Origin of the sequence: Sorangium sp. So ce1036 (assembly GCF_051369805.1) — a bacterium.
Taxonomy (GTDB): Bacteria; Myxococcota_A; Polyangia; order Polyangiales; family Polyangiaceae; genus Sorangium; species Sorangium cellulosum_F.
The window spans coordinates 1,180,001-1,295,343 of record NZ_JBBMOX010000001.1 but is presented as its reverse complement, the minus strand read 5'-3'; the positions used below and the strand labels follow the sequence as shown (position 1 = coordinate 1,295,343).

The following is a 115,343-nucleotide window of genomic DNA, read 5'->3' as shown; positions in this document are numbered from 1 at the left end:
ACGATCCAGCCCATCGCCGAGATCGGCAAGATCACGAGGTCGAAGGGCGTCCTCCTCCACACCGACGCGGTGCAGGGGGTCGGCAAGGTCCCCTTCAACGTCGAGGAGATGGGGGTCGACCTCGCGTCGGTGACGGCGCACAAGATCTACGGGCCGAAGGGCATCGGGTGCCTGTACGTGCGCAGGTCGAAGCCGCGCGTCCGCCTCACCGCGCAGATGGACGGCGGAGGCCACGAGTTCGGCGTGCGCTCGGGCACGCTCAACGTGCCCGGCATCGTCGGCTTCGCCAGGGCGGCGGAGATCCTCATCGAGGAGGGCAGGGCGGAGTCGGAGCGCATCCTCGCGCTGCGCGAGCGGCTCCGGACGCGGCTCTGGAAGGAGCTCGACGCCATCCAGCTCAACGGCTCGCCCGACCGGCGGCTGCCGGGCAACCTCAACGTCTCGTTCAGCTTCGTCGAGGGCGAGGCGCTGATGATGGCGATCAAGGACGTGGCCGTCTCCAGCGGCTCGGCGTGCACGAGCGCCAGCCTGGAGCCCTCCTACGTCCTCCACGCGATGGGCATCGGCGACGATCTCGCCCACTCGTCCATCCGCTTCGGGCTCGGGCGGTTCACCACCGAAGAGGAGGTCGACCACGTGGCGGACCTCGTCGTCCGGAAGGTGAACACGCTGCGCGACATGTCGCCGCTCTACGAGATGCACAAGGAAGGGATCGACCTCAACAGCGTGCAGTGGGCGGCCCATTGAGGGGCGCCTGAGCGGCGGCGCGGGGCGCGTCGCCCCTGAGATCAAGGTTTCGAGAGGAAGGGAACGGTCGAGGAGAGAGCCATGGCATACAGCGAGAAGGTCATCGAGCACTACGAGAACCCCCGGAACGTCGGGACGCTCGACAAGGAGGACGAGCGCGTCGGCACGGGGCTCGTCGGCGCTCCGGCCTGCGGCGACGTCATGCGCTTGCAGATCAAGGTCGGCGAGGGCGGCGTCATCGAGGACGCGAAGTTCAAGACGTTCGGCTGCGGATCGGCCATCGCGTCGTCGTCGCTCGCCACCGAGTGGCTGAAGGGCAAGACGGTCGACGAGGCGGAGACGATCAAGAACAGCATGATCGCCGAGGAGCTCCACCTGCCCCCGGTGAAGATCCACTGCTCGGTGCTCGCCGAGGACGCGATCAAGAGCGCGATCGCCGATTTCCGGGCCAAGCAGCAGGCGAAGCAGGCGCTCTCCGCGCCGCAGCCGGCGGCCGAGGGCACCTCCGCCGCGGCGGGCGCGGAGTGAGAGCGCCGGCAGCCGGGCGGAGCCGGCCCGGCGCACCGGAGAGGGAGTAGCACCATGCAGAGCAGCGAGGAGACGACCACGACCAGGGCGGCGGACACCGAGGCCCAGAAGGCGCCGGCGGGCACCGCCGCGCCCGCGCCCGTCGAGGACAGCGGGGCGGCGGCCGAGGCGCAGGCCCGGCCGAAGCGGACGCTCGGCGTGAGCGAGGCCGCGGTGCAGGCCATCCGGGCCCAGCTCGCGAAGCGCGGCACGCCCGAGGGCGCGATCCGGGTCGGTATCCGCGGCGGCGGCTGCTCGGGGTTCTCCTACGTCATCGAGTTCGAGGACAACCCGCCCCGGCCCGGTGACCTCGTCCTGGAGTTCGCGGAGCCGGACAGGCCCACGGTGCGCGTCCTCTGCGACAAGAAGAGCATCATCTACCTGAGCGGCTCGGTGCTCGACTGGGAGAAGACCCTCATGTTCCAGGGCTTCAAGTTCAAGAACCCGAACGAGGCGACGCGCTGCGGCTGCGGACACTCGTTCACGGTGGCCTGATCCGCCGCCGCCTGCGCCCGCCCTCGCCGCCGAGGCGCGCCCCCCGAGCACGCCATGACCGATCCCTTTGACACCCTGGGCGTCGAGCCCCGGTTCGATCTCGACCTGCGCGCGCTGGAGCAGCGCCACCGCGACATCTCGCGCGCGCTCCACCCCGATCGCTACGCGGGCGCGCCCGCGGCCGAGCGGCGGCTCGCGCTCGGCCGCGCCATCGAGGCCAACGACGCCGTACGCGTCCTCCGGGACCCGATCCGCCGGGCCGAGGCGCTGCTCCAGCGCGCGGGCATCCCGCGGGGCGAGGAGGCCGAGCAGAAGGCCTCCCCCACCCTGCTGATGGAGATGATGGAGTCGCGCGAGGAGCTCGCCGAGGCGGCGCGGCGGCGCGATCGCGCGCGGGTCTCGCGCCTCGGCGACGCGATGCGGGCGCGCGAGCAGGCGACCCTCGCCGCCATCCAGGGCGCCTTCACGGACGCCGGGGGCGACCCGGCGCGCCTGAAGAGCGTGCTCGCCTTGCTCAGCGAGCTCCGCTACATCCGGCGGTTCCTCGATGAAGTGAGCGCAATCGAAGAAGAACTCACGGTTCAGACATGACCCTCCTCGAGATTTACGACCCCAAGGCCAGGCCCAGCCCGATCGGCATCGATCTCGGGACGACGCACTCGCTCGTCGCCCGCGTGCGCGACGGCCGCCCGGTGGTCATCGACGACTGCAACGGCGAGCGGCTCGTCCCGTCGGTGGTGCACTACGACGAGCGCGGCAACGCCATCGTGGGCCAGGGCGCGCGGCGGCTCGCCCAGAGCCACCCGCGCGAGACGATCGTCAGCGTGAAGCGGTTCATGGGCCGCGGCGCGGACGATCCGGAGACGCGGCGGCTCGGGCCCTACGAGTTCGTGGAGCCGAAGACCCCCGACGACGCGAAGAGCGTGCGCTTCAAGGTGCGGGACCGGGTCGTGACGCCCGTCGAGGTGTCGGCGGAGATCCTGAAGGAGCTCCGCGTCTCGGCCGAGCGCGAGCTCCGATCGGTGGGCGGCGCCGTGATCACGGTCCCCGCGTACTTCGACGACGCGCAGCGACAGGCGACGAAGGACGCCGGCCGGCTGGCCGGCCTGGAGGTGCTGCGCCTGCTCAACGAGCCGACGGCCGCGGCGCTCGCCTACGGCCTCGACAAGCAGCAGAACGGCCTGTTCGCCGTCTACGATCTCGGCGGCGGGACGTTCGACATCACCGTCCTCCTGCTGGACAACGGCGTCTTCCAGGTGAAGTCGACCGGGGGCGACAGCGCGCTCGGCGGCGACGACATGGACAGGGCGCTCGCGGAGCGGCTGCTCGAGGAGATGGGGGCGACCCGGCGCACGCCCGAGGTGGTGCGGCTCGCGCTCGACACCGCCCGCAGCGTCAAGCACGCGCTGACGGACGCGGAGCAGGTCGAGATCGAGCTGCCCGCGCAGCCGGGCGAGGCGGCCGGCGCCGGGCCGGCGTCGCGGCGGGTCCTCGTCACGCGCGAGGAGCTCGACGCGCTCATCGCGCCGATCCTGGAGCGCACGGGCGCCGCCTGCCGCCGCGCGCTGCGCGACGCCGGGGTCGAGGCCCGGGACATCGACGGCGTGATCCTCGTCGGCGGCGCGACGCGCGTGCCGTACGTGCGCGCTTACGTGGCGAAGCTCTTCGGGAAGGAGCCGCTGCGGGACATCGACCCGGACGAGGTCGTGGCGCTGGGCGCCGCCATCCAGGCCGACATCCTGGCCGGCTCGGCGGAGCGCGCGGACGAGGTGCTCCTGCTCGACGTGCTGCCGCTGTCGCTCGGCATCGAGACGATGGGCGGCGTCGCCGAGAAGATCCTGCCGCGGAACACGACCATCCCGGCGGGGGCCCGGCAGGTCTTCACGACCTACGCCGACAACCAGACCGGGTTCGACCTGCACATCGTGCAGGGCGAGCGGGAGCTCGCCGCCGATTGCCGGTCGCTCGCGCGCTTCGTGCTGAAGGGGATCCCGCCGATGCCCGCGGGCATGGCGCGGCTCGAGGTGACCTTCCGCGTCGACGCCGACGGCCTGCTCGGCGTGACCGCGCGCGAGCTTTCGACCGGGGTCGAGCAGAAGGTCGAGGTCAAGCCGAGCTACGGGCTGACCGACGAGGAGGTGGAGGACATGCTCCTGTCGGCGCTCGACCACGGGGAGGACGACCTCCTCAAGCGGCGGCTGGTCGAGGCGCGCGTCGAGGCCGAGCGCGTGGCGATGGCGACGCGCAAGGCGCTCTCCGCGGACGCCGACCTGCTCGCGGAGGGCGAGCGCGAGGCGATCGAGGGCGCCCTCGGCGCGCTCGACGCGGCCATCCGCGGGGACAGGCCGGGGCTGATCCAGGCGCGCACGGAGGCGCTCGACGAGGCGACGCGGGCGTGGGCCGGGCGGCGGATGGACCGCGCCGTGGCGCAGGCGATCGCGGGCCGGAAGGTCGAGGACGTCGAGGCCAAGGTCGCGACCGCGAAGGGCGTGGACGCGCACCTGGCCGAGCACGAGCACGGCGGGCAGGACGCGCACGGCGCGCCGGCCGGCGTCGCGGCGGGCGTGAACGACGCGAGCCGCGCGCCGTCCGACGCCGAGGCGGGCGGCGCGCGCCGGGAATCGGCCGACGCCGAGGCGAGGAGGAGCTGATGGCCAGGGTTCGCTTTCTTGCTCACGGCCGCACGTGGGAGGTCGAGGCGCCGGTGGGCTCGACGATCCTCCAGGCGTCGAAATCGGTAGGCGCGCCCGAGGGCGACGCATGCGGCGGCGTCTGCGCGTGCTCCACCTGCCACGTCTACGTGACGAAGGGGCGCGAGCTCCTCAGCGAGGCCGACGAGGACGAGGAAGACATCCTCGACAAGGCCTTCGACGTGCGCTCGACGAGCCGCCTCGGCTGTCAGGCTCAGATCCTGAGAGACGGCGACATCGAGGCGGAGATCTCCCGCGAGAGCCTCGACGCCTTCTACAACGAGCACCCGAACGTGAAGGACCCGCGCAAGGGCTGAGGCCGGCGCGCGGCGGCCAGCCGCGCGTCAGGACGGCGGCTTCACCTTGGTCGACGGCGGCCTCGGCTCGCGCGACGCGGGCTGCGGGCGGCGGAGCTTGTCGATCTCGGAGCGCGCCTCCGCGGTGATGCGGCGCGCGATGTGGGCGAAGGCCGAGGCGGCCTCCCTGGCCGGCGGCGTCGAGAAGATCGCGACGAGGTGCTGCGCGGCCGTCTTCCTGCCGATGGGGACGAGGAAGAAGGTCAGGGCGGCGAGCAGGAACACGACGCCGTTGACGAGGCGCTTGAGGAAGTCGCCGACCACAGGAGGGCAAGGCTAGACGGCGCGCGCCCCCGCGGCCCACTTCTCGGCGACCGGGCGGGCCCACGCGCACCCCGCCCCTTGCCGTGGTGCCCTTGCCTCACGACAAAAACCCGGCGCCTCGGCGTCAGACGCCGAGCAGCGGAGCCCGGCCGCGCCGGGACCGCTGAGCCGCTCTGGGTTCTGCGAACAACAACCAAGGGGGAAGCCACGATGTTCAACAAGGTTCTCTTCACCGCCGTCGCTCTCTCGGCTGGCCTGTCGATCTCGGCGGCGCTACCGGACGCAGCGGGGCAGCAGAGGCAGGAAGGACAGAAGGCGCAGCCGGCGCAGCAAGGGCAAAGAGCGCAGCAGGGGCAGCAAGGGCAGCCCTCGCTCGCCAAGGCGGATCGCGAGTTCATCGAGAAGGCGTCCCAGGGTGGGCTCCTGGAGGTGCGGCTCGGGCAGCTCGCGCAGCAGCACGCCTCGACCCCGGAGGTGAAGGGCTTCGGGCAGCGGATGATCGACGATCACACGACGATCAACAAGCGGCTGACCGAGCTCGCGGAGCGCAAAGGCATGCTCGTGCCGCAGGAGCTCGACAAGAAGCACCAGGAGGAGGTCGACAAGCTGGCGAAGAAGACAGGGTCCGAGTTCGACCGGGATTACATGAACATGATGGTCGATGACCACAAGGACGACGTCGAGCGGTTCGAGAAGGCCTCGAAGGACGCGAAGGACGCCGATCTGAAGAGCTTCGCCGCCGCGACGCTCCCGACGCTGCGCGAGCACCTCACGCAGGCGCGGCAGATCCAGGCCAAGGTCAAGGGCAAGGGCAAGTAGCGGCGCGGCGCGCCGCTACCGGGGGCTCAGGCGACGCCACGCGCGGCGCGCTCGGGCGCGCCCGCGGACGGCGGCGGGGTCGTCCTCGACCTGGCCGCGCCGCGGACCGGGGCGAGCTTGGCCCGGATCTTCTGGTAGGCGGCCTCATCGACCGGCTCGCCCCGGACCCAGGCGCGGATGAACGGCACCACCGCCGTCTCCCACGAGGCCGAGAGGCGGAGGGCGAGGAACTCGCCGTAAAGCGCCGAAAAGAGCGTCTCGAGCTCCTCGATGAGGAACATGCGCTCGTAGAACTGCTCGTCCACGGCGTCCTTCACGACGCTCGGGATCCGGACGCCCGAGAGGGCGAACGCGTCGGCGTTGAACAGGAACGCGTACTCGAGCTCCCCGCGGGTGATGCGGACGCGCGCCTGCGAGGGGAGCTTGCCCTGGCGCAGCGCCTCGTGGGCCTCGGGGGCGCTGCTCGGGGCCGCGCCCTTGAGCCGGCTCTGCTCCTTCTCCTGCACGAGCGTGATCTGCCCCTCGAGCCAGAGCTCGCAGGCGCCGACGGCGTCCAGGGAGAAGCGCCCCTCGAAGAGCTCGCTCTCGAACCAGAGCCAGACCAGGAATTCACGGCCGACGAAGCGGCGCTGCTCGATCAGCTCGGCGAGGCCCACAGGGCACCTCCAGCGGTGGACTCTGCGTGAAAGACGGTGGGTTTGAGGAGCTCGAAGGCGCCCTGCTGCTCGCTCGTCAGGCCGAGCTCGCGGGCGGCCGTGTAGGGGCTCTCGGGCACCAGCTCGAGCTCGAAGGTCTGCTCGAAGAGCTCGGACAGCCCCTCGTGCGCGCGCGGCGACTGGTTCCAGAACCGCACGACGCCGGCCTCCAGGTTCCAGGAGAGATCCACGACCTTCATCGCCGGGATGAGCTGCGCGCGGAGCTTCTTCGACACGACCGCGCGGAGCTCCTCCTTCTCGCGCCGCCCGAGCTTGTCCCGCCCGCGCTTCGCGAGGTGCTCCCGCTCCGCCTCGGCGAAGTGCGCCTTGAAGAGCGCCGCCGGCACCTGCCAGCGATCGGTCCTGAGGCCGAGGTTCAGGTACGAGTTGAAGAAGATCTTGTTGTGATCGAGCTCGCAGTCGAGCGGGTTCTCGATGGAGCACCACCCGGCGCGCTGCTCCTCGTCCTCCTCGACCGTGAGCGGCCGGAACGCGCGGAGCCGGATTCGCTCGACGAACCTGTCGCGGAACCCCTCGGGCAGGTCGCCGCGCACATAGAACTTCGAGAATGAGATGGATCCTTTGAGTGCGCCCAAACGATCGTCCTTTCGTCTCGTGAGGACATCGGAGGTAGCCGAGCGGATCCAGGGGGTCAAAAAACCGGACGCGGCGGCGTCAGATCGGCTGAACCAGCGGCGGGCGCAGCCAGCGCCCCGCGAGCGGGCCGGTGAGGTAGAAGCGGTAGCGGAGGAAATACGGCGCCTCGTCGGGCCCACAGAACGCGACCGTCGACCGCAGGTAGAGGCCGAAGACGTCGCCGTCCGGGGCCCCGGACAGCCTGTGGCCGAGGACGGGGCTGGACATGGCGGGGAAGCGGGCCGGCGCGCCGCGCGAGAACCCGCGCGGCAGCGCGCACGCGCCAGGCGGCGCAGAGCCTGGCCCGGTCGCCGCGCCGCCCGGAGCGCCGGCCTCCCCGGGCGGGAGGTCGGCCGAGGCGGCGTCGCAGCCCGCCGCGGCGCCCCCCGACGAGAGAAGAACCAGCACACCCCACGCGCGGCCGCTCGCCCCCGGCACCGTCCTGCCTCCTGCGCGAGGCAGGCGCGCGCCGGCGGTCGTGGCCGGCGCACCGCGCTCGCGCGGGCGCTCGTGCAGCAACGGGGGTGCCGCGCCGGCCGCGCACGCGGGGCGCAGCGGGCGGGCGCGGCCGGCAGACGGATCAGGCGTTGACGATCAGACGTTGAAGAGGAAGTGCGCGACGTCGCCGTCCTGGAAGATGTACGTCTTGCCCTCGACGCGCAGCTTGCCGGCGGCGCGGATGGCGGCCTCGGTCTTGTGCTCGACGAGGTCGTCCACCTTGTAGACCTCCGCCCGGATGAAGCCCTTCTCGAAATCGCTGTGGATCACGCCCGCGGCCTGCGGCGCCGTGCACCCGATCGGGATCGTCCAGGCGCGGATCTCCTTGGGGCCCGCCGTGTAGTAGCTCTGCAGGCCGAGGAGCCGGTAGGCCTCCCGCGCGAGCGTCGCGAGCGCCGGCTCCTTCATGCCGAGGCTCTCGAGCATCTCCTGGCGCTCGTCGGGCGCGAGCTCGTTCAGCTCCGCCTCGAGCTTGCTGCAGACCGGCACCACGCCGCTGCCCTCGGAGGCGGCGCGCTCGCGCACCTTCGCCGCGAGCGGGCCCGTGCCGAGCACGTCGGACTCGTCGACGTTCGCCACGTAGAGCACCTTCTTCGCCGTGATCAGGCCGAACGTCTTCACCACCTTGCGCTGCTCGTCGTCGAAGGGGATGCCGCGGATCGGCTTGCCGGCCTGGAGCGCCTCGAGGCACCGCTCCATGAGCGCGATCTTCGGGAGGAGCTCCTTGTCGCCCTTCGCCTGCCGCTTCAGGCGCTCCAGGCTCCCCTCGAGAGAGCCGAGATCCGCCAGCATCAGCTCCGTCTCGATGGTGTCGATGTCCCGGATCGGATCGACGCCGCCGTCGACGTGCACGACGTCGGAGAGCGTGAAGCAGCGGACGACGTGGAGGATGGCGTCCACCTCACGGATATGACTCAGGAATTTGTTCCCCAGCCCCTCGCCCGTGCTCGCGCCGCGCACGAGCCCGGCGATGTCGACCACCCGCACCATGGCCGGGAGGATCTTCTCGGATTTGATGTACTTTGCGAGGAGCGGGAGGCGATCGTCAGGCACCGGGACCACGCCGACGTTCGGCTCGATCGTGCAAAACGGGTAATTCTGCGCTTCGGCCTTCGCCGCTGTCAGCGCGTTGAACAGGGTGCTCTTGCCCACGTTGGGCAGTCCGACGATGCCGACCTCGACGCTCATGGCGCGCACGTCTAGCACAGGTCGAGCCGCGCGGCCCGGCCGTCGGGGGGCGCCTTGAAGGGCGTCCCCGACGGGCGCGACGGGCGCCTGTGGGGCGCGCGCGGGAGCGCGGGCGACCGATCTCGCGCGTGAGGGGGGTCAGCGCCCGGCGCGCAGGGCGCCGGTGAGGAAGGAGGAATGGGCCCGGCCGCCGCCGGCGGATCCCCCTCGCCGCGACGCCGGCTCCGCGGCGCGGTCAGCCGGCGAGCGCCCGGAGACGCCGCGCCGCGATCGCGGCGATGGCGGGGTGCATCACGAAGTGCTGTCGCCCCGCGTCCGCGGGCTGCGGGGTGGGCGTGAGCGTCCCGTCGCGCAGGCCGAGCACCGCGCGGAGCATGAGCTCGAGCCCGATGCGCTCGATGCGCCGCATCACCGCGGCGTGATCGTCGCCGGGCTCGAGCGAGAACCGCTCGACCAGCACGATGGGCCCGGTGTCGACGCCCGTGTCGATGAGGTGCACGGTGACGCCGAGCTCGGGGGGGCCGTCCTCGAGGATGGGCCACAGCGCGACGTCCATGCCGCGGTACCTGGGCAGGGCGCCCGCGTGGGCGTTGAGGACGCCGATCCGGGGGATCGCGAGCACCGGGGCGCGGAGCAGCCCGCCGCCCGCGAACACGATGAGGTCGGGCGACGCCGCGCGGAGCACCGCGAGCGACCGCTCGTCGTTGTGGTTGCGGACCACGTGGAACCGCGCGCCGATCGCCGCGCACACGTCGCGCAGCGACGAGCCAGGGAGGCCCTCCGCGGCGGCGATATCCCGCACGGACCGCTCCCCCTCGCGCGGGGCGGACAGGCTGCCCACGAGGACCTTGCCGACCACCTTGGCCAGCACGCGCCCCGGCGTGGTGAGGCGGAGCTCGTCGCGGAGGCGCTCGGCCTGGAACGGCGCGCGCAGCAGCACGTCGGTGAGCTCGATGCCGTCCGCGCGGCCGAGCCGCCACGCGAGCAGGCGCGCGTACATGCTGGTGTGAACGGGCGCTAGCAGCGCGATGCGCATTGCCTCTCCAGCTCCGCGAGCGCGGATTCGACGTCCGAGAGCGCCCTGGCCCAGTCGGCCGCCGCCGCCGCTCCGAGGAGCCGCGGCGCCCTCGGCGCGAAGCGATCGGCGAGCTTGAGGGCGGCGTTGAGCAGCCGAACGTCGCGGCGCGCCGGCGCCTGCCGCGCGAGCAGCGAGCAGACCGCGGCCCGCTCGCGCGCGACGCCGGCGCCATCCTGCGGAGGCTCGATCTCCGCCAGCGCGTCGCCGCGGCGCAGCTCGACGTGGCGGAGCAGCCGCTCGAGCTCCTCGGCGCCGCGCGGGTCGCCCGCGGCGAGGGCCGCCTCGAGATCGGCACAGGCGCCGGCGCGCCATCTCCGCTGCTCCAGCACCGGGCGGAGGGGGCCTGCGGCGCGCGCCGGCGCGGCGGCAGCCGCCTCCGGAGCCGCCCGCCGCAGCGCGGCGGCGAGACGCCGCCGGCGCTCGCGTCCGCGGGAGGGGTCGTCGATCCACGCGGCGACCGCGCGGACCGCCGCGAGCACGCGATCGCGCGCGGTCACGGCAAGCCTCCGTCGATCGCGATGCGGAGGCTGCTCCCGTCCAGGCCCACGAGCGCCTCTCCGCTCAACCAGAGGTCGTCCAGGCTGAGGCGCCCGGACGGCAGGGCGAGGACGCCGTTCTTGAACAACCAGTAGGGACGCCACCGATCCTTGCGGAAGGAGGCGAGCTCCCGCCAGGTGATCCCGTCGCGGCTGGCCAGGATGGCCGCCGTGTCGCGGCGGATCCCGGCGCCGCGCTCGACGACGGTGAGCGCGAGCAGCACCGGCCCCGGGAGCTGGGCCCCGTACCACGCCGAGGCAGGGATCTCGCAGCCCACCTCGAGGGCGAGCGAGCGCCGCTCGAACCGGCAGGCGTGGTTCTGGGTCACCTCGGAGTCGGTCAACCAGCACACGTGGTCCGCGGTGAAGAACAGCTGCACGGCGCGCCAGCGCTGCGTGCCGTCCCCGATCCGCTCGATCGTGCGGAACCCGTCGCGCGTCCGCCACAGGTAGCACTCGCCGTCGCGATCCCCGGTGGTCACCCACGTCGCCCCCGGGTCGAACGGATCGAGGAAGAGGCCGTGGACATGCCGCACCGAGCCCGCGGGGAACTCGTGGGCGATCTCGACGCGATCGCCGTCGGGGGTGATCCGGTGGATCCGCACCGGGTCGCGGCGCTCGTTCGTCGTGTACTCGCCGAGGTACGCGGCGCCGAGAGGGTCCTCGATGATCCCACGATGCAGGACGCAGTCGCCGGCGAGCGCGGTGCTCAGCGGCACAGGGGCGCGCCCCTCCTCGAGCCGGTAGATCGTCCCCGCGCGGACCCCGAGGACGACGCCGCGCGACGTGCGGTAGACGTTGCACTTGTCGGCGCGCGCGGCCCGCGCGAGCAGGCGCGGGAACGCGGCGGCGTCGCGCGGCATCGTCGCGGGGAAGCGGCAGAACGGCGCGAACGCGCCGACGCCGCGGGCCCGGCGCAGCACGATGCGCCCTCGGCTCGCCCACACCGTGCCGTCGGCGTCGACGTGGTGGACGATCGAGATCGCGTCGGCCCGCTCGCGGACGGAGACCCCCAGCGCGAGGAACTCGCTCGACGGGGTCGGGGTGATGGCGCGAGCCGGCATCATCGTGAGGGCGCCGCACGCTAGCATCCGCTCACGCGGCGCGGCAAGCCGGAGCCCGGCGCCACGGCGCGGGGCGTCGCACTCCCACGAGGCGCGGCGCAGGCGCCCGGTCGCTGCGCTGCAGCGCGGGGGTCAGCCGCGTGGGTCCACGAAGAAGGAGACCACGGCGCCCGCCACGCGGGTGACCTCCTCGCTCGTGAGCTCGGGGTAGATGGGGAGTGCGAGCGTCTCGCGCGCGGCGGCCTCCGCGACCGGGAGCGCGCCCGCCGGGGGGCCGTGCGCCGCGAAGCAGGGCTGGAGGTGGAGCGGCGCCGGGTAATAGACCTCGGTGCCGATGCCCCGCGCGGCGAGGAACCCCCGCAAGGGGTCGCGCAGGGACGCGTCCTTCACGCGGATCACGTACTGGTTCCACGTGTGGCCGGTGGAGCCCGCGCCGGGCAACGACAGGGGCAGATCGGCCTGACCGAGGAGCGCCGCGTACTGCGCGGCGTGCCGGCGCCGCTGCGCGAGGGACGCGCCCAGCCGCGGGAGCTTGCGGCGGAGGAGCGCCGCCTGGAGCGCGTCCAGCCGGAAGTTGCCGCCGACGAGCGTGTGGTGGTGCTTGCGGCGAGCGCCCTGCGCGCGCAGCGCGCGGGCGCGCTCGGCCAGGTCATCCCGGTCGGTGGTCACGAGCCCGCCGTCGCCGAAGCCGCCGAGGTTCTTGGTCGGGAAGAACGAGAAGCACCCCATCCGCCCGAGCGCGCCCGCGCGGCGGCCGGCGCGCTCGGCGCCGAACGCCTGGGCCGCGTCCTCGATGACCGGCAGGCCACGGCCGTCGGCGACGGCGAGGATCTCGTCCATCGGGGCGCAGTCGCCGAACAGGTGGACGGCGACGACGGCCCGGGTGCGCGCGGTGATCGCGCGCGCCATCGAGGCGGGATCCAGGTTGAACGAGCCCGGGAGCACGTCCGCGAAGACAGGCCGCGCGCCGGTGCGGTGGATCGCGCCCGCGGTCGCGAAGAACGTGTACGCGGGGCACACCACCTCGTCGCCGGCGCCGACGCCGAGCGCCATCAGCGAGACGAGCAGCGCGTCGGTGCCGGACGAGACGCCGACCGCGTGCCGGACGCCGAGGTACGCCGCGCACTCCGCCTCGAAGGCCTCGACCTCCGGACCGAGGATGTACTGGCCGCTCTGGACGACCCCCTGGAACGCCGCGACGAGCTCGCCCTGCATGGCGAGGTCGGCGCGGGCGCGGTCGAAGAACGGGACCGGCGGCGGCGTCATCGGTCGAGGTCCTCCGCCGCGGGGACGTCCCGGTAGCGGCGCGTGGCCGCGCCGCGGGGCGCGGGGAGCGGCGCATCCTCGTCGAGATCGAGGCAGCGGACGACGTCGCCGCGGCGCTCGTAGCGATGGCCGCTCTCGGGGCAACGCATCAGGCCATCGGCCGAGGCGGCGAGCCGGTGGCCGTGGCGGCTCATCCAGCCGACGCGGCGGGCCGGGACGCCGGTGACGAGCGCGTAATCGGGGACGTCGCGGGTGACCACGGCGCCGGCGCCGATGAAGGCGTGGCGGCCGATCGTCACGCCGCAGACGACGGTGGCGTTGGCGCCGACCGTGGCGCCGCGGCGGATGCGCGTCGTGTCAAGGAGGGCGCGGCGGTCGATCGCGGCGCGCGGGTTGATGACGTTGGTGAGGACGGCGGACGGGCCGAGGAACACGTCGTCCTCGATGAGGGTGCCGTCGTAGATCGACACGTTGTTCTGGATCCGGACCCCATCCCCGATGACCGCGCCGCCCGCGACGAAGACGTTCTGCCCGAGGACGCAGGCGCGGCCGATCCTCGCGCCCGCGGAGACATGGCAGAAGTGCCATATCCTCGTCCCCTCGCCGATGTCGCACGGCTCGTCGATGCACGCGGAGGTGTGGGCGAAGAACGGCTGGCCGGACACGGTCATGGTGCTCCTCTTGCTTTTGCGGAGGACGCGGGGCGCGGCGCGCTGCCCACCGGCGCCGCCCGCGGCGCGCCGCCGGCCGGAGGCGCGGCCCAGAGCCCCCACCCGCCGCGCGTCGCGAGCGGCGCGCCGGCGAGGGCGATCACGGACGGCCTGACGCGCCCGATGAGGTACGCCGCGCCGACGGCGGCGGCGCGGCGCGCGAGCGACGCGGGGTCGTCGAAGCTCGAGCGGACGGGCGGATCGCGCGGATCGACCGAGCGATCCGGGTGCGCGTCCCGCGGGCGGCCCAGGGCGGCGAGCGTCGCGAGGTGGCCATAGTCGACGACCTCGACGAGGACGGGCGCGCCGGGCGCCACGAGCGCCGCAGCGGCGCGGCCGATGGCGACCTCGTCGCCCCGCGGGCTGAAGTGCTCGCGGCGCAGGTGGGGGCGGAAGACGACGCCGACGAGGAGCACCCCCAGCGCGGCGCCGCCGAGCGCCCGCCGGGCCCCGGTCGACGCCCCGCGGAACGCGCGCGTCGTGAGGTCGCCGACCGCGAGCGCGAGCAGGAGCAGGGCGAGGAGGGTCGCGCGCTCGGGGTGGTGCGTGGGCGCGCCGTCGCGCACGAGGGCGAGCGAGAGCGCCGCGATCTGGAGCACGGCGATCGCGCCGGGCAAGGCGTACGGCCGGGCCGCGCGGAGCAACGGAGGGAGCGGGCGATCGGCCCCGGAGGCGGCGCGGCGACGCGCGCGCCACGCGACGAGGGCGAGGGCGGCGAGGCTCAGGAACAGCTCCGGCTCCTCGCGGAGCATCGCGGCGGGGTACGCGAGGAGCCGCAGCAGGGTGCCGTCGTCGCGCGGGCCGAGCGCGCTGCGGTAGGAGGCGACGCGGGCCAGGAAGTGCAGCGCCTCGCCGTGGGCGATCTGGTTCCACGCGATCCACGCGGCGGGCCCGGCGAGGGCGACGAGCGCCGCGAGCGCGAGCTTCGCCTGCGCGGCGCGGCCCTGGCCGAGGCGAGCGGCCGCGAGCAGCGCCATCGCCGCGAAGGCGGCGGCGACCGGCCACGGCTCGTACCGGGACAGCGTCGCGAGCACGAGCGCGAGCGCGCCGGCGAGGGCGCGTCCGGCGGGCGGCGCGGGCCCGGCCGGCGGCGTGACGAGCGACGCCACCGCGAACAGCGAGAGGGCCGCGGTCGGCAGCTCGGGCACGGTCGCCACGCCGAGGCAGGCGCTCCAGGGGAAGGCGCCGGCGAGCAGCGCGCCGGCGAGCGCGGCGCGGCGGTCGCCCGTGATCCAGCGGGCCGCGATGTAGACGAGCGCCGCCGAGAGGACGCCGAGCGCGAAGGCGATGGCGCGGGCGACATCGAGCGTCGGGGCGAGGAGACGGAAGAGCGCGCCGTTGAGCCAGAACGGGACCGGCAGCCAGCTCGTCCCGGTGGGGTCGAGCCTGGGCGCGTGGGCCCACGCCTGCGCGAGGACCACGCGCGCGAAGTCGTCGTCGCTCACCGCCCGGAAGCCGAGGGCGAGGACCAGCGCGGAGACGGCGGCCTTGGCGAGGGTGACGAGGGCGAGGTCGCGTGCGAGGCGGCCGGCCGAGGCCCCTCCCGCGAGCGACCCCGCGCCCTCCGCCCCGCCCGCGCCGCTCCTCGGCGCGGGAGCGGGCCGTAGCACGCGGGCCTACTTGTCCTGGGATTGCTCGAACTCGCGCAGCTCGCGATCGCCCGCCGACGAGAGGTAGGCGAGCGACACGCTCGTCGCCATGAAGACCGTGGCGCAGACGGCCGTGAGCCGGGTCATGAAATTCCCGGCCCCGCGACCGCCGAACACCTGCGCTGTCGCGCCCCCCATGGCCGCGCCCATCCCGCCGCCGCGCCCCTGCTGCAGGAGCACGACGAGGATCAGGAACAGACAGACGAACACGTGCAGGATGTTGAGGAACGTGTGAAGCATCGGCTTCTTTCTGCTGGGCGATTCCGGGGTGCTGACGGACGGGTGGGGCAGGCCGGCGCCCCCGCGGTGAACGGGGACCGGCCCGCGATCTACCCCTGTTCCGCGCGCTCCGCCAGTCGGTGCGCGGCCTCGACGATCCTGGCGAACCCGGCGGCGTCGAGCGACGCCCCGCCGACGAGCGCGCCGTCGATGTCGTCCTGGGCGAGCAGCGCCTCGGCGTTGTCGGCCTTGACGCTGCCGCCGTAGAGGATGCGCGTGGCGCCGGCGAGGTCCTCCGAGGCCTTCGCGAGCAGGCCCCGGATGAACGCGTGCACCTCCTGGGCGTCCTCGGCGCGCGCGACCTTGCCCGTCCCGATGGCCCAGACCGGCTCGTAGGCGATGACGCCGAAGCCGGGCTGCTTCGCGAGCTCGTCGAGGAACGCGCGGACCTGGCGCTCGACCACCGCGAGCGTGTCGCCCGCCTCGCGCTCCTCGAGCGTCTCGCCGACGCAGACGATGGGGCGCAGCTCGGCGGCGATCGCCGACGCGACCTTCCGGGCGATCGCCTCGTCGGTCTCGCCGAACAGCTGGCGCCGCTCGCTGTGGCCGAGGATGACCGAGGTCGCGCCCGCGTCCTTGAGCATGCCCGCGGAGATCTCGCCGGTGAACGCCCCGGAGACCTCGGCGCTCATGTTCTGCGCGGCGATCGTGACCTCGCTCTTCGCCTCCGCGAGCTCGTGGGCGACGGCGGCGATCGCGGTGAACGGCGGCGCGACCACCACCTCGGCCCGGCCGAGCTCGCGGGTCGCCTTGGCGACGGCCGCGGCCAGGGGGCAGGCGTCCTGCCCCCCGGCGTTCATCTTCCAGTTGCCGGCGATGAGCGGACGACGCGAGGCCGCCCGGGCGCCGGCGCCCGTGTCCGCGGACGTGCCCCCGTCGTTGCCGGGTTTCACTCGCTCACCTCGGCGCTGCGGAGCGCCTCGACGCCCGGCAGCCGCTTGCCCTCGATGAGCTCGAGCGAGGCGCCGCCGCCCGTCGAGATGTGGTCGAAGCCCTTGGCGATCGGCTCGCCGGCCTGCTTGACCGCCGCCGCGCTGTCGCCGCCGCCGACCACCGTGAAGCCGGACGCGCCGCTCATGATGCGCGCGACGTCGAACGTGCCCTTCGAGAAGGCGGGCGTCTCGAACAGGCCCATGGGCCCGTTCCAGAACACCGTCTTCGCCCTCTCGATCGCCTTGCCGAAGAGATCGACCGAGGCGGGCCCGATGTCGAGCGCCATCTTGCCCTCGGGGATCGCGTCGACCGAGACGGTGTCGCCCTGCGTCGCGTCGATGCCCGCGGCGACGACCGCGTCGACGGGGAGCAGGAGCTGGATGCCCCGATCGCGCGCCTTGCTCATGATGGTGCGCGCGAGCGGGAGCTTGTCCTCCTCGATCCGGCTCTTCTGCACGTTCTTGCCCTGCGCGGCGAGGAAGGTGTTCGCCATCGCGCCGCCGATGCAGAGGGTGTCGACCACGTTGAGGAGCGCCTCGACGACGTCGATCTTGTCGGAGACCTTGGCGCCGCCGAGCACGGCGACGTACGGCTTCTCCGGGCGATCGGTGAGCCGGGTGAGCGCCTTGAGCTCCTTCAGGAGGAGGAGGCCGGCGGCGCGCTCGCGCATGAGGCGCGGCAGCGCGTGCACCGACGCGTGAGCGCGGTGCACGGCGCCGAAGGCGTCGTCGACGTAGACGTCGCAGAGCTCCGCGAGCTGACGCGCGAAGCCCTCGTCGTCCTTCTCCTCCTCCGCGTGGAAGCGGAGGTTCTCCAGGAGGCAGATCTGACCCGCGCGGAGGTCGTAGATGACCTTCTTGGGCGAGTCGCCGACGCAGTCGTCCGGCAGGTGGACCTCGTAACCGGTGAGCTCACTGAGCCGCCCCCCGCACGGCTCCAGCGAGAGCCCCTCGGTCTTGCCCGGCTTCGGGCGGCCGAGGTGCGACGCGAGGATGACCTTCGCGCCCGCCTCCATGGCGAGCTTGATCGTCGGGATCGCCTCGCGGATGCGCGAGTCGTCCGTGATCTTGCCCGTCTTCTTGTCGAGCGGGACGTTGAAGTCGACGCGGATGAAGACGCGCTTGCCGCTGAGGCTGCCCGCGGCGGCGAGATCTTCGACGGAGCGGATTCCAGTGAGCTTCACGGCGCTACACGCCCTTCTTCGCCACGAGCTGCGCGAGGTCGATCATGCGGTTCGAGAAGCCCCACTCGTTGTCGTACCACGAGAAGATCTTCGCGAAGCGGTCGCCGAGGATCGACGTCATGGTCGCATCGAACGTGCTGGACGCGGGCGAGCCGATGTAGTCGCCCGAGACGAGCTCCCGGTCCGAGTAGTGGAGGATGTCCTTCATCGGGCCGGACTCGGCGGCCTTCTTCATCGCGGCGTGGATGCTCTCCTTGCTGACCGGCTTCTCGGTCTCGAGGGTGAGGTCCACGAGCGAGACGTCGACGGTCGGGACGCGGATCGCGAGGCCGTCGAACTTGCCCTTGAGCTCCGGGATCACCTCGGAGAGCGCCTTGGCGGCGCCGGTGCTCGAGGGGATCATGTTGACCGCGGCGGCGCGGGCGCGGCGCAGGTCGCCCTTGCGGTGCGGGATGTCCAGCAGGTGCTGGTCGTTGGTGTACGAGTGGACCGTCGTCATCAGGCCGCGGACGATGCCGAAGTTCTCGAGCATCACCTTGGCCACGGGGGCGAGGCAGTTCGTCGTGCAGGAGCCGCACGAGATGACCGTGTGCTTCTGCGCGTCGTAGAGGTGGTCGTTGACGCCCATGACGACCGTGAGGTCGTGGGCCTTGGCGGGCGCGCTGATGATCACGCGCTTCGCGCCGGCGCTCAGGTGCCCCGACGCCTTGGCCTTGTCCGTGAAGAGGCCCGTGCACTCGAGGACGATGTCGACGCCGAGGCTCTTCCACGGCAGCTCCGCCGGATCCTTCAGCGCGAGGACGTCGATCTTCCGATCGCCGATGCTGATGGACTTGTCGCCCCAGCCGACCTTCGCCGCCTTGAACTCGCGGTGGACCGAGTCGTACTGGAACAGGTGGGCGAGGGTCTTGGGATCCGTCAGGTCGTTGATGGCGACCAGCTCGATATCCTTGACGCCTCGCTCGACGAGCGCGCGGACAATGCAGCGTCCGATGCGCCCAAAACCGTTAATTGCGATCTTCGTCGCCATCACGAACTCCTGGGAAAGTGGCCGGGCGCGATACGTAGTCACCTCGCGCGCGACGGTCAAGCAAAGCTCTCAGCGCGCGGGGCCCCGGCGGCACATCGCGCCGCGGTGCGCAGCGCCGCGACCGGCTGATCGGAGAGGGGCTCGAGGGGTGGGCGATCTTCGGGAGGTGAGCGGCCGGCGCGTCGGGGCTCGCCGCGCCGGCGCCAGCGCGCGGCTGCGGCTCAGGAGATGCCGAGGGACTGGAGGAGCTTGGTCTTCGGCGCGTTGCCGGAGTGAAATGCCTTCTTTTCGCCGTTCTGGAACAGGATGCAGGTCGGAACAGCGCGGACGCCGTACTTCTGCGCCAGCTGCGGCGCAGCGTCGATGTCGAGCTTGCCGACCTTCAGCTTGCCCTGAAAATCTTTCGCGATATCCGCGACGATCGGGGCGAGCGCCTTGCAGGGCCCGCACCACGTCGCCGTGAAGTCCACGAGCACGGGGATCGGGGATTGCAGGACCTCGGACTCGAAATTCTCGTTGGTGAAGGTGAGGACGCAGTCGCTCTCGCTCGCCATGGTTGTCTCCGTCGGTGCCGCGCTCTTCAGGTTCGGGCCGCATCCTGGCGCGCGAGGCGCGGCCCCACAGGTCGACCGGGGCTGCTCCAGCCGGTCGCCCGATGCAGAGCGAACGCCCTGTCGGGCGAGGAAAGTAACTGGCGCGCGTGCCTCCGGCAACCTCCGGCGAGCGGCCGGGTGCGCGCGCCCACGCGACCTTCCGCCCGGGGGGCCCTTTTGGTAGATCGCCCGGTCCGGATGTCGTCGGACGAGATCACCCCGAAGCCGTCGCGGCGTCCGCGGGCTCGCGGCGCGCCCGCGACGGCCCCGGCGAGGGTGGCGGACGCCTTCCACGTCGAGGAGACCTGGCGGCAGACGTGCAGGGCGCTCGTCGCGCCGCTCGAGCGCGCGTTCACGATCACCGCGCTCCGCGCCGCCTGCGCTCGCCTGACCGAGGCGGCCGCGCGGCAGGGGCTGACGATCCTCGAGGAGCCGCTGTTCGGCCTGAAGGGCCATCCCGGCGAGGATCCGCCGCACCGGTGGGAGTACGAGGCCGTGCTCCCGATCCGGGGCGCGGCCAGGCCGGAAGGCGACGTGGCCGTCGCGCGCATCGACGGCGGGATGCACCTCGCCGCGCGGACGCCGCGCGGCCTCGGCGGCCTGAAGGGCCTGTACGGCCACGTGCTCGGGACGTGCCTCCCCGAGAGGAAGCAGGAGCTGATGCGGCCGTACATCCTCCACCGCGTGCACCGCCTCGCCGGCGGAGAGGAGCGCGAGCCCGAGCAGGCGATCGCGGTCTACGTGCCGGCGGTGCTCTCGATCAAGCCGGTGCCCGTGCCGGCCAGCGAAGCGGAGGCCTGAACGCAGGCAGACCCCGCGGAGGCGGCGCGCGGCGCCGCGCGATGCTGCACGCTGCGCGCCGCGGACGGCGCGGGCGATCCCGCGTACAAGCCTCCGCCCGCGCCGCGCCGAGCCAGGATGGCCCCTCGAGTCCTCGTCATCACCCCGACCTACAACGAGCGAGACAACCTCGCCGCGTTCGTGCGCTCCGTGCTCGGGACGCTCGAGGACGCGCACGTGCTCGTCGTCGACGACGCGTCGCCGGACGGGACGGGCGCCCTCGGCGACGAGCTCGCCGCGCGTGACCGCCGCGTCCACGTGCTGCACCGGCCGGCCAAGCTGGGGCTCGGCACGGCCTACCTGGACGGGTTCCAGCGCGCGCTGGACGGCGGCTACGACGTCGCGTTCGAGATGGACGCGGACCTGTCGCACGACGCGGGCTACCTGCCGGCCTTCCTCGACGCGATCGCCCGCGGCGCCGACGTGGTCCTCGGCTCGCGCAACATGCCGGGGGGCGGCGTGGAGGGCTGGGGCCTCGGGCGGCACGTGCTCTCGAAGGGGGGCTCGCTCTACGCGCGGACCCTCCTCGGCGTCGGCGTCCGCGATCTCACGACCGGCTACAAGGCGTTCACGCGGCGCGCGCTCCTGTCGCTCGATCTCGGCACCATCCGCTCGAACGGCTACGCCTTCCAGATCGAGACGACGTACCGGGCGCTCCGCAAGGGGCTCCGCGTGGTCGAGGTCCCGATCGTGTTCGTCGACCGGCGCGCGGGCCGCTCGAAGATGAGCCGGAGGATCTTCGCCGAGGCGATCGCCGAGGTCATCCGCCTGCGGCTCGATGCGGCGCTCGGGCGCATCTGATCCCCGCGCCCGCGGCGCGGCGGCGGGCGCGCGCCGCGCTCAGCGCTTCGCCGCCCAGGACCGCCTCGGCGCGGCCGCCCCGGCCCGGTCGTCGTCGCCCTCGGCGAGCGCCTCGTCCTGCTCCGCGCCCAGGTCGGGGTCGTCGCCGCGGACGCGCGCTCGCCCGGGCGCCTCCGCGTCCTCGAAGCGCACGCGCTCCGCCGCGGCGTCGTGGTGCGGCGCGACGTCGTCCAGCGGGGGGCGCCCCCGGACGAAGCGCATCGCGCGGAGCAGCGCGAGCTCGGCCGCGCGGCCCGCCTCGCGCACGCTCGGCGCGGCGTTCTCGCGCAGCACCCGGCCGAACACGAGCGAGAGCAGCGTCAGCACCGTCGGGACGACCACCCCGAGCGCGAGGCCGACCGCGATGCGGGCGATGGTGAGGCCGAGCAGCGCGGCCACGAGCGGCAGGCCGTCCAGGCCGCGCCAGGGCGCCCCGTGGCCCGCGCGGGCGCGCCGCTCCGCCCTGCGCTCCCGCCTGCGCGCGCGCCGCTCCTCCTCGCGGACGCGCCGCTCCTCCCGGCCCTCGGCGCGCCGCTCGGCCGCGCGCGCGTGGCGCCCGGACGAGCCTCCGGCGGGCTGCTCGGCGTGCGGACGCCCGGGCGCGCCGAGGGCCGCGAGGAGCGGCGCGATGCGCGCGGCGCGGCGGTCCGGATCGGGATCCAGCATCGCCGACAGCGCCCGGACGAGCCGCGGATCCGCGCGGCCGCCGAGCGCCGCGGGCACGTCGATCGCGAGCCCCCGGTGCGGCAGGTTCTCCGGCTCCTCGCCGGTCAAGAGGCAGATCGCGGTCGCCCCGACCGCGTAGACGTCGGACGCGGGCAGCGCGCGGCCCTGGAATTGCTCCGGCGCCATGTACCCGAAGGTGCCGACCACCGTGCTGCCGCCCTCCGGCCGCATGCGGTCGCGGACCGCGCCGAAATCGACGATCGCGAAGGAGCCGTCAGGCCTGCGGATGACGTTGTTCGGCTTGATGTCGCGGTGGATGACCGGGGGCGCGCGGCCGTGCAGGTAATCGAGCACGCCCGAGGCGTCCCGCAGGAAGCGGACGACGTCGTCTCGCCCGAGCACCGCGCCGCGGCGGCGCATCGCGCCGAGGCTCTCGCCGTCGATCTTCTCCATCACGAGGAAGAGCGCGCCGCCCTCCTCGAAGTGATCGAGGTACGCCGGCAGGCTCGGGTGCGAGAGCGAGGCGAGCACCCGGGCCTCGCGCTCGGCGAGCTCCACGCCCTTCCAGCTCGCGGCGCCGCGGATCTGGAACCGCTTGATGGCGACGAGCTTGCCGTGTCGCTTGTCGACCGCCTCGAGCGTGTGCCCCTGAGCCCCCTCGCCCAGGGCGCGCGTGACCACGTAGCGACCGTCGCGCAGCGCCTGACCCGCCTCGGCACCCATCGAGGGGGCGAGCGTACACCGCCCGGAGGGCGAGACCAACGCGAAGCACGGCGTGGGCGCCCCGCGGGGCCTCGTGAGGGGAGGCGCGGCTCTGCTAGAGTTGCGACGATGACGACGGTCCTCTCGCTGCTCGCGCTGCTCGCGCTGTCCGCGGTCCTCTACCTCCTCTCGGGGCTGCGGCAGATCAACCAGTGGGAGGTCGCGCTGCGCTTCACGCTCGGCAAGCTGACCGCCCGCGTGTCGCCCGGGGTGACCCTGTTCCTGCCGGGGATCCAGGAGCTCAGGCGCATCGACACGCGGATGAAGAACCGCGATCTCCTGCAGCAGATGGTGATCACGCGCGACAACGTGACCACGATGGTCGACGCGGTCGTCTACTACCGCGTCGTCGATCCGGAGAAGGCCACGCTGGCCGTCGAGAACTACGAGCTGGCGATGAAGGACCGCGCGAAGGTCGTCCTGCGGGACGTGGTGGGCGAGACGCGGCTCGACGAGCTGCTCGCGCACCGCGAGGAGGTCGCCGCCAAGGTGCGCGCGCAGGTCGAGGCCGTGGCCGCGTCGTGGGGCCTCCACGTGGAGATGATCGGGCTCCAGGACGTCGCGCTGCCGCCCCAGATGCAGGAGGTGCTCGCGAAGGTGGCCATCGCCGAGCGCGACCGGCGCTACGTGGTCATCAAGAGCGAGGCCGACGTGGAGAGCGCGAAGAACTTCGCCGAGGCGGCGAGCATCCTCGCGCGCTCGCCCGGGGCGATGGAGCTCAGGCGCTTCGAGGCGCTGGCCAACCTGAGCCACGGCAACACCAAGGTGATCTTCGACCTGGCGAAGCCCTACGACGACGTGCGGCACACGGCGGCGGCGATGGCGGAGGCGGCCACCGCCGAGGTGAAGCCCGTGCGCGTGCACGAGGGGCAGCGCCCGGTCGACGCCGAGGCGCAGCGCGAGGCCGAGGCCGCGCTCGAGGCGGACGCCGCGCTCGAGGAGGAGCGGACAGCGCGGCGCGGGCGCCTGGGCGGGGCGTGATCGCGGCGCTGCCCGCGCTCAAGGCCGCCGTGGCGGCGCTGCTCGAGGCGCGCGGGGAGCGCGCGCTCTCCGGCCTGGTCGCCGGCGCCGAGCTCGCGCTGGCCGCGCCGGCCGAGCGGTGGACGATCGGCTCGCGCGAGGTGAGCGCCGCGCGCCTCGCGCTGGCCGTCGACGCGCCAGCGTTCGCGGCGCTCACGGCGGACGCGGCCCGCCTCGCGGCGGTGAAGGACGCGTTCGCGAGCGCGGTCCGGACGCCGGAGACGGAGCTCGCCGACCTGTCGCTGGTGCTGCGCCTGCCCGGCGCGGGGCGCGGGTGGAACCAGGTCTACCGGGAGGCCGCGCTCCCTTCGGCGCCGGAGCGGCCGGATCCGGACGCGGTCCTCGGCGGCGCGGCGGCGCTGCTCGAGGCGTCGGGCGACGCGCAGGGCGCGGCGATGCTCCGCCGCGCGCGGCTCGAGGCCGCGCCGATCCCGGGGAGCTCCGGGCTCGCGCTCGTCCGCTTCGTGGTGCGGCTCGACCCGGCGGACCGCGCCGCGCTCGACCGCGACGGCGTGCGCGCGGAGCGGCTGCAGCGCGCCGTGCGCAGCGCCGGGACGCGCGCCGCCGAGGCCGTCGCGTCCGTGGAGCTCGCCACGGCGCTCTCCCCGCGCTGCGCGGCGCCGGCCCCGCCCCTCGGGGCCGCGGCGCCGGAGGCGCGGCTCGCGCGGGCGCTCGAGGCGCGCGGCGCGGTCGCGGTGCCCATCCGCCGCGACGGCGGCCGGCCCGGCGGAGAGGGCGTGGAGCTCGCGGTCATGGCGTCCGGAGAGCTCCTGCGCGTCCGGATCACGGCCGCCCCCGAGCGCGAGCGCGGCCGTCGCGGCTTCCGGGCGGAGGAGATCCGCGCGATCACCGTCGCTGCCGCTGACCTCGCCACGCCGGAGCAGGCCGGCGAGCTCGCCGCGCTGCTCTGCGGTGACGTTGACCCCGCGTGACGGGCGGCGCACGGCGAGCGCGGCGCCGGGGCGGCGCAGGCCATCTTGGCGCGCGCTCCGCAAGAAGCCACGCTCCTTCATGTCCGCGCTCGTCCGCACAGATGGGCCACATCCCGCGGGGAGCCCCAGATGGAGTTCGATCTCGTCATTTCACGAGGAACGATCGTCGATGGCAGCGGCCAGCCGCGCTACCCCGCGGACCTGGGGATCCAGGACGGCAAGGTCGTGGCCCTCGCCGGTCCGGGCGCGCTCCGAGGAGGGCGGACGCTCGACGCCGGCGGGCTCGTCGTGGCGCCGGGCTTCATCGACATCCACTCGCACATCGACTGGCTCCTCGCGTTGCCGGATCACGAGGACGTCCTCGCGCCGATGGTCGCGCAGGGCATCACGACCGTGGTGGCGGGCAATTGCGGGTACTCCCCCGCCCCCGTCACGGAGGCGTCCATCCCGCTCGTGGAGCACGCCGCGGAGATGCTGAAAGACGGCGCGCTCTCCTATCCCTGGAGATCGATGGGCGAGTTCCTGGACGCGCTCGAGGGCGGCGGCCTGCTCGTGAACGCGGCGGTCCTGGTCGGCCACGGCACGCTCCGCCAGGCGGTCATGGGCAACGACGCCGCCGCCCCGAGCCCGCGGCAGATGGCGGAGCTCTGCGCGGGCACGCGCGCCGCCCTCCGCGAGGGAGCGTTCGGGCTATCGGCCGGGCTGGCCTATGCTCCCGGCGTCTTCGCGCGCAACGAGGAGCTCCTCGCCCTGCTCCGGACGGTGGCGGACGAGGGGGGTGTCTTCACGGTCCACGGTCGGGCCTACACGTGGGTCTCGCCGTTCTACACGCCGATGCTCCTCGGCCCGCCGCACAACCTCCGCTCGGTCCGCGAGCTGCTCGGCCTCGCGGAGGCGAGCCGCGTGAAGATCCAGCTCTCGCACCAGATCTTCATCGGCCGGCGGACGTGGCCCACCCGCGCCCGGGTGCTCCGCGAGATCGAGCGGGCCGTCGACCGAGGGGTCGACGCCGCGTTCGACGCTTTCCCGTACACGGTCGGCAACACCACGGTGAACGCCCTCTTCCCCGCCTGGGTGCTCGATGATTTTCGCGCCCGGATCAACGACCCGGTCGTCCTCCGCCGGCTCCGGCGGGAATTCGCGATGTTCCGGCTGTTTCTCGGGCTGGACTACGCGGACATCCGGCTGCTCTGGGGCGCGACGCCGGAGCTCGAGGAGCTCGAAGGGCTCGACTTCAGGACCCTCGCCGAGCGCCTCGGCGTGCGCGATTTCGATGCCTATGTGCACGTGGCCCGCGTCAGCGACGGCAAGGCGCGGATCCTCCTCGACACCTACTCCGGCGTGGAGGAGCACGAGGCGCCGCTCCGCGCCGTGCTCTCGCACCCCCTGTGCGCCTTCGAGACCGACGCGATCCTCACCCGGCGCGGCCGCCACAATCCGGCGTCATTCGGCGCGTTCCCGCGGGTGCTCGGGAGGTACAGCCGTGACCTCGGCCTGTTCCGGATCGAGGAGGCCGTGCGCCGGATGACCTCGCTGCCCGCCGAGCGGATCGGCCTCCGGGGCGTCGGGCGCATCGCGCCTGGGCACTGGGCGGATCTCGTCGTCTTCGATCCGGTCACGGTGGCGGACAACACGACGCCTCGGCGGGCGGATGCGCCGCCTTCGGGGATCCGCGCCGTCCTGATCACGGGGGACGTGGTGGCAAAGGACGGCGTGGTGACGAGCAAACCCCGGCGGGGACGGCTGCTGCGCAGGTAGGCGGGCAGAGCGCAGCGATCGGCGGCGCTGGTCGGAAGCTCTCCCTGCGCCGAGCCGTCGACCGCGCGCGCCGCGCGCCCGCACTCAGGCCCTCGACGCCCGGAACGAGTCCGACACGACCTTCTTCGCGAACCCCAGGATCTCCTCCTTGGGAGCGTTCTGGATCGCGTACTTGACCACGTAGCCGCCGGCGAGGAGGGTGAGCTGGCGCAGGATCTTCGAGCTCGCGAGCACGCCGATCGCGAACGCCGCTCCGCCGATCGCGATCGGGACGATGTACGGGACATCCTTGATCTTGCCCTGGACATCCCTGGCGAGCTTCAGCAGCACATCGAGGCGCATGCCGCCGTCGCTGTCCTGCCCCTGCGACGCATGCGACGCGTGCGCACCGGGCTCCTGCGCGGCCCCCTCGTAGGTGCCGTTCCTGTACTCGCTCGAAGCGTATTGCTCATTGCCGATGGTGGTCATGGCGCCTTACCTCGTCCTGAAAAGATCAGCCGCTGTGAGCCGATCGCTCCCGTTGGCCTTCGTCTGCCTTCGTCTGCCTTCGTCTGCCTTCGTCTGCCTTCGTCTGCCTTCGTCTGCCTTCGTTTCTTGCGAAGCACATACCAATCCAGAAGGTCGCAGCGGCGAGAGCGAAAAACGGCGAGGTCGCAGCGGCTTGAGCCGCCGGCAGGCGGCGATCACGCGCCGGGCGCCCCGGGTGAGATGGGGCAACCTGGCCAGGCGTGGCCAATGATCCCGCCACGGTCGAGGCGCCGGCGGCCATGGCAGAGCGGGCGACGAGGCGCCGCTGCCGGCGCAACTCGGCCCGCGGCCGCGCGGCGAGAGCGCGCGGCGCATCGCATCGGTCACCACGGCGGAGCGCGGGGCTCGCCGCGCGCGGCGAGACGGCGCTCACCACCACCGCTCCCGCGCGAGCGCGAGGATCGCGGACGAGAGCTTGTGAGGATCGTGCCGGATGAGCTTGCCGTCGAACAGCAAGTCGGCCGGGACGAGGAGATCGGAGCAGAGCGGCCTGTCCGGCGACGTCACGACCGGCTCGGAGCCGGCCGAGGCGTACTTCCCTAGGCTCGTGGACGGCCAGACGTCGTTATAGAGCACCGCGTCGAGCCGCGCTTCACCCAGGTACATCGCGATGGTCCCCACGAAGTCCTCCACCGTGTAGCCGGGGGTCTCGTTGGGCTTCGTCATCAAGTTGCACACGTAGAGCGCGCGGGCGCGGCTCGCCGCGATGGCCTCGCGCACCCCTTTGACGAGGAGGTTCGGCACGAGGCTCGTGTAGAGGTCGCCGGGCCCGAGGATGATGAGATCGGCGTCCGCGATCGCGTCGAGCGCCGCTGGATAGGCGTACGCCTCGGGGTCGAGATACACCGAGAGCACGGGCGCATCGAGCATGTCGGAGAGGCTGTCAATCGACGCCTCCCCGCGGATGGTCCGGTCGTTCTCGAGGTGCATGACGAGATCGACCCGATCCATCGTGACGGGCAGGACGCGGTTCTTGACGGAGAAGATCTCGTGCAGGCGCTCGACCGTGAGCGGCATCGAGCCGGTGATCTCCTGCACGGCGGTGAAGATCAGGTTGCGCAGGGTATGCCCGCCGAGGCTCCCCGAGCGGAAGCGATGGCTGAGCAATTCCTTCAGCGCCTCCGGGTGCTCGGACAGGGCGACGAGGCAACGCGTGAAGTCACCGGGAGGCAGGAGCCCGTACTCGTCGCGGAGCCTGCCCGAGCTTCCGCCCGAGTCCATCATGGTCACGATCGCGGTGATCCGGGCGCTCAGGTCCCGCAGGCCCGTGAGGAGCGTGTAATGGCCCGTTCCCCCTCCCACGGTCACGATCTTCGGCGTCGCCATGGCAGCGCAGGGTATCACGCGCCGACGCGGCGATGCCCCCGGGTGTCACGCCGCCGAGATCTCGACGCGCGGCCGCGGCGCGCACTTCGCGAGGCGGCTCGACGCGACGGCGTGGTAGGCGGGCGCGATCTCGGCGCTGTAGCAGCGGCGCCCCGCGGCGAAGGCCGCCACCGCGACCGAGCAGAGCCCGCCGAACGGCTCCCAGACGACATCGCCCGGGTCGGACGACGCCCGGATGATGCGATCGAGCAGCTTGAGCGGCTTCTGGTTGCCGTGGACCGAGCGCGACTCCTCCTTGAAGCGCTCGGGCCCCCGGACCGCCGGCTCATGCCAGACGTTGGTCACCGCGACCTCGCAGTGGAACTTCGCCCGCAGCGCAGCCCATTCATGACCGGAGAGCGGCCGCTCGCCGTCGACCGAGAAGTAGGGCCGCCCCTCCGGGCGGCCGTGCGCGTTCGCGAACGCGACGAGCCGCTCGAACGCCGAGGCCGGCGGGTAATACCAGAGATGACACCGCGTGAAATACTTCCTCGTGGCGGCGTTCTTCACGCCGCACGCCTCGTTGGTGTGGCGCAGCGGCAGGCCCGAGCGCTCCCACTCGTGCCGCAGCCAGGCCTTGAGCGGCAGCCTCACGCCCCCCGTCTCCAGGAGGACCCTGCGCACGTACTGCACGCACACCTCGCTCACGACCGGGAACTTGCGCAACGTCCGCGTGTTCGCGTTGCCCGCGACGTGGGCGATCCCCTTGTCCCAGACATGGCAGCTCCGGTACTCCCAGCCATGCTGGTCGAGCAGCGGGTGCACGGTCGCCCAGCCGATCTCCGTCCCCCAGAACCAGAGCGTGGTCGACGGCAAGGCGCGCTCCGACCAGACCGCGACGTGGGGCGCATACCAGGCGCGGAGCCCCTCGTGGGTCGGGGGATCGCCGGGAAAACCGGAGACGCCATAGGCGCCGTCGGAGACAATCACCGTGGGACTCGGCCAGGAGGCGTAGTGCTCCAGCGCGTCGCCGAGCGTCAGGACAGGTTGGAGGGCGGTCGATACGCGCTTCGCGGGGGGCACGCCGCCATCCAATCGAATCGGCCGGATCTGTCAAGAAAACGGCCGACATGGGCCCCGGCGCGCCGTGCCAGCCGGGGCGGCAAGCCCCGGCGCGGTGGCGTCGACCCCTGCCCTCCGGGAGAGGTGCTCGCAGGGCGCCGGCGAGGCCGTCACCCCGCTGGCGTCCCCTCTCCCCGGGGGGCCTCTCCTCGAGCGCCGTCACGAGCGACTGGGGCGATCGCCGACCATGCTCTTCCGACAATCGACCACCGTACCCCCTGGCCGGCCCGCCGCCGACGCCGGCACGTTGCGGAGGTCTCGACGGCCGCGCCCTCGCTCCCGCCGGCCCCGCGCCCGCCGGCGGCGGGCGCGCGCCTGCGGTGCGCAGCGGCACGCGCCCCTGCGAAAACATCATCCATCGTCGCCCGGCGGAGGAAGGCTGCGGCGATGGAGGGAATCATGGTGGGATGGAACAGCGCCAGCCAAGGCGCGTGTGCGGCGCCCACGCGGGCATTTACTGCGGCGGAGCCACAGGCGTATGTTGGATGGATTAGTGCGCGACTTCGCTTGCCTGCGGCCCGGCGCGACCTCCGCGCCGCCGCCGCGCCCAGGTGTCCCAGGCCCACGAGGAACCGTCGACTCCACACTGGAGGGAAGCATGAATGCATCAAAGCGCAGGAGGTCACGATCCTTGGTTCACGCGCTCCCGACCGTCGTCCTGGCGGGGCTCGTCCTGTTCGCGCCCCGCCCTGCACAGGGCCAATCCGTGGCAGCGCCTATCCATTTCTTCTGGGCGGATGCCGTCGTGAGGCACATCGCGCCGGAGAACAACGAGTACGGCACCGGCCCGAGCTACGTGCAGTGGGCCGGCGTGAACGGAGCCACCGAGTACCGGAGCCGCAGCCTCTGCACGACCTTCGTCACGAATGTCCTCAAGCAGGCGTACGGGCTGACCATCTACGACATCGCCACGTGGTTCGGGAGCACGAGCCCCAACGCCATCCTGTACCACGACAGGATCGTCAACGAGATCGGCTTCGAGGAGATCCAGGCGGTGGACCAGGTTGCTGCGGGCGATATCCTCGCGATCAAGTACCCGGCAGGGAGCTCGGCGACCGGACACGTCGCCATCTCGGCAGGCGTCGCCGTGCGGCGCGTCGCCACCTATCCGGTCATCTCGGGGACCACCCAGTACGAGATCGCCATCCTGGACTCGAGCAGCACGGGTCACGGGCTGGCGGACACCCGGCTCACCTGGCGAGGCTCGTGGCACGCGGGCGTCGGGAAGGGTGTCATGCGTCTGTATGCGAACAGCGGCGGCACGATCGTAGGATACACGTGGAGCACACAATCTGGCTCGGTCTACTATTCGAAGCAGGTGCGCGACATCGTCGTCGGCCGGGTCACCGAGCCATACATCGCGCTTCCTCTGCCAGAATAGCGGGGCGTGCGCTGGTTGCCTGGACCGGCGTCGCTGGCGCGCGCGTTTCCCGGAAGGGGCCGCGCGCGCCAGCGACCCGCGGGACCTCGTCGGTCGGCGAGCAGCGGGTCATCAGGACCGTCCGTGGCGCTCGGGCTCGCGCACGCCTCGGCGTGGGTCGCGCCGTCCCCGGCGTCGCTGGTCGCTGCGGCAGGGCGCGAGGGGCGCGCCTCCGGGACGACGCGCACTGGGTTGGCGACGCGGTGCTCGGCGCGCTCGGAGGAGCGCGACTCGTTCAAGGGCGACGCGACGCGGCGCAACCACGACAACGCGACGCGCCTCAGACAACGCGTCGCATCGTAACCACTGTGCCTCCCCACGCAACGCAACCACGGTGCGTCCCATCCCACGACGCGACGACGCAACCACGGTGCGCCCTTGCGCAACCACGGTGCACCATTGCGACGCGACGCACTCACGGCGACGCAACTCATTCCATGACCCAACCATGGTGCGCACCTTGCGCCCCCGCGCGACGCCGCGCGACGCAACCACGGTGCGCCTCCCTGGCAGGTACCGGTGCAAATCGCCTCAGCGTGGCGAGAGCGCGTCGCGTCACGGCGGAAGGTGGGCGCTCCTCGGCGCGAGAATTCGTGCTGCTGCCGCGCAATGGAGCGCGGCTGGATCGCGGATCCTTCAGGATGAGACATTTCGCCTCGTTGACCGGGCGATGAGGATGGCAATGTGCGCGAAACTGCATGCGTCAGCGCGCGGAGGCGACGCCCTCGGCGCATGGCCCGCCAGTTGCATGAATCCCGGAGGCTTCAGAAGATTTTGGCGCACTCGACCCCGCGCCCGCCTCACTGCGCAAGCCGCTCCACGAGACGCCGCCGCGCCGGTTGACCGCGCTCCCGCTCGCGCACCTGAATGGGTATGGCGTCGAGGTGGCGAGCTCGCCACGCAGCCGTCATCCAGCGCTGGCAGCGGACAGCTGGGCCGGAAGGCGCACCCGCAGGAGGAGCTCTCCTCGATCAACCACGCATCCCGGCTCGTCGAGCACCGCGACGAACTCGGCAACGTCGGCTCCGGACGTATGCCTACGGCGGTGCCTTGCTCCAGGTGTCGCACGCGGAGAGCGAGCGCGCGTTTGTACCGGGGCGGATGCACGCGTCGAAGGATGCACGTCGAACGCGGAGCGCAGCCTCTGCCTTCGTGAGTCCGTGCCGCAACCTGACCGACTCGAAGCCCAGAGCCCAGCATGTACGCGAGCGCGATCCTCGATGGCGACGGGAACGGTCGGCCCCGGCGATCGCCCCGACGGTAAAGGCAACGACGCCTTTCTACAACGAGGTGCTCACGGCCTTCCTTCCGCGACCCGACTTCACCTCGTTTTACCCGCTCGGCACGCCGCTGCCCCGGACCAGCACAGCAGCGGGCGCACCTGACGTCCATACAGGGAGGGAGCGTGAGCGGCGAATCGCCTTCCCCCCGCGTGCGCGCTCCAGGCGCCTGCCATTGACCTTGCCGGCGGCGATCGCACCAGCGGACGCGTCCGAGGGGGCACGCAGGTTGCAGACATCACGCCCGGTTCCACCCGCACGAAGGCGAGGAGGCCGGATGAAGGCTCTGGTATTTCACAGCCCAAAGCATGTCAGCGTGGACACGATCGATACCCCGGTCCTAGAGCAGGCGACCGACGCCATCGTGCGCGTGACGAGCACCGCCCTATGCGGCTCGGATTTGCATATCTACAACGGTCATTTTCCGCAGACGAGGCCGCTCGTACTCGGGCATGAGTTCATGGGCATCGTAGAGGAGGTGGGGAGTGACGTGAGGAAGCTCCGCCCGGGGAACCGGGTGGTCGTCCCCTTCGCCGTGGCCTGCGGGAGCTGCTTCTTCTGTGAGAGAAATCTGCCCGGGCATTGTGAGCGCTCGAACCCGGGACACTACGGCCCTGAAGGGAACGTCATAAGCTCGAAGGGGGTGGGCTCTTCGGGTATACCGACCTCTACGGCGGGTACGCTGGTGGTCAGGCGGAGTACGTCCGCGTTCCGTACGCGGATACGGGCCCGCGCAAGGTGGGTTCCGAGCTGACCGACGAGCAGGTCCTGTTCTTGACGGACACTCTCCCCACCGGCTACACGGCCATCGACTGGGCTGGCGTACGAGGGGGGGAGATGGTGGCCGTCATCGGATGCGGCCCGGTGGGCATCATGGCGATGAAATGCGCATGGCTCCGCGGCGCCGCGCGTGTCATCGGGGTTGACCGGGAGGAATACAGGCTGGAGAAGGCGCGCGAGATCGCCTCGGTCGAGACCGTCAACGTGGAGTCGGGCGTCGCGCTGGAGTTCATCCGAGCCGCGACGGACGGCCTCGGCGCCGACGTGTGCATCGACGCTGTCGGGATGGAGGCGCACCGGACGCCCCTCGAGAAGGCATCCAACCTCGTTCACGGTCAGCTCGGCTCGTTCGTCGCCTTCAAGCTGGCCGTGAGCGCAGTCCGACGGGGCGGGATCGTCAGCGTCGTCGGCGTGTACGGGGTGCCCTACGACAATTTTCCCTTCGGGCAGCTATTCGACAAAGGAGTGACGGTTACTTTCGGCCAGGCCCCCGTGCACAAGTACGTGGACCAGCTCCTGAGGTGGATCAAGGAAGGAAAGCTCCGCGCGGACGATGTCATCACACATCGCCTACCGCTCGCCGAGGCGCCGCGAGGGTACGACATCTTCAATGCAAAGAAGGATGGCTGCGTGAAGGTCGTGCTCAAACCGTGAACGCGCGACACCTCCGTGTCGCACCCCAACGTAGTCGCATCACGGCGTAGCCGCACTTCAACTTCGCATACATACCACCATCGACCGGCTGCAGCGCAGCATCAGCGCATTTTGCGCGCAGCGCAGCACAACACCAGCGCGCACCTCAACCCCGCCGCACCGTAACCCTAGCACGCAATTCGAATCCGCGACTGGATCATTCAGGCCCCAAGAGCACCATCACTTCGCTACACAGAGCAGCTTACCTGGCTACCACTCTTGAAGCGCTCGACTCAGATCGCGGCGCCCCGCCCGCCCCCTATAGCGCGAGCGCAGCGTCGCTCACGGCCGCGCCGTGGAATACGCGCATCCACCATGTTCCGACCGGGAACACCGCGCTACGCAGGCCCGCTCTCCATCGTCCGAGCGCATCGCGATACGCCGCGCGAAACGCACGGAGAGCAGAAACTGCGTCCCTACTCGCGTCCACGTGCCCTCGGCCCACAGCGAACGTTGGATTGAGGCTGCGGGGCGCCTCGAAGCTGGTCGCGCGCTCGTGCGGCGAGACCAGGCATGCACGCTCGGCGCCGAGAAAGCGAAAGCCCCTCCGGCACACCGCCGCACGCGCCACGGCCTCGTGTCGCTCGAGCTCTGCAGCCACGTCGCGCCGGAAGTCGTCCGCGCTCCCGTCCGCAACGGCAGCGGGGAGCGTAAGCTCGACGGTGGCCTCGTCGGGCCATGCCGGGTTGCTAGGATCGAAGTAGACTTCGGGGCGCTTCGCTCGCAGTATGCCGCGTCCCAGCTCCCCGACGAGGACCTTGGCTCCCGGCCACTCCCGCGCGCATCGTACAAGCCCCGCGTCCACTGGGTTCGCAAGCGTGTAGGCGATTTTCTCCACCACGGCCGCTCGTGTCACGAGGCGTACGACGCTGGTCGTCTGGTGGTCCCACACGGGACCCTCCCAAGCTCGGAGCACCTTCGTCCCCAGCGCCACGAGACGATGAAAGAACTGCAGAAAACGCGGGAGCACGCCCTCTACATCCGTGACGACAACGTGGATGTGCGTCGACATCGCGCACAAAGCGTGCACGTGAATGCCGTAACGCTTGGCTGAGACAGCGAGCGCATACGTTATCAGCTGTGTAATCGCCGCGTCTGGACGGAGAAGGAGATGCCGCAGCAGCACGCGTCGCGTGAGGAGATACGTGGCACCGGCGACGATAATGCGAGGCTGGCTCATGAGCGATCGCCTATGCGAGGCGCGTGCCGGGTCTGAAGAGAATGATTTCGCGGAGTTGGTGCCCCGAGGGGGGTGGCGGCCGCCACCCATCCGCCAGCCGATCGCCCGTTCGGCCACCGGATCGCACGCAACGTCGGTCGGTTTTCAACCGATTCGCACGCAACGTCGGTCGGTTTTCAAGGCAACCTCAGTCGGTCCCATACACAAGGCAACCTCAGTCGGTCCGATACAGTCGATCCGACAAGGGCCTCACGCCAGCCTTCCGTTTCCGGTTGACATCTGGCACAACACATGGATCAACGACTTTGCGCGTTCATGGTTGCCGACTTCGTGCGATGCTCTTGGCCGCCGTGCTGCTGGAGAACGCCCATGCTCCGACCGCTCCTCGCCCAAGGTCTTGCGCTGTCATTCTCGACGCTCGGGTGCTCTACCGGCCCGGCCCCCCCTGAAGCCTACGGCAAGGCGATCGTGACCATGAACGGGGAGGAGCTGGTCCTTGACACGGGCGATGACGGCAAGCTGCCTGTCCCCAGATTCGACGATAGCTGGCACGTCGGATGCTCTCTCCTCGATGGTGAGGCCCACCTGGAGCTGGTCGAACACTCGAAGGACAGACATGGCTTCTACTACCTCGATCTCCACCTCCTCAGCAGCGAGCGCAGGGGCGGCGACGCCGCCACTGTGAACATGCGAATCTACGTTGGCGATGAGCTGTTCGATGGCTCTTGCCCGGCTACGCTTCGGATGTCGCGAAAAGAGACGCATGAATGTGATTTCTTTTTCGCCGGATGCAATCTGCACCGACTTGACCGACTTGGAGGCGCCCTGGACGTTATCCCAGCGCACCTCGAGCTCGCCTCATTCCACCTGAGTGGATGCTTCGCACAGCGGGAGGACTGATCGTCATGTGGCGGCTCTCCTCCGTGCCCCCCGGCGCGCATGAAGCCAACGCGCCCCTGGCCGGCGCGGCTGCATGCGGGTACACATCGAGCATGATGGCCGCATCTCCCCAGCGAAGTTTCAGCGCAGCGTTCGCTCGCTGGGCTCGACGCGTCCGGCGGCGGCTCGCGCTGGAGCTGATCCTCACCGGCGCGGCCGCCGGGATGGCGCTCGGCGCCGTGGGCGCAGCAGCGGCGTGGCAGACGCGTCACGGTCCGCTGCGGCCTTGGATGGCGGCGGGTGGGCTGATCGGCGCGGCGGCAGGCGCGGCGGTGGCGCGGCGGCGGCGGTGGTCGGACCCGAACGTCGCCTTGTTCCTCGACGGCAAGCTCGGTTCGGCCGAGTCGATCTCGACCGCCGTGGAGCTCGCGGCAGCCGAGCACGCCGTCGGCGGCGCACCTCGGGGCGGCGCAACGACGGGCCGTGAGGTGGTGTTCGCGCACGCCACGGCAGCCCTCCACAACGCCACCACGCGGCAGGTCTACGCGCCGGTATGGCGGTCCTGGCACGCCGGAGCGCCCCTGGCGGCCGCGGCCATCGGCTATTTCAGCTGGCTCCCTCTGCCGCCTGCTCCTCTGGCGGCAGCGCTCCCGCCCGGGGTCGAGCAGGTGCGCCTCGCGGAGATCGCCGGGCTGGAACGGGTCATCCAGCTCGCCGAGGTCGAAGCGCGCGACGCCGAGCAGCACGATCGGCTGCGGAGACTCGCCGACGACGCGAAGAAGCTCCGAGAGAAACTTCGGCGCGGCGTCGAGCGCCGCGAGGCGCAGTCGGAGATCGCCAGGCTCCGCGACGCGATCACGGCCGAGCGGCTGTCGCTCGGCGAGGGCGAGCAGCGCAACGGACTGGAGGCGGCGCTCGGCAAGCTCGGCGAGAACCCGGACCTCACGCGGGCGGGCAGGGCGCTCGGCGACCGCGACCTCGTGGCGTTCGACGAGGAGATGGAGCGGCTCGCGAACAGGCTCGAGAAGAACGATCGCGAACGGGCGAGGAGGACGCTCGAGGAGGCCGTCGAGGCCGCGAGGGAGGCAGACGCCCCCGGGGTGGCCGAGGCGCTCGAAGAGCAGCGAAAGCTGCTCGATCAGCGCGGACGGGACGCCGACAAGCTGAGGGCGCTGGCGGAGGCGCTCGGTGAGGCGCTCGGCGACGAGGGGCACGAAGCGCTCGGCGATCTCGGCCGGACCGGGAGCAACAAGGACGCGCAACGCCTCGCCGACAGCCTCGAGGAGGCGCTCGAGAAGCTGAGCCCCGAGGAGCGCAAGCAGCTCGCAGATCGCTTGAAGCAGCGGATGGCGCAGGCCCCCGCGGGCGCGCCCGGGGAGGCGCTGTCGGACGAGCAGCTGCGCGAGCTCGCCCGGCAGCTCGCGACGCCCGAGGGGCAGCAGCAGCTCGAGGACGAGCTGCGCCGGATGGCCCAGGAGGGCGGCCCGAGCAGCGAGGAGTCGCGGCGCCAGCGAGCGCTCGACGATGCGCAGCGCGGGGCGGGCGAGGCCGAGGGACAGATCGGCGGGGTACCCACGCCGCTGCCGGTCGCGGGCGAGTCGGGCACCTCGGGGCCGAGGAGCGGGGCGCCCGGCCAGAGCGGGCAGCAGGGTTCACCAGCGGGCGGCGCCGACACGCAGCAAGGGCCCGCGCACCCAGGCCACACCGAGGGGGGCCAGCCTGGCAGCCATGCGGGGCAGACGGGCGCCGTCGCTGGCGGGGAGCTGCGCTCGCGCGCCGACGCGCGGCTCAACCAGGGCAGGCCGATGCCCGGAAGCGTGGTGGGTCGAACGGCGGGCCGCGCCGGAGAGACCGCCAACGTGCGAGGAGAGGGCGCGCTCGGCGTCGTGGGGCCTCAGGAGATCGGCGGCGTCGAGCGCAGCGATGTCCCCGAGGAGTACCGCGAGCAGGTAGGTCGTTACTTTCAGCCGTGATGACCCCTGGAAGCAACGCGCGCAGCGCGCGCCGACGCTCGGGACGATGACGACGTCCGGCGGATCCTGCGAGAGGCGGCGACCGCTGCATTGTTTGGGTGCAGTCCCTCGCGCGAGATCCTCGTGATTGGCGAGCCCTCGACGGCAAAAATGAGATCGTCCGTAAGATCGGCGGGGCGGCATGGGCTCCGTCTACGAGGCGCGGCACGGGGGCACCGGCCGGCGCGTCGAGGGCTCGACCCAGGTTGAGGGCCCGGCGGCCGGAGCGCCCGACCCCGGCCGGGGCGCCCGACCCAGCGCCCGACCCCGGCCGGGGCGCCCGACCCAGGTTGAGCGCCGAGCGAGGTTGAGCCCCGAGCGGAGCGCCCGACCCAGGTTGAGGGCCCGACCCAGGTTGAGGGCCCGACCCAGGTTGAGGGCCCGGAGGGCCCGGCGGCCGCCGCGGCGGCACCAACCCAGGTTGAGGACACGGTCAGAGGCCACGATCGCCCCCCGGCGCTCCCCCTCCAAGGCCGCCGTGCGCGCAGCAATCGCCCTCGTCGCGAGCGCCGCCGCCACGTTCGGCCTCCTGCGTGTCCTCACGCCGCCGGATCAGGTCAATGAGGCTCCCCCGCAACCACGGAGGGCGGCCTCGACGTTCGGCTTCCTGCGTGTCCTCACGCCGCCGGATCAGGCCAATGAGGCTCCCCCGCAACCACGGAGGACGCCTCGCCTCGCCGGCGGACGGCGCTCCACCGCCATCGCCGACAACCACGGAGGGCGCTCCCCTCCAAGGACGCGCAGACGCGCCGCCACCATCCTCTCCTACCGCCTCGGACCCAGCGTCGTAGCGCAGGGTCACGCTGGTGCTGGAGCCTTCCGACGTCACCGCCGAGGGCGACGGACAGGTCGTGCGGTCGCACAACGGGATCATCGACATCGAGGGTCCACTCGGCAGCGTGCACAAGGTCCGCCTCACGCGCGGCGCGAACCAGGTCACGGGCGAGATCGTCGTGACGGCCAGCGGCGCCTCGCCGCTCAAGCTGGAGCTCGACACGAATGCCACGAGCACGTCTGGACGTCAGACGCCGTCGGCGACCGCGTCACGAGCGGCCCCGAGGACCGCGTCACGCGCCGTGCGCAAGCTACCCCCGGCGGCGAGCGCGGAGGGCGGCGGCCCGGAAGCGCCCTGAGCCCCTGCCCGCCTCCGGACCCGAGCTCACTCGTCAAACCCAAGCGCAATCGCACGGTTGCCCGTCGCCCCATCACGGCCCTGGAACCCCGGACCGCCCGCGCCTGGCTCACCCAGCTCCGCCGTGAAGCCCTGTCCCTCGGAAGGCGGCACCGGCATCCCCTTGAAGGCGATGGCAAGCGAGTGTCCCCCCGTACCACCGCCTCCATCACCCCCTGCGCCCCCGTGGCCTCCCATGCCTCCAGCGCAGCCCTCTTGCAGGCCATCCGGTGCGTCCCCCCCCTTGCCACCTTCGGCGCCCGCGCCACCGATCTGCCCGTGCTGTCCTGCGCCTCCGTTGCCGCCCTTGCCGGCAACCAGGGTCACATCCTGGAAGCGCAGCTCCGAGGCAAGGCTGATCAGCGCGATGCTGGAGCCCCCGGCCTGACCGCCCCGTCCCCCCAGACCGCCGCATCCGCCCGTCCCCCCCGCCCCGCCGCCTGCGCCGCTGGTCGGGCCCATGGCGGGACACCGGGCCGCCTCGAATCTTCCCCTGGATGCGCCGCCGCCGCCCCCTCCTTCGCCAGGACGCCCCCTCGCCCCGTTCGCGCCGTCAACGCCCTTGTACCCTGACCTCGTGATCTGGCCCAGCCCCACCGCCCCTTCTCCCGGCGCGCCATCTTGTCCCCGCCCCCCTGGACCGCCAACGCTGCAGAACGCCGCTGCGCGCTGACCAATCCCTCCGGTGTTGGTTGCGCCCTCGGGCGAGCCAGGATTGCCTTGACCGGCCGTCGAGGGAGCGCCCTGCCCGCCAATGCCCCCGACCGTCACGTCCTCGCCGCACTCCAGCGGGTCCGATATCCCTCCAGCCCCCGACAGGGCCGAGCAGGCCGGCGCCCCATCCCCTCCGACCCGCCCTGGCTGCGCATCCATCTCGTAGTTGTCCGGCGACTCGCCGTGCTTTGCGTCCCCCGCCTGCAACGTGCACCGGACGAGCTCGAGCTTGACCTTCTCGGCCACGACGGCGATCGATGAGCCTCCCAGCCGTGCCGCGGGCTGCGCGACGACCTCCAGGCCTTCGAGCCGGGTCGACCCCCCGCCGCCCACGATCGTGAGCGGGATCTCGTCAGGCCCGGCGCTCAACGTGGTCCGCCTGTCCTCCTCGGCGAGGCGCCACTCCTGATCACAGGCGAGGCTCCCGTACACCTCGATGCCGTCCGCGGAGAGGACGACCTTCTCCGTGAAGGTGCCGACGCAGGCGTAGATCCTGCGCTGACCTGGCTCACGCCCGGCCGCTGCATCGATGGCAGCCGCCAGCGTGTTGAAGGGGCGCTCCTTCGAGCCGTCGCCCTCTGGACCCGCCTCGACGCTGACGAAGATGCCGCACGATGCGTCGGGCCCCTCCTGCAGGCCAGGAACGCAGCGCGGTTCAGGAGGAGCCTCCCCGCCGGCGCTCCCGCTGCCTGGAGTGACGCCCTGATCGCGCTCCGTGTAATCCAGAGGAAAGCAGCCGAGCGCCTGCAAACCAGCCGCGAGCGACATGATTGCCAACGCCCCGGACGCCCAATGTAATCGACGCATCGCCAACTCCTCCATCGCCAAGAAAAGACTTCTTTCGCCCTCCGGCGCCCCCTCGCTGCCTCGGCGCCCCCTCGCGCTAGAAGCTCGCGCCGACCAGCAGGCCTGCCGCCTCGGAGGTCATGAGCGGCACGGCGCGGAGCCCGGGGAGCCCGGCCTTCGGGCCCGGCGCGCGGCCCGAGGTGGTGAGCGCGTACACGGCGGTCCCAGCGAGCACCACGCCGCTGCCGACGAAGCTCCAGAAGGCGAGATTCCCCAGCGTGGTCTGCGATTCGCGCAGGTCGTCGCGCTCCGGGCTGCCGAGGACCGCCGCCTCGGCCCCCTCGCCCTTCGCCGTGGAGAGGAGCGCGAAGGTCACGCCCGACGCGATCCCGAGGAGCCCGACCGCCCCGCCCGCGACCACCAGCGGAATGCTCGGGCCCGTGTCCAAGCTCAGCGCGATGCTCTGATCCGATCCCTTCGCCACGAGCAGCGACATCGACGTCCTGGCCCCGGCGTGGCGCGCCTCGATCCTGCGCTCGCCAGGGTCCACGAACACGAGCTTCGCGAGGGGCGAGCGCCCGACGAGCTTGCCATCGATGAGCACCTCGGCCTCCTCGAGATTCACGCTGATGCGGAGCGTGCCCACCTGGGACTTCGCCTCGGCGAGCCGCTTCAGCAAGAATGTCCTCTTCTCGGCCTTCTCGCCGAGCGGGAATGTCTCCAGCGCGTACGTCAGGTGCTCGGCCGCATCACGGGGCTGGTTCACCTCCAGCTCGACGTTCCCCAGATTGCCGGCCACGTCGAAGCTCCGCTGGAGATCCCACGCCGCCTGGTACCGCGCCTCCGCCTCGACGAACCTCGCCTGGTCGTAGAGCCTGTTCCCCTCCCGGTAGAGCTGCGCCGCGCGCTCGCCGGCGCTCGAGCTCGCGGGCACGCCGTCGGCCGGAGAGTTGCTCTTCAACTGGGCCGTGCCGGCCGCGCTCGCGACGCTCGACCCCAGCAGGACCGTCGCGCACACGAGGAACAGATGCGGGGATCTCAACGATGGCTTTCGCATGATGGCTGCCGGGAGCAGTGCGATCCGGAGAGGGCGACAGATCAGTCGCCGAACGGACGCGGGGGCGCCGTCGTCCCCGGAGGCGATGAGGGCGACGCGGTGCTCGCAGCCGGCGGGACCCGTGGTGTGGCCGGAGCGCTCTCGATCATGTCGTAGAGATCGTCCGACGATGTGGCGGGGGGTTTGGGCCGCCTCACCGGCACGGCAGGACGCGCCTGAGACGGACGGGCAATAGCGCTCCCGGCCCTGGAAGACGCGGACGACGGGCTCGCGTTCGCCACGGCGGACGCCGCCGGGGCCTCCGGCGCGGCGGAGCCGTGTGGCTCTGCCACCGGAGCCTCCGGCGCGGCGGAGCCGTGCGGTGGCGCCGCGGGGGGTGAGGGCTCGCCGCTCGCCACCGGGACCGGGAGCGGCGCCACCGGAGACGGCGGCTCAGGTCGTGCGTTCGGGGCGGGCATCGCAGCGCCGGGCTCCGGCGCCGGGGCGCGACCATCCTCCGCTGTCGGCGCCGTGTCTTGACCGCTCGTCGAACCGGCGGCGCGCCACAGCACCCAGAAGCCCGCGACGGTCGCGCTCCCGAGGAACACGAGCAACGCGAACAGGCCGAGCGGGGCCCGGCGCCGCCGCGCGGCGAGCGCCACCGCCGCGGCCGCGGCGGTCACCGCGGCGGGCTCGGGCCGCGCTGCGCTGTTCGACAGGCCCGCGCGCGGAGCGGCGTCCGCGTGGGGCGCGGCCGCGGCCTGGGACCGTTGCTTCCGGGACGAGTGGCCGCGCATACCGGACAGATCGTCCTCGGGCGGCGGCCAGACGCCGCTCCCAACGCCGACGCGGGCCGTGCGCACGCCGCCCGGGCGCGCGCCGCCTTGCTCCTCTGGAGCGCCCCGCAGGCCCTGCACAGGGATCCTGCGCATGGTCGGCCGGTTCCGCTCGTCAACGCCCTTCAGCAGCGACGGCGCGACCTGGATCTTCTGCAGGTCCATCGCCTGGTGCTCTCGATTCGGGGGGAGGGTGACCGGCGGGACATACACCTGCTTGTCGCTGGGCCCTGCCTCGCGGTCCTGCCGGCGCCGCGGCCTGGGCTCGCCCCACGGCGTCGCCCGCTCTGCGGGCAGCGCTGTGGCGCCGGGCGCGCCGTCTTCGGGCCGGCGGCGCTGCTCTTGCGCCCGCTGTTGCGGCGGCGAGGGGTGCTCCTGCGAGGCGAAGCTCGGCGTGTCATACCCGCGCGGAGACTGCTGCGGCTGCGTCGCGGCGTCGCCCGCCGGGACCTGGCTCGCCGGCTGCCCTGGCGAGCTCTTGTTCGCGTTCCTGTTGGTCATTCCTGCCCCTCTCGCCACGCGCGAGGGCCGCGCTGCTGCCTCGCGTGGGCATCGACGCTTCGAGCACCTGGCCCCAGGCTCCGCGCTGTCGTGGGCGCACCATCGAGGCGCTCGGCCTCGACGGCTGCGCGGCGGGTACCGTGGCAGCTCACCGGGCAGCGCGCGTGCGCAGCGGACCAGCGTCGTACGCGTGCTGACGGGTGCGCGACGGGTCGGAGCAGGCTCGGGGGACAGGGCCACGGCATAGCCCCGAAGATAACCCAGCCAGCCGCCACCACCATGCGCCCAAGCATCATGGCCCCCCGCAGCGGTACACCGGCCGCGCCGGGAATGCACCAGGACCGGGAGGTTGCTGCCGTCATGGGCATGACAGAGCCACCTCGCGCCAGCACGCGCCGGTGTCCCAGCCCAGGACGTCCAGCGACCAGTGGTCCCGCGGACCGCCCGGACGCGAGGTTGTGCGTGGCCACCATCATGCCGCCTTGCTGGAACGCAGGGGTGCCGGCGGCACCCAGGTTGCGCTGCGGCTCGCACCCAGGTTGCGCCGCGGCTCAGCTTGCGCCGCGGCGCCCGCACCCAGGTTGCGCCGTGGCTGCGGCGCCCGCACCCAGGTTGCGCCGTCGTGGCTCAGCTTGCGCCGCGGCGCCCGCACCCAGGTTGCGCCGTGGCTCAGCTTGCGCCGCGGCGCCCGCACCCAGGTTGCGCCGTGGCTCAGCTTGCGCCGCGGCGCCCGCACCCAGGTTGCGTTGCCCACCTGCGCCGCCCACCTGTCGTCCAGCGCCATCGCCCGTCCATCCACAGCGCGCATGGTAACGGTTTCGCTGCGCCGGACGACGTTCCTGGCAAGCGCGGCCATTCCGGCCGTCAGCCCACCACGGTCACCAGCAGCGCCAGCGCGAAGCCGAAGAGCACCACGCTCACCACCAGCATCGCCATGGCCGCTGGGCTCGCCTCCGGGCGCGCGGGCCTCCGCCGCGCCCGGGCCGTCGCCCCGACCCGGACGGACCTCCGCGCCCCCGAGGGATCCGGCGGCGCCTCCTGCCACGTGGGCGGCGCCGCCGCTCCCGGCGCCGTCAAGCCGAACGCCTTCACCGTCGCGCTCAACGTCGGTGCAACGGCCGCGCGGACCGGCGGGAACGACAGCGGCGCCGTGCTCTGCCAGCGCGGCCCCGGCGGCAGGACGGGGCTCGCCCCGCGGACCAGCGCCGCGGCGATGCGCGAGAGCTCGCCCGCGAACGCCGCGGCGCCCGTAAAGCGGAGCTCCGGGCGCTTCTCGAGCGCCCTCATGATGGCGCGCTCGAGCTCCGGCGGGACCGGCCGCGGCGCGTAGCGCGACGGCGGCTCCGGAACCTCGACGGCGTGGGCGCGCAGCAGATCCTGCAGGGGCTTCACGTGCTCGAACGGACCGCGCCCCGCCAGCAGGGTGTAGAGCACGACGCCCGCCGCATACACGTCCGTGCGAGCGTCCACCGCGAGCCCGGACGCCTGCTCGGGCGACAGGTAGCGCGGCGTGCCCACCAGCACCCCCTCCTCGGTCTGGTAGAGCGACGGCGCCGGCGCGCGGCCGTCGCCCTGCGCGGCCACCACCTTGGCGATCCCGAAATCGAGCACCTTCACCACCCGCCGGCCCCGCGCATCCGGGTCGCACACGAAGAGGTTGTCGAGCTTCACGTCGCGGTGGACGATGCCCGCGCCGTGCGCCGCGGCGAGGCCGGCGAGCGTCTGCTCCACGAGATCGATCGCCTCCAGCGCCGGCAGCGCGCCCCGCGCCGCGAGCTCCTCGCGCATCGTCCGGCCATAGAGCCGCTCCATCACGAGGAACGTCCGCCCCTCGGCCGTTTGCCCGAAATCGGTGACGGTCACCAGGTTGGGATGGGCGAGCCGCGCCAGCGACTGCGCCTCGACGCGCATCCGCTCGACGCTCCGGGGCTCGCGGTTCAGATCGCGGTGCAAGAGCTTCACCACCACGGGCTTGTCGAGGCCCACGTGCGCGGCCTCGATCACCTCGCCCATCCCGCCTCGCCCGAGCCGGCGCAGCGGCCGGTACGGCGTGCCGTACAGCATGGTGTCGCTCAGCTCGGGCGCCCGAAGGCGGCAGTCTGCGTGCGAAGGCAAGGCCATCCCCCCGCGTCGAGGTGGCGCCGCTGTCGTCGCGTGACGCGAGGATCGATGTCCCCTCCCGCTCCCGGACCTCGAGCGCGCGGACGCACTTTTCCCACGCTCCCCCCGGAGCGCTCAAGAATTCAGCAGATCCGTGCGCGGGCGCATCATCGCGCATTCCCGTGAGCGACCCAAAATTTCCACATCACATCGCACCCTCGTGCGATTTCCGATCACGCTCCGGTGACGCGCTCACGCCACGGAGTCCGCCGCGTCGCCGGGTCCTGTGCGCCCTGTCGCGGCGGCGTGCGCTGCTGCGGCCTTCTCGGCCGCAGCGGCTCGCTCCCTGGCGACCTGCTCGGCCGCGAGGGCCGCCGCGTCCTCCTGGGCGAGGAGCGCATCCGTCTCCGCCAGGGCCGCGTCCCGCCGCGCGATCAGGGCGGCGCAGCGCGTGCGCGCCGCCGCGAGCAGGCCGAGGCCGGCGGCCGCCCAGCCGGCGGCGGCGAGGTACCCGCCGAGGACGAGGGCCCCCGGATCGCTCTGGTCGGCCCTGGACATCATCAGGAACGCATAGAACGGCGACGGGGCCGCGATGACGAGCGCCCCCTCGCCGGCGCCGTGCTCGGCGATGAGGCCGGCGATGGCCGCGACGATCCACGGGCCGACCGCGATCGCGAAGAGCAGCGTCAGCAGCAGCACCCGCGCGACCATGGGCGACGCGGTGCGCGCGCGCAGAAAGGCGCCGAGCCCGACGAGGAAGACGTAGAAGGCGAGCGCGTAGACGGCGAAGTACTCGAGCTGCCGCGTCGCGACCTCGGGCGACACGGCGGGCGCGCCGGCGACCAGCCTGCTCACGCCGGCGCCCCAGAGCGCGGCGATCGCGAGGGCGCCTACCGCGAGCAGCAGCGCCGCGGAGCGCATCACGCCGGGGCCCAGGAAGCGACGCAGCCGGCTGGCGCGGCCGCGGGCCCAGTGCACCTCCACGCGGCGCGAGGGGCCGATCGGATCGCCGGCGAAGAGGAACACGCAGAAGGTCAGGAACGACAGGAACGCGCACAGGCCCGCGACGATCGCGGCCAGGCGCTCGCCCGGCCCCACCGAGAACGCCGGCACCGCGGCGGCGGCGGCGAGCACCGGCGAAGAGACCACGAACCACGTCTTCAGGCCGGAGGAGCGATCGTCGCTCTCGCTCGTCAGGTTCGCGACGGTCACCTGGTACAGGAACCAGGCGGGGACGACGATCGCCGCGATCGGCAAGAGGACCAGAAAGAGCGCGTACTCGAGGCCGAGGGGGGCGCGCTGGTACGCGACCGGGAGCCAGATGGGAGGCCCGTCCGGCACCTCCGGCCAGGCCTGGTGGGCCGCGTACGAGAGCCCCATGCCCCCCGCCATGAACAGGCAGCTCGACAGCGGGAAGGCGAGCAGCAACGTCACGAGGATCGCCACGCGGAGGCTCGCCATCTTCGAGCTGATCGCGAGGCCAAAGGCGACGCTGAGCAGCGCGATCAGGAACAGGAAGAGGAAGGCGATCACCACTTCCATCGCGGTGATCCCGCCGAACAGGAACGGCAGCGCGCCGACGGGCGCGAGCATCACCACGTACATCGCGATCGCCGTGTAGGCGGCGAGGAACTTGCCGCGGGCGATCTCGCCGGGCGGGATGCCCGTCAGGAGCACCGCCTCCCAGGTGCGGCCCTCGCGCTCCGAGGCGATGCTGTTCGCGGCGACCGCCGGCCCGACGAGGGTCACCACGAAGTACGCGAGCGAGAAGAAGACCTGGAACAGGATCACGCCCGTCTTCGCGGGCGCGATGTCCGTCGACACGATGCCGCCGAGCGACGCCATGAGCAGCGTCATCAGCATCGTGAACACCAGGAGCACGATCGGCGTGCGGGCGAGGCGCGCCGCCTGCTTGAGCTCGCGGATCCAGATCGGGTTCGGCTCGCTGAAGAGGCGCCCCGCGCGGTGCAGCGCGCGATCCGCGAGCCGCCGGGACGCCGGACCGCCGGGCGGCGATGAGCCAGTCTGCACGCTCATTGCACCTCTCCTTGCGTGACCTCCAGGAAGATCCGCTCGAGCTCGTTGCGCTCCGGCTCGACCCCGATGACGCCGATCCCGTTCCGCACGAGGTGCTGGACGATCTCGGCGATCTTCACGTCGTTGCCCACGTAGGCGACGTGCACCGCGCCCGCGACGACCGCGACGTCGAGGATCCCCGGCCCGCCCCCGAGCAGGTACGCCGCGGCCTCGGGCTCGCCGAGGACCCGCACCTTGACCTTGCGCCGGGGGAGCTGCGGGGGCGCAACGTGGCCCCACGGAGGCTCCGCGCCCGCCGCCAGCGCGGCGTGCCCCGCGGGCGGCGGGTACGGACCGTGGCCCGCGGGCGGCGGGTACGGACCGTGGCCCGCGGGCGGGGCGGCCGCCGGCGCGCCCGGCGCGACGGCCGGCGGAGGCGCCTCGGGGCCGTGAGGCGGCGGCGCGTGACGGCCGTCGCCCGCGCCGGCCGCGTGCGGCGACGGCGCGGCCGGGTGCGGCGGCGCGTGCCCGCGCGCCTGCGCGGCGCGCACCGCCTCGAGGCGCGCCGCGATCTCCCCGATCGGGCCGGCGACGACCAGGCGGCCCCTCTCGAGGATGCCGATCGACGTGCACACGTCCGAGAGCTCCGTGAGGATGTGCGACGAGAGGAAGATCGTCTTCCCCAGGCTCCGGAGCTCCAGGAGCAGGTCGCGGATCTCGATGCGGGCGCGCGGATCGAGATCGCTCGCCGGCTCGTCCAGGATGAGGACCTTGGGATCGTGCAGCAGGATCCTCCCGAGCTGGAGGCGCTGCTTCATCCCCTTCGACATGGTGGCGACGATCCTGTCCTGGATCTTGCCGAGATCGGTCAGCTCCAGGACGGCGTCGACCACGTCGAGCGACGGCACCCGGAAGGCGTCCGCGAAGAACTCGAGGTACTCGCGCACCGTGATCCGGTCGTAGACGCCGGCGTGGTCCGGCATGTACCCGATGCTGCGGCGGACCGCCGCGGGGTCGATCGTGACGTCGACGCCGTCGATCTCGACCCGCCCCGCCATCGGCTCGAGCAGGGTGGCCATGATCCGGATCGTCGTCGTCTTGCCCGCGCCGTTCGGCCCGATGAAGCCGAAGATCTCGCCGGGGCCGACGTCGAAGGTCACGTCCCGGAGCACCTCGAGCGAGCCGAAGCGGTGCGAGAGGTGGCGGACGCGGATCGTCGGCGGGGGCCGCTCGGCCGGCGCCTCTTGCGGGGCCTCGGGCGGCCGCGCGCCGCTGGGCGCGGCGCTCACGACCGGCCTCCGTAGCCGACGATCCGCACGAGCACGCGGTCGCTCTCCAGCCGCAGACCCGAGTCGCTCGTGCGCCCCTCGCCGCCGTCGAGCTGGCCGAGCAGGACGGGCACGCCGGAGGGGAACCAGTCGATCGCGTCGCCGGCCGCCTCCTCGATGGCCCACCACGCGCCGCCGAGCCCCGGGGCGTCGGGCTCGAGGAGCGGGACCAGGAGGCTCCCGCCGAGATCGTGGACGTCGATGCCGCCGACCCGCCGCCCGAAGCCCACGTGCGAGAGCCAGGCCTGCCCCTCGACGCGCGCGCGCAGGTCCACGCCGCCCCCCGCCCCCGCGCGCGACGAGACCCTCTCGCCGTCCCGGATGCGCGCGAAGTACCGGGCCTCGCCCGCCGGCAGCCACAGGATCCCCCCCCGCAGATCGCGGCCGCTCCGGTTGCTCACCACGGTGTCCCCGCCCGGCTCGGCGACGATCGCGATGCCGTCCCCGAGCGGCGCCACGCCGTCCTCGCGCACGATCACCGTCTGCCACGGCAGCGCGGCGACCTCCGTCAGGCGCGCCCCGTCGCGGTCCACGACGAGCCGGTCGCGCCGCGCCGAGAGCTCGGCGAGCACCGCGGTGCTGATGACGCCGCTCGCGTCGGTCGTCCGGACCGTGAGGTCCTCCGCGCTGGACACGTAGAACGCGCGGAACCGGCGCGCCGATCCCTTCGACATGCCGGCCCCCGCCTCGATCAGCGTGAGGTGGCGCGCCCGGCCGCCCACCCCCTTCGCGAGCACGCCCACGCCGACGATCACCGCGAACATGACCGCCGCGAGCACGGGCAGTCGCCGGAGCGCGCGGAGCGGCCTGCCCTGCCTCGCGGCGCGCGCGAAGTTGATCGGCCCGGCGAGCACCGCGTAGAGGCAGAGCAGGAACGCGGAGAGCCCGATCGCCCAGCGCGCGCTCTCGTTCGGATCGAGCTCCCGCCGCACCCGGTCCAGGTCGAGGCCCAGCGACTCTTCCCCCGGGCGGAAGGCGACCGTGGAGCGGCGATCGTGGGCGCGGCGCGCGAGGTCGGCCATCCGGATCTTCACCCAGGGGTCGCTGGCCGCCTGCGGGCGCGTCGGATCGAACGCGAGCAGGTGCACCTCGCCGAGGCCGTAGGACGCCGAGCTGCCGTACGCGCTCCCGCGCAGGTTGCCGCCCGACCAGCCGGAGAGCGCCTCGGCCACCTCGGGGCGCGCGCCCGGCGCGGGCGCGAGCGCGTTCTCCGGCGTCCCGAACCCGCTCGACACGCTCGGCGGCAAGATCTCCTCGAGCGTGGGCGGCGCGACGCCCGCCTTCGCGACCTCGCCGCCGACGAGCGCCGCGAGCGCCGGATGCCGGAGGTCCTCGGGGCGCGCGACGGCGAGCGCGAGCGTCCCGCCGGAGAGCACGTAGCCGGCGAGCGCCTCGAGCTCCGCCCCGCCGAGCCGCGAGAGCGTGTCGGTGCGCATGAGCACCGCGTCCACCGCGCTGTAGAGGGCCGCCCGATCCGGCAGCAGCGGGTCGCCCGTCGCGCCGTCGAAGCGCGGCTGCCCGACCCACAGGACCGGGCCGGGCGACGGCCCGGCGCCGCGCCCGGTCGGCAGGTACAGCGGCGCGACCGGCGCCTCGTGGAGCGTCGCCCGGAGGCGCGACGGCTCGCTGACGTCGAGGAGCACCACCGCGCGCTGCGAGGTCGACGCGAGCGCGTGCGACGACACCGGCGCGCCGCGCTCGTCGAGCGCCCGCACCTGCACGTCGCCGAACGGCGACACCTGCACCGGCACGCGCACGTGGATCGAGGCGCCCGCCGCGACGCTGTACGGCGCCGAGGCGACGAAGTCCGGCTGGTTGGAGAAGCGCTTCGACGCGATCTCGACCTCGCCCCTCGCCGCCGCGCCGCCGTTGTTCTGGACGCGCACGACGATCTGGTTCCACCCCCAGGGCAGCGCGCCGCTCGTCCCGAACACGGGCGCCGCGTCGACGACGAGCTCCCCCGCGCCCGGCGACGGCGCCTGCCCGAGCGCGGGCCCCGCCGCCGCGAGCGCCGCGAGCCACGCCGCGGCCGCCGTGCCCGCCGCGCGGGGCGCGCGCCGCGGAGGCCGCCCCCGCGCCGCTCCAGCCGGCCCGCCGCTCATCGCCGGATCGCCTGCGCCACGGGCTCGGGCCGCGCCTCGACCGCCTCGACCAGCGCGGCCACGACCTGATCGGTCGAGATCCCCTCCGCCTCGCCCTCGAAGGACCGGATCAGGCGGTGGCGCAGCACGGGCCTCGCGACCCGCTGCACGTCGGCGAAGGCGACGTGCGCCCTGCCCTGGAGCAGCGCCGCGGCCTTCGCGGCCAGCACGAGGGACTGCGCGCCGCGCACGCCGGCGCCGAACCGGAGCGCCCGCCGCACGATCTCGGGCGCGCCCTCGGCGGCCGGATCGCTCGCCCGCGTGAGCCGCGACGCGTACCGCAGGACGGGCTCGGCGACCGCGACGTCGCGGCAGAGCGCGCGCAGCGACAGCACGTCCTCGCGAGAGAGCACCCGCGGCGGCGGCCCGCGATCGTGGCCGGTGGTCCGCGCGAGGATCTCGGTCAGCTCGTCCTCGGTCGGGCTCGGCACGAGCACCTTGAGCAGGAACCGATCGAGCTGCGCCTCCGGCAGCGGGTAGGTCCCTTCCATCTCGATCGGGTTCTCGGTGGCCAGCACGAAGAACGGCTCTTCCATCGCGTACCGCGTGCCGGCGATGGTGCACGCGTGCTCCTGCATCGCCTCGAGCAGCGCGCTCTGCGTCTTCGGCGTCGCCCGGTTGATCTCGTCGGCCAGGATCACCTGCCCGAAGATCGGCCCTCTGTGCAGCGAGAAGTGGCGCGAGCCGTCCGCGGCCGCGACGAGCACGTTCGTGCCGGTCACGTCGCTCGGCATGAGATCCGGGGTGAACTGGATGCGCGAGAACCTGAGATCGAGGCAGCCCGCGATCGTCCTGACGAGCAGCGTCTTGCCCAGCCCCGGCGCCCCCTCCAGCAGCACGTGACCGCCCGCGAGGATCCCCCAGAGCGTCTGCTCGATGACGTCGCCCTGGCCGACGACGGCCTGCCCGATCGCCTCGCAGAGCCGCGCGCTCGCCTGCCGCGCGAGCTCGAGCCTCGCCTCGAACGAGGCCGCGGCCGAGCCCTGCCCGCCGTCAACCGCTGCGCTTGATTCCGCCGCCATCCGCTCGCCCTCGGGCGACGACCATAGCCGGCCGGGCGCCGCGCGTCGATCGGCCCGCGCCCGCGGCGCGCGACCGGACAGGGGCGCCCCCCGGACGCGGCGGACCGACCAGCGGATCCCTGCGATCCCCGGGGGAGGCGGACACCGCCATGCTATCTTCGAGGGATGAGCATGCTTGACCGACACGCCCGCACCGCACTTGCTCCGCACCGTCGTTCCACGCGCCTCGGCCTGGCGCTGGCCGCAGCCCTCTCGCTCGGCGCGAGCGCCTGCGCCTCGGTGATCGGCGAGCATGAGGCGGAGACCAAGTTCCTCGTCAAGCCGACCCCGCTGTCGACCTTCGCCGGGTGGAGCGAGCTCACCGTCTCGCAGGATCCGAGCACCATCGACGGGGCGGAGCTCATGTTCATCCGGCTCGAGGCGCGGGACAACAACGTCCCCGACCTCACCTTCATCAAGAGCATCACCGCCGAGGCGGTCGTCGACGGCGTCGCGACCACGATCGCCAGGAAGTCGCCGATGCCGGTGGGGGAGCGCATCGTCCCGCTCACCCGGGTCTACCACGACGACATCCGGAAGTTCTTCTACGAGGACCCCGAGAACGGCGGGTACACGGCGCACGTCGACTGGCGCGGCGAGATCGATCAGACGAAGCCGATCCCGCCGGAGGGGGTGTGGATGAAGGTCATCGTGGCCATCCGCGTCGAGTGATCGCGCCGCCCGGGCGCCCACGCCGCCGCGGCAGCGCCCGCGCCCGCGGGCCGCGCTAGCGGGCCGCGGCCCCGCGATCGCGGCCGACGAGCTCCTTGAAGAGCGGCGACGTCACGTACCGCTCCCCGCCGTCGGGCAGGATCACGACGATCTTCTTTCCCCGCATCTCCTCGCGCGCCGCGATCGAGAGCGCCGCCGCCATCGCCGCGCCGCCGGAGATGCCGACGAGGATGCCCTCGGCCTTCGCGAGCCGGCGCGCGGCGTCGAACGACTCGTCCTCGGACACGGGCACCACCTCGTCGATGAGGTCGCGCCGGAGGATCTTCGGGATGAACCCCGCGCCGATGCCCTGGATGAGGTGCGCCCCCACCCGCCCGCCGCTCAGCACGGCGGCGTTGCGCGGCTCCACCGCGACCATCCGCACGCCCGGCTTCCTCGCCTTGAGCACCTCGCCCACGCCGGTGATCGTGCCGCCGGTCCCCACGCCGGCGACCACGACGTCGACCTCGCCGCCCGTGTCGTCCCAGATCTCGAGCGCGGTCGACGCGCGGTGCGCCGCCGGGTTCGCCGGGTTCTCGAACTGCTGGAGCATCACGGCCCCCGGCGTCTCCTCCACGATCTGCCGCGCCCGCGCGACGGCCTTCAACATCAGCGAGCCGGGCGTCAGGAGCACCTCGGCCCCGAACGCCCTGAGCAGCGCGATCCGCTCGGGGCTCATCGACTCCGGCATCGTGAGGATCAGCCGGTAGCCCTTGGCCGCCGCGATCATCGCCAGCGCGATCCCCGTGTTGCCGCTCGTCGGCTCGACGAGGACGCTCCCCTGGGTCAGCTTGCCCTGCCGCTCGGCGTCCTCGACCATCGCCAGGCCGATGCGGTCCTTCACGCTGCCGCCGGGGTTGCGGCTCTCGACCTTGCCGATGAGCTCCGCGTGCAGCCCCTTGCCCGCGGAGCTCAGTCGAACGAGGGGGGTGCGCCCGACGGTCGTCGCGATGCTGTCGAAGATGGATCCCACGTGCTCGCCCTCCCGTGACGGCCAGCTGGCCGGTGGCTAGATGGCGTAGTCTTGCACGAAGATCTTGGCGTCACGGAGATTTACGAGCACCCGGTCCCCCTCGGAGAGCCCGAGCTCGGCCACCCGGTCCTTGGTCATCTCGACGGAGAGCGGCTGGCCGTCGGACAGGCGGAGCTCCGCCTTGACCATCCACCCGACCCGTGACAGCCGCTCGACGCGCGCCACGCTGGCGTCGTCGGTGCCCGGGGAGCTCGACGAGTCGACCCGGGTGTGGAGCTCGACGTCGTGCGGCCGCACGAAGGCGCGGACGCTCGCGCCGTCGCCCGTCCCGGGGGGCGCGTGGACCGCGAGCGCCCCGAGCGCCGCCTGGCCGTCGCGCACCTCCCCCTTGAGCACGTTGATCGACCCGACGAAGCTCGCGACGAACTCGGTCGCCGGCCGATCGTAGATCTCCTCGGGCGAGCCGATCTGCTCGACCCGCCCCTTGTGCAGCACGATGACCCGGTCGGCGAGGTCCATCGCCTCTTCCTGGTCGTGGGTCACGAAGACGCTGGTGATCCCCCGCTCCTTGTGCAGCCTGCGGATCCACTCGCGCAGCTCGAGGCGCACCTTGGCGTCGAGCGCCCCGAACGGCTCGTCGAGCAGGAGCAGCGACGAGCCTGGCGCGAGCGCGCGCGCCAGCGCGACGCGCTGCCGCTGGCCGCCGGACAGCTCGTGCGCGAACCTGTCCCCGAGCCCGTGGAGCTGCACGAGCCCGAGCAGCTCGTCGACGGTGGCGTCGATCTCCTTCCTGGGCCGCTTCCGGATCGTGAGCCCGAAGGCGATGTTCTCGCGGACGGTCATGTGCCGGAACAGGGCGTAGCTCTGGAACACGAAGCCGATGTTCCGGTCCTGCACCCGGGTGTGGGTCGCGTTCTTGCCGTTCAGGATCACCTCGCCGGAGTCGGGGCTCTCGAGCCCGGCGATGATCCGGAGGACGGTGCTCTTGCCGCCCCCGCTCGGCCCCAGCAGCGCGACCAGGGCGCCGCGCTCTATCTCGAACGAGACGTCATCGACGACCTTGTTCGGGCCGAACCGCTTCGTGAGCTGCTGGACGATGATCCCCATAAGCGACTGCTAGCCTTCTGCCTGCGCCGGGCGCGTCGCGCGCGGAAATCCGTGGCGCAGAAACACGCCTCAGGGTCGCCTGCCGGCCGGGTCGGCGCAACCAGATTCGGAAATACACATCGGAAAGGTGCGTAAATTTGCAAGAGATGAGGTCGCCCCACAGCCGCGCACCGATCCACGGCCTCGCGCCGCCCCCCCGGCCTCGCCCCCTGGCCTCGCACCCCGGCCTCGGGACGAGGGGACGACGGGCGCGCGCGGGGTGGGCGGTCCGAGGTGCTAGCATCGCCGCGCCGCGCCGCAGCGCGGCAGGGCCCGGGCGAGAGGTGTTCACGGGCGGGACCGGGACGGGAGTCGGATGCGTTGTCTGGTGACTGGGGTGGCCGGGTTCATCGGCTCCCACCTCGCGGAGCGGTTGATCGATCTCGGGCATGAGGTGCTCGGGGTGGACCGCTTTGCCGACTGCTACGCCCGCGAGATCAAGGAGGGGAACCTGGCCCGCCTGCGGGGCGAGCCGCGCTTCTCGCTCTCGACGGCCGACCTCGCGACCGCCGATCTCCGCCCGCTGCTCGCGGGCCGCGAGGTGGTCTTCCACCAGGCGGCGCAGGCCGGCGTGCGCCCGAGCTGGGGGGAGAGCTTCGAGGCCTACGCGCGCGACAACGTGCTCGCGACGCAGCGGCTGCTCGAGGCGGCGAGGACGCACGGCGCGGTGCGCAAGCTCGTCTACGCCTCGTCGTCCTCGGTGTACGGCGACGCCGAGGAGGTCCCGATGCGCGAGTCGAGCCGGACCGCGCCGTACTCGCCGTACGGCGTGACCAAGCTCGCCGCCGAGCACCTCTGCGAGCTCTACCGGCGCAACTTCGGCCTGCCCACGGTGTCGCTCCGGTACTTCACGGTGTACGGGCCGAGGCAGCGCCCGGACATGGCCTTTCACCGGTTCATCGCGGCCATCCTGAGGGGCGAGACGATCCGCGTGCACGGCGACGGCGAGCAGACGCGCGATTTCACGTACGTGGGGGACGCGGTGCAGGCCAACGTCGCGGCCATGGAGCGCGGCGCGGTCGGCGTGTTCAACATCGGCGGCGGCTCGCGGGTGAGCCTGAACGAGGCGCTCGGGCTGCTCGGAGAGCTCGTGGGGCCCGCGCGGGTGGAGCGCGGGGAGCCGCAGGCCGGCGACGTCCGGCACACGTGGGCGGACACGGCGGCGGCGCGGGCGGCGCTCGGGGTGGAGCCCCAGGTGCCGCTGCGCGAGGGGCTCGCGGCGCAGGTGGCCTGGCAGAGGGCGCGGCTCGCGCCCTCCCGGTAGCGACGACGCCGGCGCGAGGCGCGCGAGGCGCGCCGCCCGCTGCCCGTCCGAGCAGGCCGACCGCTGCAGCGCGAGGCGCTGGCGGGCGGCTCCGGAGGTGCCGCCGGCGGGCTCCACGTCGTGACGGCCGCGGCGGCGTGCTCACCCGATCGACAGGGGCCGAGCACGAATTCGACCGAGCCCGCGGGAAGAACGGGCTTGCGAGGGAGCGCGCCCGCCTCGTTAGAATGCCCGGTTTCATGGGGGAGGAATGGAGGAGGGATCGATGGCGGCCTATGGATACAGCTTCGTCACGGACAAGGCGTTCAGCGCGTTCGCGCGGGATCTCGATCAAGGCGCGTGGAAGAGCGTCTCGATTGCCAGGTACGATGTCCCGAACCGCGTCCCGACGGCGCTCCTGCTCGAAGCGCCGAAGCCGGTGATCTGGAAGGTGCGCGCGCTCTGGAGCATCAGGGCGCTCGACGAGGCGCTCGGCGTCGCCTCGGCCGCGGCGCTCGCCGAGCTCGACACGGAGTGGGACGCTTCCCAGCGGGCCCTGCACCTGTTCCTGGCCTCGGCGGCCGAGAGCAAGGACCCGGCGCAGCGCGACGCGGCGGTGCGGCTCCGCGGCGCCCTGCTCGCGGGGGCCGGCACCGAGCAGACCCGCTACACGTACGACGCCGAGGTCGACTACGGCTGGCACCAGGTCGCGGTCGCGGGCAAGGCGCCGCTCGCCGCCGACGTGAAGAAGGTCGGCGCCGGGCCGTACCTGAAGCGCGTCGAGGAGGCGACCGACGCGCTCGCCAAGGGGCTCGGCCGCAGCTCCGGCCAGAAGCGCGCGGTCGCGCGGTCGAAGCGCATCCGGGAGGCGGTGGTCGCGTGCACGCAGGCGTTCAACGCCATCCACGACGACATCGGCTGGCTCATCCAGCACACGCCGAGCGGCAAGCACCGCGAGCTCCTCGAGGCGCTCCACGCTCCGTTCCTCGCCCTGCTCGAGCGCAACCCGCAGCGCGCCGCGGCCTCCCCCGCGCCGGAGGAGAACACCGGCGAGGAGGACGCCGCGGAGGCCGAGGCGCCGGAGAGCGAGGCCGAGGCGTCGGAGAGCGAGACCGATTGAGCGCGTGCGGGCGTCCCGGCGCGCTCTCGTCCCCGGATCACTTGCGCTTCGGGAGCTGCACCACCAGGTGGTCGGTGAGCCACGCCTTGCCATCCGGGTCGGTCTGCGGGACCCGCCAACGACCTATGAGATCCGGCGGCGTCGGAAGGTGCTCGAAGCTGCGGCCCGCGAGGCACGTCCGCTCGTAGGCTTCCGGCCAGCCCGCCGCGTCACGGGCGCCCAGCATCACGGCGATCCCGTGGCGGGTCTCCGAGAGGCGATAGTCGTCGATCTGCTTCTGGATCCCCGCGTTGTGGGCAGCGTCGCGCCAGATCTTGGTCTCGATCAGCGCATGGCCGTCGAGGCCCGGCCGGGTCAGGCGCACCTTGATGTCGGTGAAGCCCGCAACCTGGATGGCCTCCCGCTCTGTCTCGATCCATCCCAGAAGACGCAGCCCCACCGCGATGAGCGAGCTGAATACCTGCTCCTGCAGCAGCCCGCCTTCGCCGTGGAAGTCGCGTCCAAAGCGGCGCAAGTTCGCCAGCACCGCGCAGACATCCTGGACCAGACGCTCGATGGGGTCACCTGAACCCGCCGGGATCTCCGGCAGGTTCAGGATCGAAGCGATGGGCCATGCGATCACAGGATCGGCGAGCATCGAGCCTTCGACCCTCACCAGACCGGCCGCGCGCAGCAGCTTCAGCGCCTCCTCCGGGTCCATGGCGATGTGCTCACCTGCCTGCAAGGCGCACGCATCACGCAGCCGTTGCATCGGAACCGAGCCGGCGTGCTCGCGAACGACCTTCAGCACCCGGAACGGAGCATCGAGCCGCCCGTAGTGCGAGACGGAGGCGTGCACCGATCGAATGAAGCCGTCGTATTTCTCGCGGAACACGCCGAAAATAGTCTCCAGCTCCAGCACGGAGGCGCTGCTTGTACCCCAGAGGTGCTCCAGGCCGTAGGTCACGAGAACCGGGCTGCCCCCGGAGAGCAGGCGAAGCGTCTCCAGGTGGACATCGCTCAGGGGACGCCCGTCGTCCTGAAAGGGCCTGGCGAGCTCCGTGATCTCCGCCGGTCCGAAGGGATCGAGCACGTACGACTCGGCGCGGCTGACGAGCCCGGATCCGAGCTCGGTCGAGAGATAGTGGAGACCAATCCCGCCCGCGAAGACGAGATCGAAGTGTGCGCCGTGTTCCTTCCGCGTGGTCTCCAGCTTGTTGAACCAGCTCCGCGCGAACGCCCCCCGCTCTCCGGCTCCAGCCGTGACGTACTGGTCAGCCTCGTCGAAGAGAACCACCAGCCGCGTCACGTCGCCCTGGAGCACGCGCTCGAGAAGGTCATCCATCCGCGGCGGTGAGAGATCGCGGATGCCGAGCCTCGCCGCGAGATCGTGCACCGCTCCGGCGACGGTTGGTTCCTCGGGAGGATCCGGCACGAGCACGACCCGCGTCCCCGGCGCGTCCTGAAGCTCGCCCCGGATCTGGCGGAGCAAGACGCTCTTTCCGCTGCCGCGGCCGCCGATGACCTTGACGGCAATGCCCTTACGAAGATCCTCCACGATCGATTCCACCAGCGCGCGTCGGGGCACCGGGTGACCTGGGGTGTGGTGCTGCCAGCCGTAAGGGTTGGGCCGCCTCGTCACACCGCCACCCGCGCCTGTGTGGGGAGCAAGGTCCGCACGTACCACGATAGGTGCTTCGGCAGCGCCAGCGTGGCCTCGTCGAGCAAGCCGAAATTCCGCAGCACCCGCATGCCGGAGCTCTGCGATCCGCCTGACCGCTTCACGGCCGCTGCAGGATCATGACTCTCGATGAGATCGAGGAGCAACGCGTAGGCCGCCGAGTACCTCTTCGAGAGCAGCGCGATGATCTCGCGGTCCACGTCCAGCACGGCTTGACGGCCCAGGAAGCGCTCGACAGCCCTCTCGCGATGAGGATCCGTCGGTTCCTTCAGCAGGACCCCCGGCGCATGCAGCCGGACCTCTTCGCGGAGGGCCGAGCCGAACTGGCGGTGCAGCAGCGGATGCCCACCGGTCCACGCGCGGGCGAGCGTCGCCGTCTCGGGCCCCACGGCGAGCCCCACGCGGCGCCCTAGCTTCCGGAGCATCTCCGTGTCATGCGGCGGACGGATCGGTCCGAGCCACATCGGCGTGAGCCCCGCGAGCAGGGGGTTGGGCACCCCATCCAGATGCGGAACCGACAGGTGCTCGGGGTCGCGGCCGATCAGCACGAGCGAGACGGCCCCCTGATGTTGCTGGGACAGGGCGCGCACGAGCCCGAGGAGCCGCGAGATGCCTGGCACCGGGCCAAGGCTGCCCTCGCGCTCGAAGAGGAAGTCGTACTCGTCGATCACGAAGCACAGGCGCATTCCCTCGTCCACGATCGCCTGGGACGCTGACTTCAGGCCGGCGATGCCCTGCTGTGCCGGCGGAACATCAGCGCGGCCGGCCGCGCGCATCCTGCGGCGCAGCGCGGCGAGCAACTCGTCGGCGACATCGTCAACATCCGCCCCATCCAGCCCCTGCGCGTCGAGCCAGATCACGCACGCCTGGGACGCCATGTTCTCCGCGCCTGGCGTCTTGATCCCGCTCGCCGGGTCGAGCCAGTCGGTGACCGCCCGGACCAGCGACGTCTTGCCGCATTTGCGCAATCCGAACACGCCGACGGCGTCGCCGCGGGTGACCCGCGTGCGGAGCTCCATGACCTCCGCATCACGGCCCATGAGCTGGTATCCTCGAACCGGATCACGCTCCTCGAACACGTCGTACGTGGGGAGCTGCAGGCGGAGCACCTCGGAGAGCGGCGGCCAGCTCCGATCCTCGCCGCATACCCAAGCCACGCGCTGATCCCGACCGGGCATCCGATCGAGGCGATCTTTGAGCGGCCGACCGTCGTCGTGGGTGTGACCATCGTCTGTGACGATGACCAGGTTGCCGTCGAGGCGCAGATCCGAGCGCACGACCTCGTCGGCGGCGCGCTGGAGATCCCGCGACTGGACCTCGCCCTGGGCGGCGATGAACAGCAGCTCGGGGGCCAGGCCGAAGCCCTCCTGGATGTGCTGCGGCGGCTTCGCGCGAAGGAGCCAGCTGCGCGGCGCAGCCCGGCGAACATGCGTCAGCTCGAAACCATCCCTCTCGAGCGTGTCCACCATCACGGCACCGAAGTGGATCTCCTCCTCGAAGCCCCGCAGGAAATGCTTCAGCGTCTTCGTGCTGCCGCCCATGCGAAGAGTCTCGCACACGGCATCGACCTCGTCATACTCGCGCCGGTCGCCGCCCGAACCGGTCACCCGACCCGGACAAGCCACGTACATGGCGCACCGTCCGCGCGCCGGGAGGTCGAGCCTGCTCCGGTCCCCGCCGGCACCAGCGAGCCCTCCCCCCGCCCCTGCCGGCTCTCCGCAGCCCTTCTCCGAACCCCTGCCGGCTCTCCGCAGCCCTTCTCCGAACCCCTGCCGGCTCTCCGCAACCCTTCCCTGAACCCCTGCCGGCTCTCCGCAGCCCTTCTCCGAACCCCTGCCGGCTCTCCGCAACCCTTCCCTGAACCCCTGCCGGCTCTCCGCAGCCCTTCTCCGAACCCCTGCCGGCTCTCCGCAGCCCTGCCCCGAACCCCTGTCGGTGACCGACAGCACGCCCTGCCCTGCTTGTCGTCGCGCTCACAGCGACTTTCTCGGTTCAGACGGAACCGCCCGTCCCACCACGATCTGCTATCCTTCGCCGCCGTGATTGTGGACCACCCTCCCACACCTGCCCCACAAGGCGCCCCGGAAGACCGGGTCACGTTCGGGCTCTCTGCCGTCGAGCCGCTCCCCGGCCTCGGGGCGCCCCCCATCGCGCCGGCCCCGGCGGCGGAGCCGTACGTCTCCGTGGTCGTCCCGGGGTTGAACGAGGCGGAGAGCCTGGCCGAGCTCGCGCAGCGCGTGGACCAGGCGCTCCGGGGGCGCTTCAACTACGAGCTCATCTTCGTGGACGACGGCAGCACGGACGACACCTGGGCCGTCATCTCCAGGATCCGCGCGGAGAACCCGCTCGTGAAGGGCATCCGGCTGCGGAAGAACTTCGGCAAGGCGACCGCGCTGACCGCCGGGTTCCGCAAGGCGAAGGGCGACGTGGTCGTCACCATGGACGCCGATCTCCAGGACGACCCGGCCGATCTGCCGAGCTTCATCGCCAAGATCACCGAAGGCCTCGACGTCGTGGTCGGGTGGAAGGTCAACCGCCTCGACCCGAAGAACCGCCTCGTCCTGTCCCGCATCTTCAACGGCACGGTCCGCGCGGTCACGGGCGTGAAGCTCCACGACATGAACTGCGGCTTCAAGGCGTATCGCCGCGAGGTGCTGCGCACCATCCCCATCTACGGCGATCTCTTCCGGTTCATCCCGGCGCTCGCCGCCTGGCAGGGCTTCCGCGTCGCGGAGATCCCGGTGCGCCACCACGCCCGCAAATACGGCAGCTCCCGCTACGGCCTGGAGCGCATCCTGCGCGGCTTCTTCGACCTCCTCAGCGTCATGTTCCTGACCCGCTACTCGAAGAAGCCGATGCACCTCTTCGGCCTCATCGGCCTCGTGTTCGCGGCGGTCGGGGTGACCATCAACGCGTACCTGACCTTCCTCTGGCTCCTCGGGCACAAGATCGGCGATCGCCCGCTGCTCCTCCTCGGCGTGCTGATGATCCTCCTCGGGATCCAGTTCTTCTCGATGGGGTTCATCGGCGAGTTCCTCACGTTCCAGATGCAGCAGCGACACCAGGCGGACGACCCCCCGGTCCGCGAGGAGCTCGAGTGACCCTCGGCCGCTCCCCCGCCCGGCCCGCGGCCACGGCGCCCGGGCGTCCCCCCCACCTCCGGGTCGCCTGCCCCGCCGCGCCGCGCTGAGCGCGCGCGCGGCCCCCCCACGCCATGCGCCGCACCGCCACGCGCGCGCTCGTCCGCCTCGTCGGGCCGATCCTGCTCGTCGTCGTGCTCCTGCGCATCGACGACCGGGACGCGGTGCTCGCCGCGGTCGCCGCGGCCTCGGCCGGCCCGCTCGCGCTCGCGGCGGCGCTGAACGTCGTCAACATCCACCTCAAGGTGGTCCGCTGGGACGCGCTGCTCCGCGCCCGGGGGATCCGCTACCCCCTCCGCCGCGCGTGGAGCGCGTACCTGACGTCGCTCTACGTCGGCATGCTGACCCCGGGGCGGGTCGGCGACGTGCTCCGGATCCGCTACCTGCGCCACGACCTCGGCGTGCCCTACGCGGAGGGGCTCGCCACGGTCGTGATGGACAGGCTGTGCGATCTGTACGTGCTGGCCGGGTTCGTCGCCGTCGGCGTCGCGCGCTACAGCGAGGTCATCGCCGGCCGCCTGGCGTGGCTGACCTGGGGCGGCATCGCGCTCACGGTGCTCGCGCCGCTCGTCCTGCTCGTCCCCGGGCTCGCCGAGCGGGCGCTGCTCGCCGTGTCGCGCAGGATCGCGAAGGAGCCCGCGTCCGGCGCCGAGCCCGACGCCGCGAGCCGCTTCCTCGTGGCCCTGCGGGCCCACGTCGGCCGGGGGCTCCTCCTCACGCTGCCGCTCACCGTGGCCACGTTCGTCGTCAACTTCGTGCAGGGCTACCTGATCGCGACGGCGATCGGCCTCTCGCTCTCGCTGTTCGACGTCACCTGCCTCCTGGCCATCGCCAACCTGCTCGGCCTCCTGCCGATCTCCATCGCCGGCGTCGGCGTCCGGGAGCTCTTCTTCTCGCTCGTGTTCCCCGCGCTCGGCCTCGGCGCCGAGCACGGCGTCACCTTCGGGCTCCTCGTCTTCGCCGTCATCTACCTCGGCGTCGTCGCCCTCGGCTTCGTGAGCTGGCAGCTCGCTCCCCCCCCGAGCGAGCCCTCCACCGCCCCGGCCGACCCGGCCCGCCCGTAGCGCGCCGCGCCGCGGCCCTCGCGCGCCGCGGCCCTCGCGCGCCGCGGCCCTCGCGCGCCGCGGCCCTCGCGCGCCGCGGCCCTCGCGCGCCGCGGCCTAGAGAGACAGGTGCGTGGTGAGGCGCAGGGGCTCGCCGTCGAAGGCCCGGAGCGCGGGCGCGGCGGAGCGGAAAGCGTCCACCACGCAGTCGCCGACCTCGGTCCCGGCGTACGGCGCGTCGTCCCCCAGCTCGACCTCGACGTCGCCGCTCGGCGCGAAGACCACGGTCACGCTCCCCTCCCCGCGCGGGCCGTCCAGCTGCCAGCACGCCTGGGCGTTCAGCTTGCCGCGCTCGATCGCGGCGCCCGCGACCCTGCCGAGGCGGACCCGCTCGGCGTCGAGCCCGCGCCTCGCCGGCAGGAGCATCGCGTGACCCGCGTGCCCGTCGATGCCCCTCGGCGACGCCTCGACGGTGGCCGGGTACGTGATGCTGCGCTGCATGCAGTGCGTGGGGCGCACCACCGCGTAGCCCGTGGCCGTGGCGAAGCCGCACACCGCGAGCGCCACGAACAGGGCGCGCTGCCCGCCGCGGCCGTCGTGCGGGCCGTCGTCGCCCGATCCGCCCCGCAGCCGCTCGATCTCGGCGCGGACCTCCGCGAGCTCCGCGTCCCTGGCGGCGAGCGCCGCATCCCGCTCCTTCAGCTTGGCTTCGAGGGTTTCGATGCGCGCGCGAGCCGCATCGAGGTGATCCCGGTATTGCGACATGCCCCCAGTTTACCGCGGTCCGCGCGCCGCGCCCTGCCCATCCCACGAAAGACCCGTTCCTTGACAATGGGGGGTAGGGTCAAGTAGCCGAGGACCCGCCTCTCCCATGCCCGAACCCCCCCGCAGCAGGCTCAGCAGGACGCTCGCGACGCTCGACGGCGCCGCCGAACGGCTCGCCCGCGCCGTCGTGACGCTGGCGCCGTGGCCGATTTTCTACGGAATGAGCCTCGCCTTGGCGGGCTGGGTCTTCACCCACCCGGGGCGCCTCGCCCAGCTCCACGCGAACAAGCTCACCGAGCTGGAGCGCCGCTGGATGGCCGGCGGCGCCGGCGCCGCCATCGCCGGGGTCGCGCTGGTCTACTTCCTGGTGATGCTCGCCCGGCGGCGCCGGTCGGGCGCGTGGTCCTTCCTGGACACGGTGGGCCGCCTCAACCGCGCGCTGGTCCCCCTGCTCGCGCTGCCGTTCGTCGCCGCGCTCAGGCTCCCGAACATCGAGAAAGACAGCCCGAAGTCGACGCTCTTCTACGCCGCCCTCGCGGCCGCGGCCGTCGGCACGGGCGTCTACGCCTGGGGCCGGCGCCGCCGGCTCTCGCCCGAGCTCGAGGAGGCGCCCGGGGCGGCGCGCGTCGACGTGGCGCGCGCGCTCGCGAGGGGCGCGCCGTGGCTCGCGTCGCTCGTCCTGCTCGCGCTGTGGGCGGGCTACAGCCTCTTCTTCTCGCGGCTCGCGATCACGAACCACCACGCGCTGCACACGCGGACCCCGGATCTCGGGTACTACGACAACATCTTCTACCAGTCGATCCACGGCAACCCGCTCGGCTGCTCGTTCCTCAAGACCGGCTATCACGGCTCCGCGCACTTCGATCCGATCCTCGTCCTGCTCTCGCCGCTCTACCTCATCTATCCGCGGGCGGAGTTCCTCCTCGTCTTCCAGTCCCTGTGGCTCGGCGCCGGCGTCTTCCCCGTCTACCTGCTCGCGCGCGAGAAGCTCGAGCACCGCGGCAAGGCGCTGTTGCTCGCCGTCGTGTGGGCCATCTACCCGGCCCTGCACGGCGCGAACATGTACGAGTTCCACTCGCTCGCGCTGATCTCGCCGCTCGTCGTCTGGCTGCTCTACTTCTACGAGACCGGCCGGGACAGGCTGTACTGGGTCACGCTCGGCGCGCTCCTGCTCTGCCGCGAGGACGTGTCGCTGCTGATGTGCTTCATCGGGCTGTTCGCCATCCTCGATCGGCGGGCGGGCCGGACGCGCGTCGGCTGGGTCACCATCGCGGTGAGCCTCGCGTACTTCGTCGTCGTGAAGCTGTTCTTCATGACGTCGCCCGGCATCATCATGTCGGGGAAGGACGCGTACTCGTACGCCTACTATTACGCGGAGCTCATCCCGAACCGGAACGGGCTCGGCGGCCTCCTCATCTCGCTGCTGACGAACCCCGTCTTCGCGCTCAAGGTCATGCTGGAAGAGCCGAAGATCCTGTTCCTCCTCAAGCTCTTCCTCCCGCTGTGCTTCCTCCCGTTCGTCGCGAAGCCGGGCCGGTGGATGCTCGCCTACGGGCTGCTGTTCTGCCTGTGCGCCTCGCGCGACGCGGTCTTCTCGATCCACTTTCAGTACTCGTCGATCCTCTTCCCCATCGCCTTCGCGCTGACGCCGATCGGCCTGAAGCGGGTCGAGGACTCGGGGCCCGCCGCCTACTTCGGGCTCGACGGCCGGCGCCTGTCGCGCGCGCTGCTCGCGGCGACGCTCGTGGCGAGCGCGCTGGTCTCGTGGAAGTTCGGCGGGCTCGTCGAGAACGCCTCGTTCCGGGGCGGCTTCTCCCGCGTGGCGCGGTCGCTCACGCCCGAGCAGGAGGCGACGTATGCGTGGATCCGCGAGCAGGCCCAGGCGATCCCGCGCGACGCCGTCGTCGGCGCGACGAGCAAGATGGGGCCGCACATCTCGAACCGGATGCGCGCCTACTTCTACCCGGGGTCTCGCGCCGCGGAGGTCGAGTACGTGCTGCTCGACGAGAGAGAGCTCAAGGGCAAGGACCTCTCGCGCCACAAGGCGGCGGTGAAGCGCGGCGAGCTCGTGGAGCTCAGCCGGCGGAAGAAGATGGCGCTGTTCAAGCGGGTGAAGCCGGCGGAGAAGCGGCCGGCCAAGGGCGCGGCGGAGCCCGACGATGCCCCTTCCGGGGAGCCGGAGGAGGAGCTAGGAAAGCCGGACAAGGCCGCCGACGGCGCGCCGCCCGACCCCGAAAGCACCGCGGAGCAAGATGAAGACCCTCCTTCTCGCCCATGACTTCGACGCGACGTCCGAGCACGCCCTGGACGTCGCCATCGAGCTCGCCCGCAAGCTCGCCGCGAAGATCGTCGTGGCGCACGTGTACAGCGTGCCCGTCTACAGCTTCCCGGAGGGCTCGTCGCTGATCCCCTCGGCGGAGGACGCCGCGCGCATCGCCGAGGCGGCGCAGCGGAGCCTCGACGAGGTGCTCGCGCGCCGGCAGCCCTCGGCCGGCGTCGAGCTCTCGGGGGAGCTGCGCGCCGGCGTCCCCGACGAAGAGATCTGCCGCCTCGCGGAGGAGATCGGGGCCGACCTCCTCGTGATCGGGACCCACGGGCGCGGAGCGGTCGCGCGCGCGCTGCTCGGCAGCGTGGCGCAGCGGGTGGTGCGCTCGGCGAAGATGCCGGTCCTGACCGTCCGCCTCCCGCCGCCGCCAGAAGCCTGATCGCGGGCGCCTCGGCGGCGCCCGCGGTGGAGCGGGGGGGCGGGGGGCTCACCTCCGGGGCTTGCGTTCCGGCGAGCCCCTCGCGTGGCTCGCCTCCACTCCAGCCCCTCCGGTGAGCCCCCCGCCCCCCCGCTCCACCGCGGGCGCTGTCCTCTAGAGGGGGAGGCGTCTAGAGGGAGAGGCGTCTAGAGGGAGAGGCGTCAGAGGGGGTTCCATCAGGGATGATTCCGTAGTCGCCGCAGAAATTCCCCGATGTCCCGATAAATGCGTCCGGGTGAGGGGCGGAAACCTCATTGAAACGTCGGGCACGGTACCCCCGTGCCATGAAGATCGACACTGGCGATACGGCCTGGCTCCTCGCATCGACAGCCCTCGTCCTTTTCATGACGCCGGGCCTGGCCCTGTTCTACGGCGGCATGGTCCGCCGCAAGAACGTGCTGGCGACGCTCATGCACTCGTTCGCCGCGCTCGCGGTGATCTCGGTGCAGTGGGTGGCCATCGGGTACTCGCTCTCGTTCGGCACGTCGCACGGGGGGCTCATCGGCGGGTTCGATCATGTGGGCATGCGGGGGCTCGCGGCGCTCGAGCGAGGGACCGTGCCGCACCTCGCGTTCGCGGCGTTCCAGATGATGTTCGCGGTGATCACGCCCGCGCTCATCGCCGGGGCGTTCGCCGAGCGCATGCGGTTCCCGGCGTACCTGGTGTTCATCCTGCTCTGGTCCACGTTCGTCTACGATCCGGTCGCGCACTGGGTGTGGGCGGAGAAGGGCTGGCTCTTCGAGATGGGGGCGCTCGATTTCGCGGGCGGCACCGTGGTGCACCTCGCCGCGGGCGTCTCGGCCCTCATCTGCGCGCTCGTGCTCGGCAAGCGCGCCGGGTACCCGCACGAGCGGCACGTGCCGCACAACCTGACGATGACCCTGACGGGCACGGGCATCCTCTGGTTCGGCTGGTTCGGCTTCAACGCCGGCAGCGCGCTGAGCGCAGGCGGGCTCGCCGCGCTCGCGATCCTCGACACCCACGTCGCCGCGGCGGCCGGCGGCGCCGCGTGGCTGTTCGTCGAGTGGGCGCAGCGCGGCAAGCCGACCGCGCTCGGCGTCGCCTCCGGCATCGTGGCCGGGCTGGTCGGCATCACGCCGGCGGCCGGGTTCGTCTCGCCCTGGGCCGCCACCGTGATCGGCCTGCTCGCCGGCGCGGTCTGCTACTTCGCCGTGATCTCGAAGGAGCGCCTCGGCTACGACGACTCGCTCGACGCGTTCGGCGTGCACGGCGTGGGCGGCCTCCTCGGCGCGCTCCTCACCGGCGTCTTCGCCGAGAAGGCCCTCAACGAGGCCGGGCGCGACGGCGTGATCGCCGGCAACGCCGCGCAGATGGTCCCGCAGATCGTCGGCGTCGTGGCCGTCGGGCTGTACGCCGCGATCGTCACCTTCGCGCTCCTCAAGCTGGTCGACAAGCTGATCGGCCTCCGCGTGGTCGAGAGCGACGAGCGCGAGGGCCTCGACGCGACCGAGCACGGTGAGAGCGGCTATACGTTGTAAAAAATCATAGAAATCCAGGTGCCCGGCGCCCTGCCCGGGTCAGCTTTCCGGATCGGGAAGAGAACTCCGGGCCGGGGCGCCGGTCGTGGTTGCCTCCCCCCGGGCGCGCCGCTAGCGTGCGCCGAATTTTCCCTCCGGGCGCGCGCCGCGTGCGCGCGCCCCGTCATCACGGAGCAGACAGGCATGAGCGGCCATTCCAAGTGGGCCACCATCAAGCGCAAGAAGGGCGCGCTCGACGCGAAGCGCGGCAAGCTCTTCACGAAGCTCATCAAGGAGATCACCGTCGCCGCGCGCATGGGCGGCGGGGACCCGAACGGCAACCCGCGCCTCCGCAAGGCGGTGAACGACGCCAAGGGCCAGGCGATGCCCGCCGACACCATCAAGCGCGCCATCCAGCGCGGCACCGGCGAGATCGAGGGCGCGAACTACGAGGAGATCCTCTACGAGGGGACGGGCCCCGGCGGGACGCTGTTCCTCTGCGAGGCGATGACCGACAACCGGAACCGCACCGTCGCCGAGATCCGGAAGATCTTCGAGAAGAACAACGGGCAGCTCAGCTCCGGCGGCTCCGCGCAGTGGGCGTTCGACAGGAAGGGGATCATCCTCCTCGCGAAGGACGCGGCCACCGAGGACCAGCTCATGGAGATCGCCGTGGGCGCCGGCGCCGACGACTACAGCGACCAGGGCGAGGAGTGGCAGGTGCTCTCCAGCGTCGAGGCGATGGACGCCGTCGTGAAGGCGCTGGAAGACGCCAAGATCGCGGTGAAATCGAGCGCCGCGGGCTACGTGCCCAAGACCAAGAAGGAGGTCGCGGGCCGCGACGCCGAGGTCTGCCTCAACCTGGTCGACGCGCTCGACGACCACGACGACGTGCAGAACGTGTACGCCGATTTCGACGTCCCCGACGAGGAGCTCGCGAAGCTCGAGGGCTGATCGCGCCGCGGCGAGCCCGGCGCGCGGGGGTGGTGCAGCACCCCCGCGGGCGCCGCCGCGCGCCCGCGTCACGGACGCCAGATCGGGAAGCTCACGATCGCCCACGAGAAGAACGCGTGGGCGAAGATCGCCGGCGGGAGGCGCCCATAGAGGTGCACCACGCGCCCCCACACGATGGAGCAGCCGAGACCCGCCGCGACGAGCAGCGGGTTCGGCCCGGCGACCGGATCGCCGAGCAGAAAGAGCGTGGGGGCGTGCGCGGCGGCGAACAGCGCGCTCGACGAGAGCCAGGCGGAGCCGCGGCCGAGCGGGCCCTCCAGCGCGCGCATCACGAGGCCGCGCCAGACGAGCTCCTCGAGCGCGGCCACGACGAACACCGTCGCGCCGACGAAGACGCGCGCGTCCGCGGAGGGGTCGCCGAGCTGGAGGTAGAGGCGGAGCAGCCACGCCTCGCGCGGGGAGCCGCGCGGGGCGAGCACGAGCTGCGCCGCCATCGCGAGGCCGTACAGCGCCGCCGCGACGAACGCGCCGCGCGCGAGGTCGCCCGAGCGCGGGCGGAGCGCGGCGCGGAGCTCGCCGCGCCCGCGGAGCCACATCACGGTGACGGCCGCGAGGACGGCGTAGAGGGCGGTGAGCGCCGCGAGCATGCCGATCGCGCCGGCGCGCTCGGGGTGGAAGGCGTACGAGACGGCGAGCGCCGTGCCGGCGGTGACCGACGCGGCGGCGAGCGCCGCCTCGCGGCGCGTGGCCCGCGGCGGCTCGCGCGGATCGCTCCCCGAGAGGTCGACCCGCGGGGCCGGGCCGGCGTCGCCGCCCGGGGCGGCCGGAGGGGCCGCGGCGCGCTCGTCGCCCTGCCTCATCGCGCGCACAGCCGGGAGACCCGGTCGAGGATGCGATCCGCGAGCGCGGCCTTGGGCAGCACGCCGAGCGCGTCGGCGGCGTCGTGGGTCACGAGCGTCGCGCGGTTGTCGTCGCGGCCGAACGAGTCCGCCGCGTGGTTGGCGACGATGAGGTCGACGCGCTTGCCCGCGAGCTTGCGGCGCGCGTGGGCGATGACGCCCTCGTCCGTGTCGGTCTCGACGGCGAAGCCGACGAGCGCGGGCGGCCGCGGTCGCCCGCCGTCCGCCGCGCCGGCGAGGCCGGCGCGCGCCGCGCCGACCTCGGCGAGCAGGTCGGGGTTCGGCACGAGCGGCAGCGAGGCGAGGTCGGGCGTGCGCTTCAGCTTGGTGGCGTGCTGCTCGGCCGGCCGGTAATCGGACACCGCGGCCGTCATGACGAGCGCGTCCGCGCCGCGGAGGTCGTCGCCGAGCGCTCGCCAGAGGGCGGCGCGCATCGAGAGCGCGCCGCGCACGTCGACGCGGCGGACGCCCGGCGGCGTGGAGAGCGCGACGGGGCCGGCGATCAGCGTGACCTCCGCGCCGCGCGCCGCGGCCCGCTCGGCCACGGCGAAGCCCATCTTGCCGGTCGATCGGTTGCCGAGGAAGCGCACGGGGTCGAGGTCCTCCAGCGTCGGGCCGGCGGTGACGACGAGGCGGAGCCCGGCGAGGTCGCGCGGGGCGAGGCGCGAGAGCGCCGCGGCCGCGATCGCCGCGGGCTCGGCCATGCGCCCGAGGCCGCGCTCGCCCGAGGCGACCTCGCCGAAGACCGGGCCGATGAGCTGCACGCGGCCGTCGGCCTCGAGCGTGGCGACGTTCCGCGCGGTCGCGGGGTGGGCCCACATGCGGGGGTGCATCGCGGGCGCGGCGAGCACCGGCCCGTTCGCGCACAGGGCGAGCGCCGTCACCAGGTCGTCGGCGCGGCCCGCGGCGAGGCGGGCGAGCACGTCGGCCGTCGCGGGCACCAGGAGGACGAGGTCGGCCTCGGCGGCGAGCGCGACGTGCAGCTCGCCGGCGAAGCCCGGGTCCCACATCGTGTCGCGCACGGGCTCGCCGCAGAGGCCGCTGAGCGTCATGGGCCCGAGGAACTGCTGCGCCGCGCGCGTCATGATCGGCAGCACGCGCGCGCCACCCTGGATCAGGAGCCGGGCGACCTCGGCGGCCTTGTAGGCGGCGATGCTGCCGGAGACGGCGAGCGCGACGGTCGGCCGCGCGCGGCCGGCGGCCGGGGGTGCGGGGACATCCGGGGGAGGCGCGGGAGAGGACGGCGTTCGGCCTGGCATGGCGCAGATGCAAGCATGGGTCGGGGAGCCGCTCCGCGGCCCCCGGTCAACCTGGGTCGGGCCCCAGGTCAACCTGGGTCGGGCCCCAGGTCAACCTGGGTCGGGCCCCAGGTCAACCTGGGTCGGGCCCGGTCAACCTGGGTCGGCCCGGTCAACCTGGGTCGGCCCGGTCAACCTGGGTCGGCCCGGTCAACCTGGGTCGGCCCCGGTCAACCTGGGTCGGGGAGCCGACCCCGCACCGTGGCACGAAAACGGCCAGCCGTACACGCTCCGCCGCGGGCGGATGCTAGCCTCGCGAGGTGCGCTCTTCCGACAGGGCCCGGGACCGCACCCCGGTGGGCTCCGAGCGGCTCGTCACGGTGGCGACCTACAGCAGGGCCTTCGAGGCGCAGATGGGGCGGTCGGCTCTGGCCGCCCACGGCATCCGCGCCTTCATCGCCGATGAGCACGCGGCGACCCTGAACCCCCACTACATCGGCAGCGCCCTCGGAATCCGGCTCCAGGTGCCGCTCGCCGATCGCGAGAGGGCGGCCGAGATCCTGAAGACGCCGCCCGTCGACGACGAGCACGGGCTCGACGAGGAAGACGAAGCGGCCGAGCTCGATGGCCCGAAGTGCCCCGCGTGCGGCGCGCGCTACGCTTACCGCGAGTGGTCCCCGGGCCAGCTCGTCCTCCTCGTCGCCCTGCTCGGATTGCCGCTCCTCGTCCTGAACAAGCGATGGCACTGCCGCAAGTGCGACGCCTACTGGGCGCCGCAAGCGGCCGCGCCGAGACGCGGGAACCCCTACCGGGCGCCGCGAGCGACGGCGCTCCGCCAGAAGAGATAACCGCACGCGCCCGGAGCTCGTGACGAGCTCCAGAGGAACACGACAACGATGGCACGCACCGTCCTGACCGGCATCAAGCCCACCGGAACGCCGCACCTCGGCAACTACGTGGGCGCGATCAAGCCGGCGCTCGCGCTCGCGAAGGCCGCCGCCAGCGCGCTCTACTTCGTCGCGGACTACCACGCGCTCACCATCATCCACGACGCGCGGAAGCTCCGCGACTCGGTCCAGGAGGTCGCGGCGACATGGCTCGCGCTCGGGCTCGACCCCACAAAGGTCGCTTTCTACAGGCAATCCGACGTCCCCGAGACCTTCGAGCTCGCCTGGATCCTCTCCTGCTTCACGGCGAAGGGGCTCATGAACCGCGCCCACGCCTACAAGGCCGCTGTCGCCAGGAACCTGGAGTCCCGCGGCGGCGCCGCCGGCGTCGACGACATCGACGACCTCGACGCGGGGATCAACCTGGGCCTTTACAGCTATCCGGTGCTGATGGCGGCCGACATCCTCCTGTTCAAGACGAACGTGGTCCCCGTCGGCAAGGACCAGGCCCAGCATATCGAGATCGCCCGCGACATCGCGCAGCGGTTCAACGCGATCTATGGCCCGATCCTGGTCCTGCCCGAGGCGCGCATCGACGCCGACACCGCGGTCATTCCTGGCCTCGACGGCCGCAAGATGAGCAAGAGCTACGACAACATCATCCCGCTCTTCTCGCCGCCGGAGAGGCTGCGCAAGCTCATCTTCAAGTACAAGACCGACTCGTCTCCCCCGAGCGAGCCGAAAGATCCGGACACCTCGACGCTCTTCCACCTCTACCGGGAGTTCGCGACGCCCGAGGAGACCGAGGCGCTCCGGGGCCGCTATCGCAGCGGCATCGGCTGGGGCGAGGCGAAAGAGGCCGTGTTCGAGGTGCTCAGCCGCACGCTCGAGGAGCCGCGGCGGCGTTACGCCGAGCTCATGGCCGATCCGGCGCGCGTCGACGCCTTGCTCACGGAAGGCGCCGCGCGCGCGAGGGAGATGGCGCAGGGGACGATCCAGGAGACGCGCAGGGCGGTCTTCGCGCGCTGAGCGGCGCTCTCCGCGCGCCGGTCAGCCGTCCTCGCTCGTCTTCCGGCGCCGCTTCTTGCTCTTGCTGTCCTTCGCCCCGTCGGTGCCGGAGCCCCGCTTCTCCCGGGCCTCCGCCGCCCCCTTGCCCTCGGCGGGCTCGCGCGCGGACTGCATCAGGGCGGTGCCCTCGGCGGGCAGGGCGTCCTCGCCGCGCGCGCGGCTCCCCTCCCCCTCGGCGCCGTCCTTCCCCTTCTCGCGGTAGGTGCCGATCCCCGCGCGCTCGGTCCAGCCGCGCATGCCGGTGAACCCGGGCTCGCGGCTCTCCACCGTGCCGCCGCCCGGCTCGGGGCCGGTCGCGCCGGGCGTGCGGATGTCCGGCCCCTGCGTGACCACGAGGTACTCGTCCGCGAGGTACTCGGGGTGATTGTCGTCGGTCGCCTTCACCTGAAGATCGCGCGGGCCGCTGCCGACATGGATGATCTGCGTGGTCGGCGGATAGCTGTCGCTCCACTTCTCCCGCACCGCGTAGGCGCCGTCGCGGACGACCCGCGAGCTCGTCGTCTTGAAGCCGGGGATGCCGCGCTGGGCGAGCACCCGTGTCCCCTCAGGCAGCTTCGGCGTCGGGCGCTCCAGCTCCTCGAACGGGACGACCTCGTCGATGCGGCGGAAATACGTGACCGTGTGCCTTCGCGACGGGCCGAGGATCTCCGCGCGCACGACGCCGCCGGCGACCGTCTCGTGGAGCACGATCGGGAAGTCGAACGGGTTCCTGAAGCGATAGTTGATCGTCGGATAGACGACCGTCGCGTCGAGGCCGAGCTTGATGTAATAGCTCGGGCGGGAGTGCGGGTAGCGCTCGACGATCTCGAGCCCCGCGAAGAACGCGGCGCCGTGGAGCGTGCCGGAGATCTGACAGGTCCCGCCGCCGAGCCCGTCGACGAGCTCGCCCTGGGCGATGACGGGGGCCACGCGGTAGCCGTGCGCCTCGTCGCGCGGGCCGACCGTCTCGTTGAAGTCGAAGATCTCCCCCGGCAGGACGACCACCCCGTCGAGCTTCGAGGCGGCGAGCCGGAGGTTGTACGTCCTGTCCTTCGCCCTCGCCGAGGTCGAGTAGCGCGTCTCGAAATAGCCGAGCACCTGGTCGAACTCGACGTTGCCGAGCTGCGCCGCCACGAGCTTGGGCGTGATCGTCTCGACGCTGGCGATCGCCCGGTCCTCGCCCGCCCGGAGGGCGGCGTCGATCCGCGCGAGCGTGCCGTAGACGTCCAGCCGATACCCGATCTTCTCGGGCTTGAGCTTCCGCTCCTGGAGGTCGACGTAGGCGTCGACCGCCGGCGCGTCGAGCTCGACCTTGAGGTCGAGCAGCTTGCTGATCGCCCGCTCGGAGTCGAGCAGGAGCGGGATCGGGATGTCGAGCGGCGCGTCCTCCTGGTCCCTCCGCTCGTGCGCGCGGCGGAGCGCGCTCTCCGGGCGGAGCGCCTCGCGGACGAACTCGGCGAGGCGGACCCGGTTGATCTCGACGCCGAGGTCGTTGCGGCGGATCGCGCGCTCCGAGCCGTCGGGGAGCACGATCCGGAGCTCCCCGGTGGCGTAGCGGCGCACCAGATCGAGCGCGTTGGCCAGAATGTCGCCGGTGGTCGGCACCGGCACCTCCGCCACGCGGAGGACCGGGGGCGGCTTCGGGGCGTCCTCCGGCGGCGGCGGCGGGAGCACCAGGTAGGTGATGACCAGGCCGCTCGTGACGAAGATCGCCACCAGCGCGGCGAACCGCCAGAGCTCCGGCGAGCGGCGAAGATCCATGCGAGGGCGGCCATCTTGGAAAGCGTTCGCCGAACCGTCAAGCAAACGCCGAGGGGGCCGGCGCCGCGCACGTCGCGCACGCGGCCCGGAGGCGCGGCGCCTCGATCGACCCCTCCCCGTGCGCGGGGCCGCCGGCGGGCGGCGCGTCGCCGCGCAGCGCGGCCCCCACGAGGTACGCGCCCACGAGCGCCACGGTCACGACGAGCACCACGAGGCCGACGGAGGCGAGGGCGGCGCGAGGGCGCCGCGCCGATCGCCCGGGCGGGGGGGCGTCCCGCACGGCGACCGCGGCGCGCGGCGCCGCGTGCCCGGGCCGGGCGGCGGCCTCCGAGGAGCTCGGCGGGGGCGGCGCGTCGTCCGGCTCGCCCGCGCGCTCGCGCGCGATCTGCATCGCCTCCTGGATCGCGGCGCGACGCCGCGCGCCGCGCTCGCCGAGCAGATGCCGCATGAGCGCGGCGAGCTCATCCGCCGCGGCGAAGCGCCCCGCCGGCGCCGCCTGCTCGATGGCGCGACGCAGCTCGGCCATCGTGGCGAAGCGCTCGTCCCTCGGCTTCGCGAGCGCCTTCATGACGACGCGCTCCACGCTCTCCGGGAGCGCGGGGGCGATGGAGCGCGGCGGCTCGACCGCGGCCTTGTCGCAGATGCGGCGCAGCGTCGCGGGCTCGTTGTCGGCGAGGAAGGGGTGCTTGCCCGTCAAGAGCTGATAGAAGACGATCCCGAGCGTGAACACGTCGGAGCGCCGATCGATCGGCGCTCCGCTCGCCTGCTCCGGCGACATGTACGCGAACTTGCCCTTGACCTGCCCGACCTTCGTGCGTTGCAGGTTCGAGGCGGCCTTGGCGACGCCGAAGTCGACGATCTTCACCGAGCCGTCGTAGCCGACCAGGATGTTTTGCGGCGAGACGTCGCGGTGGACGAGGCCGACGAGCTTGCCGTCGCGGCCGCGCAGCTCGTGCGCCGCGTGCAGGCCGAGGGCCGCCTCGGCCACGATGCGGAGCGCGACGGGGAGCGGCATGCCGCCGCGGGCCTTGCTCTCGCGGAGAACCAGGTTGAGCGGCTCACCGTCGATGAGCTCCATCACCTGATAGAGGACGCCGTCCTCCTCGCCGACATCGATGGTCTCTGCGACGTTCGGGTGGTGGATCTGCGAGACCAGGGTGGCCTCGTCCAGGAACATCGCCTCGAAGTCGCGGTCGTCGCTCAGCTCGGCGCGCATCAGCTTGACGGCGACGATCCTCGGGAGCTGCCCGCTCGTCCGGGCGGCCCACACCGAGGCCATGCCCCCGAGCGCGATGGGAACGAGGAGCTCATAGCGACCGAGCGTGTGGCCAGCGCGTACTTCTCCCATGGTGCTCACGTGCCGCGTAACCCCGAAACGAGGCACTCCCCGCCGGGAATCGTGCCCGCCGAGCAGGGCCTGCATGAGGACGGGCCGCACGAGGCGCTCGATGATCCGGGCTTGGCTCTTGATCGATGACAGACAGTGGACGCCCGGATCGCAGCCGGCCGCCCGGTCTCAGAGCGTCGCAGAGAACACGCCCTCGCTCAACCCGGATCGCTGTTCAGGTACAGCGCGATCTTGCGACAGGACGTCGAGACTGGCAAGCGCGCGCGAGCTCACGCCATGAGCCGCGCGCCCGGGCGATGCGGCACCACGGCGCGGCGCTAGGAGAGCGCTTCGCCTTCACCATCCGGCGCGCCTGACTCCGGCGCGCCTGACTCCGGCGCGTCGGAGGGAGCCGAGGGATCGGGCGCCGGGATGACCTTGCGCAGCGCGGCGAGGTGACGCTTCTTGACGCCCGTGACCGCCAGGATCTGGGCGTCGGTCGCGCGGCGCACGCCATCGAGCGAGCCGAGCTCCCGGAGGAGCGCCGTCCTCACGGCGTCGCCGAGCCCCGGGATGTCCTCGATCTCGGAGCGGAGGCGCCGCGCCTTGCCGAGCCGCTTGCGTGCGTGGTTTGCGAAGCGGTGCGCCTCATCGCGGGCGCGCGCCAGGAAGAAGAGGGCGGAGCTCGTGGAGCGGAGCGGGATACCGTTCTTCTGCCCAGGCAGGTAGACGCGGTCGACGAGCTTCTCGCCCGTCTGCGTCTCCCGCTCCTTCGCGAGCCCCACGATCGGCAGATCGTGCAGACCGAGATCGTGCGCCGCCGAGAGCGCGACCTTGAGCTGGCCGCGGCCGCCGTCGACCACGAACAGATCCGGCAGCTCCCACTCGGCGCCGCTGGACGGCGCGCTCCTCGGCGCTTCCTGCTCCGCGCCGGCTGGAGGCGGCGCTGCGACCGCATCGGCGGTCTCCGTCATCGCCGGAGCGTCGCTCGCTCCCGAGAGGGCCGCCTCGTCGACGGGCGCCTCGTCCCCCGGCGCCTCGCCCTGGGCCGCGCCGGGAGCGCCGGTGGCGGCGGCTTCCTCGTCGGCGCTCCGCTCGCGCCGGCCCGCCGATCGAGCCGCCTTGCCGCGGCGGAATCTCCGCGCGAGCACCTCATACATGGCGGCGTAGTCGTCGCCGTCGGCCACGCTCTTCACGTGGAAGCTGCGGTAGCGCTTCTTGTCCGGCTGACCGTCGAGGAGCGCCACGATCGATCCCACGGTGTCGCCGCCGCCGAGATGCGAGATGTCGCAGCACTCGATGCGACGCGGGAGCGTCGGGAGGCGCAGGCGCTCCCTGAGCTCCTCGAGCCGACCCTCGAGATCGTCCGAGCTCCTCTGCTTCTCCCGGAACGCGTGAGCTGCGTTCTCGCTCGCCATCTTGAGCAGGTCCACCCGAGGCCCGCGCTGAGGCACGAAGAGCGACACCTTGCGGCCGCGCCGGTCGCCGAGCCACTCCGCCACGCCCTCGGCGCCGTCGGGCAACAGCGGCACGAGGACCTCATCGGGGATCGTGGTGGACGCGACGCCATAGTACTCGTTCAGGAAGCCGCCGAGCACCTCGTCGTCCGGCAGCTCCATGTTGCGGAGCGAGAAGGACAGCGTGTCAATCACGCGCCCCTGGCGCACCAGGATCACCTCGACCTCGACGAGCGTCCCTTCGCGGTAGAGGCCCACCACGTCTTGGTCGACGTCCTTCACATAGACGACGCGCTGGGCCTCCCGCACCGCCTCGACCGCCCGGAGCTGATCGCGGTAGATGGCCGCGCGCTCGAACTCGAGCTCCCGCGACGCCTCCCGCATTCGCGTGGTGAGCTCGCCCGTGAGCTCGTCGTGACGCCCTTCGAGGAAGAGCGCGACCGAGCGGACCATCTCCTTATAGAGATCGCGGTCGACATCCATCACGCAGGGCGCGAGGCACCGCTTGATCTGGTACTGCAAGCAGGGCCGCCGGCGCGACGCCATCTCGGCGTCCGAGCAGGTGCGGAGCTGGAAGTGCTTGTTGACGAGGTGGAGCGTTCGCCGCGCGCTCGTCGCCGAGTGGTAGGGGCCGAAATAGCGGGCCTTGTCCGGGGCGGGGCGGCGGACCGTCTCCAGCATCGGCCACTCCTTCTGCAGGTCGAGCTTGAGGCAGAGGAAGTCCTTGTCGTCGCGCAGCTTGACGTTGAACCGCGGCTTGTGCTGCTTGACGAGCTCGTTCTCCAGTACGGCCGCCTCCTTCTCGGTGGCGGTCACCACCGTCTCCAGATCGGCCACGATCTTCCGGAGTATCGGGATGAAGTAGCGCGCGTCGCTCCCGCCCTCCTGGAAGTAGCTGCGGACGCGCGAGCGCAAGCTCTTCGCCTTGCCGACGTAGACGACGTCGCCCGACTTGTCGATGAACAGATAGCAGCCCGGCTTCGTCGGGAGCGACGCGAGCTTGGCTGCGAGGAGGGCTTCGGAGTCCTGCTTGGCGCTCGGGTTGACCACGGCCGGAAGGATCTAGAATTCGCCCGCGCCGGCAGCAAGCGCCCGATCACGGCGCTGCCTTCCGGAGAGCGCCGGCGCGGTCCACGCCGGTGGGGCTCTCCTTCTTGATGGGGCGCCCGCGTGTCGAGAAACGCCGGGTGGCGACTCGCGAGGGGGGACGCCGCACGCCGGGGAGCTCACCTCCGGGGCCTGCGTTCCGGCGAGCCCGTTTTCTGGCTCGCGTGCGCGCAAGCTCCTCCGGTGAGCACCCGGCGTGCGGCGTCCCCCTCGCGAGCGACGTCGCGCACCACGGAGGAGACACGGAACGCCCGGGGCGACATCGCGAGCGGGTCGCTCGGTCAGACGCGCGACCGCCCCACCGCCAATCAGACGAGGTCCGCCAGGTGAGCACGCCGGTGAGGCCCGGCGCGAGGAATGCAGACGAGGTCCGCCAGGTGAGCACGCCGGTGAGGCCCGGCGCGAGGAATGCGCGGCTCCCTCATGATCACGCGCGCGCTGGCCGCCGGCATGGTGTCCTTGTCCGCGCGCGGGGAGCCCGTCGTGATCACGGCGGCGCCGCCTCGCGCCGCTCGCCAGCGACCGTGTGGTGGTGGCGCAGGCGACTCGGGTGATCGCTCGCCGCACCGACAGGACCGCGAGCGGGGAGCCCACGAGCGGGTAGTGAGCTCGGGACGAGGGCCTCGCGCCCAGCAGGTCAGGCATGGAGCGCCCCCGCCTGGTGGCCTCGCGGGCCGACCGCGTCTTCGCCTCGGTCGCAATCCGGCGCGACTCCTCCTCCCCCATCGCGCCCAGTCCGTCTGGAGCTTCTTGGTCTTGAGAGAGGCCGCCCGCTGTCGAGCAGGGTTGCCCATGCGCGTCATCGGTGCCCGCTTGTCCTCGCCGTAGCTGCGCTTCGGGTTCTCCCCGCAAGCCATCTTCAGCCCGGCGGGCGCCGCGGTGACGAGCATCTGGCGAGGAGAGAGGGGCGGCCGGAGCTTCATCGTTACCGCGCACCCTCCAATCAGGTTGCCTGAACCCGAAAGGACTTGTATGGTCGTAACACCACCAGCGACTGCCCGTTCGATACCAGGACCCTGTGGCCAGAAGGCATCGGCGGACTGAACCTGCGGCGCCACCGATCCCGTCAACGGGCCGCCATCTGCTGCCGTTCGCGACCGTCGCTGCCGTCCAGGTAGGCCTCTGCGCCTGGCGTCGGGTAGCCCCCGAGGTGGGAGCGCGAGTCGATCTGCCGAGGAGAGACGAACTGTCCAGCAGCGTCCACCACCACCGCCCCGCTCGGGGGAGCGATGTCGCCTTCGGCGGCGGCGGCGGTCTTCGCCCCCTGGAGCAGGAGCGGGCCGCGGCCGATCGTCACCGTGGTGCCCAGCACGAGTGTCACCCCGCGAATCACGATGCTCGGCAGAGCAGGAGCGCCGGCCTCGCGACGTCCCGCGAGGCGACTTCCGGCTTGCGTGGGCGCCTTCGGGGTCTCGGGTCCGACGACGGGTTTGGGAGACACGGGCGGAGGCTGGGCAGCTTCAGCACAGCCGCAAAAAGATGCACCCAGACAAAAGGCGAGGTGGCCTCCGGGCGGCAGCATGGGAGGGCGCTCACGGCGGGAGCCGCCGCGCCGAGCCGCCGGAGGGATGTGCTGGCAGGTGTGCGCGGCAGCGCTCGTGACTTCGACAACGCCGGAGGGCAAGGCGACGGCCGACACGTCGCGGGCGATCCCGGAGAGCCGCTCGGTCCGGGGACGAAACACCGGGCATGCAGATACAGCACCGGGGCAGGGCGGAATGCAGAAATGAAAGGCATGTGCCCCTGGACAGCGCGCGGGTGGTGGGCCGGAACGGCGACCTCGGCCATGACACCATCCCTCGTCGAGGACTGCGGGCCGGGGGGACCGGGCTCCTCCAACCGGCCTCGGGCCGAGCGCGCTGCGCGGCGCGGCGCGGCGCTTGTGTCCGGAGCACAGGAAAGGCACTCGTCATGGGAATGTCGCTGGCTCCCCTCGGTTGGCGGCCTGGCGGCGGCGCGCGGCGCCCGGCGTCGAGGGAGGCGCTCAGAGCGGCGCAGAGCAGAGCACGGCGCTGTCCATCGGACCCCCTTTTGGGCCGGGGCAGAGCCTGGCTTCGCGGAGCGAAGCCATCTGGGCCTGGCCTCGCGGAGCGATGCCGCCTGGGCCTGGCTTCGCGGAGCGATGCCGCCTGGAAGGGATGGTGGCTGGAGTCCGGCTCGACCGGTCGCCCCAGCACCCCATGAGCCGACGGGGAGCGCGAAGGGGGCTTCCCGAGGCATGTTGAAGGGACACCTCTCGAATTATTTTCAGTCGTGATGCTGATCAGCAGTTGACAACTCTAGCTATTCATGGGACGCGAGATCCAATGAGCAACGTCGAAACCGAAATCAGAAGCCACGTTGATACATTCGTCTCTCAACTGAGCGCACTTGTCCGCAAAGCGGCACTCGAGGCCGTCGCCGACGCCCTGCGCGAGGGCCAGCCGGTCGCTGCCGGCGTTGCCGCGCCGCGCAAGGCGGGAGGCCGGGCCAAGGCCGCTCCTCCGCCGCCTGCGGAGGTCAAGAAGGCGGCGGGGCGCCCTGCGCGCGCCGCGAAGCCTGCCCGCAAGAAGGGCGAGAAGCGCTCGAAGGAAGAGCTCGCCGCCATGACGCAGAGGGTCCTGGAGCACATCCGCGCCAACAGCGGGCAGGGCGTGGAGCAGATCGCCAAGGATCTGGGCACCACGACCAAGGAGCTGACCCTGCCGATTCGGAAGCTGCTCGTCGAGAAGAAGATCACGTCGAAAGGAGAGAAGCGGGCTACCAAGTACTTTTCCCGCTGAGATCGACGGCGGTCCCCTCCAGGCGGGTCCGGCTGAACAGGCGGGTCCGGCCGAACCCGAGGTCGACGTCCAGCCTCTCCCTGCTTCCAACGGGGGAAATCGTGGCGAGCCAGGAGCTCTCCACCTCGCCGCCGATACGTCGTACCTCGGAGCGGAGCAAGCTCCGCAGCCGTACACGCCTCAGGTCTCTCCTCAGAAAGGCTCCTCCAGCAATCACTCCTCCGCGTAGCAGCGCGGAGGAGGCAGCTCGCGCGAGGCCTCTGTTCTTGCCGCTCTACCGAGCGGATCCGCCCGGCGATACGGCGGCCGCTGCCCCCCTCCGGCAGCGTGTCGCCCTCTGCTGCCCGGGACGCCGCCTCGCCTACCGTCATGCCCCGGAGGATCCTGTCTCCCTTCGAGCCGGGGAGGACGACACACGGCCAAGAAACCACAACCCATCGTGGGGCCCAATCGGGGAGCCACCATATCTGGCGCCACGTCGCCCGCGAGTTCGTCCCTGGTTCCGCGAGGACCACGGTAGGCCCGAGGAGCCCCGGCGCGTCGTGCGGCGCGGGGAGGGTCGATGTCCGGGCCCACTGGCCCTCGCGTCCGGCGCTGCCGGGGCGCGAGGGCTCAGGCAAGTTCGGCAAGGTCCTCGCGCAGCGCGACGAACAGGGTCTCCTCGGGCCGGGCAGCTCGGCAAGACCTCCTGCGCGACCAGCGCGTGGGCGGCGCGGTACCGGCGCCGGCGAGCCGCGGGGCGGGCGGGAGTGCGCCTCTGGTAGAGCGCGATCGGCGTGGCGCGCGGAGGTCACGCTCGCGAGCGCGCTGGTCGTTCCGCTCCAGCCTCTGTGGCCCTCGATGGCGCCTGGGCTCCGCGGAGCCATGCTGCGTCCCCACCCGACCCAGAGGCCAACACACCTGCGCGGCCATCGGAACGAGGACGCCCCAGGCGGATGCGACGAAGTTGCGCTACCCGGCGAGCACGCGCATGTCTCCAGGAGGATCCCCTGGAGGTCGCCGACCGCCGTCGAGGAGACAGGAGCGCGGGCCGCGGGACCGCGCCAACGGCCTCCGGCGACAGGCATGGTCTATGCCATCACGGAAGCGCCCGCTCGATACCGCGCCTTGTAGAAGAGATGAAGGGGCCTCGCGAGATCAACCCACCACGCCGGACGGGTTCTGACGGGCTTGGCGCTCGCCCCCTCGGCGTGACGCTGGTGGCAGAGTCCGAGCGCTGGAGCTGCGTTCGATGACGACGTCCGCCGAGGGCGGCGCGCCAGAGGCGCATCGAGCGTCAGGGGAGGGCGTGCGACTCGGGGTCAGCGACGCGCTCGGATCGCGACGATGAGGACATTCGAGAAAGGCGTTTTTCCCCAGGCCGGCCTCGTCTCGCAGGTGAAGCCGAGCTGCTCGAGGAGCGCCGCGATCTCCCGGGCAGGGCGGAAGCGCACGCGCTCGCCCCGGTTGAATCGAAGCGCCGTGAAGATGCGCTCCTCGAGGAGCGTGATCGAGCTCCTCAGACCGCGCTCGGTGTCCGCCTCGCGGACGAGCAGGCGCCCTCCGGGCCGAACGGCGGCCGCTGCCCGCCGCAGGATCGCGTCCTGCTCTTCCACGCGGAAATAGTGGAGCAGGTCGATGAGCAGCACCGTGTCTGCCTCTCCCAGCTCCGCCTCTCGCGCGTCTGCGCACCAGAACTCCGCGGGCAACGGCGGGGCGCCCCGGGGAGCGCGCTGCTCGCCGGAGGGACCGGGCGACTCCGGCGACGAGGGCGCCGGGCCGGCCGACGTCCCACCTCGCGCGCGGAGGGCATCCTCTATCTTGGCGCGGTCCCAGTCGAACCCGCGCACCCGCGCGGCCCTCCCCAGCTCGAGCAGGAGAATCGGCAGCTGGCCGGCCCCCGTGCCGATATCGAGGACCTCCCCCAGCGCGCCGGGGCGGTCGCCGGCGACGTCGGCGATCAGGCGCGCGACCGGATCGCCGAGGAGCTTGAACCGAACATAATGGAAGCGGGTCCGCTGCGCCGGCGTCGCGCCATCGGGCGGGCTGTACCTCGCGGCGACCCGCTCGACCGCGTGGACCCAGGGCGGCGCGTCGTCGGGGAGTCGATACGGCTCCACCCCGCGGCCCTGCAGCAGAGGGGCGCGGCGCCGCTTCAGCGCGACGACGGCGAAGATCAGGCCGCCGCCGAGCGCGGCGAGCGCGAGCCCGACCACGGGCGCGCCGAGGAACATGTACTCGGGAAACTCGGATAGCGCTTGCGCCCAGCTCATCTTCTCGTGGAGGCGCAGCCAGCTGCCCGTGCGGAGGTACGCCCCGACCTGGACCTCGGCCGTGAGCAGCGCTGGCGCGAACAAAGGGTTGGAGATGTTCGCAGCGACCCAGGCGATGGCTGCGTCCAGACGAAACCACAGGCAGAGGAGGAGGACGAGCGGCGTGTGACAGCCGAAGATCGGCTGCGATCCGATGAACAGACCGATCGCCACGGCCACCGCCGTCCGCCCGGCGGACAGCTCGCTGCCGCGGAGCTCACGCCACGCGCGGCGCGCCTCCTCTCGGAGCAGGGAGAATCTTGCCAACGTTCAGGATCTGCCTTCCCGTGCAGCAGGGTCCGTCTCGGCAGCCGCATCGGCCTTCGTAGTGGACAGGAGGTCTCTCGCGTCGGTGGGGGTCGCCTCCGCGGGCGCGTCCCAGCCCTCGCCGCCGGCGGTGGGCGACGACTCGGCGTCGCCGGGGCGCGCGTTCCGCTGCGCCTCCACCTTGCGAAGGTACATCTTCGCGGTCCTGTTGTCGGGATCGATCGCGAGCGCCTCGCGCCACTCGGCGATCGCCTGATCGGGATCGCCGAGGGAGAGCAGCGTCGCGCCGAGCAGCACGCGCGCGGGCGCGTACCTCGGGTTGGCGTCCCGCGCGGCGGTGTAGTGCTCGCGAGCGAGCGCCAGATTGCCAGCCTCGCGGTACATCGTCCCGAGGCGCAGCTGGAGATCCGCGAACGTGGGGCACAGCGCCACGGCGCGCTCGAGCTCGGCGATCGCTTCCTGGGTGCAGCCCGCGTCGGCATAGGCCTTCGCGAGATCCGCGTGCATGTTGGCGATCTTGCCGCGCGCGAACGGGTCGAGGGCCCCCTTCTCCCCCTTGCCGCTCAGGATGCGGGCGTAGACCAGGCGCGCCGCCTCGTATTTGCCGAGGTCGTTGTAGGTGACGGCGAGGTTCAGCAGCGCTTCCGTGTAATGCTCGTTCAGCTGCACCGCGCGCTCGAAGTGGAGCTCGGCCCCGAGGAAGTCCCCCCGCTCGTGGAGGATGACCCCCAGCATGTTATAGACGTCGGCGAAGCGGTCGGTCTTCTCGAGGATCTGCCGCAGCGCGTGCTCGGCGAGATCGTACTCGCGCCGGTCGTAGTGTTCCCTGCCGAGGACCAGGAGCTGCTTCAGGCGGTCGTCCATGAGGCCGGTTAGCTTACGCGACCGGCGTACGATGCGGTCCGTCTTCCGCGAGATGCCGCGGAGTCCCGCGAGGCCGCGCGGTTGCAACCCCGGCGACGCCTTGGTACGCACGTCGGCGTGCCGAGTGCAGTACCCCAGAACCCATCCGAGGCGTCCGGAGCACCGGACGCCGCGGATCGCTCCGAGGAGCAGCGGAACGGAGCGAGCGGCAGCGCGGTGGAGCGCGGCGCCACGGACTCGCCCGCGGCGCCGCGCGCGGACTCGCCCGCGGCGCCGCGCGCGGACTCGCCCGCGGCGCCGCGCGCGGACATCACGCGCAGCGCCCCCGACGACGAGGCCGGCGACGCGCTCGATGCGCCCGGCAGGCCTGCCTCGCCGCCGCTCACCGCGCCGCTGTCGGCCCCTCGCCGCGAGAGCGCCCCGGCCGCGCCGTGGTCGCGCAGCGGCGATCTCCGCCCGCGCGCGGGGCCCTCGTGGTCGCAGTCGCCCGCCCCACCCCGCCCGCGCGGGGCCGCGCGCTGGTCGAGCAGCGGCGATCTGCGCGCGCTGCCGCCGCGCACGCCGTCGCTCGTCGACGGCCCCCACGCGGCGTCCGGCTCGGCGGAGGGCCCGCGCCTGCCTCCGGGCCTGACCCGTCCCCCGCCGGGTCCGCACCTCTCGCCGCGCTTGACCGCGGTCTTCGGCGGCATCTTCGGCCTCGCGACGCTCACCTCGCTCATCGCCCTGCTGATCCAGGGCGTCCCGGTGCGCGACGAGCGCGCGCTGGTCGCGGCCGGCCCGGCGGGCTCGTCCGCAGGCGCGGATGAGGCCGCGAAGCCCCCGGCCGCGCCCGAGAGCAAGAAAAAGAAGCGCACCCCGCTGCCGAGCCCCTGGCGGATCTCCGAGCTCGCGAAGGATCCGTCGATGCGCCTGGTGAGCGACGTGATGGAGCGCCGGTCGTTCATCATCGCCCTCGACGAGAAGGGCGTGCCCAAGGCGCAGATCTACCGGATCCTGAAGGCGTTCGAGGGGGTGCGGAAGTTCGACAGGTGCGGCCGCAAGGACCGGTTCACGGTCGCGATGGATCGCTCCACCCGCCGCGTCCGCGCCTTCGAGTACGAGGTGTCTTCGAGCGAGATCTACCAGGCGAGGGAGAACGCCGCCGGGTTGCTCTCGGGCACCACGCTCGACATGAAGATCGCCGAGGAGGAGGTCGTCGCCGCGTTCTACGTCGGCAAGGACATCGTCCAGGCCTACCAGTCGGGCGGGCTGGAGGACGGCGTGCTCGACGCGATCGACGAGGCGCTCAGCGGGCGCACGTCGACGGAGAGCTTCGAGGAGGGGAGCACCGTGCGGCTGATCGCCATGGAAGAGACGGCGCTCGGCATGTTTTCCCGGTACAAGAAGATCGTCGCGCTCGAGTACCGGCCCGTGGATCCCGCCGAGAAGCCGCTGCGCATCTACAATTTCACCGGGCAGGAGGCCCGCGGCTACTTCGACGAGCGCGGCCGGCAGCCGTACGCCGGCGGCTGGCGCGCGCCGGTGCCGGGCGCGCCCGTGACGTCGAGGTTCAACCCGAAGCGGATGCACCCGGTGCTCAAGAAGGTCATGCCGCACAACGGGACGGACTTCGGGGCGCCGACGGGGACGCCGGTGTACTCGGCTTACCGCGGCGTGATCGACTGGGTCGGCCCCGCGGGACCGAGCGGCAACCTCGTGACCGTCACGCACCCGAACGGCATCACCACGGGGTACGCGCATCTGTCGAGGTTCGCGCCCGGCATCAAGCCGGGCATGAAGGTGGGCACCCGTCAGCTCGTCGGCTACGTGGGCTCGACCGGTCGCTCGACGGGCCCGCACCTCCACTTCACCGCCAAGAAGGACGGCAAGTACTTCGACGCCGAGACGCTGCAGCTCGACGGGGAGCGCGTGATGCCCGGCGTCGATCGTGCGGCGTTCGCCGCGGCGAAGGAGGCGCTCGACAAGCGCCTCGATGCCATCCCGCTGCCCGAGCCGCCTCCCGAGCCGGTCAAGCCCGAGGTCGCGGAGCCGGCCCCCTCGCCGCCGCCCGCTGCCGCGGGCAGCGACGTCACGGTCTCCACGGCGCCCCGGGTCGGGCCGAGTGGGCCGACCGAGCCCGAAGCTCAACCGCCCGAGGATGCCGGGGACGACGAGGGTGAGCTCATCCAGGGCCCCGATCTGAAGAACCCGCCGAAACCGATGTGACGCCGGACGCATGGCGCCGCGCGGGTGACGCCGCGCGGGCCGCGCGGCGCGCTCGACGGACCGAGGACATCGAGGACGCGACGGGGAGGACCCTCGCGCCCTCGGTGTCCTCGCAGCAACCAGCGGCGCCAGCAGGAACACCGAGCATGCGGGGAAAGGGCCTTCGCGCCCTCGGTGCCCTTGCTACGGTAAAAATGAACACAAAACACCGAGGACGCGACGGGAAGACCCCTCGCGTCCTCGGTGACCTGTGCAGCGGCGCCCGCCCCGCGGGGCGGCGCTCTGGCCTGCTAGCGCTTCGAGTACTGGAAGCGCTTGCGGGCGCCGGGCTGACCGTACTTCTTGCGCTCCTTCTTGCGCGCGTCGCGCGTGAGAAAACCCGCGCGCTTGAGCGACGACCTGCGCTCCGGATCGAGCTCGCACAGGGCGCGCGCGATGCCGTGCCGCATCGCCTCGGCCTGGGCGCTGTGACCGCCGCCGACCACGGTCGCCGTGACGTCGAACTGCTCCACCAGCTCCAGCAGCTCCAGCGACTGCCGCATCACCATCCGCGAGGTCTCGCGGACAAAGTACTCGTCAGCGGGCCGCTGGTTCACCTGGATGGTGCCGGTGCCCGGCGCCAGCCAGACGCGCGCGACGGCGGTCTTCCGCTTCCCAGTGGCGTACGTTCTCGTTTCCGTCATGGCTTTGCTCAGCTGTAGCTAAGGGGCTGCGGCTTCTGCGCCGCGTGAGGGTGGTCGGGACCGGCGTAGACCTTGAGCTTGGTGAGGAGCTCGCGCCCGAGCACGTTCTTCGGGAGCATGCCCTTCACGGCCTTCTGGATGGGGAGCTCCGGCTTGCGCTCGAGCAGGTGTCCGTACGACTCGGAGCGGAAGCCACCCGGGGCGCCGCTGTGCCGCACGTAGTTCTTCTGCTGGAGCTTGCGACCCGTCAGGAGCACCTTCTTGGCGTTCACGACGATCACGAAATCACCGGTGTCCACGTGCGGCGTGAACGTCGGCTTGTTCTTGCCGCGCAGCACCGTGGCGATGCGGCTGGCAAGGCGGCCGAGAGGCTTGCCTTCCGCGTCGATCACCCACCACGTGCGCTCGTTGCGGGCCTCCGCAGGCTTGGCAGAAAAGGACTTGGGCTGAGGATTCATTGGGCGAAAAACTCCGGAAGGGCGCCTGCCAAAAGGGGCGCCACTTCTACAAGGCGGCCCCCCGCCTGTCAAGCATCTAGGGCCATGGATGGGCCATGTTCCCGCGGCTGTCCCGGTCGAGCGCGTTCGCCCGGCTCGCGGAGGATCCCCCGGGGCACGGGCAGCCCCGGCGGACTCGACGAAGGATACCACCACGCCCGTGGGGATCGACGTCATCACGGGCGGTAACAGGCGATGCCCCCTACCCCGTTGCATCGCTCGCTCGAGCGAGTTGCCACGACGCCGCGACAGCCCGCTCACCGACGCGCCGGTCAGAGCGGATGCTCGCAGGTGTTTACGGGCTCTGCTCGCTCAGGAGCTCCGAGGAGCTCACGACCAGGAATCGACGGACTGTGCGGTCCAGCGGAGAGGGCGGGATTCGAACCCGCGGTACGTTGCCGTACACACGATTTCCAGTCGTGCACCTTCGACCACTCGGTCACCTCTCCCGATACTACGTCGACACGCCTCGCTTTGTCGGACCGGCGCCGCTCCCGAGGAGCGGGCGGTCAGAGCCTACCTGGTTCAACGGGATCAAGCAGCCAAGCGTAGCGGAGAGAGCGGGATTCGAACCCGCGGTACCCTTGCGGGTACACCTGATTTCGAATCAGGCACCTTCGGCCTCTCGGTCACCTCTCCGCGGGCGAACATGGCAAAGCGGGGGCGGCCGGTCAAGCATGTCGTGCCATCGACCGCCCCGGCGGTGCGCTTTCATGCTCGGGCCCTGCCCGGCGGCCGGGCCCCGCCGCCGCTAGGTGCGGTAGTTCGGCGCCTCCTCCGTGATGACCACGTCGTGCACGTGGCTCTCGCGGAGGCCCTGCGCCGTGATGCGAACGAAGCGGGAGCGCGCGCGGAGATCGGAGATCGTGGGGCAGCCGGTGTAGCCCATGCCCGACCGCAGGCCCCCGACGAGCTGGAAGAGGATGGCCGAGAGCGAGCCGCGGTAAGGCACCCGCCCCTCGATCCCCTCGGGCACGAGCTTCTCGTCGGCGGCCCCCGCCTGGCCGTAACGATCCTTCGACCCGCGGCGCATGGCGCCGAGCGAGCCCATGCCGCGGTACACCTTGTAGCTGCGGCCCTGGTAGAGCACGCGCTCGCCCGGGGACTCGTCCGTGCCCGCGAACAGCGAGCCGATCATCACGCTGGACGCGCCGGCGGCGATCGCCTTCGTCACCTCGCCGGAGTACTTGATGCCGCCGTCGGCGATGATCGGCACGCCGTGCCGGTCCGCCGCGCGCGCGCAGTCGCTGATCGCCGTGATCTGCGGGACCCCGACGCCGGCGACGACGCGCGTCGTGCAGATGCTCCCGGGGCCGATGCCGATCTTCACGGCGTCCGCGCCGGCGTCGATGAGCGCCTCCGTCGCCTCGGCGGTCGCGACGTTGCCGCCGACGACCTCGACGCCCGGGTGCCGTCGCTTCAGCCTGCGCACCGCCTCGAGCACGCCGACGTGGTGCCCGTGCGCCGTGTCGACGACGAGGACGTCGACGCCGGCGCCGAGGAGCGCCTCGGCGCGCTCGTCGCAGTCCCGGCCGGGGCCGACGGCCGCGCCGACGCGGAGCCGGCAGCTCGCGTCCTTGACGGCGTCCGGGTTCCGATCGGCCTGGAGCAGATCCTTGATCGTGATGAGCCCGACGAGCTTGCCGGCCTCGACGACGAGAAGCTTCTCGATGCGGTGCTGGTGGAGCAGCTCCTTCGCGCGCTCGTTCGAGACGCCGGGCGGCACCGTGACGAGCGCCTTCGTCATCAGCATCCTCACCGGCTGGTCGAGGTTCTTCTCGAACCGGATGTCGCGCGCGGTCAGGATGCCGACCGGGCGCTCGCCCTCCACGACGGGGACGCCGCTGATGCTGTGCTCGCTCATCACGGCGAGCGCGCTGCGCAGCGACTGGTCCGGGCGCACCGTGATCGGCGTCATGATCATGCCGCTCTCGGCGCGCTTGACGCGCTCGACCTCGCGCGCTTGCCGCTCGATCGAGAGGTTCTTGTGCAGGATCCCGACGCCGCCGGCGCGGGCCATCGCGATCGCCGTGCGCCCCTCCGTGACGGAGTCCATCGCCGCGCTGAGCAGCGGGATGTTGAGCTCGAGGTTCCGGGTGAGCCGGGTCCGGACGTCGACCTCGCTCGGCAGCACCTCGCTGTACGCCGGGACGAGGAGGACGTCGTCGAACGTCAGGCACTCGCGGAGCTCGTCGTCCAGCATGCGGACCTCCAGCGCAGCACGCGGACCCCTAGCGCAGGGCGATGTCGTGCGCCACGCCGCCGCGCGCGGCGGGGGAGCCCTGCGCGCCGGCAGATCAGGTCGGGGGAGCGCCCTCCGCGGCCGCCGCTCGCTCGCCCCCGGCGACGCGCTCGCGCTCGGCTGGCGCCGGGCCGCGCGGCCCGCCGTCGCCGTCGGCCCTGAGCGCGGCGCGCGCCGCCGGCGTGCCCGCGCGGGGGAGCCGGATCACGAAGCGAGCGCCCCCGAGCGGCGACTCGAGCACGTCGATGGTGCCGCCGTGATCGACCACGATCTTCTTCACGATGCTCAGGCCGAGCCCGGTGCCGTCGTACCGCGTGGTGACGTACGGATCGAACACCGAGTCGCGCACGGCGGGGTCGATGCCCGGGCCGTCGTCGTCGACCGCGATGAGGTAGCCCTGCCCGTCGACCCGCGCGGAGACGCGGATCTTGCCCCACGGGGCGGCGCCCGGCCGCTCCGCCGCGCCCCCGTCCGGCGCGGCCCGCCGCGCGTCGCGCAGCGCCTGCGCCGCGTTGCGCACGATGTTGCCGAGGGCGCGCCGGAGCATCTCCCGGTCGAGCGCGGCCGGCATGGGGGCGTCCGGCACGTCGAACGCGAGATCGACGCGCCCGAGCAGCGCCTCGTCCGCGGCGAGCTCGCGCCCCGCCTCCTCCACCGCCGCGATGTGCTCGCCCTGCTCGCGCAGGAACTCCGCGAGGTCCACGGGCTCGAGCTCGGCCTGCGGCAGCCGCGCGAAGCTCGAGAACTCCCCGACCAGCCGGCGCAGCGTGGCGACCTCCTCCTCGACGACCTCCAGCGTCGTCTGGAGCAGGCGCTGATACGCGGGGTCGCTCCCCGCGTACCTGCGGTGGCACTCCTCCACGGCGAGCTGGATCGGGGTCAGCGGGTTCTTGATCTCGTGGGCGAGGTGGCGGGCCATCTTCTGCCACTCGCCCATGCGCCTCAGGAACTCGATCCGCGCGCGGCTGCCCTCGAGCTCCTCGAGCATCCGGTCGAAGGCGCGCCCCAGGTCGGCGACCTCGTCGTCGCCCTCGAGCGCCACGCGCACCGAGAGATCGCCCTCCGCCACGGGCCGGGTCGCCGCGGCGAGCCGCGCGAGGCGGTCGACCACGGGCCGCACCACGAGCACGCCCGCGAGCACCGCCAGGACGATCGTCGCGCCGAGCAGCGCGGCGAAGGCGTCGCCGTAGCTCTCGTCGAGGTACTCCTTCCGGTGCTCCCGCTCGAGCGCGTGGTACGCCTGCGCGAACGCCTGCGCCGACTCGAGCTCGTCGAAGCGAGCGCTCGGCGCGGCGAACGTCGCGACCAGGGTCAGCGCGTCGCCGTCGCAGTCGTCGCCGGCCGGCGCGGTCGCGGCGGTCGCCGCCTCGCGGGGCGGGCCGGGGTCGCCGGGGGGGCGGTCGAGCGGCCTCCGGACGGTGAGCGTCTTCTCGCGCGCCGGATCCACCGGGCGGCCGCGCTCCCCGGCGCCGACGAGCTCGCCCCCGCACCGCTCGACGCGGAGGGAGACGAGCGCGGGCTGGGCCGCGATGACGCGCGCGAGCTCGGCGCGGAGGCGCTCCGCGTCCCCGGCGAAGGCGCCCTGGCGCAGCGCGTCCCCCCGGGCGATCGCCTCGGCCTCGGAGCGCATGCCCTGCTTGATGGCGGCCGCGAGCTCGGCGTACACGCCGAGCGCCCTGTCGAGGTGGACGCCGAACTCGGGCTGGAACGCGGTCGCCGACACCCGCGCGATCACCGTCCTGGCGACGACGATGCTGGCGACGAGCGGGATGAGCGCGGTCACGAGGATGGCCGCGACGACCCGCCGCTCCGTTCTGCCGAGGATGCGCATGCGCGCAGCATAGCCGCGCGTGGTGGTCGCGCGCGGGAGGGGAGCCGCTACTCGACGGTGACCGTCTTCGCGAGGTTGCGCGGCTGGTCGACGTCGTTGCCCTTCAGGTTGGCGACATAATAGGCGATGAGCTGGAGCGGGAGCACGGTGAGCAGCGGCCCCACCTCGTCCAGCACCCTGGGGATCCAGACGTGGTGCTGCGCGATCTCCAGGATCGACTCGTCGCCCTTCGTGGCGATCGCGACGACCTGCCCCTCGCGCGCGCGGACCTCCTGCAGGTTGGAGAAGGTCTTGTCGTAGTGCGCGTCGCGCGGGCAGACGACGATCACCGGGAGGTTCTCGTCGATGAGGGCGATCGGGCCGTGCTTCATCTCGCCGGCCGCGTAGCCCTCCGCGTGAGCGTAGGAGATCTCCTTGAGCTTGAGCGCGCCCTCGAGCGCGATGGGGAAGCCGAGGCCGCGGCCGAGGAAGAGCACGTCCTTCGCGTGGACGAGGCGCTTCGCGATGGCGTGCACGTAGTCGGCGTCGCCGAGCACCTCGCGCATGTGGCTCGGGATCTCCCAGAGCGCCTGGAGGATCTCGCGCCCGCGCTCCTGCGACAGCGACTCGCGGCGGCGGCCGAGGTAGACCGACAGGAGGAGCAGCGCGGCGAGCTGCGTCGTGAAGGCCTTGGTCGAGGCGACGCCGATCTCGGGGCCCGCGTGCGTGTAGAGCGCGCCGTCGGAGAGGCGCGGGATCGCGCTGTCGAGCACGTTGCAGAGCGCGAGCACCTTGGCGCCCTGCGCCTTCGCCGCCTTGAGCGCGGCGATCGTGTCGGCCGTCTCGCCCGACTGGCTGATGGCGATCACGAGGTCGTCGGGGAAGAAGATCGGCTCGCGATAGCGCACCTCGCTCGCGAGCTCCACCACGGTGGGGACCCTGGCGAGCTGCTCGATCCAGTAGCGCCCGGCGATGCCGGCGTGGTGGCTCGTGCCGCACGCGACGATGTAGACCCGGCGCAGCTCCCGCGCGAACTCGGGCGTGACGCCGATCTCGGTCGCGTGCACGTCGCCGGCGGCGAGATCGATCCGGCCGCGCAGCGTCGCCTCGACGACGTCGGGCTGCTCGTGGATCTCCTTCAGCATGAAGTGCTTGTAGCCGCCGCGCTCGGCCTGGACGGGGCTCCAGTCGATGCGCTTGACGCGCCGCTCGACCTTCTCGCTGGAGGCCACCGTCTCGATGCGCACGCCGCCCGCGCGGAGCTCGGCGATGTCGCCGTCCTCCAGGAAGATCATGTCGCGGGTGTGCGAGAGCAGCGCGGGGATGTCGCTGCCGCAGAGCATCTCGCCCTCGCCGGCGCCGATGACGAGCGGCGAGCCGTACCGGGCGACGACGATCACGTCGGGCTCGTCGCGCGAGACGACCGCGATCGCGTACGCGCCCTGGACCTGCCGGAGCGCGCCGCGCACCGCCTCGAAGAGCGACCTCGCGCCCTTCTGGAGCTCGCGGTGGACGAGGTGCGCGACGATCTCGGTGTCGGTGTCGGAGAGGAACTTGACGCCCTGGCTCTCCAGCTGCTGCCGGATGGCCACGTGGTTCTCGATGATGCCGTTGTGCACGACGGCCACCGGCCCCGCGGAGTGCGGGTGCGCGTTCACCTCGCTCGGGCGGCCGTGCGTCGCCCACCGCGTGTGGCCGATCCCGGTCGTGCCGTCGAGGGTCCGCTTCTCGAGCGCCTCGCTGAGCTTGATCAGCTTGCCGAGCGTCCGGACGATCTCGATGCCCTTGCCGTCATGAATGGCGATGCCCGCCGAGTCGTACCCGCGATACTCCAGCTTCCGCAGCCCTTCGACGATGATCGGCGCCGCCCTGTTTGCGCCAACGTATCCGACGATCCCGCACATGCTCGCCTCGTTCAGGTAATGCCCGCGCGCGCGCCCACGCGTGCAGCGGAAGGGATAACGTTACTCCCGGCTACTGGGAGCCTGCTGAAAAAACTGCGCTCCCTGACAGCGGGCGCCGGGCCGATCGCGCGAACGTGATGGCCAGGACGAACGCCAGCAATGCCGTGATCGAGGCGACACCGAAGGTGAGGGTGCCGCCTCCGCGCTTGTAAAGCTCGCCCCACGTGAGCATGCCGATGACGGATCCTGCGCCGGCGCTCGCCGAGAAGAGCCCCTGGGCGGTGGCGAGGATCTGGGGGGGAGCGCGCTCCTTCGTGTAGGCGAGGGAGGCGATCCACATCATCGCGAAAGAGACGGCGTGGAGCGGCTGGAGGGCGAGCAGCGCGGGCCAGAAGCGCACGGTCGAGAGCAGCGCCCAGCGGAGCGAGGCGCCCGCGAAGGCGAAGGCGAGCAGCGCGGGCGGCCCGAACCGCCTGAGCAGCGGGCCGGAGGACGCCATGAGCGCGATCTCGCCCGCGACCCCCACGGCCCACGCGATCCCGACGAGCGACTCGGGGAAGCCGACGTCGCGCAGGTGCAGCGTGTAGCAGAGATCGTAGGAGGAGTTCGCGCTCTGGGCCAGGAACGACGCGGCGAGGAACAGGCGGAAGTCGTGGCTCTTCAGGAGGGCGCGGGCGCGCTGCCGCACGGAGCCCGCGGCGGCCGGCGCCCGCGCGGCGCCCTCGTCGCCCTTCGCTTCCGCGCGGCGGCTCCGGCCGAGCCGAGAGGAGGGCGCCTCGCCGTGCGCGGGCAGCGCCCACGAGAGGAGGAACGCGAAGAGCAGCGCGGAGGCGATCGTGGCGGGGAACGCCAGGGGCCGCGCCGGATCGACGAGGGCCCCGGCGAGGATGGCCGTCAGCGCGAAGCTGAGCGATCCCCAGAGCCTGAGCCTGCCGTAGGCGATCCCGGAGCGCTGCGACGTCTCCAGCGCGACCACGTCGGCCATCGTGAACATCGGCGATCGAAAGAACGAGAACGCGAGCGCCGCGGCGAAGAGCCAGGCGAAGCCGAGCGGGTAGCCCAGCGCGGACGCGAGCGCGAGCAGCGAGAACACCGCGCACGCGCCGGCGCAGGCCGCGCGGATCAGCCATACCCGCACGCCGAGCGAGTCGGCGAAGAAGCCGAACACCGGCGGGGCGACGAGGCCCATCGCGGGGAGCGTCGCCGCGATCGCGCCCATCGCGAGCCCGCGGACCCCGCGCGCTTCCAGCCAGCTCGGGAAGAGCGGCAGGTACACGCCCAGCATGACGAAGATGCCGAAGTAATAGAGAGAGATCGCCCGCGGCGATGGCTTGGTATCCGGAGCAGGTGGCATCGGCTGTGAGCTGCCGCTCCCCGTGCGCGAGGGGCGTCCAGCGCGCCGGTCTCTGACGCCGGCGGAGCACAGGAGCAAGCTCTCCGCCCTGCTCGGCTCTCTGGCCTCGGCGCGGATCGCGATGGTGGTCGGGAAGAGCGTGCGCCGCGCCCCGGCGCCCGGCCGCGTGGCGGCGGCGGCCCATGAGGCCGAGGCGTCGACCGAGCGCCTGGCGCTGTCGGACGAGACAGCGCACCAACGAAAACGGCGGCGCCCCGAGGAGAGGCGCCGCCGTGAGATGAGGGCGTTCGGCTCAGTACCGATCGCCGCCGCGGCCGCCGCGACCGCCACGGCCGCCGCCACGGCCGCCGCCGCCGCCACCGTAGCCGCCACGACCGCCGCCGCCGCCGCCGCCGCCGCCGTAACCGCCGCCGCCGTAACCGCCGCCGCCGCCACCACCGCCGCGCTGGACACGCTCCTCCGCCTCGTTCACGCGAAGCGGGCGGCCGTCCATGAGCGCGCCGTTCATCTGCTCGATCGCCTGCTGGGCCTGCTCAGGCGTGCCCATCGTGACGAACCCGAAACCCCGCGACTGCCCGCTCTCGCGGTCGGTCACGATGTGTACATCCGTCACCTCGCCGCTCTGGGCGAACGCTGCCTGCACGGAGGCCTTGGTGGCGGAGAAGGGGAGATTACCAACGTAGAGGCGAGTACCCATGACACTGATTCACTTCACGGCTCTGCGAGATGCGTCACCTTCGGTGCCGAACCATGCCCTGCCGCCCCGATGGAGCCGTGGGGGATCGAGGGAGGGCGGCGCTGGGGAGGAGCCCCCGATGCGCCACACGTTGCGTCGTCCAGTCCGCGATCAATCCGCGATCCCCGAGAAGAGAAGCGTCGTGTCGAGTGCCAGTGACGTTCGTGACCAGCCGATAGTAACCGAATGGCCCCCCCGCGCAAGCGCTCGCAGAGCGCTCCGACCATCGCGCAGCCCGCTCGCGCGTCCCGAACAGCAGCGGCGTGGTCGCGTCCGGTTACACGTCGGACGGTGTCAGTGCCTGGCGGGACGACGGAACGTGGCGCCGAGATCCCAGCCCTCGCCGTGGATTGCGCGCGCGAGCGCGACGTTTGGCATCACGGCGCCCGCGATCCGCACCTCGGCGACCACCCCGACGCGGAGCGTCGCGGTGAGCGAGCGCGGCGCCGCGTTCGGCCCGAGCCGCGGTGGGTGGCGGGCAAGGTCGAGCGCGCGGGCCCGGTTGTCCGCCGTCGCGAGCGCGAGCAGCGCGCTCAGCGGCCCCGGGCCGAGCGGACGCACCAGCTCGATCGCGAGCGTCGCCTTGCCGCGGGCGCGGCGGCGCCCGAGCTCGGCGCGCGGGACGGGGGCGGGCGTGACCTCGTGCCCAGGGCGCGAGAGGATCGGCGCGATCGCCTCGGCGACCTCGACGAGGTGCGCGGCCGTCTCATCGACGAGCAGCTCCGCCGGAGGACCGCCCCACGCGGGATCGCCGTGCCCCCTCGGCAGAGCGGCCAGGCCGAGGTGCGCGAGACGCTCGGGCGGCAACGCGTCGACGAGCCGCTGCGCGACCCCGGGCTGACCGAAGAGCCCGGCCTCGGGGCCCGTGACGAGCACAATCCAGCCCGCGACGCCCAGGTCGAAGCGGACGGCGCCGCGCCGGCTCGTGTGCAGCCCGGCGCCGAGCCAGCCGAGATCGTCGCGCTCGGCCTCGAACGCGCGGAGCGAGGTCGTCAGATCGCCGGAGCGGACCACCTCGATGACGTCGAGGAAGGCCGGGCCGCGCGCGGCGACGTCGTTGCGCGTCAGCGTGAGCTGCCGCGGGCCGACGTCGGCCCTGAAGGCGCCGGTGCCGTCCGGCGCCGCAGGGTCGAAGCCGCGCGGCAGGAGCGCGACCATGGGCGACGCGAGCGCGCGCGCCACGCGGGCGGGGTCCGCGCGCGGGAACACGGCGGCGAGCGGATCCTTCGGGTGCCGCCGGGGCCTCGGGACCTCGGCGAGCACCGCGGCGGCGCCGCGCGCGCGGGCGCGCTCGACGGAGCTCACGATGTCGCGGCCGTCGAGCCTGGCCATGCGGGCGGTGCGCAGCCCCTCGCGCAGGCGCACGACCGCAGCGTCCCCCTCGCGGGACGGGAGCGCGGCCGCCAGCGTCGGATAGGGGTTCCCGGCCGCGTCGGCCCCGTAGAGGCTGTCGGCGATCGCCGACGCGAACAGGGCCGCGGCCGGATCGCCGAGATCGTGCGGGTCGAGCGAGCTCGTCGGCCACGGGAGATGCATCGAGAGGCGGCCGCCGAGCGGGGTGCGCCCCATCGCGTGGGCAGGCGCGGGGAGAGCCGCGGCGCCGAGCAGGGCGCCGGCGCCGCCGAGGAACGCCCGGCGCGGGAGCGAGCGGCTCACCGCACCACCCAGATCTCGTCGGCCGTCGCCACGGCGAACGGGGCGCGCCCTGCCCCGTCGGGCGGACACACCGCGAGGGCGCGCACGCCCGCCGGCGCCGGCAGGCGCAGGACCTCCTCGGGCGCCGCGCGATCCGGGGCGCCCTGGCGGCGCCGCCACGACCAGACCACGACGGCGTCCTCGAGCGGGTTCAGCACGTCGAGGCTGGCGAGCAGCTCGGGCTCCCCGTCCTGATCGAGATCGCCCAGGGCGAGCTGCGCCCCGGCGTTGCCCACGACCCTGCGGCGGCCCGCGCTGTCGCGGAGCTCGACCTCGCCGCGCTCGCGCGTGGCCCAGACGGTGAACGGCTCGCCCCGCGGCGACAGCAGCCGCGCCGACGCGAGCGCGTCGTAGCGGCCGCGCAGCGCCGGCGTCGCCGGCCGGGGATCCGCGGGGGCGCACGGCCCGAGCGGGCCGGTGAGGAGCGGCCCCCAGGCCGTGGTGCACGCGGAGCCCCCGCCGTCCGGGACCGCGAGCCCGGGGAGCTCGGCGACGGGCTGGAGCGCGCCGTCGAAGCGGACGCTGCGCGCCCGATCGGTCAGCCCCACGTCGGCGAACGGGGGCAGGAGCTCGCCGCCCTGCTCGCGCTCGACGAGCGTGGCGAACGCGATCGGCTCGCGCAGCGGCGACGGGTGCACGCCGACGATGTCCGGCCAGGCGCGCGACTGGAGCGGCGCGACGCGGCCGCCGCGGAGGCGCAGCGTCGTCACGCGCCGGCGGCTCACGCTGAGGAGCTCGAGCGAGCCGTCGGCGTCCAGATCGCCGCACGCGAGCGCGACCACGTCGCCCTCGAAGTTCCTGGCGCGGTCGACCTTCGCGGCGACGAGCGGGATCGGCGCGAGGAAGCTGCGGATCTCCGCGTCGAGGGGCGCCTCGGCGTAAGCGTGGGCGATCGGCCCCGGCTCCGGATCGCGGAGGCGCGCCCAGACGGTGCCGGGCACCGGGTACACGTCGGCGGTGACGCGCAGCCGCCCCGCCGCGATCTCGACGGCGAGGTGGACGAGCGCCCCCTCGCTGCGCGCGGCCTCGCGCGCGAGCGGCAGCGCGAGCGGGTCCCGCTGCGGCCGCGCGCCCGCGCCGAGCTTGCCCGCGAGGTGGGCGGCCAGCGCGGCGGTGAGCTGGGCGCCGCGCGGCGCCGGCGCGTCGGAGACGAGCGGGGCGGCGGCCACGAGCGCGCGGCCGGTCGCGCCGTCGAGGGAGCGCGCGAGCTCGTCCACGACGCGGGCGATGGCCGGGCGCAGCGGACGCGGGGCGGGCGGCGCCGGCGCGCGCGGCGCAGCGGCGGGCGGGCGCGGCGGCGTGGCGGCAGGCGGCCGCGATGGCTGCGCGACGGCAGGGCGCGCGAGCGCGAGGAGGGCGAGGAGGAGGAGGAGGCGCCGGGGCAGCAACGCCGAGATGTTACGCGCGGCGGCGGGGTCGAGGCCAGAGCCGCAGCCCTGCCGGCACGACGAGGAGCGCGACGGCGAGGCCGACCGCGCTGCCGAGCGCCCCGACCCGGCCGAGATCGCGGAGGCCGTCGAAGTCGCAGAACGCGAGCGCGGCGAAGCCGGCGGCCGTGGTCAGCGCCGTGGCGGCGATCGGCGGCCCCTCGCGGCGCAGCGTCTCGCGGATCACCGCGTCGCCGCCGCCCTCCGCCTCGATGTCGCGGGCGCGGTGGAGCAGGAACATCCCCTCGTCCACGGTGATCCCGAGCAGGACCGGGATGACGAGCGCGTCGTACGCGTGCAAGGGGATGTCGAACACCCGGATCAGCAGGAGGACGAGCGAGATCTCCGAGGCCACCACGAGCGCGGCCAGCGCGATGTCGCGCGCGCTCCGCAGGGAGGCCGCGAGCGCGAGCAGGACGAGCAGCCCCGCGGCGAGCCCGATCCGCGGCATGTCGTGCGCGAGCGTCTCGCGGAGCGACCCCTCGAGCCGGCTGTAGCCGGTGAGCATGGCCCGCGGATCCTCCTCGCGGATCGCGCGCTCGATCCGCTCGACCGAGCCGGCCTCGCGGGGTCGCACGTACACCGCGACGAGCGCCTCGCCCGCGTCCGCGCCGAGGTAGCGCGAGAGCAGGATGGCCGCGGGGCCGCGCTCCAGGTCGGAGAGCGCCACCTCTTGCCGCGGCGGCGCGCGCATGCCGTCGAGCACCGCCCTGAAGCGCTCGGGGGCGAAGCCCGTGTCGCGGAGCGCCCGCTCGAGCTCGTCGGCCCTCCCGGGCAGGTCGAGCGCGTCGCGCGCGGCGAACCGCTCGGCCTGGGTCGAGGGGGCGGGCGCGAGCGCGGTGAGCGCGTCGACCGCCTCCACGTCGGCCTTCATCGAGGCGAGCCGCTCCGCGATCCGGTCGGCCCGCGCCCGGGCGCGCTCCTGGTCGCCGTCCGCGAGCAGGACCACCCACTGGCCGCGCCGCCCGCCGAACGCGTCGAAGATCGCCTGCTGCACCTGGAGAGGCTCGAGCGCGGCGGGCCTGATGGCGACGACGGACTCGGCGAGCGGCGGCGCGGCGCCGAGGGCGACGGCCGCGATGGGCGCCGCCGCCAGCGCCGCGACCGCGAGCGCGCGGCCTCGGGTCCGGGTGAGCCGGTAGAGGCCCCCGGGCCAGCGCGCCGGCGCCTCGGGGGGCGGCGCGCCCCGCTCGAGCCAGGCGCCGAGGGTCGGCGTCACGAGGAGGATCGCGATCGCCGTGAGCACCTCGCCCGCGGCGCACAGGAGGCCGAGCTGCCGGAGCGCGTTGATGTCCGACAGCGCGAGGGCCCCGAACGCCGCGGCCGCGGTGAGCGCGGCGACGAGCACCGCGCGGGAGGTCCTCGCCCTCGCGGCGCGCGCCGCCGCCTCCGGATCGAGGCCGTCTCGCCGCGCCTCGAGCAGGGCGGCGTAGACGTGGACGCCGGTGTCGACGCCGACGCCGACGACGACCGACATGAACGCGACCGCGATCGCGCTGAGCCCGCCCGGGAGCGTCGTGGCGAGCCCCGCGGTCCACACGGTCCCGAGCAGGAGCGGCGGCATCACCGCGGCGAGCGCGCGCAGGCGGCGGAAGAGCAGCGCGAAGACGGCGGAGGCCAGCAGCATCGAGAGCGACCCCGAGACGGCGAGGTCGCGCGTGAGCATCTCCTCGGTGGCCGCGGCGATGGCGTGCCCGCCGGTGAGCCCGAGCGTGATCTCCGGGTGCGCCGCGCGGATCGGGTCGAGCACGGCGTTCGCGTCGGCGACGAAGGCGCGCGCGTCGGCGCCGCGGAGCGCCTGCCCCGCCGGCTGCACCAGGACGAGGTGCACCTTGCCGTCGTCCGTGGCGAAGGCGCCGTCCGCCTGGGTGCGCACCCCGGAGCCGATGTCCGCGGACTCGAAGACGAGCTGCGCGAGCCGCAGCGGATCCGCGGCGATCGCCTCGGCGGCGGCGCCGCCGCCCGGCGCGAGCAGCATGGCGCGCGTCTCGGCGAGCCGCTCCCGCATCCCCTCGGGCGAGAGCGCCGCGCTGAGCCGCTCGCGCACGCGCGCGTCCGCGTGCCGGAACGCGAGCCACGGATCGAGCGCGCGCGAGGCGTCGATCCGGTCCGCGGCGCGCTGCACGGTCGGGCGCGCCGCGAGGGCGCGCGCGATCTCGGCGGCCACGGCGGCGTTCTCGTCGGGGTCGTCCCCCTTGACCATGACGACGCCGAGGTCGCCGCCGCCGAACCCGCGCACATACCGGCGCAGCGCCGCGGCGTCCCCGCGCTCGGGGAGCAGCGAGGCGACGTTCGGCTCGAGCGTGAGCCGCAGCGTCACCGCGGCGAAGGCCGCGAGCGTCAGCGCCGCGAGGACGAGCGCGACGAGGAGGCGGAGCGGCCGGCGCGGGGAGCCTGCGCGGGCCGGCGAGGGCGAGGAGGGCGCTGCCATGGCGGGGCCGGGCCGAGCCCGGCGCCGCTCCTCTACCCTCGCGCCCGCCTCGCCGCGAGGGCATCGACGCGGGCCGCGCGCCCGAGGTAGCCGCGCTCGCCGGGGCGGCTGCGCTTGCGCTCGCGAGGGCGCCGGTCCATCCCGCCCGCATGGAGCTCCCCCCGATCGTCCTCGCAGGCCGAGCCGTCCTGCGGAAGCCCGCCGCGCCCGTCCCGCCCGAGGAGTTCGGGACGAAGCAGCTCAAGCGCCTCGTCTCCACGATGGTCGCCGTCATGCGCAAGGCGCCCGGCGTGGGCCTCGCGGCGCCGCAGATCGGCGTCAGCCGGCAGGTGATCGTGCTCGAGGACAGCGAGGCGCTGATGTCCCGCCTCACGCCGGCCGAGCGCGCCGAGCGGGGCCGCGTGCCCTTCCCGCTCAAGGTGATCATCAACCCGACCTTGAGGGTCCTCGGCGCGTCGCCCCCGGACGCGCCGGGCGCAGGGCGAGCGACGTTCTTCGAGGGCTGTCTGAGCGTCCCGGGCTACATGGCGCTGGTCGAGCGGGATCTGTCGGTCGAGGTGAGCGGCCTCGACGCGGACGGCGAGGAGGTCCGCTGGGAGGCGACCGGCTGGCCTGCCCGGATCCTCCAGCACGAGGTCGATCACCTGCGCGGCACGCTCTACGTCGATCGCATGCTCACGCGGTCGCTCTGCAGCAACGAGGAGGCGAAGCTGTGGATCGGCCGGCCCGTCGCCGAGGCGCGGGCCGCGCTCGGCGTGTGACCGCGGCGCGGCGCGGGCGATCGAAGGACGCGCGCGACCGACAGGCGGACGCGCTCACGTCGACGGCGGGCGAGCGCCCTCTGCGCCGCGCCTCACGAGCGCATCCACGATCCGCTCCATCCTGAGCCCGCGCGAGCCCTTCACGAGCACCAGATCGCCGCCCTCGACGATCTCCAGCGCCCGGGCCGCGGCGGTGTCCGCGTCGTCGGCGAACCACGCCCGCACGCCGGCCGCCTCGGCGGCGCGCGCGATCCGCGCCGCCTCGCCGCCGACGGCGATCACCGCTGCCGGGCGGGCCGCCCCGACCTGCTCCCCGAGCGCGTCGTGCTCCGCCGCCGCGAGCGCGCCGAGCTCCCGCATCTCGCCGAGCAGCAGGACGAGCCGCCTCCGGAGCGCCCCCGCCATCTCGACGGCCGTCTTGAGCGACGATCGCATCGAGAGCGGGTTGGCGTTGTAGCTGTCGTCGATGACCACGGCGCCGCCCGGCAGCTCGAGGACGGAGAGGCGCCCGTCCCCCGGCGGGGCGAGCCCCGCGACGGCACGGGCCACACGCTCGGCGGGGAGCCGCTCCCCGAGCGCCGCGTCGGTCACGGCGATCGCCGCCGCCACCGCCAGCGCGCCCGCCTCGCCGAGCAGCGGCACGACGAGCTCCAGCGCCTCGCCTCCCCGCTCGATCCGCGCCGAGCTGCCGCGCCCCCCGGCCGGTCGCCGCCCCGCGATCCGGACCTCTGCGCGCTCGCCGAAGCCGTAGGTGATCCGGCGCGCGCGGCCGGCGCGCGCGAGCTGCTCGACCACCATCGCGTCGTCGCCGTTGCCGAGCGCGACGCCCCCGGGCGGCAGCGCGGCGTAGAGATCTCCCTCCTCGGCGGCGACGTCCTCGAGCGTGCCCAGCCCCTCGGTGTGCTCGACGCCGATGGAGGTCAGCACCGCGAGGTCCGGCCCTGCGATCCGCGCGAGGGACGCGACCTCGCCGCGCTGGTTCGTGCCGATCTCGACGACGGCGAAGCGGTGGCGGTCCTCGAGCCCGAGCAGCGTCATCGGCAGCCCGACGGCGTTGTTGAGGTTGCCCGCGGTCGCGTGGACGTCGCCGCGGCCCGCGCCCGCGAGCAGCGCTGCGACGGCGCGCGTCGTCGTCGTCTTGCCGGCGGAGCCGCCGATGGCGACGATCGCCCGCGGCCCGCCCGGGTGGGCGGCGGCGCGCCAGCGGTCGCGGTGCGCCCTGGCCAGCGCCCCGAGCGCCGCGAGCCCGTCCTCGACGAGCACCACGCCCCCCGCGGGCGGCAGGGCGCCCTCCCGCGAGACGACGAACGCCGACGCCCCGCGCTGCGCGGCGGCGTCGAGGAACCGATGGCCGTCGAAGCGCTCGCCGGAGAGCGCGACGAACGCCGCGCCGGGCGCGATCGTGCGGCTGTCGGTCGAGACGCCCCGCACGGCCGGCCCGGTCCTCAGCACGCGCCCGCCGGTCGCGCGCGCCAGCTCGTCGAGGGTGAAGGGGGCGAGGTTCTGCGGGATCGGCGTCGCCATGGCGGGCGATCACCAGCACGGAACGGGGCGCAGGGCCAACGAATCGCCCGGGCCTCGCGCCCTCCGCGCGGGCTCAGCGTCGGTTGATCTCCCGCTCGGCCTCCTCGTAGATGTCGTCGCTCTTCGGCCGCTGGCGGACGGCGGGCCGGGGCGCGGCGGTGGCGCGGGGGGCCGCCGTCACGGTCGCGGGCGGCGCGGGCTCGATCTCGGGCGTCGTCGGGGGCGGCTCGGTGTAGTCGATCGAGATGGGCCCGCGGCCGCGCATGCTTTGCCACACCGAGATGCCGATGAGCGAGAGCAGCGCGACCGCCAGGATCACGCTGAGCACGAGCACGAGCGTCCTGCCGCCCCCCTCTCGCGGCGGCGCCTCGCGTCGCGCCGCCGCGGGGGCGGCCGGCCTGGACGGCTCCCCGCGCTCCGGCGCGAGGGCCGACGGGAGCGCCGGCATCTCGAGGCGCGCCGAGGTGGTGGCCCACGGGCTCTCGGCCGCCGCGCCGTCCCAGCCGCCGGCCGCGGGCGGCGCGCCGGGCGCCGCCACGCCGCTCATGGAGAGAGCGGGCGGGGGTGCGGCGGCGGCCGGCGGCACGGGCGGCGCGCCGGGCGCCGCCACGCCGCTCATGGAGAGAGCAAGCGGGGGTGCGGCGGCGGCCGGCGGCCCGGGCGGCGCCGGCACGGCCGGCGGCACGGCCGGCGCCGGCACGCCGGCGAGCGAAGGGATGGGCGAGCGCGCCGGATCCGGCGGGGTCGTCCCGCCGGCAGCGCCGAACCCAGGGCTCGCGAACCCTTGCGGCGCCACCTGGGGAGGCGGCTGCACCGCGTTCGCGCCCATGCGCTCCGTGGTCGGCGCCGGGAGGAAGGCCATCTGGCTCGAAGGCGCTCGCTCCGACGGCGGCGCCGGCACGAACGGGAGCGCGTTCGAGGAGTAAACGCCGCTGGCCGAGAGCACGTCCTGCTGCGAGACCATCCCGGGAGGAAGGGTCCCTCCGCGCGCCGAGACGACCGCCGGGGGACGCTGCGCGGGCATCGGGGTCCCCGGCGGCGGGCCGTACCCGGAGAAGGCTGCCCCGGAGGGAGCCGGCCCAGGCATCGCCGGCGCAGAGGGCGGCGCGAACGCGGGCACCGGCGGCGCCGGCGCGGCGGGCGCAGGCGGCGCGGGCGCAGCGAGCGCGGGCGAGCCGTGCTGCTGGAGGCGGGGGCACAGCGCGTACTGCGCCGAGAGCGGGAGCAGCGCTCCGGGCGCGGTCAGCGGCGGTACGGGCAGCGGGCGGAACGGGATCCCCGAGCCGTGCGCAGACGAGAGCGGTCGGCCTGACTGCGCCGCGCTATCGCTCTCGTGGGCTCCCCATGGAACGTGTTTGTCGGTCATCCGCGCGCCTCGAAGGTGCCCGCCGACGCGGACCCTCCGCCCCACACTGAAGCGGAGCAGCGCGTTCAATCTACCCCCAAGTCTCGGCACGCGGCCATTCTTCTGAGGCGTCGCCCCGTCCTGCGAGGCTCCGCCACGCCGGCGCCGCACCGCGCGGCGGCGAGCACGCCCCGCCGTGCGGCGTGGCAGAGGAGCCGCGGGGCGCGCGCGGGCGTCGCGAGGGCGCGGGAGCATCGGACGGCAGAGCCCGCGCCGAGGCGCTGTCCACGCTTGCCCGGAACTCTCTGCACGGCGGGCGCAGACCGCGGGCGGGGCGGCGCTCCGGCCGGACGCGGTCTTCTGCCGCCGCGGGGCGGCTGTCGACCGCGGCAGCACAGTGCTATGGCACGTCGCGATATGGCCGCCGAGACGATGGGCCCCCGCACCGCCACCGAAGCTCCCTCCAACGAGCCGCGCGAGCCCGCGCGCTACGACCATGCCGAGGTCGAACCGCGCTGGCAGCGCGCGTGGGAGGAGGGCGAGCTCTTCCGCGCCGTCCGCAGCGCGGGCGCCGCCCGTGAGAAGCGCTACGTGCTCGACATGTTCCCCTACCCCTCGGGCGCGGGGCTGCACGTCGGCCACCCCGAGGGGTACACGGCGACCGACATCATGTCGCGCTACTTCCGCATGCGCGGCATCGACGTGCTGCACGTGATGGGCTGGGACGCCTTCGGCCTGCCGGCCGAGCAGCACGCGATCGAGACCGGCACGCACCCGGCCGACACGACGGCGCGGAACATCGCGACGTTCAAGCGCCAGCTCAAGATGCTGGGCTTCAGCTACGACTGGTCGCGCGAGATCGCCACGACCGATCCGCGCTACGTGCGCTGGACGCAGTGGATCTTCCTCCAGCTGTTCAAGAAGGGCCTCGCGTACCAGGACGAGGTGAGCGTCAACTGGTGCCCGGCGCTCGGCACCGTCCTCGCGAACGAGGAGGTGGTCGACGGCAAGAGCGAGCGCGGCTCGCACCCCGTCTACCGGACGCCGCTCCGGCAGTGGATGCTCCGCATCACCGCCTACGCCGACCGCCTGGCGGACGATCTCCGCCTGGTCGACTGGCCCGAGGGGACGGTCGCGATGCAGCGCGCCTGGATCGGCCGCTCGGAGGGGGCGCTCATCACGTTCGAGGTCAAGGGGTGGGGCCAGGGCGCCGTGAGCGTGTTCACGACGCGGCCCGACACGCTGATGGGCGTCACCTACGTCGTGCTCGCGCCCGAGCACCCGCTCACGAGCTGGATCACGTCCACCGAGGGCAGCACGTCCGAGGCGCGGCGCGAGGCGGTGCGCGCCTATGTCGCCGCGGCGGCGAGCAAGAGCGATCGCGAGCGGCTCACCGCCGCCGCGAAGGAGAAGACCGGCGTCGACACGGGCCTCGTCGCCGTGCACCCGATCACGGGCGCGGAGGTGCCGATCTGGGTCGCCGACTACGTGCTCGGCGGCTACGGCACCGGCGCCGTGATGGCGGTGCCCGGGCACGACGAGCGCGACTTCGCCTTCGCCCGCGCCTACGGGCTGCCCATCGTCGAGGTCGTGAGCCCCGACGGCGCGCTGCACGACGGCCTCGCAGCGGCCTACGTCGATCCCGGCGTCGCGGTCCGCAGCGGCGAGTTCGACGGGCTCAGGACGGAGGAGTGCAAGCGCGCGGTCGTCGACCGCCTCACGGCGCTCGGCCGGGGCAGGCGCGAGGTGAACTACAAGCTGCGCGACTGGGTCTTCTCGCGCCAGCGCTACTGGGGCGAGCCGATCCCCATCTATTTCCCCGTGGAGATGGCCGCTCCCGACGGCGATCCCAGGAAGGGCGACGCGCACACGATCCGCTACGACCAGCCGATCGCGGTGGACGACGCCAGCCTGCCGCTGGAGCTGCCGCCGCTCGCCGACTTCCGCCCCGGCGAGGACCCGGCCGGCCCGCTGGCGCGCGCGGTGGACTGGCGGTTCTTCCAGAAGGACGGCAAGTGGTATGCGCGCGAGACGAACACGATGCCGCAGTGGGCGGGGTCGTGCTGGTACTACCTGCGCTTCCTCGATCCGCAGAACGACGCGGAGCCGTTCTCGGAGGCCGCTTACGACGCGTGGATGCCCGTCGACCTCTACGTCGGCGGCGCGGAGCACGGCGTGCTGCACCTGCTCTACGCGCGCTTCTGGCACAAGGTGCTCTACGACCTCGGCCACGTGAAGCACCCCGAGCCGTTCGTGAAGCTCGTGCATCAGGGGATGATCCTCGGCGAGGACAACGAGAAGATGTCGAAGTCGCGGGGCAACGTCATCAACCCCGACGACATCGTGAGGGCCTACGGCGCCGACGTGCTGCGGCTCTACGAGATGTTCATGGGCCCGCTCGAGGCGGTGAAGCCCTGGCAGTCAGGGCAGATCCAGGGGGTGGTCCGGTTCCGGGATCGCCTCTTCGCGACGTGCACGCGGCCGCTCTCGGAGTCGATGGACGACGCGACGAGCCGGCAGCTCCACAGGACGATCAAGAAGGTGACCGGCGACATCGAGGCGATGGCGTTCAACACGGCGATCTCCGCGATGATGGTCTTCTTGAACCACCTGAGCTCGCTGCCCTCGCCGCCGCGCGAGGCGGTCCACCGGCTGATCCTCCTCGTGTCGCCGTTCGCGCCGCACCTCGCCGAGGAGCTGTGGCGGCTCACGGGACACGAGCGCTCGCTGAGCTACGAGCCGTGGCCCACGTACGACGAGGCGCTCTGCGTCGACGATGTCCTGGAGATCCCCGTGCAGGTGAACGGCAAGGTCCGCGGCCGCGTGACGCTGGCGAAGGCGGCCTCGGAGGACGAGGCCCGCGCCGCCGCGCTGGCCCTGGAGAGCGTGGCCGCCCTCTCCGCGGGCAAGCAGGTGAAGAAGTTCATCTACGTGGCGGGGAAAATCGTGAACATCGTGGTCGGCTAACGCCACGGGCGCTGCCGTGCGAGAACGCGCGCCAGCGGCGCGAGGACGTCGCGAACGGAAGCTCCTCGGAGGCGATTTTCTTCCTTCTTCGAGGAGCGTGGTGATGCACAGCGCGGGCTGGCAGGTGCCGTGCAACGGCGTGTGGCCGTGTGTCGGAACAACACCGCGTGGAGCCCCCTCGCCGGATGTCTCATCGCAGCCGCCACGCTGGCCGGGTGCGCCGGATATGCCGAGGAGCCCGGCCCGCGCCGAGAGGACACCGACGCGGCCGCGCTGGAGATCAAGGGAGGATATCCCGACGAGCCCGGCCCGCGCCGAGAGGACACCGACGCGGCCGCGCTGGAGATCAAGGGAGGATATCCCGACGAGGAAGATCGCGCGGTCGCCGGCCTGCTCATCACGGATCGGAGGGGGCGGGTCGCGCGGACCTGCTCGAGCGCGCTGATCGCGCCGAACCTGGTCCTCACGGCGCAGCACTGCATCGCGGACGCCCCGAAGCTCATCGCCTGCAAGACGGCGACGTTCGGCGAGCCGGTCGACGCCTCGCAGGTCTTCGCGACGCTCGGCAGCGCCCTGTGGGCGGCGGACGCGCCCTGGCTCTCGGCGCGCGCGGTGCTCAGCCCGCCCGACGGCAACGCGGTGTGCGGGCGCGATCTCGCGCTGGTCGTGCTGTCCTCGCCGCTCCGCGCGAGCGAGGTGACGCCCCTCGCGCCTCGCCTCGGCCGGCCGCCCGAGGTGAGCGAGGTCTACTCGGCGGTGGGCTTCGGCGACACGGAGGGCAGGGCGCGCGACGGCGGCGCCCGCAGGCGCCGCGACGGGCTCCGCATCGAGTGCGTGGGATACGGATGCGGCCGGCAGGAGCGCATCACGGGGAGCGAGTGGCGCGGGGAGAGCGGCATCTGCAGCGGCGACTCCGGCGGACCGGCGCTCGACCTGGCCGGGAGGATCATCGGCGTGACGTCGCGCGGGCCGGCCGGCTGCGCCGATCCCATCTACGGAGGGCTGATCGCCCACCGCGACTGGCTCGTCACCGAGGCGAGGCGCGCCGCCGAGGCTGGCGATTACGATGTCCCGTGGTGGGCCACCGCGTCCGACTGGGCGGAGCGGCTGCCGGCCCACAGGCCCGTCGACGAGCGCTGGCTCTCGTGCGCGCACGGCCCCGCGGTCGCCTCCGCCCCCGGCGACGGCGGAGCGGCGTCCGCGCTCGCGCTGCTCGCGCTGCTCGCGCGGAAGCGGAGCCGGGACTCCGCATCACCGCAGCGCGCGAAGGGCGCGGCGCGGAGCACGATTTCCGCCTGATCCCCGCTGCGACGCAGCCCCTCCCTGCTAGGATGCGGCCATCCTGACCTTGCGGAGTGTCCATGGCCAGTTCGTCCAGCATCCGTCCGGCCGCGTTGCTCGCGGCGCTCGCGCTCACCTCGATGTCCCTCGGCTGCGGCCCCACCTACGTGCGCGGCAGCCAGGTCGAGGGGCTCGATGACGCGGCGATGAGCACGGGAATCGACAAGCACGACATCGAGCAGCTCCTCCACGAGAACCTGAAATCACTGATGGCCTCTCCCGTCGCCAAGGAGTGGGCGCAGGAGGGCTCCCGGCCCACGCTCGCCATCTATCCCCTGGCGAACCAGACGAGCGAGCACATCGACAGCCAGCTGCAGGCGCTCCTGTCCGATATCGAGACGTACATGGTCAACACGGGCCTCGTCACCGTGGTGAGCGTCGAGCGCCAGCAGCAGATGATCGCGGAGATCGAGAAGCAGCACGGCGGCGGGTTCGACCCGAGCCACATCGCCGAGTACAACCGCCAGCTCGGCGCGAAGTACTACATCACCGGCAAGGTCTTCACCTCCGACGAGCGCACCGCGGACGAGCGCCGCGTCCAGTACTTCATGTTCATGCAGCTGATCGAGGTCGCCACGAGCGCGGTGGTCTGGCAGAACCGAGCGGCCTTCACCAAGGCGCTCATCCAGGAGTGATGCGCTCTCGGCGCGCGGGCTCGGGGAGACGAGGGCGCGCGGTCCTGGCGCCCCTCGCGCTGCTCCTCGGCCTCGCCCAGGCGGCCTGCGGCGGCCACGAGGATCGGGTGCGCACCGCGCTCCACGCGCTCGATCGCGGGGCGCCCGCCGAGGCGATCGCCGCGCTGAACGAGCAGATGGAGGTCGAGACCGCGGCCGATCTCCCGGCGCTCCGGGGAGACAACGCGCTCCTCCTGCTCGATCGCGGCAACGTCCTCCTCAGCATGGATCGCTACAGGCTGTCCGCGCGCGATTTCGGGGCGGCGGACAAGTCGATCGACCTGCTCGACATGTCCCGCGGGGCCGCCGACGAGCTCGGGAAATACCTCTTCTCGGACGACGTGGGTCCGTACAAGGCCCCTGCGTACGAGAAGCTCTTGATCAACACGATCAACATGATGAACTACCTGGCCCAGCGCGACCTCGGCGGGGCCAGGGTCGAGGCCCGCCGCCTCGCGATCATGCAGAAGTACCTGCGCGATCACGAGGAGGAGACGGCGCTCATCGGCCTCGGGAGCTACCTCGCCGGCTTCGCGTTCGAGAAGAGCGGGCAGCCCGACGAGGCGCTCCTCTACTACGACGACGCGCTCCGCCACGGGCCGTATCCCTCGCTCCGCCTCCCGCTGCGCGCGCTCACCCGCGGGGAGCCGAGGTCGCCGCGCGTCGCCGCGCTGATCGAGGGCGTCGAACCGCCGCCGCCGCTCGGCGAGGCCGGAGAGGCGGAGATCGTCGTCGTCGTCGGCTTCGGGCGCGTGCCGCAGAAGGTGCCGCAGCGCCTGCCCATCGGGCTCGCGCTCTCCCTCGTGGCCGACGACATCAGCCCCACGGATCGCGCGCGCGCGAACGCGCTCGCCGCGAAGGGGCTGGTCACGTGGATCAACTACCCGACCCTCGGCCGGAGCAGGGGCCGCTACGCGATCCCGACCTTGAGGCTCGACGGGCGCGCGCAGCCCATGGAGCAGGCCCTCGACGTCGAGGCGCAGGTGCGCTCGGCGTGGAAGAAGAGCGAGGGCACCGTCATCCTGTCGGCGATCACGAGGACCATCGCGCGCGTCGCGGCGGGCGAGGCCGTGCAAGGCGCCACCGAGGCCGCCGCCGAGGACAGCGGGCCGCTCGGGCTGCTCGCCGGCTTGCTCACGACCGCGACGCTGAGCGCCCTCGACACGCCGGACACGCGCGGCTGGTCCACGCTCCCGGCGCGCGTCGCCATCGCGCGCGCCCGGGTGCCAGCGGGGGCGCACGAGCTCGTCGTGAGCGCCCGGGGCGAGACGCGGCGCGTCCGGGTGAGCGTGGCCGCCGGCGGGTGGGCCTTCGTGCCGGTCATGGTGCTCCGCTGAGCCGCCCAGGAGCCCCACCACCACGCGCTCTGCGGGCGGACGGGAAGGGTTGCGGGCGCTGTCCTCCCGCGGCAGTCTCCGCGCCGATGCGAAGCCATGAAGTCCGCGCCGTGCTGGGGCACGCGCTCTGGGCGAGCTCTCTCCTCGCGCTCCTCGGCGCGACCGCCTGCGGGACGCTGGCGACGTCGCCGTCCTGGGTCGGCGGCGGGCTCGCGGTCTCCGCGCCGGTCCGGGCGGCGGAGGAGGACGCGGCGCTCGCGCGGGAGCGAGAGCTCATCGCGAGCCAGCCGAAGGAGATCGGCGCGAAGCATCTCCTCGTCATGCACGACGGCTCGAAGAGCAAGCCCGAGGGCGTCCGTCGCACGCGCGAGGAGGCGCGCGCGCGCGCCCAGGAGGCGCTCCTCAAGGTCCGCGGCGGCGCGGGCTTCGAGCAGGTCGTCGCGGAGTACAGCGACGAGCCGGGGGCGGCGGAGCGCGGCGGGGATCTCGGCGTCTTCGAGCGCGGCGTGATGGTCAAGAGCTTCTCCGACGTCGCCTTCGCCTTGAAGGTCGGCGAGGTGAGCGAGGTCGTCGAGACGCCGTTCGGTTTCCACATCATCAAGCGCACCGAGTGACCCGGGGCGGCCCGCCGGCCGCAGGCTCGACGCGTCCGCGGGAGTCGCCTAGCGTGCCGGCATGACGAGCCCTGCCCGCAGCGCGAAGACCGCCGAGCACCACCGCCTCGAGGAGGAGCGCGAGCGCCTCCTCCGCTGGAAGCACTGGGGCCCGTATCTATCGGAGCGGGCCTGGGGGACGGTGCGCGAGGACTACAGCGCGAACGGGGATGCGTGGGGGCATTTCCCGCACGACCACGCCCGGAGCCGCGCCTATCGCTGGAACGAGGACGGGCTCGGCGGCCTCTGCGATCGGCATCAGATCCTGTGTCTCGCCGTCGCGGTCTGGAACGAGCGGGACGAGATCCTGAAGGAGCGAGCGTTCGGCCTGACCGGGCCGGAGGGCAACCACGGCGAGGACGTCAAGGAGGTCTACTATTACGAGGACGCCACGCCGACCTCCAGCTACCTCCGCTACCTCTACCGGTATCCGCAGCGGAAGTTCCCCTACGACGAGCTCGTCGCCGCCGCGCGCGAGCGCGGCCTCTCCGAGGGAGAGATCGATCTGCCCGACGTCGGCGCGTTCGAGGGGGATCGTTACTTCGACGTGGTCGTCGAGTACGCGAAGCGGAGCCCGAACGACATCCTGATGGCCATCACGGTGGTGAACCGCGGCCCCGAGGCGGCGCCGATCCACGTGCTACCGCACCTCTGGTTCCGCAACACCTGGTCGTGGAGCGAGCCGCCCGGCCCGATCCCGGAGATCCGGGCCATGCAGGCCGAGCCCGGCCACGCATCGCTGCGCGCGGCGCACCCCGAGCACGGCGTGCATCACCTGTACGTCGAGGGCAATCCGGAGCTCCTGTTCACCAACAACGAGACGAACCACGAGCGGCTCCATGGCACCCCGTCGCGGACGCCGTACGTCAAGGACGCGTTCCATCACCGGGTGGTTCACGGCGACAGGGCGCGCGTGAACCCCGGGCTGAGCGGCACCAAGGCCGCGAGCTGGCACCGCTTCGAGGTGCCGCCCGGCGAGAGCAGGCGGATCCTGCTCCGGCTGGTCCCCGAGGCGGTCCAGCGGCCATTCGACCGCGCGGACGAGCTCCTCTCGACCCGGCGCAGGGAAGCGGACGAGTACTACCTCGCGGTCCAGGGCCCTGGCCTCTCCGAGGACCGTCGCGCGATCCATCGGCAGGCCGCCGCGGGGCTGTTCTGGACGATGCAGTTCTACCATTACGACGTCGACACCTGGCTCCGCGGCGATGCCCTGACGCCGCCGCCGGAGCGGCTCCGGGGCCGCAATCATCACTGGCGGCACGTCTCGGTCGCCGACGTGATCTCGATGCCCGACAAGTGGGAGTATCCGTGGTTCGCGGCCTGGGATCTCGCGTTCCACGCGCTCGCGCTGGCCTCGCTCGACGTCGACCTCGCGAAGGCCCAGCTGAAGCTGATGGTCAAGGAGTGGTACCAGCACCCGAACGGGCAGCTCCCGGCCTACGAGTGGGAGTTCTCGGACCTGAACCCCCCGGTGCACGCGTGGGCGACCTACCAGCTCTACAAGATCGAGCGGAAGCAGCGGGGCGCGGGCGACCGGGTGTTCCTGGAGCGGGTGTTCCACAAGCTCCTCATCAACTTCGCCTACTGGGTCAACAAGCTCGACGCCGAGGGGAACAACGTCTTCGAGGGCGGGTTCCTCGGCCTCGACAACATCTCGCTGTTCGATCGCAGCGAGCGGCTCCCGCCCGGGATGCGCCTTGAGCAGGCGGACGCCACCGCGTGGATGGCGATGTACTGCCTCGATCTCATGCGCATCGCGCTGGAGCTCGCGCTCGAGAACTCCGCGTACGAGGACCTGGCCAGCAAGTTCTTCGAGCACTTCTTGCGGATCGCGCACGCGCTCCACCACGCGACCGACGGTCGCCTCCCGCCCTGGTCCGAGGAGGACGGCTTCTACTTCGACATCCTCATCGCCGGCGGGGAGCCCCGACACCTCAAGATCCGCTCGGCGGTGGGGCTCATCCCGCTCTGCGCGGTGCACGTCATCACGCCGGAGGTCTACGGCAAGCTCGCGAATTTCCGGCGCCGGACCGAGTGGTTCCTCGGCAAGAACCCCGCGCTGGCGGAGGCGATCACGGTGCGTCCGGACGGCCGGCAGGTGCTCTCCGCGGTGACGCCTGGGCGCCTCGAGCGGGTGCTCGCGCACCTGTTCGACGAGGACAAGTTCCTCTCGCCGTTCGGGCCTCGCTCGCTGTCCAAGGAGCACGCGTCCGTCCCCGTCTCGCTCGGGCTCGATCGCCTCGACGCGCAGTACCGGGTCGGCTACGAGCCGGGCGAGTCGGTCACGCGCATGAAGGGGGGCAACTCCAACTGGCGGGGACCGGTCTGGTTGCCGCTCGGGTATCTGCTCTACCGCTCGCTGCTGCGGCTCGATCACGGCTTCGGCGACGTGCTCACGATCCCGCCGCTCGGCGATCACGGCCCGCGCACGCTCCGCGAGGGCGCGCACGAGATCGCGCGCCGCATGGTCTCGATCTTCGAGCGCGATCGGGAGGGGCGCCGTCCGGTGTACGGCGAGCATGTCCTCTTTCAGCGCCATCCCGAGTTCCGAGATCGCCTGTTCTTCTTCGAGTACTTCCACGGGGATACCGGCGCGGGGCTGGGCGCCTCGCACCAGACGGGCTGGACTGCGCTGGTGGGCGACCTGATCCTCCGCATGGCGCGGCAGAGCCGCTCCCGTTCGTAGTGCTCCCTACCGGATACGCGGTGCGGTGCCTCTGGTGCGGCGATCCGTGCTAGGAGGGCGCCTGTGTCGCTGGAGCTCGGCGTCTCGCTCCTCTCGCTGGCCGTCATCCTGGGCGGCTTCGCGGCGGTATTCCGTCACCGGAGCGCGAGCGCGATGTCCGCGATACGGACGTTCGCCGTCGTCGCGGCCGGCTCCATCGCGCTGCTCCACCTCTTGCCGGAGGCCATCGACGAGGTCGGCTGGCTCGCGCTGATCGCGGCGGCGGCCGGCTTCCTTGCGCCGGCGATGCTGGAGCGCATCGTGCTCGGCGAGGAAGGTGCCCACCGCGCGCCGACGACGGCGCTCGCGATGGGGTACGCGGCGGTGCTCGCGCATCAGTTCGGGGAGGGCGCGGCGATCGCGTCCCTCGCGCGGGTCGGGCTGCTCTCGGTGCCTGTGGTGCTCGCGCTTGCGGCGCACACGGTGCCGCTCGCCATGGTGGTGGCCATCCAGGTCCTCGAGGTGCGGCCGGGGGCGGGCGTCAAGCGCGCCACGAGCGTAGCGCTCGCGGGCATCGCGTTGGCCACGGTGGTGGGCGCCTTCGCGACGCGGATCGTCGACGTGGAGCGGTTCGAGGCGATCGAGCCGTGGGTGCTTGCCACGGTGGCGGGTCTCCTCATGCACGCGCTTTCGCACGAGGTGCTCGCGAGCACCCCTGCGACCGCTGTGGTCCGGGCGGGCGAGGCCCTGGGCGGCCTGCTCGGCCTGGCGCTCGCGGTGGTGGGGATCCACGAGGAGGGCTGGGTCCAGCAGATCCCGAGCTGGCTGCGGATCACCGCCTTGGTCGTCCTGGCGGGGCTCATCGTCCTTCGCAGCTACGGCCCTCGCCGCGCCCCCCCTCCGCGTTGAGCGGCTGGGCGCGGCAGTTTCCGCCCCGCGTCGAGCAGCCATCCCTGGCTGGACGGACGGAGGTCGTGGGTTGCGCGGGAGGTCTCGCCAGGCTGCCCGGCCCGGGGAGAGGGTGTTCTCCGCGTGGGGTGGGGCCCCGCCGAACTCGCCTGAGCCCTCACTCCTCCGGCGATGCCGGAGGAGTGAGGGCTATTGGGCTCAGACACGGCCCGTCCCCACCCCACGCGGAGAACACCCTCTCCCTGGGCCAACCTGAACAACCCCGCCCCCCTCGCCAGGGGCCAGGCAGTTCGGACTCCCGGCGCCCCCTCGCCGC

Annotated in this window: 92 protein-coding genes, 2 tRNA genes and 1 pseudogene (1 of these 95 cut by a window edge); 38 read left to right on the top strand and 57 right to left on the bottom strand. The window is 72.8% G+C overall.

The window, feature by feature from the left end; all coding sequences use genetic code 11:
• The 6 genes from WMF31_RS04750 to WMF31_RS04725 form a co-directional block, all read left to right on the top strand.
• Positions 1 to 747 carry the 3' portion of an IscS subfamily cysteine desulfurase gene (locus WMF31_RS04750; RefSeq protein WP_436606520.1) on the top strand. It extends 471 nt beyond the left edge of the window, so the window shows 747 of its 1,218 coding nt (coding positions 472-1,218); its start codon lies beyond the left edge, outside the window; it ends in the stop codon at positions 745 to 747.
• An 81-nt stretch (positions 748 to 828) separates the two neighbouring features.
• A complete protein-coding gene (gene iscU, locus WMF31_RS04745) occupies positions 829 to 1,275 on the top strand; it encodes a Fe-S cluster assembly scaffold IscU (protein ID WP_436600788.1) in 447 nt (148 codons plus the stop codon).
• A 54-nt stretch (positions 1,276 to 1,329) separates the two neighbouring features.
• A complete protein-coding gene (locus WMF31_RS04740) occupies positions 1,330 to 1,809 on the top strand; it encodes a HesB/IscA family protein (RefSeq protein WP_436600787.1) in 480 nt (159 codons plus the stop codon).
• A 54-nt stretch (positions 1,810 to 1,863) separates the two neighbouring features.
• Positions 1,864 to 2,400, top strand: a complete 537-nt coding sequence (hscB, locus tag WMF31_RS04735; protein ID WP_436600786.1) for a Fe-S protein assembly co-chaperone HscB — start codon at positions 1,864 to 1,866, stop codon at positions 2,398 to 2,400.
• On the top strand, positions 2,397 to 4,460 hold the full coding sequence (hscA, locus tag WMF31_RS04730) for a Fe-S protein assembly chaperone HscA (protein ID WP_436600785.1): 2,064 nt from the start codon (positions 2,397 to 2,399) through the stop codon (positions 4,458 to 4,460). Before hscB ends, hscA begins: the two co-directional genes overlap by 4 nt.
• Complete coding sequence (locus WMF31_RS04725) at positions 4,460 to 4,816, top strand: 2Fe-2S iron-sulfur cluster-binding protein (RefSeq protein ID WP_436600784.1); 357 nt, start codon at positions 4,460 to 4,462, stop codon at positions 4,814 to 4,816. The genes hscA and WMF31_RS04725 overlap by 1 nt, the downstream gene beginning before the upstream one ends.
• 27 nt (positions 4,817 to 4,843) lie before the next feature.
• Here the strand turns inward: WMF31_RS04725 and WMF31_RS04720 are convergent, their stop codons facing one another.
• Positions 4,844 to 5,119 (bottom strand): hypothetical protein, encoded by a 276-nt coding sequence (locus WMF31_RS04720; protein ID WP_436600783.1) that lies wholly within the window; start codon positions 5,117 to 5,119, stop codon positions 4,844 to 4,846.
• A 210-nt stretch (positions 5,120 to 5,329) separates the two neighbouring features.
• Here WMF31_RS04720 and WMF31_RS04715 point away from each other — a divergent pair, with 210 nt between their 5' ends.
• Entirely contained in the window at positions 5,330 to 5,938 is a 609-nt protein-coding gene (locus WMF31_RS04715; protein WP_436600782.1) for a DUF4142 domain-containing protein, read from the top strand.
• Between the two features lie 26 nt (positions 5,939 to 5,964).
• Here the strand turns inward: WMF31_RS04715 and WMF31_RS04710 are convergent, their stop codons facing one another.
• From WMF31_RS04710 to trxA, 15 genes are all read right to left on the bottom strand, one after another.
• Positions 5,965 to 6,594 carry a hypothetical protein gene (locus WMF31_RS04710; protein ID WP_129353283.1) on the bottom strand — a complete coding sequence of 210 codons (630 nt, stop codon included), beginning with the start codon at positions 6,592 to 6,594 and terminating at the stop codon, positions 5,965 to 5,967.
• Positions 6,576 to 7,229, bottom strand: coding sequence for a hypothetical protein (locus WMF31_RS04705; protein ID WP_436600781.1), 654 nt, complete (start codon positions 7,227 to 7,229; stop codon positions 6,576 to 6,578). The genes WMF31_RS04710 and WMF31_RS04705 overlap by 19 nt, the downstream gene beginning before the upstream one ends.
• Positions 7,230 to 7,308: 79 nt before the next feature.
• Positions 7,309 to 7,707 carry a hypothetical protein gene (locus tag WMF31_RS04700; protein WP_436600780.1) on the bottom strand — a complete coding sequence of 133 codons (399 nt, stop codon included), beginning with the start codon at positions 7,705 to 7,707 and terminating at the stop codon, positions 7,309 to 7,311.
• A gap of 156 nt (positions 7,708 to 7,863) precedes the next feature.
• Positions 7,864 to 8,955 (bottom strand): redox-regulated ATPase YchF, encoded by a 1,092-nt coding sequence (gene ychF, locus WMF31_RS04695; RefSeq protein WP_436600779.1) that lies wholly within the window; start codon positions 8,953 to 8,955, stop codon positions 7,864 to 7,866.
• 235 nt (positions 8,956 to 9,190) lie between these two features.
• The gene (locus WMF31_RS04690) at positions 9,191 to 9,991 is read right to left on the bottom strand and encodes a formyl transferase (RefSeq protein ID WP_436600778.1); all 801 of its coding nucleotides are present in this window, start codon (positions 9,989 to 9,991) and stop codon (positions 9,191 to 9,193) included.
• Positions 9,973 to 10,530 (bottom strand): hypothetical protein, encoded by a 558-nt coding sequence (locus WMF31_RS04685; RefSeq protein WP_436600777.1) that lies wholly within the window; start codon positions 10,528 to 10,530, stop codon positions 9,973 to 9,975. Before WMF31_RS04685 ends, WMF31_RS04690 begins: the two co-directional genes overlap by 19 nt.
• On the bottom strand, positions 10,527 to 11,636 hold the full coding sequence (locus tag WMF31_RS04680) for a hypothetical protein (RefSeq protein WP_436600776.1): 1,110 nt from the start codon (positions 11,634 to 11,636) through the stop codon (positions 10,527 to 10,529). Before WMF31_RS04680 ends, WMF31_RS04685 begins: the two co-directional genes overlap by 4 nt.
• A gap of 129 nt (positions 11,637 to 11,765) precedes the next feature.
• Positions 11,766 to 12,899 carry a DegT/DnrJ/EryC1/StrS family aminotransferase gene (locus tag WMF31_RS04675; RefSeq protein WP_436600775.1) on the bottom strand — a complete coding sequence of 378 codons (1,134 nt, stop codon included), beginning with the start codon at positions 12,897 to 12,899 and terminating at the stop codon, positions 11,766 to 11,768.
• A complete protein-coding gene (locus WMF31_RS04670) occupies positions 12,896 to 13,570 on the bottom strand; it encodes an acyltransferase (RefSeq protein WP_436600774.1) in 675 nt (224 codons plus the stop codon). Before WMF31_RS04670 ends, WMF31_RS04675 begins: the two co-directional genes overlap by 4 nt.
• Complete coding sequence (locus WMF31_RS04665) at positions 13,567 to 15,219, bottom strand: hypothetical protein (protein ID WP_436600773.1); 1,653 nt, start codon at positions 15,217 to 15,219, stop codon at positions 13,567 to 13,569. Before WMF31_RS04665 ends, WMF31_RS04670 begins: the two co-directional genes overlap by 4 nt.
• Positions 15,220 to 15,225: 6 nt before the next feature.
• Positions 15,226 to 15,498, bottom strand: a complete 273-nt coding sequence (secG, locus tag WMF31_RS04660; RefSeq protein WP_129353303.1) for a preprotein translocase subunit SecG — start codon at positions 15,496 to 15,498, stop codon at positions 15,226 to 15,228.
• A gap of 89 nt (positions 15,499 to 15,587) precedes the next feature.
• On the bottom strand, positions 15,588 to 16,430 hold the full coding sequence (tpiA, locus tag WMF31_RS04655) for a triose-phosphate isomerase (protein WP_129353305.1): 843 nt from the start codon (positions 16,428 to 16,430) through the stop codon (positions 15,588 to 15,590).
• A complete protein-coding gene (locus WMF31_RS04650) occupies positions 16,427 to 17,653 on the bottom strand; it encodes a phosphoglycerate kinase (RefSeq protein WP_129353307.1) in 1,227 nt (408 codons plus the stop codon). The genes tpiA and WMF31_RS04650 overlap by 4 nt, the downstream gene beginning before the upstream one ends.
• Before the next feature lie 4 nt (positions 17,654 to 17,657).
• Positions 17,658 to 18,683, bottom strand: coding sequence for a type I glyceraldehyde-3-phosphate dehydrogenase (gap, locus tag WMF31_RS04645; RefSeq protein WP_436600772.1), 1,026 nt, complete (start codon positions 18,681 to 18,683; stop codon positions 17,658 to 17,660).
• 221 nt (positions 18,684 to 18,904) lie between these two features.
• Positions 18,905 to 19,237, bottom strand: a complete 333-nt coding sequence (gene trxA, locus WMF31_RS04640; RefSeq protein WP_129353311.1) for a thioredoxin — start codon at positions 19,235 to 19,237, stop codon at positions 18,905 to 18,907.
• Positions 19,238 to 19,474: 237 nt separating this feature from the next.
• Here trxA and WMF31_RS04635 point away from each other — a divergent pair, with 237 nt between their 5' ends.
• Positions 19,475 to 20,077: a hypothetical protein gene (locus tag WMF31_RS04635; RefSeq protein WP_436600771.1), complete on the top strand. Its 603-nt coding sequence runs from the start codon at positions 19,475 to 19,477 to the stop codon at positions 20,075 to 20,077.
• Positions 20,078 to 20,194: 117 nt separating this feature from the next.
• The gene (locus tag WMF31_RS04630; protein WP_436600770.1) at positions 20,195 to 20,917 is read left to right on the top strand and encodes a polyprenol monophosphomannose synthase; all 723 of its coding nucleotides are present in this window, start codon (positions 20,195 to 20,197) and stop codon (positions 20,915 to 20,917) included.
• A gap of 39 nt (positions 20,918 to 20,956) precedes the next feature.
• On the opposite strand, the gene WMF31_RS04625 is transcribed toward WMF31_RS04630, so the two are convergent.
• Entirely contained in the window at positions 20,957 to 22,345 is a 1,389-nt protein-coding gene (locus WMF31_RS04625) for a serine/threonine protein kinase (protein ID WP_436600769.1), read from the bottom strand.
• Between the two features lie 108 nt (positions 22,346 to 22,453).
• Here WMF31_RS04625 and WMF31_RS04620 point away from each other — a divergent pair, with 108 nt between their 5' ends.
• The 3 genes from WMF31_RS04620 to WMF31_RS04610 all read left to right on the top strand — a co-directional run bounded on the left by WMF31_RS04620 (position 22,454) and on the right by WMF31_RS04610 (position 26,094).
• Positions 22,454 to 23,365 (top strand): SPFH domain-containing protein, encoded by a 912-nt coding sequence (locus tag WMF31_RS04620; protein ID WP_436600768.1) that lies wholly within the window; start codon positions 22,454 to 22,456, stop codon positions 23,363 to 23,365.
• Entirely contained in the window at positions 23,362 to 24,336 is a 975-nt protein-coding gene (locus WMF31_RS04615) for a hypothetical protein (RefSeq protein WP_436600767.1), read from the top strand. The genes WMF31_RS04620 and WMF31_RS04615 overlap by 4 nt, the downstream gene beginning before the upstream one ends.
• 129 nt (positions 24,337 to 24,465) lie before the next feature.
• The gene (locus WMF31_RS04610; RefSeq protein WP_436600766.1) at positions 24,466 to 26,094 is read left to right on the top strand and encodes an N-acyl-D-amino-acid deacylase family protein; all 1,629 of its coding nucleotides are present in this window, start codon (positions 24,466 to 24,468) and stop codon (positions 26,092 to 26,094) included.
• 84 nt (positions 26,095 to 26,178) lie between these two features.
• On the opposite strand, the gene WMF31_RS04605 is transcribed toward WMF31_RS04610, so the two are convergent.
• The 3 genes from WMF31_RS04605 to WMF31_RS04595 form a co-directional block, all read right to left on the bottom strand.
• Complete coding sequence (locus WMF31_RS04605; protein ID WP_436600765.1) at positions 26,179 to 26,562, bottom strand: hypothetical protein; 384 nt, start codon at positions 26,560 to 26,562, stop codon at positions 26,179 to 26,181.
• Positions 26,563 to 26,991: 429 nt separating this feature from the next.
• Positions 26,992 to 27,948: a gluconeogenesis factor YvcK family protein gene (locus WMF31_RS04600; RefSeq protein ID WP_436600764.1), complete on the bottom strand. Its 957-nt coding sequence runs from the start codon at positions 27,946 to 27,948 to the stop codon at positions 26,992 to 26,994.
• A gap of 45 nt (positions 27,949 to 27,993) precedes the next feature.
• On the bottom strand, positions 27,994 to 29,010 hold the full coding sequence (locus WMF31_RS04595; protein WP_436600763.1) for a DNA methyltransferase: 1,017 nt from the start codon (positions 29,008 to 29,010) through the stop codon (positions 27,994 to 27,996).
• Between the two features lie 745 nt (positions 29,011 to 29,755).
• On the opposite strand from WMF31_RS04595, the gene WMF31_RS04590 reads away from it, so the two are divergent.
• Both WMF31_RS04590 and WMF31_RS04585 read left to right on the top strand, forming a co-directional pair.
• Positions 29,756 to 30,430 carry a hypothetical protein gene (locus WMF31_RS04590; RefSeq protein WP_436600762.1) on the top strand — a complete coding sequence of 225 codons (675 nt, stop codon included), beginning with the start codon at positions 29,756 to 29,758 and terminating at the stop codon, positions 30,428 to 30,430.
• A gap of 1,596 nt (positions 30,431 to 32,026) precedes the next feature.
• A pseudogene (locus WMF31_RS04585) lies at positions 32,027 to 33,183 on the top strand (zinc-dependent alcohol dehydrogenase).
• A 298-nt stretch (positions 33,184 to 33,481) separates the two neighbouring features.
• Here WMF31_RS04585 and WMF31_RS04580 read toward each other — a convergent pair.
• Positions 33,482 to 34,402: a transposase gene (locus tag WMF31_RS04580; protein ID WP_436600761.1), complete on the bottom strand. Its 921-nt coding sequence runs from the start codon at positions 34,400 to 34,402 to the stop codon at positions 33,482 to 33,484.
• Positions 34,403 to 34,771: 369 nt separating this feature from the next.
• Here WMF31_RS04580 and WMF31_RS04575 point away from each other — a divergent pair, with 369 nt between their 5' ends.
• From WMF31_RS04575 to WMF31_RS04565, 3 genes are all read left to right on the top strand, one after another.
• On the top strand, positions 34,772 to 35,302 hold the full coding sequence (locus WMF31_RS04575; RefSeq protein WP_436600760.1) for a hypothetical protein: 531 nt from the start codon (positions 34,772 to 34,774) through the stop codon (positions 35,300 to 35,302).
• A 92-nt stretch (positions 35,303 to 35,394) separates the two neighbouring features.
• A complete protein-coding gene (locus tag WMF31_RS04570) occupies positions 35,395 to 37,254 on the top strand; it encodes a hypothetical protein (protein WP_436600759.1) in 1,860 nt (619 codons plus the stop codon).
• An 845-nt stretch (positions 37,255 to 38,099) separates the two neighbouring features.
• Positions 38,100 to 38,426 carry a hypothetical protein gene (locus WMF31_RS04565; RefSeq protein WP_436600758.1) on the top strand — a complete coding sequence of 109 codons (327 nt, stop codon included), beginning with the start codon at positions 38,100 to 38,102 and terminating at the stop codon, positions 38,424 to 38,426.
• 26 nt (positions 38,427 to 38,452) lie between these two features.
• Here the strand turns inward: WMF31_RS04565 and WMF31_RS04560 are convergent, their stop codons facing one another.
• From WMF31_RS04560 to WMF31_RS04520, 9 genes are all read right to left on the bottom strand, one after another.
• Entirely contained in the window at positions 38,453 to 39,985 is a 1,533-nt protein-coding gene (locus tag WMF31_RS04560) for a hypothetical protein (protein ID WP_436600757.1), read from the bottom strand.
• A gap of 76 nt (positions 39,986 to 40,061) precedes the next feature.
• Positions 40,062 to 41,006 carry a hypothetical protein gene (locus tag WMF31_RS04555; RefSeq protein WP_436600756.1) on the bottom strand — a complete coding sequence of 315 codons (945 nt, stop codon included), beginning with the start codon at positions 41,004 to 41,006 and terminating at the stop codon, positions 40,062 to 40,064.
• Between the two features lie 56 nt (positions 41,007 to 41,062).
• On the bottom strand, positions 41,063 to 42,337 hold the full coding sequence (locus tag WMF31_RS04550) for a hypothetical protein (RefSeq protein WP_436600755.1): 1,275 nt from the start codon (positions 42,335 to 42,337) through the stop codon (positions 41,063 to 41,065).
• 472 nt (positions 42,338 to 42,809) lie between these two features.
• Positions 42,810 to 43,193: a hypothetical protein gene (locus tag WMF31_RS04545; RefSeq protein WP_436600754.1), complete on the bottom strand. Its 384-nt coding sequence runs from the start codon at positions 43,191 to 43,193 to the stop codon at positions 42,810 to 42,812.
• A gap of 8 nt (positions 43,194 to 43,201) precedes the next feature.
• A complete protein-coding gene (locus WMF31_RS04540; RefSeq protein WP_436600753.1) occupies positions 43,202 to 44,401 on the bottom strand; it encodes a protein kinase domain-containing protein in 1,200 nt (399 codons plus the stop codon).
• Between the two features lie 288 nt (positions 44,402 to 44,689).
• Complete coding sequence (locus WMF31_RS04535; protein ID WP_436600752.1) at positions 44,690 to 46,474, bottom strand: ABC transporter permease; 1,785 nt, start codon at positions 46,472 to 46,474, stop codon at positions 44,690 to 44,692.
• A complete protein-coding gene (locus WMF31_RS04530) occupies positions 46,471 to 47,742 on the bottom strand; it encodes an ABC transporter ATP-binding protein (protein ID WP_436600751.1) in 1,272 nt (423 codons plus the stop codon). The genes WMF31_RS04535 and WMF31_RS04530 overlap by 4 nt, the downstream gene beginning before the upstream one ends.
• A complete protein-coding gene (locus WMF31_RS04525; RefSeq protein ID WP_436600750.1) occupies positions 47,739 to 49,883 on the bottom strand; it encodes a hypothetical protein in 2,145 nt (714 codons plus the stop codon). Before WMF31_RS04525 ends, WMF31_RS04530 begins: the two co-directional genes overlap by 4 nt.
• Positions 49,880 to 50,944: an AAA family ATPase gene (locus tag WMF31_RS04520; RefSeq protein WP_436600749.1), complete on the bottom strand. Its 1,065-nt coding sequence runs from the start codon at positions 50,942 to 50,944 to the stop codon at positions 49,880 to 49,882. Before WMF31_RS04520 ends, WMF31_RS04525 begins: the two co-directional genes overlap by 4 nt.
• Before the next feature lie 171 nt (positions 50,945 to 51,115).
• Between WMF31_RS04520 and WMF31_RS04515 the strand changes: the two genes are divergently transcribed.
• Positions 51,116 to 51,655 (top strand): hypothetical protein, encoded by a 540-nt coding sequence (locus WMF31_RS04515; RefSeq protein WP_436600748.1) that lies wholly within the window; start codon positions 51,116 to 51,118, stop codon positions 51,653 to 51,655.
• Positions 51,656 to 51,710: 55 nt separating this feature from the next.
• Here WMF31_RS04515 and cysK read toward each other — a convergent pair whose 3' ends face one another.
• Both cysK and WMF31_RS04505 read right to left on the bottom strand, forming a co-directional pair.
• Positions 51,711 to 52,667, bottom strand: coding sequence for a cysteine synthase A (gene cysK / locus WMF31_RS04510; RefSeq protein ID WP_436600747.1), 957 nt, complete (start codon positions 52,665 to 52,667; stop codon positions 51,711 to 51,713).
• A gap of 36 nt (positions 52,668 to 52,703) precedes the next feature.
• Positions 52,704 to 53,774: a sulfate/molybdate ABC transporter ATP-binding protein gene (locus WMF31_RS04505; RefSeq protein WP_436600746.1), complete on the bottom strand. Its 1,071-nt coding sequence runs from the start codon at positions 53,772 to 53,774 to the stop codon at positions 52,704 to 52,706.
• A 355-nt stretch (positions 53,775 to 54,129) separates the two neighbouring features.
• Here WMF31_RS04505 and WMF31_RS04500 point away from each other — a divergent pair, with 355 nt between their 5' ends.
• Positions 54,130 to 55,077, top strand: a complete 948-nt coding sequence (locus WMF31_RS04500; protein ID WP_129353361.1) for an NAD-dependent epimerase/dehydratase family protein — start codon at positions 54,130 to 54,132, stop codon at positions 55,075 to 55,077.
• A gap of 265 nt (positions 55,078 to 55,342) precedes the next feature.
• On the top strand, positions 55,343 to 56,176 hold the full coding sequence (locus WMF31_RS04495) for a hypothetical protein (protein WP_436600745.1): 834 nt from the start codon (positions 55,343 to 55,345) through the stop codon (positions 56,174 to 56,176).
• A 37-nt stretch (positions 56,177 to 56,213) separates the two neighbouring features.
• On the opposite strand, the gene WMF31_RS04490 is transcribed toward WMF31_RS04495, so the two are convergent.
• A complete protein-coding gene (locus WMF31_RS04490) occupies positions 56,214 to 57,725 on the bottom strand; it encodes an ATP-binding protein (RefSeq protein ID WP_436600744.1) in 1,512 nt (503 codons plus the stop codon).
• Between the two features lie 68 nt (positions 57,726 to 57,793).
• Positions 57,794 to 59,377 carry an AAA family ATPase gene (locus tag WMF31_RS04485; protein ID WP_436600743.1) on the bottom strand — a complete coding sequence of 528 codons (1,584 nt, stop codon included), beginning with the start codon at positions 59,375 to 59,377 and terminating at the stop codon, positions 57,794 to 57,796.
• A 498-nt stretch (positions 59,378 to 59,875) separates the two neighbouring features.
• On the opposite strand from WMF31_RS04485, the gene WMF31_RS04480 reads away from it, so the two are divergent.
• On the top strand, positions 59,876 to 60,937 hold the full coding sequence (locus tag WMF31_RS04480) for a glycosyltransferase family 2 protein (protein ID WP_436600742.1): 1,062 nt from the start codon (positions 59,876 to 59,878) through the stop codon (positions 60,935 to 60,937).
• A gap of 113 nt (positions 60,938 to 61,050) precedes the next feature.
• Positions 61,051 to 62,040, top strand: coding sequence for a lysylphosphatidylglycerol synthase transmembrane domain-containing protein (locus WMF31_RS04475; RefSeq protein WP_436600741.1), 990 nt, complete (start codon positions 61,051 to 61,053; stop codon positions 62,038 to 62,040).
• Positions 62,041 to 62,136: 96 nt separating this feature from the next.
• Here WMF31_RS04475 and WMF31_RS04470 read toward each other — a convergent pair whose 3' ends face one another.
• The gene (locus WMF31_RS04470; RefSeq protein WP_436600740.1) at positions 62,137 to 62,784 is read right to left on the bottom strand and encodes a hypothetical protein; all 648 of its coding nucleotides are present in this window, start codon (positions 62,782 to 62,784) and stop codon (positions 62,137 to 62,139) included.
• A gap of 106 nt (positions 62,785 to 62,890) precedes the next feature.
• Here WMF31_RS04470 and WMF31_RS04465 point away from each other — a divergent pair, with 106 nt between their 5' ends.
• From WMF31_RS04465 to WMF31_RS04450, 4 genes are all read left to right on the top strand, one after another.
• On the top strand, positions 62,891 to 65,062 hold the full coding sequence (locus tag WMF31_RS04465) for a DUF2079 domain-containing protein (protein ID WP_436600739.1): 2,172 nt from the start codon (positions 62,891 to 62,893) through the stop codon (positions 65,060 to 65,062).
• Complete coding sequence (locus WMF31_RS04460; protein WP_436600738.1) at positions 65,037 to 65,489, top strand: universal stress protein; 453 nt, start codon at positions 65,037 to 65,039, stop codon at positions 65,487 to 65,489. The genes WMF31_RS04465 and WMF31_RS04460 overlap by 26 nt, the downstream gene beginning before the upstream one ends.
• Before the next feature lie 323 nt (positions 65,490 to 65,812).
• Entirely contained in the window at positions 65,813 to 67,027 is a 1,215-nt protein-coding gene (locus WMF31_RS04455) for an ammonium transporter (protein WP_436600737.1), read from the top strand.
• A 183-nt stretch (positions 67,028 to 67,210) separates the two neighbouring features.
• Positions 67,211 to 67,960, top strand: a complete 750-nt coding sequence (locus tag WMF31_RS04450) for a YebC/PmpR family DNA-binding transcriptional regulator (RefSeq protein ID WP_129353395.1) — start codon at positions 67,211 to 67,213, stop codon at positions 67,958 to 67,960.
• A gap of 68 nt (positions 67,961 to 68,028) precedes the next feature.
• Here the strand turns inward: WMF31_RS04450 and WMF31_RS04445 are convergent, their stop codons facing one another.
• Positions 68,029 to 68,820: a CPBP family intramembrane glutamic endopeptidase gene (locus WMF31_RS04445; RefSeq protein ID WP_436600736.1), complete on the bottom strand. Its 792-nt coding sequence runs from the start codon at positions 68,818 to 68,820 to the stop codon at positions 68,029 to 68,031.
• Complete coding sequence (coaBC, locus tag WMF31_RS04440; protein ID WP_436600735.1) at positions 68,817 to 70,118, bottom strand: bifunctional phosphopantothenoylcysteine decarboxylase/phosphopantothenate--cysteine ligase CoaBC; 1,302 nt, start codon at positions 70,116 to 70,118, stop codon at positions 68,817 to 68,819. Before coaBC ends, WMF31_RS04445 begins: the two co-directional genes overlap by 4 nt.
• Positions 70,119 to 70,417: 299 nt before the next feature.
• On the opposite strand from coaBC, the gene WMF31_RS04435 reads away from it, so the two are divergent.
• Both WMF31_RS04435 and WMF31_RS04430 read left to right on the top strand, forming a co-directional pair.
• Positions 70,418 to 70,945 (top strand): DUF2007 domain-containing protein, encoded by a 528-nt coding sequence (locus WMF31_RS04435; protein ID WP_436600734.1) that lies wholly within the window; start codon positions 70,418 to 70,420, stop codon positions 70,943 to 70,945.
• Positions 70,946 to 70,993: 48 nt separating this feature from the next.
• Positions 70,994 to 72,013 (top strand): tryptophan--tRNA ligase, encoded by a 1,020-nt coding sequence (locus WMF31_RS04430; protein WP_436600733.1) that lies wholly within the window; start codon positions 70,994 to 70,996, stop codon positions 72,011 to 72,013.
• Between the two features lie 21 nt (positions 72,014 to 72,034).
• Here WMF31_RS04430 and WMF31_RS04425 read toward each other — a convergent pair whose 3' ends face one another.
• The 4 genes from WMF31_RS04425 to WMF31_RS04410 all read right to left on the bottom strand — a co-directional run bounded on the left by WMF31_RS04425 (position 72,035) and on the right by WMF31_RS04410 (position 79,004).
• Entirely contained in the window at positions 72,035 to 73,792 is a 1,758-nt protein-coding gene (locus tag WMF31_RS04425; protein WP_436600732.1) for a VanW family protein, read from the bottom strand.
• A 37-nt stretch (positions 73,793 to 73,829) separates the two neighbouring features.
• Positions 73,830 to 75,140, bottom strand: a complete 1,311-nt coding sequence (locus WMF31_RS04420) for a serine/threonine-protein kinase (RefSeq protein ID WP_436600731.1) — start codon at positions 75,138 to 75,140, stop codon at positions 73,830 to 73,832.
• 317 nt (positions 75,141 to 75,457) lie between these two features.
• Complete coding sequence (gene uvrC / locus WMF31_RS04415; RefSeq protein ID WP_436600730.1) at positions 75,458 to 77,626, bottom strand: excinuclease ABC subunit UvrC; 2,169 nt, start codon at positions 77,624 to 77,626, stop codon at positions 75,458 to 75,460.
• 1,123 nt (positions 77,627 to 78,749) lie between these two features.
• The gene (locus tag WMF31_RS04410) at positions 78,750 to 79,004 is read right to left on the bottom strand and encodes a hypothetical protein (protein WP_436600729.1); all 255 of its coding nucleotides are present in this window, start codon (positions 79,002 to 79,004) and stop codon (positions 78,750 to 78,752) included.
• A gap of 985 nt (positions 79,005 to 79,989) precedes the next feature.
• Between WMF31_RS04410 and WMF31_RS04405 the strand changes: the two genes are divergently transcribed.
• Positions 79,990 to 80,445, top strand: coding sequence for a DNA-binding protein (locus WMF31_RS04405; RefSeq protein WP_436600728.1), 456 nt, complete (start codon positions 79,990 to 79,992; stop codon positions 80,443 to 80,445).
• Between the two features lie 1,301 nt (positions 80,446 to 81,746).
• Here the strand turns inward: WMF31_RS04405 and WMF31_RS04400 are convergent.
• Positions 81,747 to 83,003, bottom strand: a complete 1,257-nt coding sequence (locus tag WMF31_RS04400) for a DUF2062 domain-containing protein (RefSeq protein WP_436600727.1) — start codon at positions 83,001 to 83,003, stop codon at positions 81,747 to 81,749.
• Between the two features lie 3 nt (positions 83,004 to 83,006).
• Complete coding sequence (locus tag WMF31_RS04395; RefSeq protein WP_436600726.1) at positions 83,007 to 83,867, bottom strand: tetratricopeptide repeat protein; 861 nt, start codon at positions 83,865 to 83,867, stop codon at positions 83,007 to 83,009.
• 117 nt (positions 83,868 to 83,984) lie between these two features.
• Between WMF31_RS04395 and WMF31_RS04390 the strand changes: the two genes are divergently transcribed.
• The gene (locus tag WMF31_RS04390) at positions 83,985 to 86,072 is read left to right on the top strand and encodes a peptidoglycan DD-metalloendopeptidase family protein (protein WP_436600725.1); all 2,088 of its coding nucleotides are present in this window, start codon (positions 83,985 to 83,987) and stop codon (positions 86,070 to 86,072) included.
• Between the two features lie 290 nt (positions 86,073 to 86,362).
• Here the strand turns inward: WMF31_RS04390 and rpsI are convergent, their stop codons facing one another.
• From rpsI to WMF31_RS04330, 12 genes are all read right to left on the bottom strand, one after another.
• A complete protein-coding gene (rpsI, locus tag WMF31_RS04385; protein ID WP_436600724.1) occupies positions 86,363 to 86,755 on the bottom strand; it encodes a 30S ribosomal protein S9 in 393 nt (130 codons plus the stop codon).
• Between the two features lie 8 nt (positions 86,756 to 86,763).
• Complete coding sequence (gene rplM, locus WMF31_RS04380) at positions 86,764 to 87,213, bottom strand: 50S ribosomal protein L13 (protein ID WP_129353423.1); 450 nt, start codon at positions 87,211 to 87,213, stop codon at positions 86,764 to 86,766.
• A 403-nt stretch (positions 87,214 to 87,616) separates the two neighbouring features.
• Positions 87,617 to 87,701, bottom strand: a tRNA-Ser gene (locus WMF31_RS04375).
• Between the two features lie 103 nt (positions 87,702 to 87,804).
• Positions 87,805 to 87,891 (bottom strand) — tRNA-Ser (locus WMF31_RS04370).
• 112 nt (positions 87,892 to 88,003) lie between these two features.
• Entirely contained in the window at positions 88,004 to 89,455 is a 1,452-nt protein-coding gene (gene guaB, locus WMF31_RS04365) for an IMP dehydrogenase (protein WP_436600723.1), read from the bottom strand.
• Between the two features lie 94 nt (positions 89,456 to 89,549).
• Positions 89,550 to 91,325, bottom strand: a complete 1,776-nt coding sequence (locus WMF31_RS04360) for an ATP-binding protein (protein ID WP_436600722.1) — start codon at positions 91,323 to 91,325, stop codon at positions 89,550 to 89,552.
• Positions 91,326 to 91,372: 47 nt separating this feature from the next.
• Positions 91,373 to 93,208 (bottom strand): glutamine--fructose-6-phosphate transaminase (isomerizing), encoded by a 1,836-nt coding sequence (gene glmS / locus WMF31_RS04355; RefSeq protein ID WP_129353429.1) that lies wholly within the window; start codon positions 93,206 to 93,208, stop codon positions 91,373 to 91,375.
• A 70-nt stretch (positions 93,209 to 93,278) separates the two neighbouring features.
• Complete coding sequence (locus tag WMF31_RS04350) at positions 93,279 to 94,562, bottom strand: MFS transporter (RefSeq protein WP_436600721.1); 1,284 nt, start codon at positions 94,560 to 94,562, stop codon at positions 93,279 to 93,281.
• A 292-nt stretch (positions 94,563 to 94,854) separates the two neighbouring features.
• Positions 94,855 to 95,259 (bottom strand): RNA recognition motif domain-containing protein, encoded by a 405-nt coding sequence (locus WMF31_RS04345; RefSeq protein ID WP_436600720.1) that lies wholly within the window; start codon positions 95,257 to 95,259, stop codon positions 94,855 to 94,857.
• A 333-nt stretch (positions 95,260 to 95,592) separates the two neighbouring features.
• A complete protein-coding gene (locus WMF31_RS04340) occupies positions 95,593 to 96,954 on the bottom strand; it encodes a hypothetical protein (protein WP_436600719.1) in 1,362 nt (453 codons plus the stop codon).
• Complete coding sequence (locus WMF31_RS04335) at positions 96,951 to 98,381, bottom strand: hypothetical protein (RefSeq protein ID WP_436600718.1); 1,431 nt, start codon at positions 98,379 to 98,381, stop codon at positions 96,951 to 96,953. The genes WMF31_RS04340 and WMF31_RS04335 overlap by 4 nt, the downstream gene beginning before the upstream one ends.
• A 10-nt stretch (positions 98,382 to 98,391) precedes the next feature.
• Positions 98,392 to 100,851, bottom strand: coding sequence for an MMPL family transporter (locus WMF31_RS04330; protein WP_436600717.1), 2,460 nt, complete (start codon positions 100,849 to 100,851; stop codon positions 98,392 to 98,394).
• Between the two features lie 149 nt (positions 100,852 to 101,000).
• On the opposite strand from WMF31_RS04330, the gene WMF31_RS04325 reads away from it, so the two are divergent.
• Positions 101,001 to 101,612, top strand: a complete 612-nt coding sequence (locus WMF31_RS04325; RefSeq protein ID WP_436600716.1) for a peptide deformylase — start codon at positions 101,001 to 101,003, stop codon at positions 101,610 to 101,612.
• 54 nt (positions 101,613 to 101,666) lie between these two features.
• Here WMF31_RS04325 and WMF31_RS04320 read toward each other — a convergent pair whose 3' ends face one another.
• Together WMF31_RS04320 and WMF31_RS04315 are read right to left on the bottom strand one after the other, a co-directional pair.
• Positions 101,667 to 103,136, bottom strand: a complete 1,470-nt coding sequence (locus WMF31_RS04320; protein WP_436600715.1) for a UDP-N-acetylmuramoyl-tripeptide--D-alanyl-D-alanine ligase — start codon at positions 103,134 to 103,136, stop codon at positions 101,667 to 101,669.
• 73 nt (positions 103,137 to 103,209) lie between these two features.
• Entirely contained in the window at positions 103,210 to 104,502 is a 1,293-nt protein-coding gene (locus tag WMF31_RS04315) for a hypothetical protein (protein ID WP_436600714.1), read from the bottom strand.
• A gap of 381 nt (positions 104,503 to 104,883) precedes the next feature.
• Between WMF31_RS04315 and leuS the strand changes: the two genes are divergently transcribed.
• From leuS to WMF31_RS04280, 7 genes are all read left to right on the top strand, one after another.
• A complete protein-coding gene (gene leuS, locus WMF31_RS04310) occupies positions 104,884 to 107,448 on the top strand; it encodes a leucine--tRNA ligase (protein ID WP_436600713.1) in 2,565 nt (854 codons plus the stop codon).
• Between the two features lie 129 nt (positions 107,449 to 107,577).
• Positions 107,578 to 108,747 carry a trypsin-like serine protease gene (locus tag WMF31_RS04305; protein WP_436600712.1) on the top strand — a complete coding sequence of 390 codons (1,170 nt, stop codon included), beginning with the start codon at positions 107,578 to 107,580 and terminating at the stop codon, positions 108,745 to 108,747.
• 62 nt (positions 108,748 to 108,809) lie between these two features.
• A complete protein-coding gene (locus WMF31_RS04300) occupies positions 108,810 to 109,424 on the top strand; it encodes a penicillin-binding protein activator LpoB (protein ID WP_436600711.1) in 615 nt (204 codons plus the stop codon).
• Positions 109,424 to 110,800 carry a hypothetical protein gene (locus WMF31_RS04295; protein ID WP_436600710.1) on the top strand — a complete coding sequence of 459 codons (1,377 nt, stop codon included), beginning with the start codon at positions 109,424 to 109,426 and terminating at the stop codon, positions 110,798 to 110,800. Before WMF31_RS04300 ends, WMF31_RS04295 begins: the two co-directional genes overlap by 1 nt.
• 86 nt (positions 110,801 to 110,886) lie before the next feature.
• Complete coding sequence (locus tag WMF31_RS04290; protein ID WP_436600709.1) at positions 110,887 to 111,414, top strand: peptidylprolyl isomerase; 528 nt, start codon at positions 110,887 to 110,889, stop codon at positions 111,412 to 111,414.
• Between the two features lie 61 nt (positions 111,415 to 111,475).
• The gene (locus tag WMF31_RS04285) at positions 111,476 to 114,139 is read left to right on the top strand and encodes an MGH1-like glycoside hydrolase domain-containing protein (protein ID WP_436600708.1); all 2,664 of its coding nucleotides are present in this window, start codon (positions 111,476 to 111,478) and stop codon (positions 114,137 to 114,139) included.
• Positions 114,140 to 114,202: 63 nt separating this feature from the next.
• Positions 114,203 to 115,027, top strand: a complete 825-nt coding sequence (locus WMF31_RS04280) for a hypothetical protein (RefSeq protein WP_436600707.1) — start codon at positions 114,203 to 114,205, stop codon at positions 115,025 to 115,027.
• Positions 115,028 to 115,343: the final 316 nt, after the last annotated feature.

Bases quoted from the DNA above. Each gene is read 5' to 3' on its own strand.
- WMF31_RS04600 (WP_436600764.1), bottom strand. From the start codon at position 27,948: ATGGCGACGCCGAAGATCGTGACCGTGGGAGGGGGAACGGGCCATTAC.
- WMF31_RS04740 (WP_436600787.1), top strand. From the start codon at position 1,330: ATGCAGAGCAGCGAGGAGACGACCACGACCAGGGCGGCGGACACCGAG.
- WMF31_RS04420 (WP_436600731.1), bottom strand. From the start codon at position 75,140: ATGGGAGAAGTACGCGCTGGCCACACGCTCGGTCGCTATGAGCTCCTC.
- WMF31_RS04465 (WP_436600739.1), top strand. From the start codon at position 62,891: ATGCCCGAACCCCCCCGCAGCAGGCTCAGCAGGACGCTCGCGACGCTC.
- WMF31_RS04620 (WP_436600768.1), top strand. From the start codon at position 22,454: ATGACGACGGTCCTCTCGCTGCTCGCGCTGCTCGCGCTGTCCGCGGTC.
- leuS (WP_436600713.1), top strand. From the start codon at position 104,884: ATGGCACGTCGCGATATGGCCGCCGAGACGATGGGCCCCCGCACCGCC.
- WMF31_RS04560 (WP_436600757.1), bottom strand. From the start codon at position 39,985: ATGCGTCGATTACATTGGGCGTCCGGGGCGTTGGCAATCATGTCGCTC.
- WMF31_RS04680 (WP_436600776.1), bottom strand. From the start codon at position 11,636: ATGATGCCGGCTCGCGCCATCACCCCGACCCCGTCGAGCGAGTTCCTC.
- WMF31_RS04515 (WP_436600748.1), top strand. From the start codon at position 51,116: ATGCTTGACCGACACGCCCGCACCGCACTTGCTCCGCACCGTCGTTCC.
- WMF31_RS04345 (WP_436600720.1), bottom strand. From the start codon at position 95,259: ATGGGTACTCGCCTCTACGTTGGTAATCTCCCCTTCTCCGCCACCAAG.
- hscB (WP_436600786.1), top strand. From the start codon at position 1,864: ATGACCGATCCCTTTGACACCCTGGGCGTCGAGCCCCGGTTCGATCTC.
- WMF31_RS04405 (WP_436600728.1), top strand. From the start codon at position 79,990: ATGAGCAACGTCGAAACCGAAATCAGAAGCCACGTTGATACATTCGTC.
- WMF31_RS04545 (WP_436600754.1), bottom strand. From the start codon at position 43,193: ATGGCCGCGCTTGCCAGGAACGTCGTCCGGCGCAGCGAAACCGTTACC.
- trxA (WP_129353311.1), bottom strand. From the start codon at position 19,237: ATGGCGAGCGAGAGCGACTGCGTCCTCACCTTCACCAACGAGAATTTC.
- guaB (WP_436600723.1), bottom strand. From the start codon at position 89,455: ATGCTGGACGACGAGCTCCGCGAGTGCCTGACGTTCGACGACGTCCTC.
- WMF31_RS04470 (WP_436600740.1), bottom strand. From the start codon at position 62,784: ATGTCGCAATACCGGGATCACCTCGATGCGGCTCGCGCGCGCATCGAA.
- rpsI (WP_436600724.1), bottom strand. From the start codon at position 86,755: ATGACGGAAACGAGAACGTACGCCACTGGGAAGCGGAAGACCGCCGTC.
- WMF31_RS04525 (WP_436600750.1), bottom strand. From the start codon at position 49,883: ATGAGCGGCGGGCCGGCTGGAGCGGCGCGGGGGCGGCCTCCGCGGCGC.
- WMF31_RS04540 (WP_436600753.1), bottom strand. From the start codon at position 44,401: ATGCTGTACGGCACGCCGTACCGGCCGCTGCGCCGGCTCGGGCGAGGC.
- WMF31_RS04690 (WP_436600778.1), bottom strand. From the start codon at position 9,991: ATGCGCATCGCGCTGCTAGCGCCCGTTCACACCAGCATGTACGCGCGC.
- WMF31_RS04675 (WP_436600775.1), bottom strand. From the start codon at position 12,899: ATGACGCCGCCGCCGGTCCCGTTCTTCGACCGCGCCCGCGCCGACCTC.
- WMF31_RS04455 (WP_436600737.1), top strand. From the start codon at position 65,813: ATGAAGATCGACACTGGCGATACGGCCTGGCTCCTCGCATCGACAGCC.
- ychF (WP_436600779.1), bottom strand. From the start codon at position 8,955: ATGAGCGTCGAGGTCGGCATCGTCGGACTGCCCAACGTGGGCAAGAGC.
- WMF31_RS04320 (WP_436600715.1), bottom strand. From the start codon at position 103,136: ATGGCGACGCCGATCCCGCAGAACCTCGCCCCCTTCACCCTCGACGAG.
- WMF31_RS04475 (WP_436600741.1), top strand. From the start codon at position 61,051: ATGCGCCGCACCGCCACGCGCGCGCTCGTCCGCCTCGTCGGGCCGATC.
- WMF31_RS04460 (WP_436600738.1), top strand. From the start codon at position 65,037: ATGAAGACCCTCCTTCTCGCCCATGACTTCGACGCGACGTCCGAGCAC.
- WMF31_RS04625 (WP_436600769.1), bottom strand. From the start codon at position 22,345: ATGGGTGCCGAGGCGGGTCAGGCGCTGCGCGACGGTCGCTACGTGGTC.
- WMF31_RS04725 (WP_436600784.1), top strand. From the start codon at position 4,460: ATGGCCAGGGTTCGCTTTCTTGCTCACGGCCGCACGTGGGAGGTCGAG.
- WMF31_RS04535 (WP_436600752.1), bottom strand. From the start codon at position 46,474: ATGAGCGTGCAGACTGGCTCATCGCCGCCCGGCGGTCCGGCGTCCCGG.
- iscU (WP_436600788.1), top strand. From the start codon at position 829: ATGGCATACAGCGAGAAGGTCATCGAGCACTACGAGAACCCCCGGAAC.
- WMF31_RS04520 (WP_436600749.1), bottom strand. From the start codon at position 50,944: ATGGCGGCGGAATCAAGCGCAGCGGTTGACGGCGGGCAGGGCTCGGCC.
- WMF31_RS04330 (WP_436600717.1), bottom strand. From the start codon at position 100,851: ATGGCAGCGCCCTCCTCGCCCTCGCCGGCCCGCGCAGGCTCCCCGCGC.
- WMF31_RS04630 (WP_436600770.1), top strand. From the start codon at position 20,195: ATGGCCCCTCGAGTCCTCGTCATCACCCCGACCTACAACGAGCGAGAC.
- WMF31_RS04425 (WP_436600732.1), bottom strand. From the start codon at position 73,792: ATGGATCTTCGCCGCTCGCCGGAGCTCTGGCGGTTCGCCGCGCTGGTG.
- WMF31_RS04360 (WP_436600722.1), bottom strand. From the start codon at position 91,325: ATGCGCATCCTCGGCAGAACGGAGCGGCGGGTCGTCGCGGCCATCCTC.
- WMF31_RS04430 (WP_436600733.1), top strand. From the start codon at position 70,994: ATGGCACGCACCGTCCTGACCGGCATCAAGCCCACCGGAACGCCGCAC.
- WMF31_RS04325 (WP_436600716.1), top strand. From the start codon at position 101,001: ATGGAGCTCCCCCCGATCGTCCTCGCAGGCCGAGCCGTCCTGCGGAAG.
- coaBC (WP_436600735.1), bottom strand. From the start codon at position 70,118: ATGCCAGGCCGAACGCCGTCCTCTCCCGCGCCTCCCCCGGATGTCCCC.
- gap (WP_436600772.1), bottom strand. From the start codon at position 18,683: ATGGCGACGAAGATCGCAATTAACGGTTTTGGGCGCATCGGACGCTGC.
- WMF31_RS04635 (WP_436600771.1), top strand. From the start codon at position 19,475: ATGTCGTCGGACGAGATCACCCCGAAGCCGTCGCGGCGTCCGCGGGCT.
- WMF31_RS04605 (WP_436600765.1), bottom strand. From the start codon at position 26,562: ATGACCACCATCGGCAATGAGCAATACGCTTCGAGCGAGTACAGGAAC.
- WMF31_RS04610 (WP_436600766.1), top strand. From the start codon at position 24,466: ATGGAGTTCGATCTCGTCATTTCACGAGGAACGATCGTCGATGGCAGC.
- WMF31_RS04450 (WP_129353395.1), top strand. From the start codon at position 67,211: ATGAGCGGCCATTCCAAGTGGGCCACCATCAAGCGCAAGAAGGGCGCG.
- WMF31_RS04445 (WP_436600736.1), bottom strand. From the start codon at position 68,820: ATGAGGCAGGGCGACGAGCGCGCCGCGGCCCCTCCGGCCGCCCCGGGC.
- WMF31_RS04575 (WP_436600760.1), top strand. From the start codon at position 34,772: ATGCTCCGACCGCTCCTCGCCCAAGGTCTTGCGCTGTCATTCTCGACG.
- WMF31_RS04715 (WP_436600782.1), top strand. From the start codon at position 5,330: ATGTTCAACAAGGTTCTCTTCACCGCCGTCGCTCTCTCGGCTGGCCTG.
- WMF31_RS04495 (WP_436600745.1), top strand. From the start codon at position 55,343: ATGGCGGCCTATGGATACAGCTTCGTCACGGACAAGGCGTTCAGCGCG.
- WMF31_RS04285 (WP_436600708.1), top strand. From the start codon at position 111,476: ATGACGAGCCCTGCCCGCAGCGCGAAGACCGCCGAGCACCACCGCCTC.
- WMF31_RS04350 (WP_436600721.1), bottom strand. From the start codon at position 94,562: ATGCCACCTGCTCCGGATACCAAGCCATCGCCGCGGGCGATCTCTCTC.
- rplM (WP_129353423.1), bottom strand. From the start codon at position 87,213: ATGAATCCTCAGCCCAAGTCCTTTTCTGCCAAGCCTGCGGAGGCCCGC.
- WMF31_RS04295 (WP_436600710.1), top strand. From the start codon at position 109,424: ATGCGCTCTCGGCGCGCGGGCTCGGGGAGACGAGGGCGCGCGGTCCTG.
- WMF31_RS04670 (WP_436600774.1), bottom strand. From the start codon at position 13,570: ATGACCGTGTCCGGCCAGCCGTTCTTCGCCCACACCTCCGCGTGCATC.
- WMF31_RS04570 (WP_436600759.1), top strand. From the start codon at position 35,395: ATGATGGCCGCATCTCCCCAGCGAAGTTTCAGCGCAGCGTTCGCTCGC.
- WMF31_RS04505 (WP_436600746.1), bottom strand. From the start codon at position 53,774: ATGGGGATCATCGTCCAGCAGCTCACGAAGCGGTTCGGCCCGAACAAG.
- WMF31_RS04300 (WP_436600711.1), top strand. From the start codon at position 108,810: ATGGCCAGTTCGTCCAGCATCCGTCCGGCCGCGTTGCTCGCGGCGCTC.
- WMF31_RS04550 (WP_436600755.1), bottom strand. From the start codon at position 42,337: ATGACCAACAGGAACGCGAACAAGAGCTCGCCAGGGCAGCCGGCGAGC.
- secG (WP_129353303.1), bottom strand. From the start codon at position 15,498: ATGCTTCACACGTTCCTCAACATCCTGCACGTGTTCGTCTGTCTGTTC.
- WMF31_RS04315 (WP_436600714.1), bottom strand. From the start codon at position 104,502: ATGACCGACAAACACGTTCCATGGGGAGCCCACGAGAGCGATAGCGCG.
- WMF31_RS04580 (WP_436600761.1), bottom strand. From the start codon at position 34,402: ATGAGCCAGCCTCGCATTATCGTCGCCGGTGCCACGTATCTCCTCACG.
- WMF31_RS04500 (WP_129353361.1), top strand. From the start codon at position 54,130: ATGCGTTGTCTGGTGACTGGGGTGGCCGGGTTCATCGGCTCCCACCTC.
- WMF31_RS04395 (WP_436600726.1), bottom strand. From the start codon at position 83,867: ATGGACGACCGCCTGAAGCAGCTCCTGGTCCTCGGCAGGGAACACTAC.
- WMF31_RS04485 (WP_436600743.1), bottom strand. From the start codon at position 59,377: ATGGGCGGCAGCACGAAGACGCTGAAGCATTTCCTGCGGGGCTTCGAG.
- glmS (WP_129353429.1), bottom strand. From the start codon at position 93,208: ATGTGCGGGATCGTCGGATACGTTGGCGCAAACAGGGCGGCGCCGATC.
- WMF31_RS04290 (WP_436600709.1), top strand. From the start codon at position 110,887: ATGCGAAGCCATGAAGTCCGCGCCGTGCTGGGGCACGCGCTCTGGGCG.
- hscA (WP_436600785.1), top strand. From the start codon at position 2,397: ATGACCCTCCTCGAGATTTACGACCCCAAGGCCAGGCCCAGCCCGATC.